The sequence below is a fragment of the Puia sp. genome, assembly GCF_035546395.1.
In the GTDB taxonomy this organism is placed as follows: Bacteria; Bacteroidota; Bacteroidia; order Chitinophagales; family Chitinophagaceae; genus Puia.
The window spans coordinates 284,696-365,494 of sequence record NZ_DASZXR010000005.1; the positions used below are offsets into that span (position 1 = coordinate 284,696).

Annotated in this window: 72 protein-coding genes (1 of these 72 running past the window's edge); 37 read left to right on the top strand and 35 right to left on the bottom strand. The window is 51.4% G+C overall.

Translation table 11 applies throughout. The annotated features are described in order from the left end of the window. Both VHE34_RS06070 and VHE34_RS06075 read left to right on the top strand, forming a co-directional pair. Positions 1-1,366: the 3' portion of an alpha/beta hydrolase-fold protein gene (locus VHE34_RS06070; protein ID WP_325585706.1), read on the top strand. The gene continues 161 nt to the left of window position 1, outside the view; the window shows 1,366 of its 1,527 coding nt (coding positions 162-1,527); its start codon lies beyond the left edge, outside the window; its stop codon occupies positions 1,364-1,366. Positions 1,367-1,372: 6 nt separating this feature from the next. Continuing rightward, positions 1,373-3,760, top strand: a complete 2,388-nt coding sequence (locus VHE34_RS06075; RefSeq protein WP_325585709.1) for an ABC transporter permease — start codon at positions 1,373-1,375, stop codon at positions 3,758-3,760. Between the two features lie 20 nt (positions 3,761-3,780). Here the strand turns inward: VHE34_RS06075 and VHE34_RS06080 are convergent, their stop codons facing one another. Both VHE34_RS06080 and VHE34_RS06085 read right to left on the bottom strand, forming a co-directional pair. Further along, a complete protein-coding gene (locus tag VHE34_RS06080; protein ID WP_325585711.1) occupies positions 3,781-4,023 on the bottom strand; it encodes a hypothetical protein in 243 nt (80 codons plus the stop codon). A 9-nt stretch (positions 4,024-4,032) separates the two neighbouring features. Then, positions 4,033-4,569: a DinB family protein gene (locus tag VHE34_RS06085; protein ID WP_325585713.1), complete on the bottom strand. Its 537-nt coding sequence runs from the start codon at positions 4,567-4,569 to the stop codon at positions 4,033-4,035. A gap of 117 nt (positions 4,570-4,686) precedes the next feature. Here VHE34_RS06085 and VHE34_RS06090 point away from each other — a divergent pair, with 117 nt between their 5' ends. From VHE34_RS06090 to VHE34_RS06105, 4 genes are all read left to right on the top strand, one after another. Then, a complete protein-coding gene (locus VHE34_RS06090) occupies positions 4,687-5,094 on the top strand; it encodes a group III truncated hemoglobin (RefSeq protein ID WP_325585715.1) in 408 nt (135 codons plus the stop codon). Positions 5,095-5,142: 48 nt separating this feature from the next. Continuing rightward, complete coding sequence (locus VHE34_RS06095; RefSeq protein ID WP_325585717.1) at positions 5,143-7,371, top strand: S9 family peptidase; 2,229 nt, start codon at positions 5,143-5,145, stop codon at positions 7,369-7,371. A gap of 346 nt (positions 7,372-7,717) precedes the next feature. Next, entirely contained in the window at positions 7,718-8,320 is a 603-nt protein-coding gene (locus VHE34_RS06100; RefSeq protein ID WP_325585719.1) for a sigma-70 family RNA polymerase sigma factor, read from the top strand. Between the two features lie 9 nt (positions 8,321-8,329). Continuing rightward, positions 8,330-9,145 (top strand): tetratricopeptide repeat protein, encoded by an 816-nt coding sequence (locus tag VHE34_RS06105; protein WP_325585721.1) that lies wholly within the window; start codon positions 8,330-8,332, stop codon positions 9,143-9,145. A gap of 56 nt (positions 9,146-9,201) precedes the next feature. On the opposite strand, the gene VHE34_RS06110 is transcribed toward VHE34_RS06105, so the two are convergent. Continuing rightward, positions 9,202-11,934, bottom strand: coding sequence for a CHAT domain-containing tetratricopeptide repeat protein (locus VHE34_RS06110; RefSeq protein ID WP_325585723.1), 2,733 nt, complete (start codon positions 11,932-11,934; stop codon positions 9,202-9,204). 66 nt (positions 11,935-12,000) lie between these two features. Continuing rightward, positions 12,001-13,053, bottom strand: coding sequence for a hypothetical protein (locus VHE34_RS06115; protein WP_325585725.1), 1,053 nt, complete (start codon positions 13,051-13,053; stop codon positions 12,001-12,003). A gap of 251 nt (positions 13,054-13,304) precedes the next feature. Between VHE34_RS06115 and VHE34_RS06120 the strand changes: the two genes are divergently transcribed. Then, positions 13,305-13,457 carry a hypothetical protein gene (locus VHE34_RS06120; RefSeq protein WP_325585727.1) on the top strand — a complete coding sequence of 51 codons (153 nt, stop codon included), beginning with the start codon at positions 13,305-13,307 and terminating at the stop codon, positions 13,455-13,457. A gap of 29 nt (positions 13,458-13,486) precedes the next feature. On the opposite strand, the gene VHE34_RS06125 is transcribed toward VHE34_RS06120, so the two are convergent. The 5 genes from VHE34_RS06125 to VHE34_RS06145 form a co-directional block, all read right to left on the bottom strand. Beyond that, positions 13,487-14,059 carry a hypothetical protein gene (locus tag VHE34_RS06125; RefSeq protein WP_325585729.1) on the bottom strand — a complete coding sequence of 191 codons (573 nt, stop codon included), beginning with the start codon at positions 14,057-14,059 and terminating at the stop codon, positions 13,487-13,489. Positions 14,060-14,373: 314 nt separating this feature from the next. Continuing rightward, the gene (locus VHE34_RS06130; protein ID WP_325585731.1) at positions 14,374-14,496 is read right to left on the bottom strand and encodes a hypothetical protein; all 123 of its coding nucleotides are present in this window, start codon (positions 14,494-14,496) and stop codon (positions 14,374-14,376) included. A 127-nt stretch (positions 14,497-14,623) separates the two neighbouring features. Continuing rightward, a complete protein-coding gene (locus VHE34_RS06135) occupies positions 14,624-15,385 on the bottom strand; it encodes a LytR/AlgR family response regulator transcription factor (RefSeq protein ID WP_325585733.1) in 762 nt (253 codons plus the stop codon). A gap of 9 nt (positions 15,386-15,394) precedes the next feature. Beyond that, complete coding sequence (locus VHE34_RS06140; RefSeq protein ID WP_325585735.1) at positions 15,395-18,526, bottom strand: histidine kinase; 3,132 nt, start codon at positions 18,524-18,526, stop codon at positions 15,395-15,397. 216 nt (positions 18,527-18,742) lie between these two features. Next, a complete protein-coding gene (locus tag VHE34_RS06145; protein ID WP_325585737.1) occupies positions 18,743-19,309 on the bottom strand; it encodes a hypothetical protein in 567 nt (188 codons plus the stop codon). Between the two features lie 157 nt (positions 19,310-19,466). Between VHE34_RS06145 and VHE34_RS06150 the strand changes: the two genes are divergently transcribed. After that, positions 19,467-21,842 carry an ABC transporter permease gene (locus VHE34_RS06150; protein WP_325585739.1) on the top strand — a complete coding sequence of 792 codons (2,376 nt, stop codon included), beginning with the start codon at positions 19,467-19,469 and terminating at the stop codon, positions 21,840-21,842. A gap of 22 nt (positions 21,843-21,864) precedes the next feature. After that, positions 21,865-23,001 (top strand): family 20 glycosylhydrolase, encoded by a 1,137-nt coding sequence (locus VHE34_RS06155; protein WP_325585741.1) that lies wholly within the window; start codon positions 21,865-21,867, stop codon positions 22,999-23,001. On the opposite strand, the gene VHE34_RS06160 is transcribed toward VHE34_RS06155, so the two are convergent. Then, entirely contained in the window at positions 22,998-23,483 is a 486-nt protein-coding gene (locus tag VHE34_RS06160; RefSeq protein WP_325585743.1) for a hypothetical protein, read from the bottom strand. The genes VHE34_RS06155 and VHE34_RS06160 overlap by 4 nt on opposite strands. Positions 23,484-23,590: 107 nt before the next feature. On the opposite strand from VHE34_RS06160, the gene VHE34_RS06165 reads away from it, so the two are divergent. The 6 genes from VHE34_RS06165 to VHE34_RS06190 all read left to right on the top strand — a co-directional run bounded on the left by VHE34_RS06165 (position 23,591) and on the right by VHE34_RS06190 (position 28,904). Next, positions 23,591-24,856, top strand: a complete 1,266-nt coding sequence (locus VHE34_RS06165) for a hypothetical protein (RefSeq protein ID WP_325585745.1) — start codon at positions 23,591-23,593, stop codon at positions 24,854-24,856. Between the two features lie 103 nt (positions 24,857-24,959). Next, a complete protein-coding gene (locus VHE34_RS06170) occupies positions 24,960-25,121 on the top strand; it encodes a hypothetical protein (RefSeq protein WP_325585747.1) in 162 nt (53 codons plus the stop codon). A gap of 31 nt (positions 25,122-25,152) precedes the next feature. Next, complete coding sequence (locus VHE34_RS06175) at positions 25,153-26,454, top strand: aminotransferase class V-fold PLP-dependent enzyme (protein ID WP_325585749.1); 1,302 nt, start codon at positions 25,153-25,155, stop codon at positions 26,452-26,454. 130 nt (positions 26,455-26,584) lie between these two features. After that, the gene (locus VHE34_RS06180; protein ID WP_325585751.1) at positions 26,585-27,409 is read left to right on the top strand and encodes a tetratricopeptide repeat protein; all 825 of its coding nucleotides are present in this window, start codon (positions 26,585-26,587) and stop codon (positions 27,407-27,409) included. Between the two features lie 23 nt (positions 27,410-27,432). Continuing rightward, positions 27,433-28,095, top strand: coding sequence for an OmpA family protein (locus VHE34_RS06185; protein ID WP_325585753.1), 663 nt, complete (start codon positions 27,433-27,435; stop codon positions 28,093-28,095). A gap of 143 nt (positions 28,096-28,238) precedes the next feature. After that, positions 28,239-28,904, top strand: coding sequence for a flavin reductase family protein (locus VHE34_RS06190; protein WP_325585755.1), 666 nt, complete (start codon positions 28,239-28,241; stop codon positions 28,902-28,904). Positions 28,905-29,002: 98 nt separating this feature from the next. On the opposite strand, the gene VHE34_RS06195 is transcribed toward VHE34_RS06190, so the two are convergent. From VHE34_RS06195 to VHE34_RS06225, 7 genes are all read right to left on the bottom strand, one after another. Beyond that, positions 29,003-31,003 carry a RagB/SusD family nutrient uptake outer membrane protein gene (locus VHE34_RS06195; protein WP_325585757.1) on the bottom strand — a complete coding sequence of 667 codons (2,001 nt, stop codon included), beginning with the start codon at positions 31,001-31,003 and terminating at the stop codon, positions 29,003-29,005. Positions 31,004-31,023: 20 nt separating this feature from the next. Next, positions 31,024-34,131, bottom strand: a complete 3,108-nt coding sequence (locus VHE34_RS06200; protein ID WP_325585759.1) for a TonB-dependent receptor — start codon at positions 34,129-34,131, stop codon at positions 31,024-31,026. A gap of 131 nt (positions 34,132-34,262) precedes the next feature. Continuing rightward, on the bottom strand, positions 34,263-35,687 hold the full coding sequence (locus VHE34_RS06205) for a Gfo/Idh/MocA family oxidoreductase (RefSeq protein WP_325585761.1): 1,425 nt from the start codon (positions 35,685-35,687) through the stop codon (positions 34,263-34,265). A gap of 8 nt (positions 35,688-35,695) precedes the next feature. Next, positions 35,696-36,874, bottom strand: coding sequence for a Gfo/Idh/MocA family oxidoreductase (locus VHE34_RS06210; RefSeq protein WP_325585764.1), 1,179 nt, complete (start codon positions 36,872-36,874; stop codon positions 35,696-35,698). A gap of 78 nt (positions 36,875-36,952) precedes the next feature. Continuing rightward, positions 36,953-38,002, bottom strand: coding sequence for a fatty acid desaturase (locus VHE34_RS06215; RefSeq protein ID WP_325585766.1), 1,050 nt, complete (start codon positions 38,000-38,002; stop codon positions 36,953-36,955). Positions 38,003-38,232: 230 nt separating this feature from the next. Next, positions 38,233-38,547: an RNA-binding protein gene (locus VHE34_RS06220; protein WP_325585768.1), complete on the bottom strand. Its 315-nt coding sequence runs from the start codon at positions 38,545-38,547 to the stop codon at positions 38,233-38,235. Between the two features lie 204 nt (positions 38,548-38,751). Then, positions 38,752-39,000, bottom strand: a complete 249-nt coding sequence (locus VHE34_RS06225) for a hypothetical protein (RefSeq protein WP_325585770.1) — start codon at positions 38,998-39,000, stop codon at positions 38,752-38,754. A gap of 311 nt (positions 39,001-39,311) precedes the next feature. Here VHE34_RS06225 and VHE34_RS06230 point away from each other — a divergent pair, with 311 nt between their 5' ends. Together VHE34_RS06230 and VHE34_RS06235 are read left to right on the top strand one after the other, a co-directional pair. Beyond that, positions 39,312-39,584, top strand: a complete 273-nt coding sequence (locus VHE34_RS06230; RefSeq protein WP_325585772.1) for a hypothetical protein — start codon at positions 39,312-39,314, stop codon at positions 39,582-39,584. A gap of 154 nt (positions 39,585-39,738) precedes the next feature. Then, positions 39,739-39,969 carry an RNA-binding protein gene (locus VHE34_RS06235; RefSeq protein WP_325585774.1) on the top strand — a complete coding sequence of 77 codons (231 nt, stop codon included), beginning with the start codon at positions 39,739-39,741 and terminating at the stop codon, positions 39,967-39,969. Here VHE34_RS06235 and VHE34_RS31100 read toward each other — a convergent pair. Then, entirely contained in the window at positions 39,935-40,237 is a 303-nt protein-coding gene (locus VHE34_RS31100; protein ID WP_414709851.1) for a DUF3526 domain-containing protein, read from the bottom strand. The two genes, VHE34_RS06235 and VHE34_RS31100, sit on opposite strands and share 35 nt — an antisense overlap. After that, positions 40,209-41,336, bottom strand: a complete 1,128-nt coding sequence (locus tag VHE34_RS06240; RefSeq protein ID WP_325585776.1) for a hypothetical protein — start codon at positions 41,334-41,336, stop codon at positions 40,209-40,211. Before VHE34_RS06240 ends, VHE34_RS31100 begins: the two co-directional genes overlap by 29 nt. A 418-nt stretch (positions 41,337-41,754) precedes the next feature. Between VHE34_RS06240 and VHE34_RS06245 the strand changes: the two genes are divergently transcribed. The 14 genes from VHE34_RS06245 (at position 41,755) to VHE34_RS06310 (ending at position 63,819) form a co-directional block, all read left to right on the top strand. Then, positions 41,755-42,504, top strand: a complete 750-nt coding sequence (locus VHE34_RS06245; RefSeq protein WP_325585779.1) for a helix-turn-helix domain-containing protein — start codon at positions 41,755-41,757, stop codon at positions 42,502-42,504. Positions 42,505-42,568: 64 nt separating this feature from the next. Continuing rightward, entirely contained in the window at positions 42,569-43,432 is an 864-nt protein-coding gene (locus tag VHE34_RS06250; RefSeq protein ID WP_325585781.1) for an NAD(P)-dependent oxidoreductase, read from the top strand. Between the two features lie 300 nt (positions 43,433-43,732). After that, a complete protein-coding gene (locus tag VHE34_RS06255) occupies positions 43,733-45,448 on the top strand; it encodes a hypothetical protein (protein ID WP_325585783.1) in 1,716 nt (571 codons plus the stop codon). A 193-nt stretch (positions 45,449-45,641) separates the two neighbouring features. Then, positions 45,642-53,174 carry a carboxypeptidase-like regulatory domain-containing protein gene (locus tag VHE34_RS06260; protein ID WP_325585786.1) on the top strand — a complete coding sequence of 2,511 codons (7,533 nt, stop codon included), beginning with the start codon at positions 45,642-45,644 and terminating at the stop codon, positions 53,172-53,174. A 250-nt stretch (positions 53,175-53,424) separates the two neighbouring features. Then, complete coding sequence (locus VHE34_RS06265; RefSeq protein ID WP_325585788.1) at positions 53,425-55,203, top strand: hypothetical protein; 1,779 nt, start codon at positions 53,425-53,427, stop codon at positions 55,201-55,203. Between the two features lie 9 nt (positions 55,204-55,212). Further along, on the top strand, positions 55,213-56,586 hold the full coding sequence (locus VHE34_RS06270; RefSeq protein ID WP_325585790.1) for a hypothetical protein: 1,374 nt from the start codon (positions 55,213-55,215) through the stop codon (positions 56,584-56,586). Positions 56,587-56,739: 153 nt separating this feature from the next. Further along, positions 56,740-57,837 carry a DUF4412 domain-containing protein gene (locus VHE34_RS06275; protein WP_325585792.1) on the top strand — a complete coding sequence of 366 codons (1,098 nt, stop codon included), beginning with the start codon at positions 56,740-56,742 and terminating at the stop codon, positions 57,835-57,837. A gap of 80 nt (positions 57,838-57,917) precedes the next feature. Continuing rightward, on the top strand, positions 57,918-58,934 hold the full coding sequence (locus tag VHE34_RS06280) for a DUF4412 domain-containing protein (protein WP_325585794.1): 1,017 nt from the start codon (positions 57,918-57,920) through the stop codon (positions 58,932-58,934). A 28-nt stretch (positions 58,935-58,962) separates the two neighbouring features. Further along, on the top strand, positions 58,963-59,532 hold the full coding sequence (locus VHE34_RS06285) for a hypothetical protein (RefSeq protein ID WP_325585796.1): 570 nt from the start codon (positions 58,963-58,965) through the stop codon (positions 59,530-59,532). Positions 59,533-59,551: 19 nt separating this feature from the next. Continuing rightward, entirely contained in the window at positions 59,552-60,331 is a 780-nt protein-coding gene (locus tag VHE34_RS06290; RefSeq protein WP_325585798.1) for a DUF4412 domain-containing protein, read from the top strand. Between the two features lie 25 nt (positions 60,332-60,356). Then, a complete protein-coding gene (locus tag VHE34_RS06295) occupies positions 60,357-60,872 on the top strand; it encodes a hypothetical protein (protein ID WP_325585800.1) in 516 nt (171 codons plus the stop codon). Between the two features lie 417 nt (positions 60,873-61,289). Next, on the top strand, positions 61,290-61,880 hold the full coding sequence (locus VHE34_RS06300; RefSeq protein WP_325585802.1) for a TetR/AcrR family transcriptional regulator: 591 nt from the start codon (positions 61,290-61,292) through the stop codon (positions 61,878-61,880). An 85-nt stretch (positions 61,881-61,965) separates the two neighbouring features. After that, on the top strand, positions 61,966-62,769 hold the full coding sequence (locus VHE34_RS06305; protein ID WP_325585804.1) for an SDR family NAD(P)-dependent oxidoreductase: 804 nt from the start codon (positions 61,966-61,968) through the stop codon (positions 62,767-62,769). A gap of 45 nt (positions 62,770-62,814) precedes the next feature. Continuing rightward, positions 62,815-63,819 carry an NADP-dependent oxidoreductase gene (locus VHE34_RS06310; protein WP_325585806.1) on the top strand — a complete coding sequence of 335 codons (1,005 nt, stop codon included), beginning with the start codon at positions 62,815-62,817 and terminating at the stop codon, positions 63,817-63,819. Positions 63,820-63,983: 164 nt separating this feature from the next. Here the strand turns inward: VHE34_RS06310 and VHE34_RS06315 are convergent, their stop codons facing one another. The 3 genes from VHE34_RS06315 to VHE34_RS06325 all read right to left on the bottom strand — a co-directional run bounded on the left by VHE34_RS06315 (position 63,984) and on the right by VHE34_RS06325 (position 66,399). Continuing rightward, positions 63,984-64,379 carry a YciI family protein gene (locus VHE34_RS06315; protein WP_325585808.1) on the bottom strand — a complete coding sequence of 132 codons (396 nt, stop codon included), beginning with the start codon at positions 64,377-64,379 and terminating at the stop codon, positions 63,984-63,986. Positions 64,380-64,384: 5 nt separating this feature from the next. Beyond that, complete coding sequence (locus tag VHE34_RS06320) at positions 64,385-65,044, bottom strand: dihydrofolate reductase family protein (protein WP_325585810.1); 660 nt, start codon at positions 65,042-65,044, stop codon at positions 64,385-64,387. 104 nt (positions 65,045-65,148) lie between these two features. Continuing rightward, entirely contained in the window at positions 65,149-66,399 is a 1,251-nt protein-coding gene (locus VHE34_RS06325; RefSeq protein WP_325585812.1) for an RNA polymerase sigma factor, read from the bottom strand. A 172-nt stretch (positions 66,400-66,571) separates the two neighbouring features. Here VHE34_RS06325 and VHE34_RS06330 point away from each other — a divergent pair, with 172 nt between their 5' ends. From VHE34_RS06330 to VHE34_RS06345, 4 genes are all read left to right on the top strand, one after another. Further along, positions 66,572-67,147: a hypothetical protein gene (locus tag VHE34_RS06330; protein WP_325585814.1), complete on the top strand. Its 576-nt coding sequence runs from the start codon at positions 66,572-66,574 to the stop codon at positions 67,145-67,147. A 5-nt stretch (positions 67,148-67,152) separates the two neighbouring features. Beyond that, positions 67,153-67,320 (top strand): hypothetical protein, encoded by a 168-nt coding sequence (locus tag VHE34_RS06335; RefSeq protein ID WP_325585816.1) that lies wholly within the window; start codon positions 67,153-67,155, stop codon positions 67,318-67,320. A 109-nt stretch (positions 67,321-67,429) separates the two neighbouring features. Beyond that, positions 67,430-67,684, top strand: coding sequence for a type II toxin-antitoxin system prevent-host-death family antitoxin (locus tag VHE34_RS06340; protein WP_325585818.1), 255 nt, complete (start codon positions 67,430-67,432; stop codon positions 67,682-67,684). Further along, entirely contained in the window at positions 67,684-67,944 is a 261-nt protein-coding gene (locus tag VHE34_RS06345; RefSeq protein WP_325585820.1) for a Txe/YoeB family addiction module toxin, read from the top strand. The genes VHE34_RS06340 and VHE34_RS06345 overlap by 1 nt, the downstream gene beginning before the upstream one ends. 819 nt (positions 67,945-68,763) lie before the next feature. Here VHE34_RS06345 and VHE34_RS06350 read toward each other — a convergent pair. The 10 genes from VHE34_RS06350 to VHE34_RS06395 form a co-directional block, all read right to left on the bottom strand. Continuing rightward, entirely contained in the window at positions 68,764-69,186 is a 423-nt protein-coding gene (locus VHE34_RS06350) for a hypothetical protein (RefSeq protein ID WP_325585824.1), read from the bottom strand. Positions 69,187-69,330: 144 nt separating this feature from the next. Then, positions 69,331-69,819, bottom strand: coding sequence for a hypothetical protein (locus tag VHE34_RS06355; protein ID WP_325585826.1), 489 nt, complete (start codon positions 69,817-69,819; stop codon positions 69,331-69,333). Between the two features lie 4 nt (positions 69,820-69,823). Continuing rightward, positions 69,824-70,201, bottom strand: coding sequence for a hypothetical protein (locus tag VHE34_RS06360; RefSeq protein ID WP_325585828.1), 378 nt, complete (start codon positions 70,199-70,201; stop codon positions 69,824-69,826). A 128-nt stretch (positions 70,202-70,329) separates the two neighbouring features. Then, the gene (locus tag VHE34_RS06365) at positions 70,330-71,772 is read right to left on the bottom strand and encodes a hypothetical protein (RefSeq protein ID WP_325585830.1); all 1,443 of its coding nucleotides are present in this window, start codon (positions 71,770-71,772) and stop codon (positions 70,330-70,332) included. A 137-nt stretch (positions 71,773-71,909) separates the two neighbouring features. Further along, positions 71,910-73,367 carry a hypothetical protein gene (locus VHE34_RS06370; RefSeq protein ID WP_325585832.1) on the bottom strand — a complete coding sequence of 486 codons (1,458 nt, stop codon included), beginning with the start codon at positions 73,365-73,367 and terminating at the stop codon, positions 71,910-71,912. A gap of 2 nt (positions 73,368-73,369) precedes the next feature. Beyond that, the gene (locus VHE34_RS06375; RefSeq protein WP_325585834.1) at positions 73,370-73,894 is read right to left on the bottom strand and encodes a hypothetical protein; all 525 of its coding nucleotides are present in this window, start codon (positions 73,892-73,894) and stop codon (positions 73,370-73,372) included. A 181-nt stretch (positions 73,895-74,075) separates the two neighbouring features. Then, positions 74,076-74,849 carry a hypothetical protein gene (locus tag VHE34_RS06380; protein WP_325585836.1) on the bottom strand — a complete coding sequence of 258 codons (774 nt, stop codon included), beginning with the start codon at positions 74,847-74,849 and terminating at the stop codon, positions 74,076-74,078. Positions 74,850-74,863: 14 nt separating this feature from the next. After that, on the bottom strand, positions 74,864-75,517 hold the full coding sequence (locus VHE34_RS06385) for a response regulator transcription factor (protein ID WP_325585838.1): 654 nt from the start codon (positions 75,515-75,517) through the stop codon (positions 74,864-74,866). 81 nt (positions 75,518-75,598) lie between these two features. After that, positions 75,599-76,087: a hypothetical protein gene (locus VHE34_RS06390; RefSeq protein WP_325585840.1), complete on the bottom strand. Its 489-nt coding sequence runs from the start codon at positions 76,085-76,087 to the stop codon at positions 75,599-75,601. 459 nt (positions 76,088-76,546) lie between these two features. Next, on the bottom strand, positions 76,547-76,723 hold the full coding sequence (locus tag VHE34_RS06395) for a hypothetical protein (protein WP_325585842.1): 177 nt from the start codon (positions 76,721-76,723) through the stop codon (positions 76,547-76,549). A 281-nt stretch (positions 76,724-77,004) separates the two neighbouring features. On the opposite strand from VHE34_RS06395, the gene VHE34_RS06400 reads away from it, so the two are divergent. Next, positions 77,005-77,274, top strand: a complete 270-nt coding sequence (locus VHE34_RS06400) for a hypothetical protein (RefSeq protein WP_325585844.1) — start codon at positions 77,005-77,007, stop codon at positions 77,272-77,274. A gap of 104 nt (positions 77,275-77,378) precedes the next feature. Here the strand turns inward: VHE34_RS06400 and VHE34_RS06405 are convergent, their stop codons facing one another. From VHE34_RS06405 to VHE34_RS06415, 3 genes are all read right to left on the bottom strand, one after another. Continuing rightward, positions 77,379-78,032: a response regulator transcription factor gene (locus VHE34_RS06405; protein WP_325585846.1), complete on the bottom strand. Its 654-nt coding sequence runs from the start codon at positions 78,030-78,032 to the stop codon at positions 77,379-77,381. Between the two features lie 42 nt (positions 78,033-78,074). After that, positions 78,075-79,349 (bottom strand): HAMP domain-containing sensor histidine kinase, encoded by a 1,275-nt coding sequence (locus VHE34_RS06410; protein ID WP_325585849.1) that lies wholly within the window; start codon positions 79,347-79,349, stop codon positions 78,075-78,077. Between the two features lie 302 nt (positions 79,350-79,651). After that, a complete protein-coding gene (locus tag VHE34_RS06415; RefSeq protein ID WP_325585851.1) occupies positions 79,652-80,098 on the bottom strand; it encodes a MauE/DoxX family redox-associated membrane protein in 447 nt (148 codons plus the stop codon). A gap of 62 nt (positions 80,099-80,160) precedes the next feature. Between VHE34_RS06415 and VHE34_RS06420 the strand changes: the two genes are divergently transcribed. Beyond that, positions 80,161-80,799: carboxypeptidase regulatory-like domain-containing protein (locus VHE34_RS06420; RefSeq protein WP_325585853.1), on the top strand; the 639-nt coding region annotated here is incomplete at its 3' end.

The following is an 80,799-nucleotide window of genomic DNA, read 5'->3' on the forward strand; positions in this document are numbered from 1 at the left end:
CGAAAGATACGAGGTCCTCTATTGTCTGGAAGGCATCTCCGACTTTGTAACAACGGAATACAATTATCTGTGCGGCGAAGGCTTCATCCCCCAATTGATCCTGGTAGGCGTCCTGAATACCCAAAAAAACGGCATGTCCAACCGCGACCGGGACTTTACCCCAACGCACACGGACGGCGAGACCGGCGGCGCCGATAAATACCTGGCCTGGCTCAAGGACGATCTGCTCCCCTACATGCAAAAACACTACCTGGTAAAAAGGAGCGGCCACACCCTTTATGGCGGGTCCCTGAGTGGCCTGATGGCAGTATACACGTTCCTGAAAGAGCCAACCCTCTTCACCTCATATATCGCCGTCGACCCCAGTCTCTGGTGGGACAACTTCTGGCCCGTGCAATATGCCACCAAACGATTCCCCGGCTTCAGCAGCCTGCACAACACGCTCTGGCTCGCGGGCCGCGAGGGAAGCGCATTTCAATATATGGGCGTCGAAAAAATGGACTCCCTCTTATCCCGTCAGGCCCCCAGGGGCCTCGTATGGCGGCGCCGTCTCTACGACAATGAAACCCACTATTCCACCCAGTTCAAAGGTCTCTGGGACGGGCTTAAATTCTCATACGGGGGATTTTACGCTTCCAAAGGTGGCTATCCGACCTCCCGGGAGATCGCTATAAAACCGTCGCGCGGACTCGTCGTCAAAGACAAACCAATTCCCCTCACCTGCTACAATCTCGCCGACAGCCCCTACATCCGCTATACCGTCGACGGCTCCGAACCAACAGCAACATCTCCCTCTCTGGCAGGGGAACAAACAAGGATCAGCATCTCCAAAACCGGCTGGGTCCGCTTCCGCTCCTTCTGCGTCCGCGACGAATATAGCAGGACCGACAGCGCTTACTTCGAGGTCGGCGAGGTCATAAAGCCCGTTTCAAAGCCCGCGGGCGTCCAGCCCGGCGGCCTCCAATATTCGATATATGAAGGCAGCTGGGATTCCCTCCCCTATCACTCCCGCCTGGCGGCTACCCGCAAAGGTCGCGGCGGATTCGACTTCTCTGCCTTCCCCTCCACCGGCTACCTCGCCGCGTTCGAAGGATATATCTACATCGACAAACCGGGATACTACATCCTGGAGAACGGCGGGAAACAATTCAGGGTGACGATCGGCGGCCGCCACATCCTCGGCAACCACATCGGACCCGGCGGGGAATCATACATGGTACCCCTCGCAAAAGGTTTCTATCCCCTACAGGTCGAATACCTGCATGCGACAAACGGAAATGGTCCGGAGCCTTTATATATCAAACCGGAAGACATTGATGATTCCCCCGTTCCCGCTAACATCTTATACAGCCAAATCCAACAATGATCAATTATGTTTAGCAACTATATCCTCACGACACTCCGCAGCCTGCGCAACAAACCCACCTATAGCCTGCTGAACATGGCCGGCCTCGCCCTCGGTATCGCCTGCGCAACCCTCATTTTCCTATGGGTGGAAGACGAGGTCACCTGGGATCATTCCGTCGCCGATAGCAAACATATCTACTGGACCCGCCTCAACATGCCCTACAACGGCACGATCACCAGTTTCGACAACGTCCCCGGCGTCATGGCGCCGGAAGCGATAAAGACGATTCCCGGCATCCGCTATGCGGTCCGGCTTACCAATAACGAACGCCGGCTCTTCACCGTCGGCGAAAAGCTGATCTATGAAAATGGAACCTTCGCCGACTCCAGCTATTTCCAATTGTTGAAAATACCCTTCCTCAAGGGCAACCCATCCGGCTGTCTCCGGCTAAAGCATTCCATCGTCCTCACGGAGTCCACCGCCCGCAAATTCTTCGGCGACACCGACCCCATGGGCAAAACCTTGTTGATGGGCAATAGCATCAACTACACGGTCACCGGCATCGTCCCCGATTTTCCTGAGAATGTCACGCTTCATTTCAACTGGCTCGCTGCATGGGAAGACTATACCGATGAACTGTCATGGCTCACCACCTGGGGTAGCTTCGGCCGCCCGATGATCCTCGAGCTCGAACCGGGCGCCGATCCCAATTCCATCGCCAATAAGCTCACGGCCATCATCCGTCCGAAGGACATGGCCTATGCCAGGGTAAACATGCTCCTCTGGCCGATGAAGGACTGGCATCTCTACAACCATTTCGTCAACGGGAAACAGGACGGCGGATCGATAAAATTCGTACGGCTGTTCTCGCTCATCGCTTCGATCATCCTCTTTATCGCCTGCATCAACTTCATGAACCTCGCCACCGCCCGCGCCGGCCAACGCGCGAGGGAGGTCGGCGTACGTAAGACCCTTGGCGCGCTGAAACAATCGCTCATCAGCCGGTTTATTGCCGAATCCCTCCTGCTGGCCTTTCTTTCCGTCATCGGGGCCGTTCTGCTCGTAGTCCTTGCCCTGCCCGCATTCAACGACCTCGTGGGCAAAGAGCTCGTTTTCCACCCCTTCACCACCAGTCATCTTATCGGCTTAGTCACCATCGGTATCGGCTGCGGCTTGCTTTCCGGCAGCTATCCCGCCTTCTACCTCTCGTCCTTTAACCCGGTCACCGTGCTGAAAGGATTGAAGGTCCACGCAAGGGGCGGCGCCGGATTCATCCGGAAGACCCTCGTCACCACCCAATTCGTCGTTTCCGTAGCGCTTATCATCTGCACGATCATCATCTACCAGCAGGTTCGATATGTGAAGGACCGCGACCTCGGCTTCGAAAAACAGAACCTTCTCTATCTCGACGTCCAGGGAAAAATGGCCGAACACTTCGACGGCATCCGCAACCATTTAATGGCCACCGGCGTCCTCGACAACGTGGCGCTAAGCTTCAGCCCGCCGCTGCAGATGTGGAGCGGAACCGACAACCAGCACTTCATCTGGGAAGGCGATGATATGAACAGCAAGGAATTCATCACCAGGACCATCGTCACACCCGGGTTCATAGCCACCAGCGGGTTGAAGATCGTAGCAGGCCGGGACTTCTATCCCAATGCCGCCGTCGACAGCACCTCGGTGATCATCAACGAAAGCCTCGCCACGCTCATGGGCAAAGCCGGTAAGGCCGGCAATCAGGTCATCATGTTCGACGGACAAAACCGCGTGCCCGCCACCATCGTCGGCATTGTGAACAATTTTGTCTATAACGACATGTATGCCAAGCCTGCGCCCATGTATATGACCTGCAATCCCAAAGATTTTTCGTACTGCCATAGCATCGACATGCGCCTCCGTAAAGGCACAACCGCCTCCGATGCCATCGCAAAGATCACCGCCGTCATAAAGGCCGACAACCCCGGCTATCCCGTCGAGGTCAAATTCGCCGACGAACAGTATGACCGCCTCTTCAGGGACGAGAGCCGCATCGGCAAACTCGCCGGCCTCTTCGCCAGCCTCGCCATTCTCATCTCCTGCCTCGGTCTCTTCGGCCTCGCCGCCTACACCGCCGAACAGCGCACCAAGGAGCTCGGCATCCGCAAGGTCCTCGGCGCCTCCGTCCCAGGCCTCACCGGCCTCCTCTCCCGCGAGTTCCTCCAGCTCGTCGGACTAAGCTGTCTCATCGCCTTCCCCCTCGCAGCCTGGACTATGAACGGCTGGCTCGCCTCCTATGCCTACCGCACTCCCATCCACTGGTGGGTCTTCGCCGCCGCCGGCCTCGGCGCCCTCGGCATCGCCCTGCTCACCGTCTCCTTCCAGGCCGTCCGCGCAGCCCTCGCCAATCCCGTAAAAACGCTCCGGTCGGAATGACAATCAATCATTTTCCATACTCATAAATCGATACAGAGTTCATCCGTCGTAAACAGATCCAGCTTGTACGCAACGATCCGGTCCACTTCGGCCCACCGCACCACCGCCGTCCCCGTCTCAAAAGGATAGCTGAACCCCTGCTCATCGTAATCGAACGACCCGATCTCCCCCTGCAATCGCTGCCAGCGCAGCCTTGCCTCCGCCTCCGACCGCTTCGGACGCCAACCAAACAGCGACAATATAGATCCTAAGTACCGTTTCATGTTCCGTTTTTATCCCACCTGGGAAATCCAGTTCGCCGCCACGCCGGCCCGTTCCCGTAATAAAAGATTCAGTTGCCCGACATGATGCTGCACATGCCTGAAATTATAGAAAAAGATCTCCAACACACTGTAGTCCACCACCAACGAAGCACAAAGGCCGTGCATTTCCACCTCCTCCTCATCGATCCAGCGCGCCGCCAGTTTCTCCTCCGACGCCGTCAGGATCACCCGCCGGCATTTCTCGCGGATCGACGATAAATAATGGACAACCTCCTCTTTTGTACATCGCCGGTCTGGAAGCACATCGTCCACCGCTCCCGGCGGCAAATCTTCCATATCCCCCAGCGTATACGGCAACTCCGGACGAAAATCCCTGGCCGGATAGCTAAGATAATAGTCCAGGAAGATCACTGTGTGATACACCAGGTAAAATACCTTCGGGTCCCCGTTCCATACATCGTCAGGGCAACGGACGACAATATTGGTCAGCATATCGATCGCCGCCCCGAAATTCTTCCATAAGCAGTCAGTGAACGCTTTGTTCATCGTAAATAAGGTTTTATATAGCAAAAATAGCCCCCCTGCGCCAAAGTCTAATAAAAGACAATTTTATCTTTTATTAACGCCGAAACCTGTATCTTTGCCCCAGCAAACACATCCACGATGGCAGATATCCAGTCCGAATCAGATATAAAATTGCTCGTCGACAGCTTCTATGGAAAAGTAAGGAAAGACGATCTTCTCGGCCCCATCTTCCAGGAACACATCGGCGACCACTGGGACAAGCACCTCGAGACCATGTACAAATTCTGGGGCATGGCCCTCTTTGCCCAAAGCGGCTACTCCGGCAACCCGCTCTCCAAACACCTGGCCCTCCCCATCGAACAGGCCCACTTCAACCGCTGGCTGCATCTTTTCTTCACCACCCTGAACGAACACTTCGACGGCCCCGTCGCCGGCGAGGCCATGAAAAAGGCCGGGCTCATCGCCCGCACCTTCCTCACCCGGATCATGGCTTTTCAATCCGGCCAACCCACCCTCTTTCCCGCCCCGCCGCGATCGGATAATTAGCGGATTTCTACCAGGGATTTTGTAAGTTTAGCCGACTAAACTTTACGCATGAGAAAACACCGGCAACTTTGGGGCGTCATTATCCTTGCAACGCTGATGCTCCAGGCCCGCGCCCAAAAAGAACCCATAAAGGTCACCGACCTCCTGAAGATCAGAACCGTCGGCGAGGTTCGGCTCAATAAGGAAGGCACAAAAGCCGTCTTCACCCTCACCTCTATCGAGCCGGAGACAGATCCGAAAGCATCCAAATGGGACTACAAATACGTCACCCAACTCTACCTCGTCCCCACCGATGCCTCCGCCGGCCCCCGCCCTCTCACTACAAGGGAAAGCGCCACCCAGCCCGCCTGGAGTCCCGATGGACGCCAGTTGGCCTTCGTACGCAACACCGACGGCAAGCCACAGATCTTCCTGCTCAACCTCGACGGTGGCGGTGAACCGCAACAGCTCACCCACTTTCATTATGGCGCCTCCTCGCCAAAATGGTCACCCGACGGCAAAGAGATCCTCTTCTCCGCCCGCATCGGCCTCAAAGATCTCCTGAAAGATTCGATCCTCAATCCCGCCCACAGCCATCCTGCATGGCCCATGGAACAAGCCGGTATCGCCAAAGTCGCCAACTCCTCCGTCGCCAAACCGAATCCCGACGGCACCCTCGACGAGATCAGGGCCTACCTCGACAACGACGCCACCGACCGGAAGGCCAAAGTCGTCACAAAGCTCAATTTCCAGGACGAGATGGAAGTCAACCCCGACATGACCTTCACCCAATGGTTCGTCCAAAAAGTGCAACAATCGCCAATAACCCCAACCGCCGTCACCACCGGCTTCTACAACTACAACAACGTCGACTATACACCCGACGGCGCAAAGCTCATCATCGTCGCCCATCTCGACTCCACCGAACACCCCGACCGCGCCCTCGAAAGCGAAATATTCATCGCCGACCGCGACGGCTCCCATCTCAAAAAACTCCTCGGCGAAAAGGATAAGGTCTTCAACAATCCCCGCGTCAGCCCCGACGGCAAGCTCCTCGCCTACACGGTAAGCCCCACCTCCTTCGTCTCCGTGCCGCAGCTATACATCACGCCGCTCGCAAACCTCATCGCCGCCAACGCAACCGCCGCCAACGCAACCGCAACAAACGCAACCGCAACAAGCACAGCCGCAACCCCCACCCTCATCCCCTTCGATCGCGCCGCCGGCGGCTTCACCTGGACAGCTGACAACCAATACCTCTATTTCACCGCCCAATCCAACGGCGGCGCACCCCTCTACCGCGCCAATGTTTCAACAAAAAAGATCGACCAACTCTCCGACTACAATAGCGGCACACTCAATTTCGATCTGCAGGGAAACCACCTCGTCTTCTCGAGAACCGAATTATCCGACCCCTCCGAGCTCCTCACCGCCAACGCCCATATGCAAAACACAAAGCTCCTGACCGCCTTCAACGGCGAATGGCTGGAACATCGCGCCCTCTCGCAACCCGAAAAGCACTCCTTCAAAAACAACATCGGTGAGACCATCGAGTATTGGGTAATGAAGCCCATCGGCTATACCCCCGGCCGGCAATACCCGCTGTTATTGGACATCCACGGCGGCCCGTCGGCCATGTGGGGGCCGGGTGAAGCAAGCATGTGGCTCGAGTTCCAGTTCTTTTGCGCGAAGGGGTATGGCGTCGTCTATTGCAACCCCCGCGGCTCCGGCGGCTATGGCCTCGACTTTCTCCGCGCCAACGTCAAAGATTGGGGAACAGGGCCAACCAGCGACGTCCTCACCGCTCTCGACAAGGCAGTCGCCGAAGGCTGGGCCGACACCGGCAAACTCGTCGTCAGCGGCGGCTCCTATGCCGGCTATCTCACCGCATGGATTGTCGGTCATGACCATCGGTTCAAAGCCGCCTGCGCCCAGCGAGGCGTCTACGACCTCGCGACCTTCTTCGGCGAAGGCAACGCCTGGCGCCTCGTGCCAAACTATTTCGGCGGCTATCCCTGGGAACCCGAAACAAAAGCGATCCTCCAAGAAGAATCACCCATCACGTATGTCGCCGGCATTACCACACCGCTGATCATCTTTCACGGTGAGAATGATCGCCGCACCGGCTTCGTACAGGGAGAAATGTTGTATCGGAGCCTGAAAGTATTAGGCCGCCCCGTCGAATACGTCCGTCATCCCGGCGCTACCCATGAGATCACCCGCAGCGGCGACAACCGCCAGCGCATCGACCAGATGCTCCGAACCTGGGAGTTCTTCGAGCGTTATATCCAACATTGAGACGACAAACCCCAGTTCCTCCTTCTCGGCTGGCGCTTCGACCCCACCGCCCAATTCGCCTACCTCGACCAACAGCTCCATGAAAACCTGGACAGCCGAAAGATCCAGGACTTACTCGGAAAATAACCAGAAACCCCAATCACCCCGACAAACTCACACAACCACTTAAAAATCAACCAACAACAAAATTCCCTCCGCGCGCGATGCGCGCACCTTCGGCCCGCCCCCGCGCCCATAACGGCATTATAACTGAATGGCATACAATAGTATGCCATTCAGTCGTTACTATTGTACCCGAAAAACCACCCGACGCGGTTACAAATTCCCACTTAGAATTGACTATATAATGAAAGCCGAGGTAACATATACTGATGCGGAGTTGATCGAAGCCATCAGTGAAGGCACGGACCTGAACCGGGCGATCCAGTTCATCTACCGTCAGCATGCCGAGGCGACAAGCTCTTTTATAAGACACTATGGAGGCAACGAACAGGACGCCGACGATATCTTCCAGGATGCCGTCGTCGCTTTTATCGATGTCGTAAAAAAGGGGAAATTCCGGATGGAATCCAACGTTCGGACCTTCCTTGCGTCCATAGCAAAGAATTGCTGGTTCAACGAACTGAAGAAACGGGAACGCGCAGGGCATCGTAACAAACAGTTCGAGATGAGCCGGCCCCAGGATGAGCCCGATGTCGCAGAGCACATCAACGAACTCGAGCGAAAGAAACAGCTCCGCGACCTGGTAGATGGCCTGGGAGAATCTTGCCGAAAAATTCTCCTGCTCTTCTACTACGAGAACATGACGATGAGAGAGATCCTCTACCACCTGCCGTATGAGAACGAACAGGTAGTAAGGAACAAAAAATACAAATGCCTACAGCAACTGACAGCGCTTATTAAAGATAATCCTGCCGTTGCACGGCAAATGCAGGAAATCATTAAATAGCCTATATCTATGACACCCGAACAAAAAAATGTGCTGATCGATCACCTCGATGAATCCCTCCGGGGCAAGGCCACGGCCACCCTCGAAGACATCATCGGCAACGATCCCGAAGGGGAAAAAGAATGGAACTACCTCCGTCTGGCAGTTGACGCAGTAAGGGAAGCCGGGTTATACCAGGAGGTCTCCGCCGCAAGGACCGCATGGAAAGCAGAGTCGGGGATCGCCGCAAAAAGCGCAACCGCAAAAAGCGCCACAGAGACAACCACCGCAGCAGCAACAAATACGACCGCAAAGGTACGTAGCCTCTATCGCGTAAGTCTCCGCGCAGCCGCCGTCATCCTCATCATCACTGCCAGCACAGCCGTCTATAGATATCTCTCGGTAAGCTCCGGGTCATTGTATGAACGCTATTACAGCGGTTACAATCTGAGCACCACCCGCGGCGCCGGCGATACCGATCCGGTGATGGAGGCCTACCATGCAAAGGACTGGACCGCCGTCCGCCGGCTGGCCGCCACAGCAAAGAACCGGACCAATCAAACGGACTTCCTCGCCGGCATGGCCTGTCTCGAACAAAAGCAGTATGACGAGGCGATCAGCCACTTCGAACAGATCATCGCAGTCAACACCCATGCCGGCACTGACCTCTATCAGGATGAAGCGGAATACTACCTCGCCATCAGCTGGCTGGCTCACCGCAACGTCAACGAAGCCATGCCGATCCTCGAAAAGATCCGGGCCGATCAGCACCATAAATACCATGAAAAGGTCGAAAAGATGTCCTTCTTTGATCTGAGGCTCGCTCAATACAAAGAAAATAAATAGTCCCAAAGCAGTCCCCCGGCGGCGGCGATCAACGCCGCCGCTTTTTTTTCATCCCATCACACCCGCCGCCTTTTCAAAAAGAGCACAATCCCCCCCGCTCCCATTACCGCCAGTCCGATCACCACCCACAGCACCCAACCCCTTCGGGAATACAACGCTCCACTATCCCCCGTCAGCACCAGGTGCGCCCAGAACGACGGGCTCTTGTCTATCGCATCGCTCTTCAGATAATCGAGCTTTGCGAGCTGCAGCGCCCTCGCCTTCGTCTCTCCCTCCCGCAAATGCGCATAAAATCGTTTGAGGATCAGCGACGTCGCCTGGTCATCCGCTTTCCAAAGACTGTTGATCGTGCTGCCGCAACCCGCGTACGCGAATGCCCGAGCAAGGCTGATAACGCCCTCCTGTGGCACGACTTCCCCCTGCCCGGTCTCACAGGCACTGATGATCACCAGTCTCGTTGGCTGCAAATTCAACCCGTACAGCTCCTCGAGATACAAACGGTTGTCGATCGTTCGCCCCTTCCCCGGATAAAAGGCTATAAAACTTCCCGCCGCATTGTCCATCGACGACACGGCATGCGTCGCCAGGTGTACGATCGGGTATTGATTCACCGTCGCCAGGAATCGCTCCTTCGTCGCCTGCCCATCCAGCCATTGTAAGCCCGGCAACCCGGCAATCTCTTCCTTCGAGGCCGGCAGCCGCTGAAAAACATCGGCCCCGCGGTCTCCAAAAGGCGCAAACGAGAGTACTCCCGAACCGACACTCTTCCCCGATGAAGGTTCACCGCTCAGCAGCCGAGAGGAGAACCGGTAGCTGATCGTCGTCGTTTCCACCAGCCATTGGTTCCCCGTGGCATCCGCATACAACGACTCGAAGGGTAGCAACGCAAACACCCCATCGGGCACGATCACCCACTCCGTCCGTCCACCCGCAGCCTCCTGGATAGGCTTCACAAGCGCAGCAAACAACCGCTGTCCAACAGCCCCACCGTTAAACCGCCCACCACTGCCCGTGGCCTTCAGCTTTTCCAGCCAGGCTTCCACATCCCGCTCCAACCGCGCCAGTGAATCCACTGCCACATGCCGCAACCCATCCCGCGTCACAACGAATACATGCAAGACCCCTCCGGCGGCATAAAGACTAACCAGGGCCTGGTTCCGTCCCAATTCACCCTGCAGGTCCCGGATACCCGGACTGGCATCGCCGTATTTGACCCGGTAATATTCTCCATCCTGCTCCAGCGCTTTTTGCAACCGCAGCAGCTCGATCTCGTCGCCCTCCTTCTCCCGCGTGATCGCCGCCAGCTCGCTGCTGTCGGTCACCCCCTCACTCCGCACATTCAGCCGCGCGATGCGATATTTGTAGTTGTCGACCTGCCCCAGCAAACCCTTCGCCTCCGGCGCCCCCATAAAGGCCTTCTCCTCGAGATTGGCCGTGATCACCGAGGCCTTGCTGCGCTCGCCGATCAGGAAGGCCTGCTCCAGGTAGTCGCCGCCCGGATGCCGCCGGTCCAGCTCAAGACATACCGCCAAAGCCTCGGCATAGACGATCCCGCTGTTCTTTTTCAGAAACAGCTTCGCCTCATCCGTCGCATAGCTCCGCTCGATATATCGCAAAAGCGACAAGGCCGCCGAATACGTAGCATAAGACGCTTCCAGGTTCTTCTCACCATTATGCAACTCCGCCTTCCGCACCAGCGCATCAAACAATCTATAATAAGCAAACGCCCCGCTAAACCCCACCGGGTTCCCATACGCATCGCGCTTGTTAAAGTTCCCCGCGAACAGATCAATGGCCCGCTGCACCTCCTTCAGCGCTCCCCCAACATCCCCCCGCCGACTCAGCTCCTCCGACCCATAAAAAGCATTAAGCCCAAGATCCAGCGGTCCGATCTTCCCCGACCCCGCAGAAGGTCCCAACTCACGCAACCGCGATAAATACCACCGGCAGCTGTCGGGCCGGTTCAGTCGCAGCTCCGCATTCGCCATCTCGTTCAACACCCTCGGGATCTCCCGCAGGCTCACCCGGCGAAACCAGGCCAGCGCCGACGGATAATCCTCCATCCCCGCATAAGCCCGACCCATATTCTCATAGACATAGTCTCGCAAAGGCCGGTAACCAAGCAACTGCCGGTAAATGGCCAGCGCATCCTCATATTGCCCCACCCGGAACGAAGCCGTTGCAATATTGATCTGCAGACTCACCGCCGCCGCCGTATCATACGTCTTCCCACCCCGCACCAGCTCAAGCGCATGATCGAAATAGTTACGGCCCTGCCGGAAATTCCCGTTGTCGCAGTAGAGCGCGCCGAGGGTATTGTATAAGCGGACACTGTTATCCCGGTCGTTGAACCGGCCCGCCAGCGACTCCGCCCGTAACAGAAAATAACTCGCCGAGTCAAACCGGTCCAGGTTGTAGTAGACCGTCCCCACATACACCTGCGTCACAAAGACAAGGCTGTCGTCCGCGGGCCGGTACCCCAGCACCCCGCAATAGGCCGTCCTCGCGCGAGCATAATCGCCCCCGGCATCCAACAAAATGCCCCTCTTCAACAAGGCCACCGTCAACAACGTGTCCCCACGAGCCCCTGCCTTCTCTAACTCATTGACCACCGCCGTAAACCCAGCCAGCGCCAGGCTATCCGTCACCCGCGTCGACCGGTCCAAATGAAAAAGGCTGTCCGCACGCCGGTAGCGCACAAGCAGCCTGTCCCCCACGGGTCCGCCAGGACCCGCCAAAACAGATCCAAACAGCAACAGCCCCAAAAACAATAAAGCAACCCTTCCCATGTACCCACAAAGAAAAGCGAAGGATGTCAATCCTTCGCCTCGCAACCCAAAAATATTGTCAAATCGTTAATTAAACCTCGTCATGATCACCAGCGGCGGCCGCGGACTCGCCGAAGTCGAGATCACATGCCCCGCCAGCACATTGTCCAGCGCATTCACGATCCCGCCCAACAGGGCCCCGCTGATCAGTGATTTCTTATTGTAATACTGCAGCTGCACCTGGATATTCTGCAAGGCATTATTGCTGCCGTAATTGATCTTATAGTAGATGGTGGTGGTCACCGTAGCTCCGTCCACCGGGATCAGCCCAAAGGCCCCGCCAAGACCCAACAACGTCCCATTAAGCGTCTTCTGCAGGTCGATCACACCCGTATTCTTATCCACGATCACCTTCTGGGCCGCCGCCGATCCGGTCACGTCGAAGGTACAACCCCCATTGGCGCACACCGAAGGCAGATACGGGTTCGCCTCGAAATAAGGCGCCGCCGCCGTCGCCCCATTCTCAAACACATACACGCTGTCAAAATAGGCTGCACCGCCAATGATCAGCTGCTGAAGACAGGTATCCGTCGTCCCCGCTTTCACAAAACCGAGGATATAACGCATACCGGTCTGGCTCTGCGTAATATTGATGGCGCCCGAATTCTGGTCCAGCACCATGCCCACCGGCCAGGCAAAATATTTACCAGGCCCCGGATCATTCACCGGGTGAACGATATAGTCGCCACTGGCAGGCTGTTGATAGATCAGCGTGTCTCCATAAATAGGCAACGCCGGACAAGCAGGCGCAGTAGGCGCGGCGGGAACAGCCGGCGTACTCGGATTACTCGGCGTGCTCGGATTACTCGGAGCACTCGGGTTATTCCCATTAAGACTGTCAACCGTATGTTGAGGAAAGGGTGGCGTTGGAACCACCGTCGTATCCGACTTCGCAACCGGCTTCGTCGTGTCCGCCGGCTTAGTCGCTACTGAATCATGCTTATGCGCCGCAGAATCATACCTGGGCGGACCGTTCCGCGCCCCAAGAAGGGACCGCAGATTCGGATCTTCCGGCGCAGCCTTCTGACAGGCATAAAATGCGACGGCAAGGAGGATAGCAATCAACGGAATGGTCTTCATAAGTAGGTTTTTTTAAATAGGGGTTTACGCTTAACAAAATACGAATAATTCCCGGTTTGTCTAAGTATTGGTAACCACCGGGTGCCGATTCGTAACCACCCGGGATCAAAGATTTTCAATTAACTGACAACCAATCGATTAAAAAAAACACAAAACCAAAGGTTACACCCCCCACTCCAGCTCGTACCAATAGATGCAGTATCCTCCAATATCCGTTATTGAATCACATTGATAACGCTAAATCCGCCCTTATGCCCATCGAAGAATCCATCCGGGAAATGGAAGGCAAGATTTCCCTCCTCGACAACCGGAAATTTATCGGCCTAATCAGCCTCGTCAGTATTTATTCGATCACCTGGCTCGGCTTCCTTACACACCTCATCCTAAAGTCCGGAGGCTTCTGACCCGCAAAGTAAGCTGACCCAAATCGTCGTCAAGCCGGAAGCCTGCCTGGCATCCATGTGAGAAAGGCCATCGCCCCGTTGAACACAAACAGGTAGGCCGGAAACAACACGTAGAGCCAATCATGCCCCACGCAGATGATCAATGCAAGGGTCGACGAAACCACACCCAACACCCAGGCCAGCGAACGCTCCGACATCGGGTCCCGCCAGGCCTTGACCACCGTCGGCACCGCAAGGACGGCATCGGCGCAAATGGCAAACACCGTCGTGATCCAGGGATTGCCCGACCATAGATACATCGCCACACACCCCGCACTCCAGACCACATATTGCCAGTCCTTTCGCTCCAGCGAATAGTTCCGCGTAGCCAGCGCCGTCATCCCGATCGTCAGACAACCCACCGTCGAGAAAAGCACGCTCGTCATGCTCCACTGCCAACCCTTTCCAACCACCTGCGACACCACACTCGTCCCCATCAGAAAGGCCCAGCCCGTCCACGAAAGCACGCTCGGCCTCACCTTCTTCGTGATCGTGTTGATCAGGTAGATCACCTGCGCACTGCCGATAATAATGCCCGCCGCCAAACCAAAGATTTTCTCCATGGCAGCAAGATACCGCTTAAATGGCGATCCCAACGGAGCATCCCGCAAATGGACCTACCGCGGCCCATCCGCAACCATGATCAGAAGCACGATAAATCCAATGAGAAACGCACACACAAGAAAAGTGATCAGATAGATCATCACCGCAGCCGGCCTGCCACGCTTCCTTACACGCCGGTATACCGCGTTGGCGATAAAGTAGGCGGCCAACACAACAAGCCCGACACCGGCAAGAAAAATAAGATAGTCCATCTTGGCAGGCACTGGAGAGGTACCCAACCAAATATAAAAAAATAGAAAAAAATCACCAAATCTTACCCCTTGGTAATCAACCCGACCGTATTGCCGCCCGGATCGCGGAACCACGCAAACTTCTTCCCGTCGGGCAACGGCACCGGCCCGATCACCCTCTTGCCACCGGCCCCTTCTATCTGCACCCGATCTCAAAATGAACCACAGGATTCCCCATAATAGTATTTTATCCTAAGATAACTATATTTACAAGGACCAAAACGGACAGCCTGCAAAGAATCATGTTGCCAAAAAGTATATTCGTCAAAAAAATCAATAATTGAACAACTCTTTCATCCTCGCCATAAACACCTCCTTCTTCCGCCTCGATACCTCGATCACCATATCGTTCGTCAGGATCACGCTGCCCCCCTCACCGCGCACGTATTCTTTGATATGGTGCAGATTCACCAAAAAGGATTTATGTATCCTGCAAAACGCGCTCCGCTCCAACAACATCTCGTACTCGATAATCGATCGGGAAGCCGTCAGTACCGTCCCATTCAACAAATGAAAGATGGTATAGCTGCTGTCGCTCTCGCAATAAACGACTTCCGAAAGATGGATCACCCGGAACCCCTTCATATCGGGGATACAAAGCTTCATCTCCGCCGGCGTCTGCACCTTATGCAGGTTGTACAAAAAGGTCTCCACCTGCTGTGCCGACACCTTCCCCGCGATCCGCTGCTGCGCCCGCTTCACGGCCTCGACCATCAGGTCCTCCTCCACAGGCTTTAACAGGTAGTCTACCGCACTGTATTTGAAGGCCTGGATCGTATACTCGTTGTGCGCCGTCACAAAGATCACCTCGAAGGGCACCGGACTCAGCTCGTTGAGCAGATCGAAACCGTTCTTCTCGGGCATGGCAATATCCAGGAACACCAGTTCAGGTTCAAGTTCGGCGATCCGGTCCAGCGCATGGCGGGCGTCCGCGCACTCCGCAAGGATCTTCACTTCTGGACAGTTCAGCTCCAGCAGCTTCCGGAGACTGCTCAGTCCCCGCGGCTCATCGTCGATGAGAATCGTCTTGATCATGGAATGAATTTATACCATCAGCAGCTCCTCCTCCTGTGCCGCCAGGGTCAGTGTGATCAATGTACCGCTCCCCGTCCGGCCGGGGATATCGGTCTTGTCTTTGATGGTCAGCGAGCAGCTCATCCGGTATTTCTCGTTCAGCACCGCAATCCGCTGCCGGATATTGGCGATCCCCATGCTCCGGTGTACCGATTGGGTCTGATCCTTGTTTTGCAACGACTGCCGGATGCCGATCCCGTTGTCTTCGATCTCGCAGACCAGCCGGCCGTCATCGAGGTAGAACCGGATCTGCAGCTGTTTGTCCCGATCCTTGGGATGCAGGCCATGCCAGATGGCGTTCTCCACCAACGGCTGGATCAGCATGGGCGCCAGCCGGATCTCGTCGATATCCAAACCCTCATCGTTGGCGACAACGATCTTGTATGCAAAGTCCGAGAACCGCAGCTGCTCCATCTCCAGGTAGCTCTCCAGGTATTCATTATTTTGCCGCAACGTGATAAAGGTCTGACGCGAATGTTCGAGGTTCAACCGGATCAACCGCGCAAACCGGCTGAGATAACGGCTCGCATTCCGGTTGTCCTCGTGAAGGATCATCTCCCGGATGCTGTTCAGCGCGTTGAAGATAAAATGGGGGTTCATCTGCGCGTGCAGCGCCTTCATCTCGTATTCCGCCATCTGCTTGTCGAGGCTCAGCTTCTCACGGATGCGACCCACGCGGTACCGGTAGATCATCCATACCAACCCCAACACCAACAGACCCACGATCGTCAGGAACCACCAATTCTTCCAAAACGGCGGATCCACCACTATCAGCAGGCTCTTCATCTGCTCGGGCCACCGGTTATTGGCAGAGAACAGCTTCAGGGACACATGATAGGCCCCCGGCTCGAGATTGTTGAAATTGATGCTCCGCTGCCAGTTAAGCAGCCTCCAGCCGGTATCCGTCCCGGGCGTGATCCGGTAGGCAAACCGGTTTCCTTCGGGGTTCGTAAAATTGACGGCATTGAAGTTTATCTGCAGGTTATTATCCGAACTGCCCAGCTCGATCCGTTCCACATTGTCCAGGCAAACACCCGATCCCGTGCTGATACCGTCCAGGAACAGGGCAGGCGTCTTTTGCGGCGCCAGCGGAAGGTCTGGCTGGAAACTTATCAGGTGACGCTTGCTCCCGAAGTAGAAAATATTCGCCTGCTCGTCATAATAGAAGCCCTTCGCAGTAGAAGTGATCGCCACCGTTGGCAGCCCATCGGTATAAGGGAAGGACTTGCTTTCGCCGTTCCGGATATTGAACCCCGTGATCCCATTCTCCATTCCCAGCCAGATCCGCCCATTGATGATGCAGCTGCTGTTCAGCACATCTCCGTCCGTCAGGTAGTTCTCCTCCTTCCGCAACTCCGTGGTCATATCGGTGCAGTTGAATTGCAGGATGCCGTTATTGAACGAATACAGCCAGAGATTGTTCTTCTCGTCGCAGTCGATGATCAAGGCAAAGTTGGGCAGCTTGCGGGCCAGCGATGGGTATGGGATCAGGGTGTCGATGGCTTGCTTCTGGCCGTTCCACCGGCAAAGCCCGTCGCCGCCAAGCCACATGTTCCCGTTCCGATCCTCCGCCATGCCGAAACAATAGGTGATCTTCAGCTGCGGCCACTGCCGCTCCGATATCTCCGTGAACTGCCGCCGCCGGGGATCGTAACGGATGATGCTGTTCAAGCGCCCAAAGGCGACCCAGATGTTTTTTTCCCGGTCGACACAAGAGGACGTCGTGTTATAGTCCGCAATCCACGACAATTCGGGGGGCGCCGCTACCCTGCCGCTGGTGAACCGCCTCCTGTCCATCCAAAACAGCCCCATCCTCGTCCCCACCCACACCGTGTCGGCGTTATAGGGGATGAACAGGCTGATATCATTGCTGATCGATTCCTTGTCCCCAAACAACACCCGGCGCTTCAGCTGCTTGGTGTGTTTGTCCAGCACAAGCACCCCACCCTTGTTCCTCAATCCTACGAATAGGTTTGCGGAGTCCGACCAGATCGTCCGGATATTGCAGTTCCGCAACTCCGGCCGGTCGGTGGAAAGGTCGTAGGCGGTAAAGAACGGACTGGACAAATTCTCCTTGTAAAGACCCTCAGTCGTTCCTACCCAAAGCCTTCCCTCCCGGTCCTTGAAGGCCGTCGTACATTGCTTCCCTTCCAGGTACTTGCCGTAAATACTCAGCGTATGATCCTCGGCATGGTATTGCAGCACATAGACTCCGCTGGCCTTGCAGGTTATCGCCACCATACCGTCGGCCAGCAGGATGATCTTGCTGTCTGCCTCGTCTATTTCCCGGGCGCCGTCAAAAGGCAGGGGCATCTCCCAGGTGGTCCCGGTCGTCAACTCGTAGACATTCAGGGTATTCTTCTCCAGGTTATAGATCAGCAGCTCGTTCCTCCGGCCCGAATAGCAGAGACGATGCTGTTCTCTCCGGTCCAGCAGCGCCTTCTTCAGCTCGGGGTGGCGATTGACAAAAAAGGTGTCGATCCGGTTGCGATTCACATCATAGTTAGAGAACACCACCGAATTCTCCTGGAGGAAATGATCGTCGCCATATTCATACAGGCTTCCGCCGAAGATCAGCTCCTGCCGCCCGGCATCCGCCGGCAGGTAATGATCGTAGCGATTGATGATCGATCCCGACGAATCAAAGACATAGAGTCCCGTCTTGGTCGAAAGGATATAATTGCCCCGCTTATCCCGGCTCGTTTCAAAGACATTGTTCGCCCAATAGGAAATGGAAGGGTCGCACGGCACCGTCAGCCGCCGGAAGCGGCGGGTGCTGGTGTTGAAGACAAAGGCGCCCGCAATCGTGCTGCCGATCATCTCCTCACCCTGCATCTTCAGCAGCGAGATGCGATTCGCCGGCAGCGACAACTCCGTCGACCCGGTGTAATAGCTCGTGAAGAACCTCCCGTCAAACCGGTTCAGCCCTTTTCGCGTGGCCACCCAGATATAGCCGAGTGAGTCTTGCACGATACCCGAGATATAGTTGTTGGAGAGGCCTTCCGTTCGCGCGTAATGGGTGAAACTGCTGTCGCCAAAAGACTGCGCGTTCGCCGAAACGACCGTCAAAAGAACAAAGAGGAAAAAAAGGGGTTGCCGCATAAAAACCAGTGCAGGACTTGATTTGGTCGTTTAAAATTACAACCGAAAATCAACAAATCCGCCGCGTTTTTTTCGTCTTCCGTTCACCAAAGAAAGGACGCCGGTCGCTGTTTCGCCGCCTCCACTCCTTAGATTGCGGTTTCATGCATACAACTTTTTCGCGTATTTGCGACAAATTTTAAAACCACCAAATAACGAGTCACATATACCATTCCATTAGATCAGAATTATCCGAAGGGTGATGACCTTTGCGCCGTCAGGTCGGGCGGCACGCAGAAAATACATCCCCGCCGGCAGGGCGGGCGGTAAGCCGAGCAGATCCACCTGCTCCTTGCCGCCCACCTCGATTTTACGCTGTTGCACCAATTCTCCACCCGAGCTGAACAAACCCACCTCATAAACCCCCGGCTCCCCAGCCATCATAGCCCTATTAGGCACTGGGGTTACAGCCCCCACCACATCCCGCTTCTTCTCCACCCCATATCCCACCACCCGCACCGTATCGAGCACCTGCACCTTCATCACCTCCCCTTTCATCGTCGCCTGCCCCCTCGCCTCCGCAGTAACCAACAACCCCGCCACCAACCACTGCCACCAATTCCCCTTCCTTCGCCGGCCCGCCAGCTCAATATCCCGCCCCAACTGCTCCGGCGCAAACCGCCCGCACACATTCTGACCCGCCGTTCCCAAATACCGGATCACCTCGGCATCCGTCATCATCGAAAAATCCACCACCGTCTTTGAACAAGCCCCGCAAAACCGTCCGGCTCCGTCGGGCCGCATCCCCGCTCAATTCTCATGGCAGGGCTGGGGTATCCGCAATTGAAGATTTCCATTCATAAGCATTGTTTTCTCCAAAGGATGCCCCGCCCCCAAAAATTACATACCCACAATGCAACAATCCCCCAAAAAGGCCGTCCTTAAACCACAACCAACGCTCATGCTCAAGAACTCCCTCACCATCGCCTGGCGCCGCCTGGTAAAACATCGCCAATTCTCCCTCCTCAACATCCTCGGCCTCTCCACCGGCCTGGCCTGCGCCATTCTCATTTATTGCTGGATCAGCGATGAGCTCGACGTCGACAAGTACAACCACAATGACAACCGCATCGCCCAGGTCCTCCTCAACTCCCCCTCCTCCGACGGCCAGGCCATCACCACCGCCGACTATACCCCGGGCTACCTGGCCGCCACCCTCGCAAAGGAATTCCCCGAGGTCGAGTCCTCCACCGCCGTCGTAGGCAACCCATGGCACGACAAAAAAGGCGTCCTCCGGTCCGGCGACCACGCCATCGCAATCAATGCCGTCTTCCTCACAAACAGCTTCTTCGACATCTTCACCCTCCCGATCATCGCAGGAAACAAACGCCAGGTGCTGCAGGACAAAAATGACATCGTCATCTCCACCGACCTGGCCAAACGCCTCTTCGGCGCCACCGAAAACCTCATCGGCAAAACCCTCGAATGGAGCCCAAAAGACTACGCCGGCATCTACCGCATCTCGGGCGTCTTTCAAAAGCCCCCGGCCAGCGCCACTATGCAATTCGACCTCGCCTTCAATTATTCTCTCTTCCTCGATAAAAATCAAAAGCTGCTCGACTGGCGCAATAACGACCCCGCCACCTTCGTCCTCCTGAGACCCAACGCAAACCTCGCCGACTTCAATCGCAAAATAGCCGGGCTGGTAAAGAACAAGAACGCCGAAGCAAAGTCCACCCTCTTCGCGCAACGCTATTCCGATCGCTACCTCCACGGCGTCTACGAGAACGGCCGGCCCCAGGGCGGCCGCATCGAATACGTCCGGCTCTTCTCCCTCATCGCGATATTCATCGGGATCATCGCCGCGATCAACTTCATGAACCTTTCCACCGCAAAAGCGGCCGGCAGGATAAAAGAGGCCGGCATCAAAAAGGTCATCGGCGCCAGGCGCTCCGCCCTCATCGGCCAATACCTCGCAGAGTCGCTCCTCCTCACAGCCTTCGCCGTCCTCATCGCCCTCGGCCTGGCCGCCCTTGCACTCCCGCAGTTTGACCACATCACGGGCAAACAATTGCATCTTCGTTTCGATATCCCCTTCATCGTCACCCTTCTGGCCATCACGCTCGTCACGGGCATAGGAGCCGGCGCCTGGCCCGCCCTCTACTGCAGCGGCTTCAAACCCATCGCTGGGCTCACCGGCCGGCTTCATAACAGCATCGACGAATTATGGGTAAGAAAAGGGCTCGTCGTCTTCCAGTTCACCCTCTCGGCACTCTTCATCATCGCCGTCCTCGTGGTCCATCGCCAGATGCATTGGGTCCAGACCAAAAATCTCGGTTACGATCGCAGCCATCTCCTCTATTTCCATCCCGCCTTCGAAACCTCTCTCCCCGATCTTATACGGGAAGTACGACGCACGCCCGGCGTCCTCGACGCCGCCAATTTCGGCCAGAACATCACCAACCGCGACGGCGGAACCACCGACATCAGCTGGCCCGGGAAAGACCCCGCCGCCAACATAAACTTTACCGACCTCTCGATCGGCTACGGATTCATAGAGACAGCCGGCATCAAATTAACGGCCGGCCGCTCCTTCTCACGGGAATATGGCAACGAAAAGACATCCGTCATCTTCAACCAGGCCGCCATCGACATCATGGGAATAAAAGATCCGATCGGTAAGACCATCCACCTCTGGGGTTCCGATCGCCGGATCATCGGCGTCGCCGAAAATTTTCATTTCCAATCGTTCCATGAAACGATAAAACCCTGCTTCTTCGAATGCAATGAAACCGCATTCGCTTCCAATATCATGGTCCGCATCGCCCCCGGCGCTGAACAAACCGCGATCCAACACCTAAGCGAACTCTATAAAGCCGGCAGCGGTGGCCTCACCCTCGAATACACCTTCCTCGAGGACGACTTCCAGCGTCTCTATGCCGCTGAGACCCGCGTAGCTCTTTTGGCCCGGTACTTCGCCGCGCTCGCCGTCATCATCTCCGGTCTCGGCCTCTTCGGTCTCGCCGCCTATACCGCCCAGAAACGCCAAAAAGAGATCGGCATCCGCAAGGTCATCGGCGCCTCCACCGGCAACCTGATGACCCTCCTTTCCCGCGATTTCCTCGCCCTCACCGGCCTCGCCCTCCTCATCGCTTTCCCCGCCGCCGCCTGGCTCATGGGCCGCTGGCTCCATGGCTTCGCCTATCGGGTACCCCTATCCGCCGACATCTTCATATTTGCAGCAGTAACCACCCTCGGCATAACCATCGCGTCCATCGGCTGGCAGTGCGCGCGTGCTGCGTCGGCCAACCCCATCCGCGCCCTGCGCGCGGAATAGGAATATGCCGTAAATTGTGTCCATGAGAACCTACCTGCTGGCCGCCATCACCGCCATAACCTTATTCACAACGCAAGCCGCGCAGGCACAAGCGCAGCGCCCCCTGGACAGCATAATCCCCATCAGGGGATTCTGCATCGATGCCCCCCGCCCCAACGGCCTCGACTCATTCATCAATTTCATCAACCAGGAACTCGCCCCAAGAAAAGTAAACACCCTGTTGATCTTGGTCGACTACCGCTACCAGTTCAAAACCCATCCCGAACTCGTCGACAGCTTCGCCCTCTCCAACGCAGACGTCAAAACCATCGTCAAAGCCTGCGCCCGGCACAACATCCGCATCATCCCCCAGATCAATCTCCTCGGCCACCAGGGCTGGGAGCAACATGTCGGCAAGCTCCTCCAGGCCTATCCCGAGTTCGACGAAACTCCCTGGGTAAAGAACCCCGAACATTATGTATGGCCCAACGCGGATAACCTATATTGCCGCAGCTACTGCCCCCTCCATCCAAAGCTCCACCCCATCCTCTTCGACGTCATCGATGAGCTCTGCGACGCCTTCGAAAGCAATGCCTTCCACGGCGGCATGGACGAGGTGTTCTATCTCGCAGAAAGCAAATGCCCCCGCTGCGGGGGCCAGGACCCCGCGCTGATCTTCGCTAACGAGGTCCGCACCATCCACGACCATCTCGCCCAAAAAGGCCGTGAATTATGGATCTGGGGAGACCGTCTCATCGACGGCAAATCCACCGGCATCGGCATCTGGGAAGCAAGCTATAACAACACCTGGCGCGCCATCGACCTCATCCCGAAGGACGTGGTCATTTGCGACTGGCACTACGAACGCCCCGACAAAACGGCCGTCCTCTTCGCGATGAAAGGCCTCCGCGTCGTCACCTGTCCCTGGCGCAACTCCGAGTCCGGCATCGTCCAGGTCGACGACATGATCCGCTTCCGCGACGGCTCAACCAATGAGATGAAGCCCCGATTCTATGGCATCTGCGAGACCACCTGGATCCCCACCCATGTCTTCCTCAACGGCTTCTACGGCATCGGTCAGCCCCCTGCCCCCGGTCAAAACGCCAACGGCAGATCCCGCGGTACGGCATGGCAATGCTTCCGCGACATCTACCAGCACATCGACAGCCTCGGGTACTAACGCATCGTCATCTCCGCAGCCCTCGCCACCCCAAAGAACCTTCTGGCGCTAAACACCAGCACCAGCCCAAAAGTCACCCCAAACATAAAGGCGTCAAACGCCCCCTTGCCCCAATTCATCGGCCGCCCCGGCAACGCCGTCAGCGGCAACACCACCAATGTCATCACACACCAGATAAAAATGCCATAAAGCAAGGCAAGGAGATAAGGATTCAACACAGAAATTTTACTTTTACGGTACAGCAGGAAAAAGAACAGGGTGAACGAGAAAGCAATAAAAAAATGAAAGAAGACGCCCAATAACATCACCGGCACGCCCCCCTTCATTGAATTGGGCAAGCCAAGCGCCCCGCCGGCGATGTATTGGAACATCTTGGAAGCAAATCGGCCGCTCCGGACATAGACGTCGAGATAGGCATAGGCAAGATCAAGTATCCCGGCCAGCAATCCCGTAAGCAGCACTCTTTTGAAAAATGGACTCATAGTATTGATTTAAGTGAAAGACGGTCACAGCCCAAATCTCGGCCGCCCGCCACCGATCCATCCCCTCAAAACCCGATCAAAAATAATCAAAACGCGATCAATCGACTATGACCGACCGCCAGCTGATCGAACTCGGCGCCCGCGAACTCGCCGCCCGCCATGGATTCAACCTCGACTCCATGCGCCAGCGCGACTTTGAATACCTCTGCACCCGAATCGAAGAGAGCTCCGGTATCCTCATCAGCCTCTCCACCATAAAGCGCATCCTCAACGGCCAATACAACCGCCTCCCCCAGGTCGCCACGCTCAACGCCATCGCCGTCAACCTCGGCTACGCCAACTGGCAGGCCTTTAAGACAGCAAAGCAGGCGCCGATTCCAGCGCCCGCCGCAAAAGCCAAAAACCGCCGCCTCTCCTACCCGCTGATCGCAGCAGGCATCGTCGGCCTCTTCTTAATATCCCTTCTCTCCTTCAACTATTTCTCCGCCGCCCCCTCCTCAACCCCCGCCCCCAACGGAGCAGCCGCCTCCTTCGGCATCCGCCGCACCACCGCCAACACCGTCCCCAACACCGTCGTCTTCACCTACGACATCGACCACATCCCCGGCGACAGCTTCTTCATCCAACAGTCCTGGGACCGCCACAGGAGAGTAAGGATAGCAAAAGGCAGTCATACGCTTACCGACATTTATTATGAACCCGGTTACCACACCGCGAAGCTCATCGCCAACGACAAGATCATAAAGACCCTCCCCGTCAGCATCCCCACCGATGGCTGGTTCTTCTATAGCAAGGAATCCCTCAGCCGCGGCCTCCCGGCCTATATTCATACGTCCACCCCTACCCGCAACGGCATCCTCGGCCTGACCAGCCAGGACCTCGTCAATAACCGCATCGACCCCGATAAGCCGCAGGTGATTCTCTATACCTGGTTCCCCGGCGCCATCGCCACCAGCGCCGATAACTTCCGGCTCGACGCAAGGATCAAAATGACCGATCTCCGCAACACCGCCTGCCCCTTTATCATGCCCGAGATCTTTTGCCAGCACGGCCTGCTATATTTCGCGGCCACCCTACCCGGCTGCACCGGCGCCGGCGGCGAGATCAACGCCCAGTTCGGCAACCATTTCCTCGACGCCCGATCGACCGATCTCTCCCCCCTGGCCATCGACATCCACTCCTGGCACAACATCGAAATGCTCGTCAAACAACAGCAGGTAACGATCAGCATCGACGGCAAGCCCGTGCTCTCCAGCAGCTACACCACCTCCGCAGGCTCCATCACCGGCCTGGGCTTCCACTCCAACGGTCTCGCCGCCATCGACAGCATCCACCTCACCGGACTCGACGGCTCCAGCGTATACCCACGCTAACGCGCGCACTGAAGCAATACCGCAGTATCAAAGAGAATGGACAATTCGTTAGGTACTCCGACCGTATTCCCGTAACTTATCCAAACCATTAAGCCACTATTTCATGAAAGATCTGAAACTTATCCTCACCTCCTCGGCTATCGTCATCGCCGTAGCCGCCGCCTACGCCCTCCGGGAGAAAAAACAAGCCTGCCCCTGCATCCAATCTCCCATCCTGCAAAAAAACCTCACCGATTCTGCAAATTTTTTGCATAGAACCCCGTAAAAATGGGTATATTTGGTTAAACCATACTGCCATGAACCGTCGGGATATCCTCAAAAGAATTTCTTTTCTCCCTCTTGCCGCCACCGGCATCGCCAGCATCGCCGCTCCGAAGGATTCCGCCGAAAACCACGCCGCAGGAAACGCCGCCAACAACAACGCCGCCAACAACAACGCCGCCGCAGGCAACACAGGCAACAACGCCGCCGCAGGAAACGCCGCCCCACCGGCCGTCACCCGCGACCTCTTCGCCGAACTCGGCGTCCGCCGCGTCATCAATGCCGACGTCACCATGACCTTCCTCTCCGGCTCCCTCATGCTCCCCGAAGTATTGGAAGCCATCAACTCCACCTCCCACGACTTCGCCAATATGTTCGAACTCCAGGATAAGATCGGCGCAAAGATCGCTGAGATGCTCAAGGTTGAAGGCGCCATGGTCACCTCCGGCGCCGCCTGCGCCATCCTGCTCAGCACCGCCGCCTGTATCACCGGAACGGACAAGGACAAAATAAAGAACATCCCTAACCTCCCCGGCCCCCGCCCCGAGGTCATCATGCAGAAAAGCCATCGCTATCTCTTCGACCAGGCCGTCACCACCACCGGCGCAACCATCGTCGAGGTCGAAGGCCCCGACGGAATGGCCAACGCCTTCACGCCGCAAACCGTCATGGCCCTCTTCTTCAACGCAGCCGAAAAACACAGCGTCACCCACGAAGATTTCGTCGCCATAGCAAAAAAGCACAACATCCCCACCCTCCTCGACGCCGCCGCCGACGTGCCGCCAGTCGAGAACCTGTTCAAATACCAGAAAATAGGTTTCGATCTCGTCACCTTCTCCGGCGGCAAAATGATCCGTGGGCCCCAAAGCGCCGGCCTGCTCTTTGGCCGTAAAGACCTCATCGAGGCCGCAAAGCTCAACCACAGCCCTCACGAAGCACCCATCGGCCGCCCCATGAAAGTGAATAAGGAAGAGATGTTCGGCATGTACGCCGCCCTTCGCTCCTACATCGACCGGGACCACAGGAAAGAATGGGATGGCTGGCTCGAACGCGCCAACCACATCGGCAGCCGCCTCAACGCATTGCCAACCATCAAGACCGAGGTCTGGATCAATCCCGGCCCCGCCAACGCCTTCCCCAACCTCCTCGTCGACTGGGACCAAAATCACTTCAAGATCACGCCAAAGGATGTCCGTAAAGCATTGCAGGACGGCACCCCCAGCATCGTCACCGGCGCCCACGGCGACAAACTCCTCATCGGCGTCGTCCTCCTCCGTCCCGACCAGGTCGACATCGTCATCCAAAAGGTAAAAGAGGTCCTCACGCATGCGGTCTAAAACCCGCGGAACCCTCCTCCTGCACGTATACGCGCGACGGCAAACAATACCCCACCCTTCCATAGTTGGACCAACCGGTCAACCGCTGAATAAATAAAAATCCTATATTTGCCGCGCTAATCGAATAAGTATGAAAAATCACCTGGCACTCATCGGGCTGGTCCTGGCTTCTACTGTTCTCACCAAATGCAAAAGCGGGCTCGTCACCATGTCCAACTCCTGCTACGACCTCATCAACCAGGGACAGCAGCAGAATAAGTCCGGCAACTACTCGGCCGCTCTCGACAACTTCAACAAGGTCCTTCAGAAATGCGATACCTACGACGCCAAAGAAAAAGGCTATGCCGGCAAGGCCGCCTCTCTCAATGGAATGCAACAATACTCCGACGCCCTCGACGCGGCAGCAAAGGGCCTCGCCATCGACAGGAATAGCCTCGACAACCTCTTCGAAAAGGCCAATGCCGAAATGGGTCTGGGCAATTACACCGGCGCCCGCAACGACCTGGATGCCATCAACCAACTCACCGTAAAGAACCGGAACACGGCGCAACGCGCCACCGTCTATTCGAAGATGGCCGAAGTTGATACCCGCCAGCAACAATACGATCAGGCCCTGCAGGACATGCAGCAGGCCATCGCCATGGACAACACCAACCTGAAATTCCTGATGCAGGTAGGCGATATCCACGTCGCCGCAGGCAACTACCCAGCCGCCATCTCGAGCTATGACAATGCCATCGCAAGAGGCAAAAACGACCCCGAAGCGTGGAAAGCAAAGACCACCACCCTGATCAAAATGTACCAGGCGAAATACAAAACCACCGATGCCGGCGCCCTCGCAAAGAAGATCAACCCGAACGATCGCCAGACTCTCTGCACCAGCATCAACTCCTCCAAACAGGCCGGCCTGCAGGACTTGGCCATCGACCTCGTCCAGGCCTCCATCTGCAAATGATTGAAAACCTCAAATTCGCTAACATGAAAAATACACTCGTATTTGTACCCGCCCTCCTCGCCGTCCTGCTCACCGATTGTAAAAGTGCAAACAATACGCAAAAAGCCACCGCCGTGGGAGTAGCCGTCGGCGCCACCGCGGGAGCCCTCATCGGTCATGGCAAGCACTCCGTCCTCGACGCCCTCATCGGCGGTGCCGTCGGCGGCGGCGCCGGCTATCTTATCGGCCGTCACATGGACAAACAGGCCCAGGAGATCAAACAGGCCGTGCCCGACGCCCAGGTCACAAGAGTGGGCGAAGGGATCAATATGACCTTCAACTCCGGCCTCCTGTTCAAGATCAACTCCAGCGTCCTCAGCGAGGAAGCAAAGGTCAATCTCGAAAAGGTCGCCGGCATCTTCCAGAAATATCCCGACGAGAACATCCTCGTAGAAGGCCACACCGACGACACCGGGACGCCCGAGTACAATATGGACCTCTCGAAAAAACGCGCGTATGCCGTCAGCGACTATCTCGCCTCGAAAGGAGTCTCCACCAGCCGGATGGACATCAAATGGTACGGGGAATCTCAACCAAAAGTCCCCAACGACAACGATGCCAACCGGGCCCTCAACCGCCGGGTCGAGCTGGGCATCATGGCCAACGATCAAATGAAACAAAAGGCGCAACAGGGCTCACTCAATTAGCAAGTCTCCCACCACCGAACAGGCTGCAGATCGGAATACCATGTACCGGTCCCTTCTCCGCCGGTCGGCCCATCCGATTCCGCAAGTTCCGGGTTGTCCCGGCCGGCGCCACCAGGTAATTTTATGCCATAAAAATTACCGCTATGCACCAAACAGCCGAACCTTCCATTCTTTATTTCGGAACGCCGGTCGTCCTCATCAGCACCGTCAGCGAAAACGGATCCTGCAATCTCGCTCCCATCTCCTCCATCTTCTGGCTCGGGTGGCGCTGCGTCATCGGCATCTCCGCCTTCTCAAAGACAACGGAGAACCTCTTACGCACCCGCCAGGGAGTCCTCAACCTTCCCTCTATCCATCAGGCCCGTCACGTCAACGCCCTCGCACTGACCACGGGATCAAATCCCGTCCCGGAAGGGAAACAAAAGAAAGGATATCGCTATGAATCCGATAAATTCCGGTTGGCCGGACTGACTCCCGTGCCTTCGGAGACCGTGGAGGCCCCACGCGTAATGGAATGCCCGGTGCAAATGGAGGTCGTGGTGGAAGACGTCCATTCGCTGGCCGAACAATATGCCGACCAACGGGGCCGGATCCTTACCCTCGAATTACGGGTGCAGCGCATCCACCTGGAGGATTCGATTATCATGGACGGCCATCCCAACCGCGTGGACCCCGACAAATGGCGGCCGCTGATCATGAGCTTCCAGGAATTTTATGGCCTGGGCCAAAAAGTGCACTCCTCGCGATTGGGCACGATCCCCGAGTCGGACTACCGGACGCCGGATATCCAACGCGCCCGCACCGCCTGACACACTCGATGGGATCCGGCATCAACCGGATGATCCGGCGAAAAAGCAAAAACCCGCTTCGCAGCGGGCTTTTGTAAAAAAAATCGGGAAATAGTCGATTAATATCCCGGATTCTGCATCGCCGTCTTCTGCGCTGCCGTCAATGCTTTGCCATTCTGCTGGATCCCATCCAGGAACGTCTGCGGTATAGGCCGTAAATTATGTTTAGGCGCAACATTAGCCGCCGCATCGACATTAAAGGCCTTGGTTCGCGAAACTAACGTATTGGTTCTCGACAGATCCTCCCAACGATGGTATTCTCCCATCAATTCGCGCGAACGCTCATCCAGTACCAGGCACAACATCCTGTCATAGGGATCGGACAAACCCAGAACGCCGATGATATACTCATCCTGCGCAGGCAAAGTGGATACATCCGTGATCGTCAAAGTGGTGGCGGCAGTCGTTACGGCGATATTGTTTGATTCATAATAGGAATTGCCCGGATAGAAGGAATTGCCGACGCCAGGCGATTGAAGCGAGGCGGATTGCAGCGTATTGCCGCCATCATAATACGCGGCCCTGTTTTCGCCGCCGGCATATTGAGCACGGGTACGTACCGCATTGATATAAGGCAACGCATCGCTATAAGAGCCGGTACCGGCCTTGGCCAATCGGATCTTTGCTTCGGCGGCCATCAGGTACGTCTCGGCCGACCGGGCCAAAATAAAGTCCCTGTGACCGACGACATCATTCAATGAATTCCTCGATCCGTCCATATACTTGCTCAACGACGGGAAACTCTGACCGGCTGTCGTCAGATCCGTATTCAATGCGCCATCGGTCGTTCTGCCATTGGGATAGGCAACATAAGTAGTGGGTATATTCCTGCCGGTACCATTGACATCCTGTACAAGGCTTGCCGTGGTGCTTTTACAGATCTTCGACAGCGCGAAACGGGTATCACCCGGCTGATCGATCACAAACATAATTCCCAGATCACCTTTGACATTCGGAGCCGTCGGGGATGCTCCATTTATAGCGCTCTTGGTTCTAAAGGATTTCCAGAACCTCGAGTCGTTCACCAGGTCGTAAACATGATAATCGTAATACGTAGTGGCCAACCTGCTAAAAGGCCTGTCGCCTGTCAGATCGCGGGCCAATTGATCCTGGATATCATACCTCGATACAAAATACAGGTGCTGCGTATTCCCATTGGAAAGATTGGTGTTCACATCATTGGTATATTGAGCGGATAAAAGGATCTCGGGCAGTTGCTCGTTTGCCGAGTTGACGCCGGTAAACTTCCATAGGCTTGCAAAATCCGCAGCCAGGGGGTGATTGGCGATCACCTGGTCGCATAAGGTGCCAACCTGCGCAAGATCGGCAGCAAGAGTGGATGAATTCCAGGAACTGTTTATCTCACTTGCCCTTGACAACAACGCCTTAGCCAGGTAATGGGAGGCCGCATCCTTCGTTATATGATAAGGCCCCCCTCCGGCCGGCAGCAAGCCCTGAGCCTTCGTCAGGTCATCGATGATCTGCGCGTACACCTCCTGTGGAGTTGCCCGCGTAAAATTCAGCTGCACCGTTGTGACCGGCTTAGTCTGCAGCGGAACGCCGCCGTATTGCGATACTAACCGTAAATAGCAATAAGCACGCAAAAAATACCCTTCTCCCAAGGAAGTATTTTTAACGGCGGTAGAAGTGGACGTGCTGGCCGTAGCATTCGCAATCAGCAAATTGGCGTCTCCGATGCCCGTGTACAAGGCATCCCACTGAAAATTGGCGGCAGCGGTATTGCCATTGACTGCCGTAACGACCGAATTGAAGGTCTGATCATAATTGTTCCATGGCGAATTGGAAGGGTCACCGCCGATATGGAATTCATCCGTCCCGTAGTTGGCAGCGCAATAATACCACTCGCCGTTGGGTGGAACGTTAAAGACCTGGTAATATGTTCCCACCGCCAATTGCAGGATGCCGGCATCTGTTTTGTAGAAATCGGTACTTCTTGCCGTTTTCAGGGTTTCATCCAAAAAGCTCTTTTTGCACGACAAACCCCCGGACAACGCCGCAATAAAAAGAATGAGTTTAAAGAAGGCATTATATTTAGACATGTAATTCAAGTTTATTGTTTTTAGAATGATGCGTTGATTCCAAAAGTAAAGCCCCGGTTCCAGGTCGGCCCGATGACATCCATATCCAGGAATTTGATCTGCGAATAGATCATGCCGGGATTTTGTACCTGGAAATAAGCCCTTAAATTGGTTGCCCAATTCCTCGTAACGGATTTATTGAAATTATATGCCAATGAAAGGTTCCTGACCTTGATAAAAGAGGCTTTCAAATAGCCCAATGACGCATAATAGGAATCGCCCGCCGCACCCCCTGCATTGAATATCGGCTTCTGAAATTGCGCATTGTGATTATTCTCCGTATAATAATTGATCTGCCGGTTAAAATACCGGCCCGCTTCCACTTCGCCGCCATAGGCATACATATAGTGCAGCTTGCTGTATATGAAGGCGGAGAGTTCCCATCCTTTATAACTCAACGTATTGGTCATGCCCAGGATCCACCTCGGCCTCGTCCACCCAATGATCTGACGGTCATTATTGGGATCGATCTTATTGTCGCCGTTTACGTCCTGGATCCTTATACTCCCGGGAGTAAATGCATTGCCGTTGGCGTTAAACGCCGACATGGCGGACTTATCGGCGGCTTGCCACAGACCAGTGGCCTTGTAACCATAAATGACACTGAGAGGCTGTCCGGGAAACCAGCCGTTGTTGATATCCGGTTGCGTTCCGTTGGACAATTTTACAATATGATCCTTTTGCCAGGCCGCCGTGATGGTGGTCGTCCAAATAATATTCCGCTGCCTGAAGTTCACCGTCGTCAAAGAGATATCGACACCCTTATTGGCAGTCTCACCGACATTGTCAAGCGTAGAGGTGTATCCCGTAACAGTCGGGATCGATCTGGACATCAACAGGTCGGTCGTCTTTGAGGTATATACGTCTGCACTTCCTGAAACCCTTGAATTGAACAAGTGAAAGTCAACCCCGATATTGTATTGGGTGGTCTTTTCCCATCCCACATTCTTGTTTGCCAATATCGCATTGGGTATCGAGCCTGCCGTATTGGTAGATAAGAACGGATAGAACAACGAAGTCGTCGCCCCCTGCGTCGAGTAAGGTTGAACCGCCGAATTCCCGGTTACCCCGGCGCCGACTCTCAATTTCAGATCGTCTACCCAGGTTGCCTTCATAAAGCCTTCCTTGCTGATCCTCCAGGCCAACGCCGCAGAAGGGAACCAGGAAAATTTATGACCCGCGGAAAGAACGGAAGAACCGTCCTCACGGGCAGAGACGGTCACCAAATATTTGTCCTTATAACCATAGTTGAGCCTTCCCATATAAGAAAGGAGCTGCTGTTCGGTGAGATTGGATTTGGTGCTGATGGCGCCTGTAACGGTACCGCTGGTCAATGCATTCCACAGACTGGATGCCAGGGGAATACCGTTGCCCGTGATACTGTCCATGTCCATTCTGTATTTGGTCTGGCTGGCCAGCAACGTCACACCAAAACTGTGCTCCCCGACCGACTTGTCGTAATAAAGCAGATTATCCAATGTGTAAGAGAAGGTGTTGCTATCCACCTTCGATGCATAGCTGGTGCTTCCGCCATTGGCAACCGAGTTGGCGTCGATATACGTTCCATCACGGAAATAGGAGAAGTCGGGGCCAAAGTTCAACCGGTACCTCAACCCTTTCAGGGCAGGAATGATCGCCCCGACATTGATTTGCCCATAGAAGCTTCCAAAGGCCCTTAGGGTCACTCTTTCGTTTATATTGTATTTCCATTCATCGACGACATTCTTGACCGCGTTATCCCCGCCCGGAAACAGGATCCTGTTACCAAGAGAATCATAAGGTTTGGCGTAAGAGAACAGCCCTCTTGCAGATTCATAGAGTCCGCCGGCAGGGGTACCGATCGTGGCAATACCGATACCCGATTGCCCATATTCCTGCGAGCCATAGGCAACGCTGATATTACTTCCGAAATTAAGCCAGCTGGCCGCATTGAAGTCGATGTTCGCCCTCGCCGTATACCTTTCAAAGGATTGGCCTTTAATGGTCCCGTTATTCTTTAAATATCCAAAGGAACCGTACGCCCTGATCTTATCCGTGCCGCCGGCTACGCTTACGACATTATCCGAAGTAAAGGATTGTTGCTTGACTATTTTGAACCAATCCGTTGTGGACACCTTCGAACCATCCCAGGTCCCGCCGGCCCAACCCCTGGCGATATTCGCCCAGGCAGTGGGATCGGTAGTCGCCGCAAAATAGGTCTTATCGTGCGCGATATCCGGCTGATCTCCCCTTGGGTAGGTGCTGATGCCGGTGTTTGCATTTAAGCCCGCATAATAATACCCCCAACGGCGAAAAGTGATATAGTCGCTGGCATTCATCATCTTTTCATCGTCGACAAGATTGGTTGACGTAAGTGAAGAATTGACGCCGATCACGACTTTGCCATTCTTTCCCTGCTTGGTGGTTAAAATAACAACGCCATTCGCGCCCCGGGAACCGTAGATGGCGGTCGCGGACGCATCTTTCAGCACATCTATCGATTCGATATCGCCCGGGTTGATATTGTCGATACCACCGGATATTATCGGAATTCCATCGACAACGAACAAGGGAGTGTTTGACGCCGTCAAAGAACGTACGCCGCGGATGTTAATGGTGGGAAGCTGGCCGGGACGTTCATTCGACCCGATGTCCACACCCGCCACCTTTCCCTGCATCGCCTGGAGTGCGTTATCGACGGGCCTCGAACGAATATCCTTTTGATTGATCCCCGCAACGGCCCCCGTTACATCGCTCCGTTTGACCGTTCCATAGCCCACGACAACGATATCGGATAAGTTGTCGTTCGACTTCTTTAATGCCAGGACCAGGTTCGCCCTGTCGCCCACGGCGATTTCCTGCGATTCGTGCCCCACGAAACTTACGATCAACTTTGCCTTTCCGGACGAAACGCTAAGCCGGAATACGCCGCCGTCCTTGGTAAGCGTCGAGTTTTTCGTACCCTTCTCCAGGACAGTCGCGCCCTCCAACGGGGCGCCGCTTTCGTCGGAGACCTTACCGGTCACCGGGAAATTCTGTGCATGACCGGAAAGAAAGGAAAACAGCAGAAGGAGAAGAACAAGGTTCTTCCTGAGCAGTCGTTTGTTCATAATGGCATTGTTCGTTTTGGTTAAAAAATGGCAGTCTCTCACAGGTTATATACAGATGTGAATCAGGTAAAACGATGATCGACAGTGATGATCTTCGGTGGGGTTCGGACCAAATAGGGTGCAATCGGTTGCTAAAAATCGTACTTCTTTCTTCTCGGTCTCGATAGCATCGCCGTTGCCTCTTTATCATTGTTCGTGAAGCGTTCGCGCACCGGATCCCAATAGATCTTTCTTTTCAGCTTCATGGCGATATGATGCAACAGACAGGCGCTGCAACTCCGGTGGCCGACTTCCACGGTCGCCGCGGGTACCTTTCTCGCTTTTATACAATCCAGCCAATTGGCATGCTGTTCGGAACTCTCATACAAATGGACTTCATTCGGACCGATCACCGACTGCAGTATCTTCGGATCGCTCGCATCGATAGGCTTGACACCCGCGCTATCCGCAACCGGATCGGTATCGGTTACCCGGTAATTGCCACGCGTCGCCCACAACCACCCTTCCGTCCCTATAAATTTCACGCCATTGGGTAACTCATTGGAAACGATCATTCGGACCCCGTTGGCATACAACGCCTCGGTCCGAAAGATCCCATGCACATCCCACAGCCCTTTGTAATTGGGATCGTCCGTAGGAAAGTTGGCATGTCCCCAAATTTCGACCGGCCCGCTAAGTTCCATGCCCATTCCCCAATGAGCCGTATCGATATGATGCGCACCCCATCCCGTGATCATGCCCGCCCCGAACTGTTCGCAGCGCAGCCACCCGGGCCTGCTTGCTACACCTTTTAAACTGGCATCCCGCGAATGTACCCTGTCTTCCGTATAATAGATCTCAGGCGTAGCGCCCAGCCATGCATCGTAGTCTAAAAGGGTTGGGACAGGCATTTGAATTCTACTTCCTCCACCCGGATCTCCCGGTAAGCCGACTTCGACTGTTTTCAATTCCCCGATCCTTCCATTTCGAACCAGCTCGCACACCTTCTTGAACTGAGGCCATGGATCGATCGACCGCTGCTGACTGCCCATCTGCAGGATCCTGCCACTCTTTGTCACGGAATCACTTAATATCCTCCCTTCTTCGATGGTTAGGGACGCCGGCTTTTGCAAGTACACATCCTTACCCGCATTGACGGCATGAACCCCAACGATCGCATGTTGATGATCGGGCAAACTGATGTGCACGGCGTCGATATCTTTACTGGCCAACAGTTCCTTATAGTCATAATAGACTTTGATATCCCAGTCTCCCCTCAGTCCGCCATTGACGGCCACAGCCTTCTCATAATTACTCCTGACTGCCGCCGGACCGGCGTCCGCCCGCATTTTGTCGATATCACAAACGGCTACGATCCTTGCACCCGCATATCGCGCTATCCCCGTCATATCGTGAGAAGTGGATATCCGGCCGCAGCCGATCGACGCGACATGGATCAGGTTGCTGGGCGCATTTTTACCAAATACGCTCGCCGGAACGATCGTCGGAAAATTAGCCGCGATAGTGGCTCCCGCGGCAGCCTTAACCGTCTTGCTTAGAAATTTTCTCCGTTCCATCTTTTACATTATTTCTTCAATGACAGGATCCTGGCGCCTTTTTGTGCTTTTAACGCCAATTCAGTGGCAAGAAAACAATGCGCCTGCGTCATAGCCGTTTCCGTTCTGTTCAGCACATCATCCACAAACAAGGGCCCGAATGGCAAGACCTCATTATTACAATCCATATGCACCATTTCTTTGTTGTTCACCAGGTACAGGTGATTACCGCCCTTGTTCCCGGATTGGATATCCGTGTTTTTCCGCACCTCGATATATCCATCGGTTCCCAGTACGGTCAGCCTTCCGTCACCCCAGGTGTCCAGACCGTCCGGAGTAAACCAGTCGACCCGGATATAACCCGTGCCGCCATTGCCGCTCAGCATAACATCCCCAAAATCTTCGAAAAGGGGTTTGTCCGGATGATGAACATTCCCCACCTGCGACATCAGCACCTGCGCGTCCGTCGAGCCGGTAAAATATAAATACTGATCGAATTGGTGGGAGCCGATATCCGTAAGGATCCCGCCAAACCTCCTTTTGTCCCAAAACCAATCCGGCCTGTCCGCCAGTCCCGATTTTCCGATATTGTTGTGAATTCTATGCGGCGCCAGGTTCACCGTCTGTATAACAGAACCGATCGCCCCTGCCTTCACCAACTGACTCGCCTTTTCCGTCGCCTTGTTCTCAAAGCGCTCACTATATAGAATGGAGTAAATGCGATGGGTCTCCTTTTGTACCTTCTTAACGGCGGCCATTTGTTCCAGGCTGATAATACCCGGTTTGTCGCTTAAATAATCTTTCCCGTGTTGCATTACCCGGATACCCAATGGGGCCCGTTCATCCGGTATACCCGAACTCAACACGAGCTGGACGGCCGGATCTTCCAATATCTCGCGTTCATCCTTTACCGCCTTCGCTTCGGGATAGGTCTTCAAAAATGCCGCCCTCAGATCGGGCTGTTTAGCATACAAGGCCACCAACTCGCCGCCACCTCTCTTGATCGCATCGGTCATCCCATAAATATGCGGGTGGTCGATATTGATCACCGCAAATTTTATCCGGTTGGCCGGTCGGATCATTTCCTTTGGCCGCCCGGCAGACGCGACGAATTTGACCGAATCGATCAATGGGGACATCATCACCAATCCCGAGGCCTTGATAGAATCCTTTAAAAATTGTCTCCTGAGTTTCCCGTGACTATTCATAAGCAATGGCAGTTCGCTTATGGAAATGTACGAAAATTGTAATCGATTACAAAAATAAAAAAAACCGCCCTTCCGGGGTCAGAATCCCGAATGGCTTTCCGTTCGGCGCGCGCCGGCAGCGTATTTTTTCAAGAACTCCTTTTTTGAGTCTTTGTACCAGGAAACCATCCTGAGCTTACGCAACGTATAAATATACACCCAGGCGAGGTCCAGCTGCCCTGGAAGAAATCCTGCACGGGCGCTCCCGGGAAAGAGGTGATGGTTATTATGCCATTCACCCGCAAGCAATCCCGGCCTCGACTGATTGATCGAGAGATTGCTTCGATCGAAATCGACACCCTCGCGGTGCTTTTTCTCACCGCCCCCGTGGCCGGTGTAATTGAAAGCCCGGACCAATGTAAACCAGAGCATGGCCGCCGTGAAGATGGCGCAGGCAAGCGCGGCTCCGCCTATAAGAAAGAGCACAGTAAACCAAAAGGTCCAGTTCAGCAACCAGATAGCGATCGTGTACACCGGCGAAGAGAGGGAACCCCATTTTTGATATTGTTTGTAAGAATTCAATTGAACACCCGTATGGTCCATCAGCCGCATTGCCTTTTTGTGAGCCTCCTCATCCAGATCCGGTGAAATTCTCTGGTGATTGTATTCAGCCAGCATGCAATACCAGAATCCGGCTTGTGGATTATAAGGATCTCCCGGTTCATCCGATTTGCAATGATGAACATGGTGCGATATCACATAGATCTCTTCCGGAATGGTTTTGATGACCAGGTTCTGCGTAATGACGCGCCATATCGGACGACGAAATCCATAGGACTTATGCGTGCAATACCGGTGAAACCAGATGGTTCCGTGCGTACCCATAACGACCATGCTGTAAACGACAATGGCGATCAGCAAATACCAGGAAAAGTATTTGAATAAAAATAGGAACAAAAAGGGGACCATGCCGGCGAGCATAAGGAAGCTTACGAAAGATATCCAGTTCCTCCGCGACCTGAAAATATTGATTCGGGAAACTGCCTCCGACCAAAGTTGCTTTGAGGTGGGCACAACGAGTTTGTCACTTTGATCTTTCCAGCCATAAGAGGGAGCATAGAGGAGATTATCGATAAATGAGTTTTTCATAATACGAAGTCGTTTTTGGAATATCGGAACAAGAGCAAAGCATCAAAACGTGAAGACGGCTCCGATGCGGAGCGGGATGGGCCGTTATTATACGCGAGAGATTCAAACCCGGTGAAGATAGACCTTTAACCTCGATAAAATCGCCAACGATTTGGTAAAATACAATTGGAAAAATGCAAAACGAAAAAAGGCCCGGCGGACCGGACCTTTTAAACTCAATTCAAACGATATTAATACCTGTTTTTATTGTAGCTGTTGGCGTTGTTGTAATTACGGCCGTTCTCATTGCGAGACGGTCTATCCTCCTTAGGCCTGGCTTCGTTCACCTTGATGGTCCTGTTCTCGATGGTTGCGCCATCCAGCTCGGCGATCGCCTTTCTTGAAGCTGCCTCATCGGGCATTTCGATAAAACCAAACCCGCGGGACTGGTTTGTTATTTTGTCCATGATAACTTTCGCGGAGGTCACTTCACCATAAGGAGCAAAAAATTCTCTTAAGTCTTCATCCTGTACGTTGAAGCTCAAATTAGAAACATAAATGTTCATACTAAACAATTGAAAAGTAAAAGATATGAGAAAAGCAAACAATGTAAGGGATAAGAAATCCTGATTGTGAGGCGGGATAAATTAGCGGATACAAATGCAGAACTCAAATTAACAGTGTGAAGATACAGCTTCTCTCCGGGACGGCCAAAAATAAATTATCCCGTTGCAAAGAACGGGATAATGAATGTTGCACCGATGCCACGCTCAGTTCAGCAGCTGATCGAGTGGAATGGCGTCCAGATAAGGCTGCAGCACCCCGATGTTTTCAAACATCCTGTACTCTTCGATCGCCTTATTCGCGGAATTGCAATACGCTTCCACATAATAACTGCCGAGCTGGAACAAAAACACCATGGAGTCAACGCTGCTTCTCTTGGCGAGAAGAACACCCCTGTGAAGGACAGTCGATTTTTTTTCTTGTTCATTCAATAAAATAAACTCGGAAAGTTTCATAGTTAACATTTTAAAAAGTGATCGTTTTAAACTATTACTGGAAAACCTTAGGCGGAAAAAATGATCGTTGCCGGAAGAGATGGTAGTGTAATGTAGTCTTATTAAATGAGTTTCGGGGTTTTATTTTGAAGTGCGTAACTTTAACCGGCATATTGCCTCCTCATCTCTCTCTTAACTTTTCAATCTGAAAATTACAACCAACACGGACTTATTCACAGCGATAACACACGGCATTGATATCAACATCCAAAGAAAAGGCTTCGGATCTGGATAATTTTACTCATCTTCACCGAAAGCTATCTTAGTACATAATGAAGAAATATACCGGTATCGAACTCTTGAAAAGAAATCTTGACCAGGTTGACGCGAAATTCATCGGATTCTTTGAAAAGCAACAGCCACGCTGGCCTTCGGAAAAACGCGATTATCTGCGAAATCATCATCAAAACCCCGATCAATTCAATCCTGCCACCATCACCTGGGAGAAGCTGAAAATGGACAGGCTTCCGGATGATATATTGCAGGAGGCCCGCGCTGCATTCGCAGCATTCGAACGGGGCGAAGAATATCCAACGCCCGAATGATCAAATCCCAAAAGCCTTCGGAAGACAAAAATAATATTTGCTGATACCCGGATTAATTGGTATCTTTTCCTTTTATTGGCTCCTTATAGTCTGATCTGCCTTTCCATCCCATCGTCAGCTCGCACATATAAGCTCCCTCATTAAATCTTCCACTATGCAGATCTACATCGGCAATTTAAGCGAAATGACGACGGCGCACCAATTGGCCCATTTGTTCCTGCCTTTCGGCCACGTGCAATTTTCCCATATCGAACGCGACGCGAGGACCGGCCGGTCCCTTCGGTTTGGATTTATTGAAATGGATATGCCGAATGCAAAGAGCGCGATCAAAAAGTTGAATCGTATTCTTTTCATGAATGCGTATGTCGAAGTAGCGGCAGTATGATGGAGAATAGTGAGATTTGTATGCCGGTGTCTTCCCAAGCCAGGATGGACACGGGAAGCGGGCTCCGGCGATACGAGAACCGGGGCAAATGGTCATACTCGTCTTTGTTTAACCGGGACCCGGTGAAGAGGCTGTTAAAGAAGGCTTCGTGCAGCTGGCCGTGTAAGACCTCGGTTTGTTCGGTAAAACGATGAAAGGCTGCTACGTCGTTGTCGGCCAGGGCGTTTCGAGACCCATCCCTAAGGCCTGTAGAACGGCTTAAGATCATGCATCATCCTAATGGTATTTAAGCTTTCCCCGGCATCGATATACCGGTACAGGTCGTTGATGGTCTTGATCCGGCTTGTGTCGCTTTCCGGCAATACATCTTTCACTTCCTGCAGCTCCTTCTCGTCTACTACCCAATCTTTTATAATATGCACCGGGCGGATGCTGCCGAAGGAAGCGGTCATGATTACCCCATCGCAAAAGTCGCTCAATTTTACACCTCGCCAACTATCGAACTCATAAAAGCTATTATAGTCGCGGATATGCCCGAAGACCGGATTGTCGGAACCAACGGCGAACGGCCTCTTTAGGCAGTCATACATTTGATTGAAAACCGCGTCGAACGGGTAGACACTTCCGCGTGTAGCGCTTCCGCGCAAAAGCATCCATCGGGAGGGAAATGGCATCAGCAGGGCGATTTGATAGACCTGACTCGGATATTTCTCGTATAAATACTGACCACCCCGGCCATGGTCCTTTAAGAAAAAGAATTTGGGGGTATAAAACTTGCTGAGGGAATGATGTAAACCGCAGTAGATAAGTATTTTTTGGCCCTTCTTGATCACTTCATTTTCTACGATGCCCGGGAAAAAGTTATCAAAATTGGATTTTTCATCTTGCCGGCGAATGCTGTCCACCCGTGAAAATCGTTTTCGGGGGACATAAGGATTATTCAGCTGCAGGAACCGGATCTTATACCTGTCATTCGGGATTTCTCTATTGATTTTCCATACCTCCTTGAAAATCTCGAGGTATTCTTCGTAACACCAATCGAAACTGTTGTTCCGCAAAATTCCGATTGCCTTTCTCCTGTCGAAGGCCGCGGCATTGACGACGCTGTCCGCGTCTTTTTGATCAATGGCTGCCCCAAATTCCCATCCTATGATTCGAATATGTTTCTCCCTATACAGATACCCGATTAAGTCACGGAAGAAATGAAGGTCCTGTTCTCTCTTGTGCAGCTCTCCAAGGAATACAATGGAATGGGTGTCGAATTTATTGGCGACGAATCGAAAAGGGTCGCTTGAAGAATCGTTCACTTCCGCCACATAGCGATCCAATTCCCGGCTATCCAGTTTCCTTGGTTTGTGAAATGCCAATAGATTAAAAAGTAAATAGAGTCCGACAACTCCTGCTGCGGTTGATACAACCTTCAATAAAGTCTTTGTTAGTTTCTTAATTACCCGCATAACTTATCCGAAGGCAGTAAATTACTCCAAGTGAATGCGTGAAAAGGTGATGGCTATCAGGCGATTCGATGATAACGATCCGGAGCGTTCGTGACCCGGATTGGACACTTCCCCCAATAATATATTCGCGTCGGTCACGGCCAATTAAATAGTTTGATTTTCATACTTTTGCCCAATGCCGACACGAACCATAACAAACGTTCCGGAATCCGTAACAAAGGATCTGAAGCTAAAGGGCTTTAAGGTCCACCAAATATCTGAAACCGTAAATCCATCCGACGCCGCCGGCCAACGCGCAGTTGCCCATGGCCGGCGTGATTTTTATAAAATGGGCCTGGTAACCGGCGATATGACCCTTTATTATGGCGATAAGGTGATGGAGATAGCCGGCACGGTTCTGTTCTTCGTCAATCCTCATATCCCGCATTCTATTGTCCGTAGCGCAAAAAAACGAGAAGGGTATGCCTGCCTTTTCACGGAAACTTTTATTGCAGGCAGAGAGCGGAAAGAGGTGTTGCAAAATTCCCCCTTATTCCGGTCGGATGGGACGCCCATCATACAGTTGGACAAAGAACAGGCCGCCTTTATTACCGGTCTCTTTCAAAAGATGCTGGCGGTACACGACAGTAATTATGATCGAAAGGACGAACTGATCAGGAACTGTATAGAACTCATTATCCACGAAGGGCTAAGAATTCAGCCGCCCGCAAATGGGCAGCAACGCAATAATGCGGCCGCCAGGATAACCCGGTTGTTTATAAATCTATTGGAAAGGCAATTCCCCATCGACAATACGGAACAGCCGCTCCGGCTAAGGACGCCGCAAGACTTCGCGGAAGCCCTTTCCGTGCATACGAACTATCTTAACCGCGCCGTAAAAGAAGTCACGGGCAAACCAACCACCGCACACATAACCGAACGTATTGCCGCAGAAGCGAAAGCGTTGTTATTGTATACCGATTGGCGCGTGGCGGACATCGCCTATAGCCTGGGGTTTGAGTATCCGACTTATTTTAACAACTTTTTTAAACGGGTAACTGGCTTTACTCCTAATTCGCTCAGAAAGGGAAAGGTTTGAAGATCATACTATTTGGTTTGATCTTCGTTACGCGGTGCTGCCCGATTAGCCCGAGCTTTGCCGGATGAAAAAAATATTAATTACAGGTGCTACCGGAAAAGTAGGGAGCAGGTTTGCTTCCCGGGCACTGGCAAAGGGCTATGACGTTCGACTATTGGTACGCGACGCCGCCAAAGCAACGGCATTGGCTGACCTCGGCGCCGAGGTTGTCACAGGCGATTTAAATGATGCGGCCACATTGCCTGCTGCGGTAAAGGATATCGATGCGGTTATTCATATTGCCGCCTTCTTTCGCAGCTTTACCGACAACGAAGGCATTATCAGGACAAATCATGCGGGAACCACGGCGCTGGCCAATTTCGCATTGGCAGCGGGGGTGAAACGATTCGTTTTCACCAGCACAGGCAATGTATATGGGTCGGGTTATGGGCATCCAGCCAGAGAAGACGATCCGGTAAATAGCAATGATCCTAGGGCATACTCCTCCAGCAAGATCGCTGCGGAACACGAACTTCTTTCCCTTTACAAAACCAAAGGATTTGACGTGCGGGTGTTGCGTTTAGGATTTGTGTATGGGGATAAAGACCCTCATATCGAAGAGATCATCCCCCTGCTGAAAAAAATGAAACGCCACTCCGGCTCAAGGATGCATATGGTCCATCACCTGGATGTGGCCCAGGCGCTAATGTTGCTGCTTCATACCGATGGGCTGAATGGCGAGACATTCAACCTGGCAGATGATGCGCCGATCACATTGTATGAATTGGCCGGCTCGGTTGGCCGAACAAGGGATACGTTTGATCCGGAAGAAGGCCCGCTAAGCGATCCGTTCGAAGGCATCCTGGATGTTTCGAAACTCAGGAACACAACCGGCTTCAGGCCACTGGTGCCAAGTTATTATGTGGCTCGCGATCTGGACATTTTGTAGCAAATACCGGGTTTTGCCACGCAGAAACGGCGGATCACCGCACGACATTGGCTCATGAGAACCCCGTCCCCCAAAAAGGACCTGGTCGAGGCTCTCTCGCATCGCAACCAAACACACAAGCGCCCCGCACTATCGTGCGGGGCGCTCTTGACCCGGATTGGACACTAATAGCTATTCCAGCAGTCTGCCGCGATCAACCGGTTTCTCCCCTTTCGTTTGTCGATTACTTGTGTACGTTCATCGACTATTGAAAAAAATGGGCGACGGGCTCCCCAATTTTAATAATTGATAAAAGGGCCCATGCGCACCAAAACACTCAGCATACTTATTTTATTGATAAACACAGCCATTATTGGTGCAAAAGCGCAGGATTTCAGCTCTCTGAAACCCCAAAAACCGGTCGCGCTTTATGGCAGCATCGGTGCCGGCCTCAACTTCTACTCGTCCAACCAGCAATACAAGACACAGGACCCCTTTGCCTGGAACATCTATGGGAATTTAACACCCTCGCTCTATGGCATAGCATTGCCCTTCTCCTTCGTTATTACGCAGTATTCAAAAAGCTATACTTCGCCATTTACACAATTCGGGATCAGCCCCTCGTATAAATGGATAAGACTTCACCTGGGCTACCGCAACATCTCCTTTTCGCCATTTACCTTCGACGGGCAAAGCTTTTTGGGGGCCGGCATCGAGCTAACTCCCGGAAAATTCTACCTCGGCGCATTCTACGGGCGATTGAATAAAGCCATCAATGAAGACACCGCTTTTAATAGAAATATCCAGCCCCAGTACGGCAGAAAAGGCTACGGAGTCAAATTAGGATATGGCAGCAGTAACGAAAATATCAGCTTCCAGTTTTTTCACGCTCAAGATGACACCGCGTCCATAAAAAGATATCACGATAGCCTTACCACTATCCTGCCAATGGAAAATACGGTGATCGGAAGCTCCTGGCATTTTATGTTCTTCAAAAGGCTGACCCTCACCGGCGATCTCGCCATCAGCCTTTTGAACAGGGACATGTACTATCAGCGGATTGATTCCATCGGCTACGTAAAGGTCCCCTCGCTGGTGCAAAGCATCAACCCCATAAATTATAGCTCTACGGTCAGCTATTCGGGTCAGGCCCAATTGGTACTGGTCCTGAACAGCTTCAATGCGTCCGCCGGATACAGACGCATCGCGCCCGATTTTTTGTCCCTGGGCGTTCCTTATATGCTGAACGATGTGGAAATGATCTCAGCCTCCGCGGCAGCCTCACTATTCAAAGGGAAGCTAAGCCTCAATGCCGCTGCCAACAGCCAGCACAACAATCTTGAACACATGCTTAGCTCTTCCTTGCAGACACGGACAGGCAATTTCGGGTTAAACGCCTTTTTAAGCCAGCATGCCAATCTGAACATCAGCATCACCGGCGTAAACGTCTTTCAAAAGGATGGGTTGCTGCATCTGACCGATTCTGTAAAAATGAACCAGGTCATGTGGAATGCTGCCTTGTCTCCGGTATTTACCTTCTCCAATTCCTATCATCAGCAGACAATAAGCATCAGCGCCAATTACACCGACCTGAATGACAAAAACCCCGCCACGACGGCGCAGGCAAGTACGCAAAGCTTCTCTTCATCGGCAAGCTATGCATTATTCTTTTCACAGGCATATTGGGGCATCAACGGCAGCCTGGTATATACCCAATACAAACAACAAAACAATGTATATCGGTCCGCTGGGTTGAATGCCGGCGCAAGCGTGCAAATGTTAAAACAGCACAATCTCATGACGCAGGCATCGGCAGGCTATTTTGTAAACAGCAGCGCCAACGGCACAGTGGCAAATAACACCACGTTCTCTTTCAACAGCTCTTACAGCCTGCAAAAACATTCATTCGGCTTTTATCTCAGCTATATTCTGACGCCACCCGTAAATCTCAACCCGCTAAATGTCGTGAACCATATTCCTATTGCCGTGAATAGCAAAAACCTGTCGGGCGGCCTAACCTATGCCTGCCGCCTTTAAAAAAGAAGCTATGAAGCAGTACTATTCATATATAGGTCGTAAAATTTTCTCTCTCCTTGCCATTGGCATGGTTCATTGCATCCATACAAATGCCCAGACATACCCGGTAGTCGTCCAGACAAATGTAGTGCAACCCATACCCCCATACTTGCCGCAAATCAAGGCGGATATACAGGGTCAACACATTGGACAATTGAACCAGGATATAACCAGCCACCTGTCCATCACGCTGATGAACACCGGCAATTTCCAGCTGCATATAAAACTTTACGGCAGCATCGAAAGAGTTTCACCCTCGCCGATGGGCGTCAAGCTCCGTCCTGATTTTGTCCCCGTCCAGCCGATTGTCATCAGCCCGCGGCAAATGACGATGGCAGATCGGCAAATGCTTCAAAACGCATTCGGAAATTTTAACGAGAACTCCCTGATCTATGATAATCTCAACTTGTCCACACTGAGACAGACAGGCGTAAATTTCAAGCTCCCGGAAGGCACCTATCGCGTTTGCGTAACGGCCTACGATTACGACAAGCCCGGGTTTACTGCCCCCCTTTCCGCACCCGGCACGGGCTGCGCCTATTTTACCATTTGCTATACGGCGCCGGCGCCGCAATTTATCCTCCCGGTATCTACCCTACTGCAGTCCAATAGTTCCTTTCAGCCATTTACACCCCTTTCCCCGCAAATTCAATTCTCATGGACGCCACCCGCCACCACCTGCGGACTGCCCCTCGGCCCACTTACCTATGATCTGGAGATCCGTCAGGTTTTCCCCGGCCAGACAGTCACCGATGCCATCAATAACCCCTTTGTATTCCGCCAGCAATATATCCCCACTACGACATTTTTGCTGGATACCCTGAAATATTCGCATATCCTGGTTGCCGGGCAACAATACATTATCCGCGTCAAAGCCAACTTCACGCCCACACCCGGCAGTCCCCTCGAAATAGCCAATCAGGGTTATAGCCAGATCGCGGCCATCGCCTATCGGCCCGGTCAGCCAACCTATACAACAACAGCCTGGACCTCCGCCGGAGATACATTGCCCTCGCATAAAACGATGGTGAAAGGAAAATTATCCTATCGGTTTGACAATGATACCAGCGGCCTGGTATTCCCTGTCTCCCGCGAATGGATCTATCTGGAAAAAGTATACGCGAAAGTCACTACCGACCCCAAAGACAGCATAAGATCCTATATGCCGCTTTCATTGGAAGAACAAGCCTCTTTGCCGGTTTATCCTCGAATGTTTCAGGGGCTCACCACGCAAACAGATAAGGCCGGAAATTTTGAGCTCACTTATAACATGACCACCTTGGATAGCTCAGGAATTGTTCCCGACGCTAAGTGGACTATGCTGGCCGCCACCACCTGCCAGGACACTCTCGAGATATACCACCGGCAAACTGGCAACCCTATTGGTATAAGCCCCGCATTAAGAGGGCAGGTAGCCTGCCTGTACAAAGTGATTACTGCCAACCCGCACTATAAAGCTTCCACGGAATATCTCGAGATCCTGCCGGGCGGCATAAAAGACGTTACCAATCTCGTATTGGACGCCAACAGCTATACGCTGAATGTGAATGTGCGCAAAGCCTTTAACAATCAGTTGGGGAATTATGCACAGGGCGCGCAAATAAAGATCTATCGGCTGACAGCCAATAAAAAGAACCCAAACCTGGAAATTCCATTGTATGAAGGAAGCCTGCTCGACAGCGTACGCGATTGGAAAGAGATAGGGGACAAAGTATTGATCGCCCAGGGCGTCACGCCGGATAATGTCGGTGATTCCACCAGCGAAAAACAAAACACCGTAAGCTTCCCGCGTTTGTTCAAAAATACAGGCTCGACGGCCGAAGACTATATTGTCTGCCTGGAGAAAGGAGGAGTGCCGATCTCTTCTTCTCTGCCCGTTTCACCCGTTCAGGCAATAAATTCAAATGACTGGACGCTGCTCTTTGACGAGGCTGATGCACTATTTAGCAAAAGGACGGATCAAAATACTCCTCCATACGCCTCGACGAATCCCGGCCCGGACAAATCAACAGACTCCTGGTCAGACTGGAATTACAAAGGTCAGAACGATACGGCCACACTATCGTTGAAAAAAGAGCTGATCGCCGCACCGCACACACAGGTGACAGGCACGCTGCAATACGCTTACAAGAACGACGGCGCGACACCCGCCCGCCCCTATGCCAATATGGCCGTCAGCCTGGAGGTAGTTTACCTCGTTAAGAAAAACAATACGCCCCCGCCCCGGAATAATTCGTCCTCATCCGGCAACACCGCCTCTCCCGTAGCCTATTATCGCGGGGTCATCGGCCGTTACGCCAATATGGACCTTGGCGCAAAGGGCGGCGCCGGCAATGGCGCGGACGGCAAAGACTATATGCTCATTCCACCCTCCGCCAACTCAGTGACATTAACCCCCGGCCATACAACGATCGACGATTTTGAGCCAATGCCCGGCAATGCCAGTATCTACGAGAATGGGCAATTCCTCCAGGGCTCCGACAATGGAAAAGTAGTACAGACCGTAACCACCGACGCACTGGGCCATTTCACCTTCGACTTTGAAAATATAGACAGCACCATGCAGATCTACCCCGGCGGAGCCTATACGGGCAGCGGCGACCTGCGTCAACAGACGGATGGCCAGGTAATGCGTGTGTATCGCCTGGTGCCGCAGATAGGGTATTACTGCGCCCCGGATGACAATATCCCCGCTCAGCCCTGGAGCAGCTATAGCTGCGGAACCCTCACCTCCTTTGTCCACACCTACAACCTCGTAGTGCATGTGATAAAGGATAATGGTGATGCATTTGGCAATGTACCCATACATATCTATCGCTATCAAAACAACGCCTACGCCACTCAACGCCCGGAAAAGCCGGGAGCCGATATCAATACGATAGCCGACCCGTTTCAACAGCCTGTATACGGCAACTCCACAGCCGGCAGCTCCGGATCAGGCTCGTCCAAAAACACCCTGATGATAGCTTACAGCCCCTCACCAAACCTGAGTATGGGGGACGCTTACCTGTTAAAGAGAGATCAGGAAACAGATAACACGGGGACAGCCCTATTCACAGGCATGCCCGTAAGCCTGGATGCCGGCGCCGATGATATCCTGGTACAGGCCGATGCAGAAGCCACCGCCAGGCAGGGAGCGATTACCTTTCGCACCGCTAATCTCAACTATCCGAAGAATGGCTATACTCAGGACTATTATACAAACCTCCGGAAAACCGTTCAGGGATTTTGGGAAGACCAGACCCTGCCAAATGCCATATACAATACCAACAGCCCGAATTATGTCCCGGTACTGTTCAATAAAGATCTCGATCCGACCAAAAAAGCAGATGCCTATCTGCTGGCGAAATTGGCCCCGCCCCGCATTGCCGGCCGCGTAATAGATAAATTCTCGACACTTGGCATTCCCAACATAGCCGTATATGTTAGGGCAGATGATGCGGGTGATGTCTGGGGCAATTTCTGGGCTACTACAGACAACAACGGGTATTTCGATGTCAAAGAATACAGCCAGTTCTATAGCGACACCAGTACGCACCCCGCGATTGGCTCGACATTGATCATATCTGCGCCGGGGTATAAAACCTATTCGCTGAAAATCAGCCGGCTCCCGTATGGAACCCAATCCTATACCGATCCGATCCCCCTGGAGCCCCTGGGCGCCAACTCCTTCGGCTACGTGGCAGATGCACAGGATACGACAAAAGCCGTCACCGCGCGCGTAAAATTAAAGATCAACGGAAGATGGGTCGACACCTACAGCTATAGCGGCGACGCAAACAAAGCAAATGAACAAAGCCCCTATGCAGGATTGTATGCTCAGATGATCGATCAGGGTATAAAAACAGCCGCCATCAATTCTCCGGCAACACAAAACAACACCACCACCGGACCGCAAAACTACACATTCGGCGGGTTGAATGTCACCACCGATAAGCGCGGAAATGTATCACAGCTCAGCAGGAATAAAACCACTACCGCACCCGCAGGATACCTGGATAACTACATCATGGCCATAAACAATGCACATAACAACAGTTCGTCGAACAGCCCCTACTTTCATCCTGTCTCCGTAAAACCCACAACACGTACAGCTGAAAAATACAATGCACAACGCTTCGACATAGACCTCCCCGCAGCCCCGGACTCGATCGTCATCATGCCCTACGATCCGGCATATATCACCCAAACTTTTGCCGTATCGCCAAAAAGCGCGGGCCAAAATCTGGGGACATTCGGGCTCAAACGCCGGGTACACAAAATCATGGTGCACGTAACCCTCGGCGAGGGCGGGGTCAACGGCGCCATCGTATCCATCGACGGAATTACAGATACAAGATCCACCGATACCACCGGCAATGACGGCAACGCCTATTTCGAATTCATAAACAATTCGACACACAACTTCACCTTACGGGTAAAGCCCCAGTCCACCGCCGGTTCAAATCCGGCCCTGCCGGTATTTGTCTCGAGATCGGCGAACTTCTTCAGCGATGACGACGGCAACACGACATTCTTAAATGAAATAGTAGATCCGGGAGAGATCATCACCGGTAAAGTAACCTTCGCCGAAAACAACCAGCCCGTGAAAAATGCATTTGTATACCTCGATCAGGGCGTCGGCTCCAACAGCGACATATCCGCCATATCCGCCTCCGATGGTTCCTACCGGCTCATCGGCGTTCCCGGGGCCTCCACCTTCAACACCTCGGACAACTCGAAGGACAGCTTTACCGTTAAGGCTACCTTTTCCTCGCCCGGTGAAACCTATATCGGCGACATTAAAAAAGTCATAGTCGCTAACGAAAACCAGCCGCTGAATCTCGTAATACAAACCCTCAAAGACCTGGATGCATCACGCATTTATGGGTTCGACACACGCCTGGAAAAATTGCAGAAGAACAAGGACGGCACGTATACCGCCGACGGTGAACTATACAATATTCCTGCGAACGAAAATTTTAGTATGCAGACCGTCCTGCACCCGCAGGCCGCTATTTCCTTCCATTCACTTCGCCTGAAACCCTCGGGCGCCAGGAACCAGGCAGGCATCCCTGTCGCCGTACCCGTAAATGACTCCATCCTGCTCGACAGCCGGGATATTACGGTAAGCCTGTTCAAAGTATTCAACAGCGAACTGACAGGACAGGATGGGGGCAATCTCTTCGTGGCCAAAGGCAATACGGATACTTCCGGCACACTGGCGGCCACCGCGCACGTAGTGGATAATTCCTTCAATTTTCCGACCAGCTATATGACCATTTCTGACGCAGATTTTTACCTGGGTAACTATGGCTCTGCTTCGGCAAATAAATTATTTATCCCGGTCTTCACGTCCGACGGCTCAAAATATAAATTCACAAAGTTCTCGCTCACCGACAAGAACGCCAACGGCATCCGCTTTAAATACCTTGGATTCGACGGAACAACGGCCAACAGCGGCTCCCGCGAGTCCTTTATCATGGGCGATAGCGTAAACCTGTTCCTGGATATCTCCACTACCCTCGAAGGAAATATCCCGTTGCAATTCCACGCCGGCAAGGCCGTTCTCACACACAGCTCGCTTAACAGCCTGGTAAATAACGACTCGGCTTCGTTTACTTTGGAAAAATGGAAAGTGCAGAGCGGCAATTGGGAACTGTCTCCACAATCCGGCGGCATATTGCTGAAAGATGGCGTCCTGAGAACAGGCCTGGTGGATCTGCCCTTTACCAAAATGTGCATCATCTCCGGCGCTCCCTACGCCAGCCTGAGCTGTAATTCCCTCACCGGCGATGCATTGATCCGGGCCGCGCAGAACGGGCTGCTCACCATCGGCGGCGGCGCCTCCAAATTAAAATTATACCCCTCGCCCAATGTAGTATTTGTGTACGATCCCGATGTAGGCACGGTTCCGGGCCTGGGGCACTACAAATTTTCGCTCAGCTCCAACACCGGCAACGTTGCCTTTTTCGGAGGATTGGATGGAATGACCAATCCGACCCAGCGATTCAATATTCAATTCCTGTCACAATTGAGCGATGGCGAACAGCTCTTTTCATTTGATCCCAACATGAAGCCCATAACCTTTTACAATCAAATGCAGTTTACACCTGCCAGTTTATTCAGTCTGGAGGATCGTTTGCAGATAGGCGGCAGCGTGAACCTGGGCATTCCGCGCCTGCCAAACGATATCAACGGCAATTTCACTTTCTATAAAGTGAATAACGACAAGCTGCATACCAATAAATTGACCATTGATCCGCTTAGCTTCTCCTTTAGCGGAGATGGCGGAACACAATTTAAAACGAATGGCCCGCAGCAATTGAACAATCCTTATGGCATCGGTATTTCGGGAGACATGACCGTACCCGGCGTTCCCACCCCAATAAAAAGCATGCTGGTCAGCATGGTGTACAACGGGGCAAATGACCTCGTCGGGGCTTCCGGAGATGCCGGCCCAAGCCTGCTCTACCTGCAGCAAAATATAAAGCAACAGGCAGAAGTGCTGGCAGGCGATGCGCTCAACCAGGCGCAGGATTTCGCGGACGGCGCACAGGATAATGTAAAGGGGGCGATCAACGACGCGCGCAACACTATTGTTAGTGGCCTCAATCAGGCAAGAAGCACCTTGCAGCAAGCGATACCGCTGGGCGACCAGCAGATAGCCGGTATTGCCGCCAAATGGCGGCTGGTAGGAGAAGGCATGGACGCGATCAAAGACTTCAACAATAATCCGGCAGGCTCGCTTGCACGGCTGAATGGCGTCCTCAACGGCTTCACGGGAATCGATGCACAGCAGGCTGCGACAGATAAATTAAAAATGGTCGCCAATGAGACGCTCAGCGGAGCCAAACAATCCATCCCTGTTGACAATATAAGCAATGCCGCCGATGGCTTGGGCAGCACCTTCCAGGGAATGAAATTCGACTTCGATCTGCCCAATAAAAGGATCACCGGCTCCCTTACCATGAACGACCTCAATTTCGGCGCAGTCGTATTACAGCATCCGTCCGTCGAAATGCTGATGGATCCCCGGGGTTGGTATTTCTATGCAGGCCTGGGTGTCGACCTGCCGACCTCGCCTATTATTCATCCGTTGATATTCCCCCTCAGCGCGGGGATGATCGTCGGCAATTACCCCGAGATCTCTCCTTCCCTGGAAAGCAGGGTCACGCAAAATTCTTATGTACATAAACTACCAAAAACCTATGCGCAGGGTATCCACGGCTTTTTCTTCACCGGAAGAAAGGACATTATCCCCGAAACCTCCTTTGGATTTGACTTTACAGTAGTCGATTTTGAAGTAGCCGCCAGCGCAGGATTCGACGCGAGGGTCTATGCCAACTTCGGGGATCAGTCGCAGCAAATAGGATTGGGCGCCATGGCATTTGGAAATGTCTATGCAAAGATCACCTCGGGCTTATGCCAGATATCGGGCAATGTAGATGTAGAAGAAGGGATAAAAATGACGGCGACAAACGGTCGCAATGGGATGACATTCAGTGGAAGGGCCTGCGCTTCGGCAACGTTGGGGGTATCGGCCGCCTGTGGCGTCGGCCCGGCTGCCACTAGCGGAAGCGTCTCGGTGAACTTCCTGGCCTGGCTTTCTTTATGTACAGGCAGCGCATGCGAGAAAAAGGGAATTGACTTTGGCCTTCAAAAGGGCGGCGGCAATTGCTCGGCCAACAATGATTTCGATTATTAAAATGAACAAAAATTGGATCATGAAGAAATTCATCGTATCGATATACATCATTTTAGCCGGCTTCCAGGCTTCCGCGCAACAAGGCGGGCGGCCGGTCCTGACGGGGTCTCCTTCGGGTATGTATATCCAGCTGGGGCAATTGCCCCGTGCCACCTCCTACAAAATATATCGTCAGCAGGATGGAAACGGCGCCTTCATATACATCGGGAATTATGCGCCCTGCGGCAATAACAACGAATTGCGGCAACGCATGATAGCCAATGCCGCCCGCTTGCCGGACAATAGCTTTCCTTCCAAAGCATTTTCCGACACCTTATGGAAAATATATGCAGGCGCCCAAAACAGGTCGTTGATCGATTTTCCTTTCCCGGTCTTTCACCTGGCGGCTGGCTGGAGCTTTTTAGATACTTCGGCCGTGCCGGGAATGAAGTACAAATACCGTTTTGTATTTGCCGACTCCTCGAGGCCGGTCGAAACAGGTTGGGTGACCTTTGCATATGCGCATCCCCAATTTTCCAAAATGCAATTCTTGCAAATGATGCCGGGCGAGCACAGCGCAAGGATGCAATGGGAGTTATCCGCCGCCAACAGACCCGATTTTTTTGACATCTACCGCAAACAGTCCGGCAACACAGGCGATTTTCAAAAAATCAACGCATCAAAAGGGTTCTGGAATACCGCTCACGGCGATTCCGTTATATTCCTGGTGCTGGATACCACCTTGATGCCCGGCATTACGTATGATTACTTTATAGTCGCAAAAGACCCGTTGGGCAATACGGGCAATCATTCCGATACGGTTCGGCTGAAAGCAGGCGGCAGACAAAATGTGCCTGCCGTTTATAACTTCCATACCACGCCCGACTCCGCCGGTATAAAACTCGCCTGGGCAGCGCCGGCGAACAAATCCGGCCTGCAGAATATCATGGTATTAAGGAGCGCGACCTATGATACAGGATATAGTTTGATTTCATTAGCGCCCGTAAAAGACACCACCTACATCGATAAAAATGTACAGCCCGGGCAACGATATTTTTATCAATTGATCGTACAGGGCGCATTCAATTACTCTCTTCCCACCGCCCGTGTATCCGGGATGTACACAGGCTGGAAGGATATATTGCCGGTCACTGATCTGGACGCCTCTTCCACCGGTAAAGGCATAAAATTAACCTGGCGGTACCCCGACCAAAAAGACATACAGGGCTTCAAAGTATTCCGTTCATCGTCCTCTCCGCATGAGTTGCAATTGGTCAGCGGGTTGATATTGCCGGCCGCCGACTCCACCGATCCCGTATATATCGATACCACCGCAGGTAACAGGCAAACATCTTTCTATTACGCAGTGGTGCCCGTTTCTAAAGCATCCATACAGGGTCCATATTCAAATATTGCAACAAGCAGGGCGGATGTCACAAACAAACTACCGGCTCCCACGGGTTTGCGTTTTGTTTGGTTAAGCGATTCGGTAGTCAGTCTCACCTGGCGAGATATGCAAAGGGAGGTTCAGGGCGTTTCAGCCTATAAAGTGTATAAGCAGTCAAATCCCTCCGATACCTCCTCTGCTGATATGCTAAGGCTCTGCCTGAGCAATGAATTTACAGATACCTTACGCGAAGGCGACACACGCTGGTATAGAGTGCGCGCGTTTAGCGCGGCAAACCTGGCAGGCGCGGCAAGCACCCCCGTTCATATAGAGGCAAGACTAAATAAACCCCTGCCCCCGGGCGCTGTCCATGCATATCTCCAGCGTAATAAGGTCGTGTTGCATTGGGGCGGGTCCATTAATACCCCGATAAAAGAATATCAGATCTATCGCGCAAAAAACGCTGGAAAAATAACCCTTTTAAAAACCGTGAGCGTTTCTGCAAAAACCGCTTACAGCTTCACCGACGACACGGTTACCGGCAATTCCACCTATTACTACTATATCACCAGCACAAGCACGCATGATGCCGAAAGCAGTCGTTCGGAAGAAATCATCGTCAGAACACCTGACTTTTTCAACAACGGATCTCTGAACAAATAAAATATGGTTATGAAACAAAATATAGTCCTATCGGCAACGATCATCAGCCTCCTGTTCTTTTCCTGCGGCAAGGAAGGTCCGCAGGGTATTCCCGGTCCCCAGGGCAATGCGGGCGCAGTTGGCCCTGCCGGGCAGGACGGAAGCATTATTTACAGCGGCAAAGGCGCCCCCGCCACCTCTGTAGGCAAAAATGGCGACTATTATCTCGATGACAATACCGGAGATCTCTACGGCCCCAAAACCGCCAGCGGTTGGGGAACCCCTCTTTCCCTAAAAGGCTCCGGCAGCACGCAAGGGCCGGCAGGTCCGCAGGGTCCTCCGGGGGCCGCCGGAACACCCGGCTCGCAGATCTACAGCGGCACGGGAGCCCCAGCCACCTCCTTGGGGAACAACGGGGACTTTTATTTAGACAAACAAGGCTATCTCCTTTATGGCCCAAAAACAAATAGCGCGTGGGGCACGCCCATTTTGTTGCAGGGCGCACAAGGGATCCAGGGACCCCAGGGGCCGGCAGGCGTACCGGGAAGTCAGATATTCAGCGGCAACGGAGCTCCTTCTGCAAGCATCGGTAACACCGGAGATTATTATCTCGATAAAAGTACTGGCAACTTCTACGGACCGAAAACAACCAGTGGCTGGGGAAGTCCCTTTTCCCTAAAGGGCGCCAATGGCGCACAGGGCCCCGCCGGACCACAAGGACCACAAGGTTCGCAAGGCGCCGCCGGAACACCCGGTTCCCAGATCTATAGCGGCGCAGGCGCTCCACCTTCCTCCACGGGCATCACGGGCGACTATTACATCGACATCAATCACGCCATTATCTATGGGCCAAAAACCGCTGCCGGCTGGCCTTCCACCGGGCTCTCCTTGCAAGTGAAAAATGTGATCACCTATGAGTTTGACAATCATCTGAGAAATAATCTGCCTTATAGCTGGCAGGCCTATTTGAGCCAGCTACAGGCATCCATCTGGCTACCTTATAATAATGCATCTGCCCAAACCACCGGATTTACCATCCCGCAGGCAATCGTGGATCAAGGCCTGGTCCTTTGTTATATCCGGTATTTTAAAAGTATAGCAAGCGATACCGCAACCAGCGCGGGCATGACTCCCTGGATGGAATTGCCCTATTCCATCTCCAACAATGTGGGTAATGGCGTTTCAAGTGTTTATACACTCAGCACATTTGTCGACGCGAATGGATTTAGAATCATCGTAAACTCCATACAGAATAGCTTCAGCAATTTTACAGGAGCATTTATCCCTTCTCAAATACGGATTGTGCTGATTCCTTCAGGACAATCGACAGTGATTACACGAGTCAATCCATCCCTAAAAGCTACACCGGACGAATATCCATTGAATTTCATCGGAGGGAATTGATTCCCTCCCCATCACCAAACAAAATTGCAACTATGACACGGGCAAAAAAGACAAAATGGCTGAAAGCACTGTTCCTGTTTCTATTTGCCTTCTTCGTTCTTGCAGCGCTGGTTGTGTACTTCATATCAATTTATCATAAAAATTGAATAAACCATGAGACGGATCACCTGCAATACCATGCTCGCCCTGCTGCTTATATCGGCCGCATTTTGCAAAAATAATTCCCACAAAACTGCAAACGTCCCCGCGCAAAAAAAAGATGCAGGCAATGCTTTGACTCCCCCCGCAGCTCAGGTCAGTGACTCCTTCGCTCAGACCAGTGGCTCGGTCGCTCGGGCAGTTGACTCCGTTGCCCAGGCCGGAGGGCCCGCTGCCTCAACGGCTGATTCCATCGCACACACCGGCGCCGTCCCCGCTGCCGATGCCAGCAGCGACCCCGGCACTGCCATCGCAAACGCACTATCGAACCTGCAACTCAATCAAATGAAGAATAACAATCCGTTGAAACAGGTAGCGCAAAATATGATCAAGGCTGAACATGACGGCACCAGGGGCCCCGATAAAATTTATACGGCAGAATACAAGCCGGAACAATCGGCCGAATATACTGTACCCGTACAAGGCGACGCAGCCGTTTATGAATTGCAATACACGGGCGGTTCTTCACTAAAAGGAAAGCAGGATGGAGCCTGGAAAAATATCTATATAAATACCAAAAACAACACCGGCTGGAACGTATTCACCGAAAGTTACATGGCATCCTCGGCAATAAACATGAAAGTGCATTCTACCATACTTTCCCATAAGGACAGCGCTTATATCGTTTCGTTCAATTCGCAATATCAAAAATACAACAGGGAACCCCTGTCAGAAAGAGGGAAATATGAATCAGAGGTCAAAGTGCAAAAGATCGGCGACGAAAAAATGTTTGGTTATAGCTGCGTACATATCCGGGTGAGCTATACGATCACCGCCCTGCACCAAACCGTCCATTCCACCGATGATGAATGGTATAGCAACGATGTCCCGGGCGCGCAATATGTATCGCCCGTCCTGTTCGAAAGCCATTCCCCGCAGGTAGTTCAAAAAATAATGGCGGCAGGATGCAGCGGCGCCCTTGTAAATTTCAAATCGGCAGAAATGCATTTACAGCTTACCGGCATAACAAAAAAAGACGCGCCCGATACCACGTTTACACTTCCCGCCAACTATCAGTTAGATAAGAACACGGGTCTATATGGATTACAATAAAAAAACACTTTTTCTTTCACCCAAAAAATTAAAATATGAGGACGGTAATAGCTACGCTGACGCTCCTGCTACTGGGACTCTTGGCAGGCATACCCGCCGCCAATGCGCAGGGAGGATTTCTCAAAAAAGTTATAAACAGCGCAAAGAACTCTGCACAAAATCGAGCGAACAACGCTGCTTCCAATGCCACCAACAAGGCCTTGGACAAAGTAGACCCCACTACAAAGGGCGGCACCCCCTCCACCCCCAACAGCGGCGATAAAAGCGACAACGACCGCGTTCTGGGCGGCTTTGCAAAAGCAGCGCAGGACAACCCAAACGACTCGAACCTGATAGCCAAAGCCCTGGGAAACATCATGAGCGGCAACGGCGTGTCGGCAGAAGATTCCGCAAAGGCGCTTGCTGCATTTAAAAACACCGGCAATAGTGGCAATACGCCTTGCATTTACTATGAAATAACCAATACGGTTATTCCCGATAAGAAGGGTCAGAAAACAAGCTCCTCCATCACAAAACAGTGGTTTACAAAAGATGGCCGCTATCGCGGCGAAATGGACCTGGCAGGCATGATCGCTTCGGCGGCGGGATATCAGATAGATTCAAAACCCATTGTCATGATTGGCCGCGTCGAGATGCCCAATTACACCGTCACGCTGGATGATGAGAGTAAAACCTATTCGCTCAATATTATTGACCAGGCCCTTCTTGATAAGGGCGGCTCCGGGTATACCGCCAAATTAATAGGCAGTGAAACCGTAAACGGGTATCCTTGTAAGCATGTAGTTATCAAAGGGCATAAAATGACCCTGGACATGTGGACAAGCACAAGCGTCCCGGGATATGATGTCTATCAAAAATTAGCATCCACGGCCGCGGGCGCCAACGCTTCGTTTTTAAATGCGTTGAAACAGGTAGGCGCCGATGGGATTATGGTAAAAACGATTATTGAGAACAATGCATCCAGCATGACACTCACCAAAGCGATATACATAGGCGCAGACAATAGCCTTTTTGAAATACCGGCCGGCTATACAAAAACGGAATACAACGGCGTCATAACCAATCTGATGAAAGCAGGTATGGGCGGTAAGAAATAACATTCCCTTCATTCTTAAATATTCTTCTATGACATCTCTATTCAAAGCACTCTTCATAACTATGTCTGCCTTTATCATATTGCCGATCGCGGCGTGCAATAATGCAACTTCTAATGCAACGGCCAATAAGGGCGATACAGCAACGGCTTCGGCTTCCAATAGCGCACCCGCAAACGGCGCAACCTATGTTTCATACCAGGCAGACGGCCGGCCTGTAATGATCACGGGTAACCATCTTTTCATCAACGAAGTTTCGAACGATGCGGCGAAGGGAGTGGTGAAAATTGCGGTGACCGATTTCGGGAAGAACCCGGCTGAGGTGATTAAAATTATTGCGCACGATAAAGGCGCTACTGCCATTTCCCATTCCGCCGGCGGTGGCGCTCCGTTCAGTAGCGACCCGTTTGCCGAAATAATGATTCGAAATCAAAACCATTATGCCGACGTCGCCGATGTCAATATTACGCAAATCACGGCGAATGACGTGGAAGGCACATTTTCCGGAAAGTTCACCGGCGAGCGAAGCCTGTCCGACACCTCGAAAGAAACCATCATCATAACGAACGGAAAATTTCACCTGCCCTTTCGCAAGTCATAACATCCATAAAATGAAAAAAATGAAGCCTATTCTCCATCTTACGATACTTTTCTTTTGCGCCTTTATCATACAAAGTTGCCAATCGGGCTCGTCTGCAAATAGTTCATCCGGCGCCAATGCAGATATAAGAGCTTCAGGTTCGGGCAGCGATACCTATTTAGAATACACGAGTGTTACCACCGGCAAACGCATGTCCGCAAATATGCTGATGAAGATGTACATTTCGCACACCGGAAAATTAAGGAACGAAATGTACATGGCAACGGGCGGCGGCAAACCTTCACTATTGATGGAGGGCATTGCCGATGAAAATAACCCAACGCAATCCATCCTTATAGACGACAGCGCCAAAACCTACAGCGTCCATAAAAACGACACTTCCGTCACAAATCAGGATGACAATATCCTTACGAAGCATACGACCTATATTGTAAATAAAATAGGTAACGAAACCATACAAGGATTAAACTGCGTTCACGGGCAAATAATAAAAACCACGAATCTTAGTGGCGTACAAAGCTTTCTGAATGGAACAGACACCACTGATATTTGGTCTACCAAAGACATTCCGATACCCGCAGCCTTAGTAAAAGGCTTTTCAAAAAGTATGGGCATCGCTTACACCGGCGGCGTGGCCGATAAATTGGTGCAAATGGATTGCGTGGGGTTTCCGGTAAGGTTTCAAATGCATGGCAAAGACGCGTCTATGCTTATGAACCTAACCAAAATATCGCACGACAATTTTCCCACAAGCCTGTTTGCCGTGCCTGCGGGATATAAACAAACAGAAGGGATGTAATGTAAACTTTTAAACATTTTCAATCATGAACTTTCAGGAACTAAACAAACAAAGAAAGATAGCGCTGGTATGCTCGGTATTGGGCATCATCGCTTGTCTGCTTCCCTGGTACAGCTATGGCTTTGGCTCTGTCAACGGGCTAAATGGCTTGGGCGTACTCGTATTTATTCTATTCATTTGCTCAGGGATCCTTTCATTCATCGGCGATCAAAAAGCAAACCTTCCTTCCAAATCATGGCTCCTGGTATTGGCCTCCGGATTTATCTGTTTTTTAATTCCGGGTTATTACATTGCCAGGATATTGATGGCAACAGGCAGCATCGGTAACGAGGAGGCCGGCGTATTCAAAAGCATTTACGGCAGCGGGTTTGGATTGGGCGTCGGCATTTGGATAGCAGCCGGAGCAGGCGCCGTTACAGCCGCAGGCGTGTACAGGCTTCGTTCAAAGAATGATACTATCAAAGACTCTTTCAACATGCTAAAAAACAGTGTGGAACAGTCGGTAAAGACGCCATCGGATGGAGACAAGCCATCAAATTAGCGCCCTTTCGGCCGGCTCGTACAGGGATTTGTACAGCCTCTTTTGCGAAAGCGGTGTGGAGTAAAAGTCTCTCTTTATGTTCTTCCTTTTCAAAGTCAAACCGTTTAATAGGATAGCGCAGTGCGTTCAGATCCGGCTTCAATCTGATACTTACCTGAGATTCGAAACAGTGAGCAAGCATAATACCATGCACAAAGCTCCGGGCTGGCTGGACAGATCGATGTAGAAGAACCCTGCAAAGCTGCTGAACCCGTATAGATCCGTCGTTTGCGGCCCCACATCTTTTCAAGCGGGGTTCAGGACCGCTCGGCGGACTCCTGCTAGCAGGTCATCGAGGGCCCGGCTGAAGGCAATATACTAAAAAGTTTTTTTTATTAGACCTTTTAGTATATTTTTGTGGCGGAAAACCTAATGATCATGCTTACTAAAGCGGAAAGAACAAAGCAATTCATCCTGGAAACTGCAGCCCCTATTTTTAATCAGAAGGGGATATCCGGCGCTAACATAGACGACGTACTTGCTGCGGCAAAACTGACCAAGGGATGCCTTTATGGTCATTTTGAAGGTAAAGAAGATCTGGCCCTTCAGGTTGTTGATTTCATGTTGGATAACAACGGCAAAAAGATGTTATCGACCATTAGCAAAGGTAAAACAGCAAAGGCTAAGGTATTTGCTTTTCTCGATTTCTATAAGGATCCCTTGAATACTTACCTTAAAGGAGGATGTCCTGTATTTAATGTTGCCGTGGAATCTGATGATAATTTTCCGGCCATCAAAGAAAAGGTAGCGGGTATTATTCGCCACGGACAGGAATTGTTTGTGAGTATTTTAAATCAAGGCATTGCAGACGGTGAGTTTTCTGACAAACTTGATCCGGCCGCCTTTGCGTTCAAAGCGGTGGCTGCTGTTGAAGGTGCTGTTGTTTTGTGCAGATCGATGAACACGGCAAAACCGATGGCCGGTTTGCTCAGGAGCCTGAAAGCGGAATTGGAAAGCTACGCGCTGTAATTTTTTTTAATGTAAAATATACTAAAAAGTCTTTTTTATAACTAACGAAATCCCTGACAAGGAAATCAATAATCAAAACAATAAAATGAAACAAACTGTCTTAGTCACAGGTGCCTCCTCCGGCATCGGACTGCTTGTCGCCGGCAAGCTCCACGAAAATGGCTACCAGGTCATCGGCACAAGCCGGGATCCGGAAAAGTACAAGGCTAAACTACCATTTAAGCTACTGCCGTTGGATCTGAATGACGACCATTCTATAGCATCTTTTGGCAAGCAGCTGTTCAGTCAGATCAAACAGCTGGATGTGCTGATTAACAACGCAGGTTATTTGGTAAACGGACTTGCCGAGGAAACCTCTATTGAGCTGGGCAAGCAGCAGTTTGAAACTAACTTTTGGGGAACGATAAAACTAACTAACGAGTTGCTGCCCTACTTCAGGGAGCAAAAACATGGCAAAATAATCACTATCGGCTCGCTGCTGGGTTTGGTGGGACTTCCAAATGTCGCCTATTATACCGCTTCCAAACATGCTCTCGAGGGCTATTTTAAGTCGCTTCGGTTTGAGTTGAACCAGTTTAATATCAAGGTGGCGATGGTTGAGCCGATCAGTTTCAAAACCAATATCGGCGAAAGTGCGACTGTTGCGGCAGGAACCATCACTGACTATGATCTGTTCCGCCAAAAGGTCACCGCATATACCAAAAAGTCATTTGATAATGCACCCGAACCTGCGCCGGTTATCGCCACTTTATTGCGAACAGTAAACGAGCCCAACCCGAAGTTCAGTTATCCTGTAGGAAAAGGATCGTCATTTGTGCTCCTGCTTCAACATTTCGCCTATAAGGTTTTCGAGAGATCCATTCTGAAATCAATTGACGCCTCAAAATAGAAGTAACATAAGGACTAAAGCATAAATGAATTAAAAATAAAATCAATGCGTGCATTCATAGTAAAACGTTACGGAAAGAAAGAAAAATTACATCTAACTGAATTGCCGGAGCCGAATGTAAAGGAAAATGAGGTACTGGTACAAATACATTCAGCAGGTGTCAATTTGTTGGACTCACTCATTAGAAATGGGGATTTCAAACTGTTTTTGCCCTACAAGCCACCATTTATAAATGGACATGATCTGGCAGGTGTTATAACGAAAGTTGGTCCGAAAGTCGGCAAATTCAAAATTGGCGACGAAGTGTTTTCAAGAGTAGGTGATTACAGAATAGGCACTTTCGCTGAATACATTTCCGTCAATGAAGCCGATTTGGCATTAAAGCCAAAAAATCTTACCATGGAAGAGGCCGGCTCCATTCCATTGGTTGGCTTAACCGCCTGGCAAGCACTTGTTGAAATAGGAAATGTAAAAAAAGACCAAAAAGTTTTCATTCAGGCAGGTTCGGGTGGTGTAGGCAACTTCGCCATTCAGTTGGCAAAGCATTTCGGGGCTTATGTCGCCACAACTACGAGCGCTGCTAATATTGATTGGGTTAAAAAGCTTGGTGCAGACCTTGTTATTGATTACAAAGTCGAAGATTTTGAAACCAAACTTGGAGATTATGATTTGGTCATACATAGTAATCGTGACACAAAAATCCTTGAAAAATCACTCCGCATCCTAAAACCCGGTGGACAATTGATCTCATTAGTTGGGCCCCCTACTCCAGAGTTTGCAGAAAAAATTGGGCTACCCTGGTATTTAAGATTAGTAACAAAGCTTTTGAGTTCCGGCGCGAAGAAAACAGCGAAAAAACTAAATGCCAGGTTCCTATTCTTATTTATGAGGGCAGAAGGAAGTCAATTAGGGAAAATCACCCAGCTCATTGAGGCAGATATTATAAAACCGGTCATTGACAAAGTATTTCCATTTGAACAAATTAATGAAGCGATGACTTATGTGGAATCTGGCCGTACAAAAGGAAAAGTCGTAATAAAAGTTAAATAGTTATAAATGAAAAAACTAAGGATCGCATCCGGATGGAATTATTTCCCGGACAGACGTAAAAAACAAAGATGAAAAAATAAGGACACGTAACCCCCGATCGGAGCCGCTAAGCAGCCTCTTCTTCGATAGGCGCTCGATTGATGAATGCAAGGTCTTCACTAAAGTCACTCTCTTCGCCGTTTGCTATCCTCGATAAAGCCTGTCAGGTCGAATGCTGGACGGATTTCCCAACTATTGCCGCCGCGGCCCAACCGGAGAGATGGATGCTTGGACAGCAGGCGGATGGCATGATTCAAATCGGTGGCTTCAAGTATCATGATCCCGCCGATTTGCTCTTTGGATTCGGCGAAAGGGCCGTCGGTCACGGAAACCTTGCCGCTGCGCCATTTCAATGTGGCAGCATTTCGGGCTTCCTGCAGGCCCTCTCCGCCCGCATAGTGACCATTCTTCCGAAGTTCATCATCGTAGCTGAAACACTCGTCCATAAAGGTTTGCCGTTCGCTTTCGGAAAGTGTTTCCCAAACTTCTTCATTCATGTATCCAAGACAAATGTATTTCATAATGATTATTTATTGTGTTGGAGGATAACATGTGTGACCTTCTCCGATGCTTCGAACCGGACACATTCGTAACCCAATTTACGCAAGTCAACGTTATCGAATAGTCTTTCACCTCTGCCTATTATCGTCGGTGTGATGGCAATATGCAGCTCATCGATCAGTCCTTCGCGGAGGTACTGTTGTATGACATTCACCCCGCCTCCAATTCGGATATCCTTTCCATTGGCCGCTTCCCGGGCCTTGGCGAGCGCATCATGAATGCCTTCGGTAATAAAGTAAAAAGTCGTTCCCCCCTCCATCTTCAAAGGAGGTCTTGCATAATGTGTTAGCACGTAAACCGGAACGTGATAAGGGGGATTGTTTCCCCACCAGCCCTTCCAGTTCATGTCTGGCCAGCTGCCCCGAACCGGACCGAACATGTTCCTGCCGATGATCCAGGCGCCGAGATTTTCGAATCCACGCACCAGGAAATCGTTATCGATTCCTTCGGTACCGCCCTCCCCTCCTTGAATCTGTTTCCACCAGCGGGTGGAAAATACCCAGTTGTGCACATCCATACCGCCTATGCCCATCGGATTGTCAAGGCTTTGATCCGCGGCCGCCCCGTAGCCGTCAAGTGAGATCGAGAAACTGGCAACCCGGACCCTCGTCTTTTTTTCATTCATGATCCATAATTGTTTTTTGTAATGTAATGTTTGTTTTCATTAGGTAGTCGAATGGCCAATGACAAAATCGACAACCAGTTTGAATTTTTTTACATCCTCAGGAATTACGATCCCAATTCGCTAAGCTTTCGTTGGATAAACCGCCGTTCAGGATCTTGTTGTGCCAGGGCGAGGGCACGTTCCCATGACGCCCTTGCCTGGTTTGTACGGCCCAATTTCCGGTAAAGTTCCGCCCGCGCGGAGTGTGCCAAATGATAGTCGTTCAGGTCTCCACGCTCCATCATCGCATCTATCTGCTGCAAACCAGCTTCAGGCCCCTTATGCATGGCAATGGCGATGGCACGGTTCAATTCAATAATTGGAGAGGGATTTATGCGCAGCAAGCGGCTATATAGGCTGGTAATCTGGGCCCAGTCCGTAGCTTCGGGACGTAAGGCTTCGGCGTGTAGGGCCACGATGGCTGCCTGTAGCGTGTAGGGGCCTGGCGGTTTGGATGAAAATGCCCGTTCTACCAGCGTCAATCCCTCCTCAATCATAGCGCGATCCCAAAGCGATCGATCCTGGTCTTCCAGAAGAATAATATTTCCTTCTGATGAAGTGCGGGCCGGCCGGCGGGATTCGTGCAGCAGCATGAGTCCAAGCAATCCTGTAACCTCAGAATCAGGTTGCAAAACGTGCAACAGACGCCCAAGCCGGATAGCTTCGCTTGAAAGGTCAACACGGGTTACCGATTCGCCGGATGAAGCGTAATAGCCCTCGTTGAATACCAGGTAGATCACCTGGAGTACAGCCCCGAGCCGGTCTGGCAATTCATGTTCCATCGGCACTTCAAAGGGTATCTTCGCCTCACGAATTTTGGCCTTGGCGCGGACTATTCGTTGGGCCATAGTGGAGGGGGTAACAAGAAATGCGCTTGCGATCGCTTCGGTGGTCAGATCGCAAACCTCACGCATGGTCATGGCCGTGCGTGCATCGAGCGACAACGCAGGGTGACAGCAGGTGAAGATCAGCCGGAGCATATCGTCTTCTATTACATTGTCAATTAGCCCGGAAGCATCGGGGGTCGCAGCTTCCGTTTGCCAGATCTGCCGCTGCTCCAACGACTCGAATTTCGATTCGCGCCGCATGCGATCGATTGCTTTAAACCGGCCGGCGGAAACAAGCCACGCCAGCGGATTCGATGGAATGCCTTTTTCACCCCATTGTTCTAGCGCGCACTTAAAAGCATCATGCATGGCGTCTTCGGCGAGATCAAAGTCATTAAGCAAACGTATCAGGGTGGCAAACACCAAGCGCGACCTGGTACGATAAATCTCGCCTACAAGTTGAAGAATAGGTTCCGGCGTATTGGGCATGGTCGATTGTTCGATTCTTATAAAGGTAATTAATATACACCTATTCAATCAATTGCGATCCAGGCATGTCAGCGCGAACACCTCGTCGCTCTCGTGAACGCGATACCCTTGCCCACATTGGGCTTTGGCGACCCGGGCGGGATTAGCTCCAACCGCCAGTTATTTTTGCATTGTGGAACAGCTTGATGTACTGAAAAGAGAACTGAGACCCGGAGCGGTCTATCGCCGTGCTGACCTGCAACTATGGTCAAAAGCGGTTGATCGCCACTTACAGGAACTGGTCAAGGACGGAACGTTGGAAAAACTGTCCGGAGGATTGTATTATGTCCCTGCTCGCAGCACCTTCGGCAAAGTGCCGGCAGAAGAACATGAATTAGTTGAAGCGTTTCTGAAAGATAGTCATTTCCTGATAACCTCGCCCAACGATTATAATGCCCTTGGCGTTGGCACCACCCAGCTCTACAACACGCGATTTGTGTACAATCACAAACGGCACGGCGAATTCAAATTAGGGAACAGAACTTTTCAGTTCGTTAGAAAACCAAATGTTCCGAATAAACTGACAAGTGAGTTCCTATTGGTCGACTTGGTTAATAATCTGAAGCGTCTGGCGGAAGATCAGTCGGTAGTGCTGGAGAGAGTAAAAGAGAAGGCCCGCACAATGGATCAGGAACGCCTTCGAAAAATGGCAGACAGGTTTGGAAAGGTTCGGACGCGGAAACTGTTTAATTCCCTATTAACAAAATAACGGTAATGTACTTGCATGAACATCCTGATTTCCCAGGACTTCTTAGCATCATCGAGGAAGAAACGGGCATATTGGCCCACCTGGTGGAAAAAGACTACTGGATCATGCATTGCCTTTATGGTTTGAAAAGTCAGGGATACCATTTTCAGCTCAAAGGTGGGACTTCCCTGTGAGGCAGGTCGCTGATCTAAGTGCTTGATTGTAAATCATTATCGCCTTGACCAACCAAGATTTGGAAATTGAACCAAAAGTCTTAAATTTGTACTTAATTAAGTACTTATTATGCAAGTAGTCAACTATACCGAATTCCGAAATAACCTCACCGAAAACCTGAATATGGTGAATGACAATGATGAGATCGTAGTTGTATCGAGGAGCAAGGGCAAGAATGTAGTGGTGATGTCACTCGAAGAATACAATTCTATCCAGGAAACTCTCCATTTGGTGAGCAGCAGGACCAATCAGAAAAGATTGGATGAAGCCATCGAGGAAATGCGCTCAGGCAAATCTTCGAAGCACAAATTAATTGAAGACTAATGGAATTGGTTTGGCAAACCCATGCATGGGAAGATTATCTCTATTGGCAGGAAACGGACAAGAAAGTGCTTCTAAAGATCAACCAACTGATAAAGGAATGCCTAAGAAATCCCTTTAAAGGCATCGGAAAGCCCGAACCTTTGAAGGGCCAGTACAAGGGATTTTGGAGCCGTCGAATTACGGACGAGCATAGGCTGGTCTATGCGGTAAAGGATAAACAATTGCACATTCTCCAATGTCGGTTTCACTACGATGCCTGAACCAACAATTACAATGAGTCGCTTGATACCATTGGGAAGCATTTTGAAAAGCGTGGTTTGTTTCCTGATGGCCACCCGGGCGGGATTAGCTCCGGCCTACCGGCCTGCGCTGATCCCACCACGCCTGCGAGGCCCTTACCCAAAGCCTCCCGGTGCGCTATCGCGCCCCGCGGCGTTTCCGTTTTTCCGCTTATGCGAACAAGTTCGCACCGCTACCAAATAAAACAGCCCCGCACTATCGTGCGGGGCGCTTGTGACCCGGGCGGGACTTGGAGCGTCGACCTTCTGACAATCGATCAGAATAGCGTATCCCATTGACCTACCGGACCTCATATATTTTGCCTTCTTTCATACCAGTGCCTCTTACAAGCACTGAAAAAAAAGGGCCACCAAAAAGGCACTGAACAGGTTGCACCGAGCTGCTTCGAACTGCTTCGTCCATCAAAAATTCCTGTTCTCGCCGATCCATTTGAAAAAGAACTGTCGATACAAAAATAGGGGTTTCGTTCAATTTTTATCAATTCAGTGGGTCAGAAAGGCACTCGAATTCTTGCCTTTTCCTTCCCCCTCTGCGATCGGCGGGTCCGTGTCCCCGATCGGCTCGCCGGGCGACAAGCCGATATTTTCCGCGCCTTGAAAGGGTGCAAACGGCAAAACCCATATACCGGCGGCTGGTCCCAGTGAAAGGTGATCAGCGGTAACCTTTGGCGGCGAGCCGACAAAGCGACGACCGCGATGGGCATGCCGCCTACCCGCTTCTCGTCCAGACGATGCATCTTATCAAGGGCCGTGTGCCTCTGCTGGACCTCATGGTCCTGTTTAGCACCTTCTCTTGCCCGGCAACCGCGTATTCAACCATGCTGCGCACGTCTCCAGTACGGGTAAGGCCTCCTGCAGGCTAGGTGCCTGGATGCAATAGATCCCGGGCAAATACCGCTCATAATACCGTCGGATCGGGATTTCCATGGTCCGGAGTGCCGCCTCCACCACTTTGTACAAGTCCTCTACCGTAACCGGATAGGCCCGGAATTTAAGCTGAAACGCGATTTTGTACTTACCCACCGCATGTCGCTTCTTGGCAATCGGGTCTTCGGCCATATAATCCAACTCTACCCAGAGTTGGCCAGCCGATCCTCGCATCGTAGCACTCGCTTGGACGCTGAGCTGGTAGGCCAAAAATTTCGGCACCGGCTCCTTTATATCAAAAGGGGTATCCCATTGAAATTTGATTCCTTGCAGCATAACCTTGCGCTAATTTCCACGGCCCATAGGATCAGCCTCTACAGGGGGTAAGGTTCATGAAAAATTAATATATCCACTCGCTCGACACGAAAAATCAACGCCTCCGCCAGTCCAATGTACTCTTTTGCTGCCTACCACCCACGATCAGCGAACCGTTACATTCTCAAAACTTCCGTTGATAGACCACGTCTTTGAGCTAGAATCATATACGCCGGCTGAGAAATTTCCATAACAAACGGCGCCTCCGCCGACCCCCAAGGAAAGGAAAGCATCAAAATATACATATCCCGTATAGACCGTCTTCTCAGACTTAGCTGTAAAATCTTTAACGGACAAATAGCCAAACGGGGCAAAATCGTACCGTGTCCATGACCGCAGGTTGCCGCTGTTCGTTAGTCCTATCGTTAATGCTTTGCTATGATCTTGGGTATAACCATACATCTTGAAGAAAGGGTGATCGTCATAACCGCCTGTCAAGCTCGAAAACGACAGCGAATCTCCCCCGTAATAGAGCGTTATAGACGGGGGAATAGGGGTACCTGGTGAACTGACGGGATCCTGGCCTACCTTTTCGCAGGATGGCAGTATCATCTCCCCCATTCCAAGCAACAGACTAATTAGCAGATTTCTCATATGATTATTTAAGGAAGGCACAAGGCCATTCATTTTTTTCTGGAATAAAGGCAGCCGCAAATGGGCGTCGGTCAACATAGATCACGCCCTTTTGATAAACCAGGAAGACGTGACCAGCCTCGACAAATGAAATGGACTTGATGATATTTCCCAACGGCTCTGATTTCGATAGCGTTCCCTCTACAGGAACGCCCCTCAACTGCTTCAGATTACACACTCTTACACGGTAAAATGCACCACTCATTGCTAAGACATCCTGCAGCTGAGTGTTGCGAAAATGGAATAGCTGGTGATTCGCCACCCGTTGCTGGGCGAACCCGGGACCTCCGAATGTCAAAAAAAAGGCGACCAAATAACATTTGACGGTCGATTGATGACGCATGGTTCAATATTTTTTGAAGAAAATCGAATGGCAGACGTTGTATAGATTAATCGAGCACCTTTACATAGAACAAATGGCGCTGGAACAAACGCCCTTTTTCACCTTCCTGACATCCGTGCTTTGCATTCCTATCGATCGATGGTCGTCTCTATCACCATCGGGTGACCGTTGGCAAAGACCAACAAGGTGACTTTAAACGGAATCGCCTGGGCTAAGTACGTCTTCTGTGCCGTTGTAAAGGGCACCCAGAGGATCGTCCCGCGATCAGCCGTCGTCCACCTTACCATTCGGGTATATCCGCGAGGACGGACATAGTTCATATGACCGGGCAAATTCCTTGCATCCTCTCCGTGCCGAAGTATAATGATTCCGTAAGCAAAATAGCCCTCCTTGCCGTCCATAAACCCATCTTCAAAGTCGATGTATCGTATCGTCTTTAGATCCAAGTGCCAAACCTCCCGAGGTGTCGCCTCCCGGTCATCAATGACCCAATGAATTCCGCCCATGGTATGCATTCTATGTGTGGTGAGATAGTCTCCGATGGTCTGATCCCACTTCCAAGGCGGTTCTTTATCGAAGTCATAACCCGACACAAACATTCCCTTGAATTTCTTCAAATAGGGATTTTCTATAAATATACGGTTGTGAATGCCATCATTTCGCCGCTGCCATGCCACGCGGACGTACGCTGTATCCATTGCTTTGATGCCTTTCATTCCCGCGATGTTGATATATGCCTGTTTGATCGAATCTGTCAGGCATCCGGTGGGGACAGCAAATGGGCGGTCGTCCTCCAGCGGGCACAGTCGCACCTCTTCCTTTTCTCCGTGATTTAGCTGATACGTGATATAGACCGTGCTGTCAACGAAATTTAAACTATCCAAACGGACGGTATGGGTTGAATCCACGGGGAGTAGCAGCATGGCCCGTTGATGCCCTTGTTCCACGATAGCCGCCAGCTGCCTACCGGTGAGGTCCTTTGTACTCTGGACCTTCCATTGATAGCTAAGCAGGTTGGTATCGCATCGGTAGCCCAGCGCTTCCTGCTCTTCGGCATGACGAAAATGAAAGGGTTGACTCGTATCGGAAACCGCGAGGGAATAATACTGCACCTCCGGCCGAACTTTTTCGACAAAATAGCCCCCGGTATCTCTACCCATGCTCATCAAGCCGCCCCAAAGAGTCATAATAGCGGTGTCGTCCGGTGGGTGCACAACCGTATAGGCAGGTCCCCGCCCCCGAACCGTGAGCGGCAGGGTACAATGCGGAGAACCCAATGTGTAGAACCTCATCCAATAATGACCGGTGCTATCCGGTACCCGAATCTGTCCTGGCGCGATGCCCGCTATGCACCGAAATAGGTGATCCTGGATCTTTCGACCTTTCTCACTATACAACTGTACGTGCACGTTGCTGCTGGCACGGCGCATATAGCTCAACACGTTCACACTGAACCAGACTGTATCGCCGGGATAGGCCACCTCTTTGTCCGATTGAACAACGATACGCTCAGTTTGCCCCCAAAGCAACAGCGGAAGCAACACCATTAAAAAACAAATTACCTTCGGCATGTATTTATAAGAACTATTTATTCAACTTCGATCTATATTCCACAATGTCACAGAACCACTACCCCAGCCTTTCCAGTTTTTGTAGCTTCTATTAGGGTTTGAGGCCAGCCGGATTCGCAACGTTTTAACAATTGGCTTTACATTCGCCTTTTCGGCATCTGCCCATATAAATAACGATTGGCGGCGTTATAGCTCCGAATAGTCGGAAAATACCAAACCGCCTGGTCCTTCTTGTCAACAAAAGAAATCGTTGCTGTCCTTTTTTGTCGCCGAAAGACATACTCATAGGCGGTAAGACTTAATATAGTGGCATACGTTCCCAATTTGTCCATTGGAGAATAATCAGGTACCTCCCGGAGGGAAACTTCAAATTCTCGTTCACTAAACTGCGCATGCCCAACAAAAGGAAGGATATTCAGCAGTAACCCCATTCGATCGTCTTCGGTTGTGTTGGGAAATTGCTGATGAGCCGCACACGTCCATCCCGATAGCGGCACGGCATTTTCATCGAACAACCGAACGCTAATACTGTCAAACTTCACAGCGCTGTCAGCGAGGCAATAATCGATGACGATATTTTCCAAACACTGCACGAACAAATGTGAATCATTACCAAACGGATAATCAGTACTCTTTCCCCTACAATAACAATCCAAGATGCATCGGCCTTTTTTGTCACCATCTGGCGGGTAGTACCAATACTTCACTTGCCCCTGGGCCAGGAACGATATGGCAGCCAACCTCGTCTCGATGTCTGTGGCCAAAACAGACTGGTCGAAACTGGCATCCGGGTGATAAAACATCATCAGGTTGTGCCTTTTGATGTCTTGAAAAAAGCTACAATTCATCGGATATTCGCTTTGCGCGGCTGGACTGGCATTCAAATCAGCATAGTGATCGCTAAATTGAATAATCAACTTTGAGACAAGGTTATCATCTCTTTCTAGTACAAAATCATACAAGAGTGAGGCAAGTACTATAGCGTAGTCCCCCATGACCACTTCATCCCAGAGATAACTCGTCTCTTCCACCCTTGTCGGAAGGCTAAACCCCATTATTCTCTTTTTATACTTTGCCGAAGGATTGGTAATAGCAACACATTTGATGGGAATAACGTGAGCAAGAAGGATAAAACGATCTTCGGGCAGCAAATCAGAAATTGGCAAACTATCTCTGAGCCCCCCTCCATAGGTGAATGAAATATGGACGGCCGTATCATCCAATTGATAGTAGCTCAGCGAAATTTTGGAAAAGAACTTAGCGCTATCACCCAGCACATAGGAGAAAATGACTTTATACAAGTCCATCGCATATTTCAATCGCTCGTCATTGGGCATCTCGTTAAAAAAATCACTTGTTCGGGTCAATTTAAATGTTATCTCCCCCATCTCCCGCTCGCTAGGCGGGGTATAGGCTAAAACGTGATCCCCATCAATTAGACGAGCAAGCAATTCCGCCCGGTACCGAATGGGCCAGGATGACTTATCGCGCGCCGCTGCCGTAGCTCCGCCGATGACCACCACCAGTAGGGCGATGGACAATCGAAATAACAACTTCAAATGGCCATTTATTGTACAATTGGTGATGCGCATCATGATTACTGCGGTTGTCTCATGCTTTTAAGAATGAATTGGATATTTCTTATATTAGGAATGAACTTTACCGAACTATGTCGGGTATCATCCACGAAATCAACGACGATGCACTTCTTCGCTCTCCGGTACGCGAAGTCATACACGACAAAGCCAAGCAGGGTCGAATACCGATTCAGATCATCAAAAGGAGAGTACCCCGTAACCTGGTGAAGTATAAATTCGACGCTATCCTCATTTCGCGTAGCTATGCCCGCCTTGAATGGCAATACATTCAATATTATCTGCAAGCGATCATCAATACTAAGGTCACCTATTTGCTGCACCGAAGTACGAAACGCCCTCCCCTTTCTCTTCTTTATGCCGTTCTCAAAAAATATATACTGGACGGCCGCTGTGTCATAATAGGCCGAACTATCGGACAGCACATAGGCCGCTATTGCCACCATAAAATGATTCGAAACAGCCTGGATGGTGTCGGACGCGGGAGTGAAGAACCCCTTCTTACATTGAAACTCTAAGAGGCACATGCCTTTCTTGAATGACGTGGGGCTTCTATAATAGCAGGGAGCTGCTTTTCCGTTCGCCAGATACGATAAAATTGCTAGCTTATCCTTAACAGCAACCTCCTGACCAAAAGAGCAATTGACGCCAAGGAGGAAAATCACTACTACAAATCGCATGCTTTAGTGGCTTATTTATTCTTAGAAATCAATCCTTAAATATGACAAACGAATTCTTCTCCTTAATCCACTTGAAGAAAGGTGAGTTCATGAAATACTCATTTCTATACTCGGGTACTGCATTAATATCGTTGTATTTATCTGGGCTGTTATATTGAACAAAGAATTCAAAAATCACATGATTATGCCGCTGCAAAACATAGTCATAGACCAGGGCCGCCAGATCGGTGGAATAGTTCCCTATTGCAATCGGGTCAAATTTACCCCCTTGAAACTCCGATGGAAATGAAAACCCCATGATTCTATTTCTGTAGGGTTGCGACGGATTTTCTATTTTCAAATGAGGAATCGGAAGCAACTCTGAAATAAGGTCAAAGCGCTGCCCTGGCAAAAGGGCGGCTGCGTTTCTAGCAGTAACTCCGTACAAACTATAGGGTACTTTGTGGATTCTGGAAGAATCAGTCCTATTTACGAAGACCAGCGTCACTTTGGAAAAATAGTTGCAGCTATCGCCGAGAACATACTGTCGAACGACATCGAATATCTTGTCATCGTCCTCCAATTTTCTTTGATTCGACGCGTCAAAATATTCAATTGAACGCCAAAATCGAAACAGTAGCTCCCCCTTTTTCGTGTTACTGAAGGGTGTATATTCAAATCCGTTCTCATAGTTCAGGACGCGGGAAAGTAATTCTCCTTTGTACCGAACTGACCAGCCGGCTCCAGCGGCAGCATGGCATTTCGTTGTAAGTAAACTGGAGACACTTAAGAAACAGACTACTATTATGGCTCTTTTTAGCATATTACTTTTATTCTCTATTCAACGAATCTGTTTTTGAGTACCACCTTTACCAGGCCAATGCGAGTACTGACGTTAAACTTCGCAAACAGCGACGCCTTCAAGGCTTCGAAACTTTTCAACGTCATTTTATAGTCTTTGGCCATACCAATGGAATCCTCTTCGGAACATAGTCGCCTTACCAGCTCCCTTTCCGCCTCGGTGATGGAATACCAGGTGATGGATGCCGGCCGCTCCTCCGGAGGGGGGCTATCCCTGGGCAAATAGTCATTGTAATAAACGCCTTCATTTTCGACGGCCTCTATCGCCGCAAACAATTCGGGTGCGTCAATCCCTTTATATAAATAGGCCGCAGCGCCCAGCTTTATCATACGAATAATAGCTGCCTCTGAATTGTTCATCGTCAACACTATGACTCTTACAGAAGGCTCGTTCTTTTGCAGCCAAGCGGCTGTTTCGAATCCATCCATTTCCGGCATGTTGGCGTCGACAATAACAATAGTCGGCCTGTCGCTCAGTTCGGCTCCTCTAAATTGCCTTATGAAGTCCTTGCCGTTGGATGCCTGCACGTTTACCGTAAACCGCGTGTTTTGGTTAATAAATTCAGCTACGCTTCGCCGGAATAAATGATGGTCGTCCACCATGGCAATTTTTGTGTCAGAGACATACATAAGGTCCAACTATTACAAATAGGATTCGATTATCGTCAAAAAGCTTCGCCCTACAGGCAACCGAAATCACCATGCAACACTCTACCTGCAGGTCAGTAAAGCATGAAAAGATTCCGGCCACTCGGATCTGCTACCAACAAACCACCGCCGCAGTCCTCGATAGGATACTTCATATATGCCATATTCGTCCCGGTCGGTAATCTTTACATTATAAACTCGATAGGTCCCAAAGCGTGATATTGCATCGACCGAAAGCGCCGAAAGGCCACTGCTGTCAAATTCGATATGCCGATAGGTCAATGTTAGCGCTAAATGCCGCCGCACCCGTCGTTGAATCTTCGCCAGGTCATTCAGCGTAGTGGCGCGGCTTATGCTCGCTTCGAATAAAAAGGATGGCGCACACGGATCATTCTGGTCTTCGTTCCACAGATGGTTGTAATAACACTCGGCAAGTAGCTTTTCGATACCATCCTGCTTATTTTGCCCGCGTACAAGGAGGTTCTGAGACTGCGCATCTACGTTTAAGAAAGGTATCAAACCAAAAAGTAACCGGACAGCCATTTTTTTCATAACAGTTAATTGAATAAGGTTTATAAATAGATTGCCAGATCATCCAAACGGGATACTTAAACAAGGATACGCGTCGTCAATCCCATCATTTGCCCAATTTCCTCCCAAAAAAAGAACTTAATGTTCCGGTGTTGTTCCAACCATATCATATAGCCTTTAATGTCTTGCTTCACGCCCAGCAGGTGATAGACAGCTTCCCATCGTTCAGCTAGGTCAAAAAAAGATTTGTCACGTACCCCCTCGCGAACCGCTTTCTCCAATAGGCATATAAAGAGATGCGCACTGTCGCCAATGAAATACGATTGACACCAGATGTGCTCACAATTCAAGATTGCATTCCAAATGTCCTCTTCCCTGTTCCAGGCCGATGCAACCTCCATTCTAATATAGTCCGAATATTGAAGACATCTCCCTTGTTCGGCCGCGCTTACGGCCCTTAACCACTGGCTAACCAAGGTTCTATTGATGGACGTTATCCAACTGCTCCTCTCTATAAAGCAGGCCCTGGTGTCGGTATTCACGCGTATCGATGGTATATCTTCCATTTGTTCGCAGCTTATATACTCCCTCTGCAATAGGCATACTGACGCCATCGTGAGCGCACAAAGTCCCTCCCGCCTGCAATGGCCTCTTCATATCGGAATATTAATTTCTTGCAGGAAGGCTGCCGTGACGTGGCGACCAGCATGTCGCCTAGACGTCGGCACCCGGTCGCTTCTTGCGCGCCTGAGGAATGAGTAAGCTCCGGCGCAAGCATTTTACATCAAACGATAGGGCCGTTAAAACCTACACTAAGATAAATAAAGTTTGACAATCAAATAAGCATTTTACTTACTTAAATAAGTAAAACAACGACTACAATAAGTGTTTTACGCATTATTGATCGGCGTTTCACTGATCGCCCTTTTATTTGCATAATGCTGGAAAATAAATACTTGACGGCTAAGCAATTGCTTCTATCCGGAAAGATCAAAACCCTTTCCGAATTGCTTGCTATTGTCGACAAGACGCCGTTTTCCCGCCATGCCAAAACCACCCCAGAACGGTTTAACAAAATGATCGAAAATCCAGCGTTATTTCGCATGGGTGACATTTACAATATGGCACAAGTCATTGGTGTTGATGACAAACTACTGGTCGATCTGGTCCATAATGAGTATGTCAAGCGTCGGAGGAGAAGACATTAGGTATTTTGGCCTAACGGCAGTTCCCCTTTCCAACTGTATTCCGCGACCACCGCTCCTCGCCCTTTACGTTTTGCGAGTTACGTCTATCCAGATGTAAAAATAAATTAAAACCCTATATGTCTTTTTTTCTGGACGTTCGTCCAGCCGTCTGTACTGACCGAAATATTGTAGAGCGCCGCTAGTTCCTTCAACTCGACGACATTCTCCGTTTCGGTTTTGTCTAATATGTTTTGTTTGTGAGTGCGAACGGCTGAGCTCGATTTGCCGATTTGCTGGCTGATTTGGTTGGGGGACATCCCCTTTAGGAGGTAAGGTAGGAGCTCCTTTTCCGTAGCGGTCAAACGATCGAAGGGGCTTTCTGTTGAGTCGCTGACCGGCTTGATGTCAATGTCCTGATTATTGAAGAACGCAAGCAGTCGCCGAAGTGCGACCTCTTCCTTTTCCCCTTTTGAGAGGTAGCGAATGCCATATCGTTGCCGCAAGGTCTGTGCATACAATTTTGTCGGTTTATTCGAATTAACCATTATTTCAAGGGCGGGATAGCGGACAACAATTTTATCCAGCACCTCCATAGCATTGCCATCGGCAAGCGTAAGGTCAAGAACCAAATGGGAAAAGTTCGCATCCCGTAAGGCAGCGAGCAGATCGCGGCATGAATTAACTTCTGTCGGAGACTCCAAGCCTTCTTCGCGACAAATATTTCGCATGCTGCGAGCCATTAGCGGCTCGTCTTCGGCAATAATTATTTTTCTCCTCATAAGCTTAGGGTGTACCAACCCGAAGCCTTAACCTTGCTACAATTATGATGCATTCGCATTTACGGGAAACGCCACGGTAAAATGGGTTTCCTTGTTTATTTCACTGGTTGCTGTAATATTTCCGCCAAGCGCCTCTGCCAATAGTTTGGTGATGGGAAGACCCAAACCCAGTCTTTTGCTTGCAGAATGTTCACCGCTTGTAGAATACGGAACGAAAAGCTGGTGTATTTCATCAGCATCCAATCCTTTGCCTTCATTGGCGACCGTCAGTTGCCAGGAGGAGCCATTCCAACCCACGGTTATCTGGATGGTCTTCCCAGACGGGGAATTCTTTATGGCGTTGTCAAGCAGATTGAGGACAATGCGCCGGATTTTAACTCGATCAGAGACAATAAGAGTGGGCAACCCATCATCAACATCCAATTGGATTCGAATTTGCTTCTCATCCGCCATATACTTGTGTATTTCGATTATGGCGTCCAATTCATACACGAGATCCATTTCTTCCAATCGGTTGTTGGTAATCGACGTATTTTCCTTCCGCGCAAACTCCAGGAAATTGTTAAGCATGTATCCGTAGTATCGGGAGCCGTTGACAAGTTCGTCAATCTGGTCCTTTCGAATGCCTTTATCTCCATGGTTGTCGGAGAAGCGCTTGACACGCTCAATTATCGTAGACAGTGCTCGAAAGCCCGCTTGCATATCATGCGTCATGTGCTGCAATAAGATCTCGTTTTGAATTTGAGCGTTTTCAATGGATTTTATTTGAAGCGCGTACATCGTTAAAACGAGAACGACGAGAGATAATTCCATTCCGTCCACTACATAACGGCTGCTGGTAGCAATGGTGCCATTGAGCAAGCCTGCATTCAATTCCAATAGCAACATCCGAAAAACAACAATGAACCCGCAAATGATTCGGGTGGATGCTATCTGAAAGAGGAAGACAATAAGACATAGAGAAAGAACAAAGCCCAAGACCGTTGTTGTCATCGGCGTTGACATTTCTCTGGATACAATCGCACAAATAACATTTAAGACAATATAGAATAAGACGTTGGCAAATTCAAACCGCTTGCTTTTATTTAATATCATGACGAAGCAAAGAACGGGAATGCAAGCTACGGTTAAGAAAATTGAAGATTCGGAAAAATGTTGAATAAAGTGAGCGAGAAAACCTACCCCCAGGAAGGCAATGACAACTGCCGCAATAAGATTGACCTGGTTAGAAACATCGTACTCAGCTGACAGGCCACCGGAGCTTCGATATCCTGGCTTTACCCATTTTCCCATCCAAGTCATTACTCTTTGTTCCATGGTTTTTTAGATTCTCGTTGCTCGCAATGTATGTAGACGGATCCTTTAAATGAATAACCACTTTGGGTAGTCTTTCATCCGAAATTACACAATCTTGTATGGATTATCAAACCGTTATTCGGCAATCTGGACGATCGTCCAGATTGTATCAAGTTATAATCCTGTTGTTGTATCTTCAGGTTCTAATAGGATAAGGTTTAATGGTTATGGAAACTGGCTAGTGCTGGGCGGCTCCGAAAACAAAATGTATTGTGGGGCCGCTCATTTTTATTCCTTAGCTACCAGCTGGGGAGCCTTATTTCTTACTCTCCAACGGATGTGGTATATCTTTTATGTTTGCGCTCCTGAAAAGATAGCCAACTGCCCAGCAATGACAAGAAGAGGAATACAATGTTTAAAATGAGATGCTGTTTCCAGTTGAGCAACTCAATGACTCCTCCGCATGAGCAGGGTACGTAGGAAAAGCCGTTCATCAAAATAACGGCCGCATACACGGTGAAGACAGCCATGAATAGTGCGGACAGGAGGAAGCCCCACATTCGCCAGGGAGGGACAACGAGCAGTACAACGATCACAATTTCTATTGCAGGGATAGTATAGGCAAGAAATGGTGTCCATTCGTTTGGCAGCGGCTGGTTATTGATCTCGTTGATGAAGTGCGCAAAGTTGAGAATCTTACTCAGGCTGGCATAGGCGAACAGCAAAATAATGAGGCCGCCCGTTATCTCCAGTGTTATTTGTTTTTTCACGGCAGAATCGATTGAGTTAAGGGGTTTAAATCCAGAAGAATATGACAACTGCTTCTCCGGATATGAGACGTAAAAGATACAAAAAAATGCCGGGGCTATTGCTGGCCGCAGTCTCCCTTTTGTTATCTTATTGCCCGTCCTTTAGCCAGCAGGGAATCCGTTTAACGATGGACGCGCAGGACGTGTCCTTGGATATGGTCTTAAGGGATATTCAGCGGAAGACGGGGTATTTGTATATCCTGGACAAGGAGTGTGTCCGGACGGCGGGGAAGCTGAGTTTTTCGGTGCATAACGCTACCGTGGCCGAAGCCATGGACAGCATCCTGGGCAATCTGCCGATCTATTACCGACTGATTCATAAGTCGATCAATGTCTTTCCTGGCAGCATGGTATGGGGCCAGGTCATTGACGAACGGGGACAGGGAGTCGCGTCGGCGACGATCATGGTATCGGACGGCGATCCCCTGTCGGCTACGGTCACCGATGAGCAAGGCAAGTTCCGCCTGCGCCTGTTGGGGCAAGACCGGCCGCTGGTGGTGAGTTGCGTTGGCTACGGATCGCGGGAGTACCGGGTCTCGGGCGCCCAGGAGCTGCGGGTGCAATTGGCTCGGCAGGCGGGCGAGTTAGGCGGCGTGGTGGTGTCCAATGGTTTTGAAGACCTGCCGGCCGAACGGGCAACGGGCTCTTTTGTCCGGCTCGGC

Coding starts and splice junctions, on each gene's coding strand:
- VHE34_RS06295 (WP_325585800.1), top strand. CDS start 60,357: ATGAACTTTCAGGAACTAAACAAACAAAGAAAGATAGCGCTGGTATGC.
- VHE34_RS06310 (WP_325585806.1), top strand. CDS start 62,815: ATGCGTGCATTCATAGTAAAACGTTACGGAAAGAAAGAAAAATTACAT.
- VHE34_RS06150 (WP_325585739.1), top strand. CDS start 19,467: ATGCTCAAGAACTCCCTCACCATCGCCTGGCGCCGCCTGGTAAAACAT.
- VHE34_RS06205 (WP_325585761.1), bottom strand. CDS start 35,687: ATGGAACGGAGAAAATTTCTAAGCAAGACGGTTAAGGCTGCCGCGGGA.
- VHE34_RS06155 (WP_325585741.1), top strand. CDS start 21,865: ATGAGAACCTACCTGCTGGCCGCCATCACCGCCATAACCTTATTCACA.
- VHE34_RS06195 (WP_325585757.1), bottom strand. CDS start 31,003: ATGTCTAAATATAATGCCTTCTTTAAACTCATTCTTTTTATTGCGGCG.
- VHE34_RS06120 (WP_325585727.1), top strand. CDS start 13,305: ATGCCCATCGAAGAATCCATCCGGGAAATGGAAGGCAAGATTTCCCTC.
- VHE34_RS06345 (WP_325585820.1), top strand. CDS start 67,684: ATGGAATTGGTTTGGCAAACCCATGCATGGGAAGATTATCTCTATTGG.
- VHE34_RS06290 (WP_325585798.1), top strand. CDS start 59,552: ATGAAGCCTATTCTCCATCTTACGATACTTTTCTTTTGCGCCTTTATC.
- VHE34_RS06210 (WP_325585764.1), bottom strand. CDS start 36,874: ATGAATAGTCACGGGAAACTCAGGAGACAATTTTTAAAGGATTCTATC.
- VHE34_RS06200 (WP_325585759.1), bottom strand. CDS start 34,131: ATGAACAAACGACTGCTCAGGAAGAACCTTGTTCTTCTCCTTCTGCTG.
- VHE34_RS06270 (WP_325585790.1), top strand. CDS start 55,213: ATGAAACAAAATATAGTCCTATCGGCAACGATCATCAGCCTCCTGTTC.
- VHE34_RS06245 (WP_325585779.1), top strand. CDS start 41,755: ATGGGCCTGGTAACCGGCGATATGACCCTTTATTATGGCGATAAGGTG.
- VHE34_RS06225 (WP_325585770.1), bottom strand. CDS start 39,000: ATGAAACTTTCCGAGTTTATTTTATTGAATGAACAAGAAAAAAAATCG.
- VHE34_RS06085 (WP_325585713.1), bottom strand. CDS start 4,569: ATGAACAAAGCGTTCACTGACTGCTTATGGAAGAATTTCGGGGCGGCG.
- VHE34_RS06145 (WP_325585737.1), bottom strand. CDS start 19,309: ATGCGGCCCGACGGAGCCGGACGGTTTTGCGGGGCTTGTTCAAAGACG.
- VHE34_RS06325 (WP_325585812.1), bottom strand. CDS start 66,399: ATGCCCAATACGCCGGAACCTATTCTTCAACTTGTAGGCGAGATTTAT.
- VHE34_RS06190 (WP_325585755.1), top strand. CDS start 28,239: ATGCACCAAACAGCCGAACCTTCCATTCTTTATTTCGGAACGCCGGTC.
- VHE34_RS06185 (WP_325585753.1), top strand. CDS start 27,433: ATGAAAAATACACTCGTATTTGTACCCGCCCTCCTCGCCGTCCTGCTC.
- VHE34_RS06350 (WP_325585824.1), bottom strand. CDS start 69,186: ATGCTGCAAGGAATCAAATTTCAATGGGATACCCCTTTTGATATAAAG.
- VHE34_RS06315 (WP_325585808.1), bottom strand. CDS start 64,379: ATGAAATACATTTGTCTTGGATACATGAATGAAGAAGTTTGGGAAACA.
- VHE34_RS06400 (WP_325585844.1), top strand. CDS start 77,005: ATGCTGGAAAATAAATACTTGACGGCTAAGCAATTGCTTCTATCCGGA.
- VHE34_RS06365 (WP_325585830.1), bottom strand. CDS start 71,772: ATGCCGAAGGTAATTTGTTTTTTAATGGTGTTGCTTCCGCTGTTGCTT.
- VHE34_RS06170 (WP_325585747.1), top strand. CDS start 24,960: ATGAAAGATCTGAAACTTATCCTCACCTCCTCGGCTATCGTCATCGCC.
- VHE34_RS06405 (WP_325585846.1), bottom strand. CDS start 78,032: ATGAGGAGAAAAATAATTATTGCCGAAGACGAGCCGCTAATGGCTCGC.
- VHE34_RS06250 (WP_325585781.1), top strand. CDS start 42,569: ATGAAAAAAATATTAATTACAGGTGCTACCGGAAAAGTAGGGAGCAGG.
- VHE34_RS06165 (WP_325585745.1), top strand. CDS start 23,591: ATGACCGACCGCCAGCTGATCGAACTCGGCGCCCGCGAACTCGCCGCC.
- VHE34_RS06255 (WP_325585783.1), top strand. CDS start 43,733: ATGCGCACCAAAACACTCAGCATACTTATTTTATTGATAAACACAGCC.
- VHE34_RS06160 (WP_325585743.1), bottom strand. CDS start 23,483: ATGAGTCCATTTTTCAAAAGAGTGCTGCTTACGGGATTGCTGGCCGGG.
- VHE34_RS06375 (WP_325585834.1), bottom strand. CDS start 73,894: ATGTGCCTCTTAGAGTTTCAATGTAAGAAGGGGTTCTTCACTCCCGCG.
- VHE34_RS06275 (WP_325585792.1), top strand. CDS start 56,740: ATGAGACGGATCACCTGCAATACCATGCTCGCCCTGCTGCTTATATCG.
- VHE34_RS06305 (WP_325585804.1), top strand. CDS start 61,966: ATGAAACAAACTGTCTTAGTCACAGGTGCCTCCTCCGGCATCGGACTG.
- VHE34_RS06360 (WP_325585828.1), bottom strand. CDS start 70,201: ATGCGTCATCAATCGACCGTCAAATGTTATTTGGTCGCCTTTTTTTTG.
- VHE34_RS06125 (WP_325585729.1), bottom strand. CDS start 14,059: ATGGAGAAAATCTTTGGTTTGGCGGCGGGCATTATTATCGGCAGTGCG.
- VHE34_RS06395 (WP_325585842.1), bottom strand. CDS start 76,723: ATGAAGAGGCCATTGCAGGCGGGAGGGACTTTGTGCGCTCACGATGGC.
- VHE34_RS06075 (WP_325585709.1), top strand. CDS start 1,373: ATGTTTAGCAACTATATCCTCACGACACTCCGCAGCCTGCGCAACAAA.
- VHE34_RS06390 (WP_325585840.1), bottom strand. CDS start 76,087: ATGAAAAAAATGGCTGTCCGGTTACTTTTTGGTTTGATACCTTTCTTA.
- VHE34_RS06100 (WP_325585719.1), top strand. CDS start 7,718: ATGAAAGCCGAGGTAACATATACTGATGCGGAGTTGATCGAAGCCATC.
- VHE34_RS31100 (WP_414709851.1), bottom strand. CDS start 40,237: ATGATCTTAAGCCGTTCTACAGGCCTTAGGGATGGGTCTCGAAACGCC.
- VHE34_RS06220 (WP_325585768.1), bottom strand. CDS start 38,547: ATGAACATTTATGTTTCTAATTTGAGCTTCAACGTACAGGATGAAGAC.
- VHE34_RS06135 (WP_325585733.1), bottom strand. CDS start 15,385: ATGATCAAGACGATTCTCATCGACGATGAGCCGCGGGGACTGAGCAGT.
- VHE34_RS06385 (WP_325585838.1), bottom strand. CDS start 75,517: ATGTATGTCTCTGACACAAAAATTGCCATGGTGGACGACCATCATTTA.
- VHE34_RS06180 (WP_325585751.1), top strand. CDS start 26,585: ATGAAAAATCACCTGGCACTCATCGGGCTGGTCCTGGCTTCTACTGTT.
- VHE34_RS06090 (WP_325585715.1), top strand. CDS start 4,687: ATGGCAGATATCCAGTCCGAATCAGATATAAAATTGCTCGTCGACAGC.
- VHE34_RS06380 (WP_325585836.1), bottom strand. CDS start 74,849: ATGCTAAAAAGAGCCATAATAGTAGTCTGTTTCTTAAGTGTCTCCAGT.
- VHE34_RS06230 (WP_325585772.1), top strand. CDS start 39,312: ATGAAGAAATATACCGGTATCGAACTCTTGAAAAGAAATCTTGACCAG.
- VHE34_RS06285 (WP_325585796.1), top strand. CDS start 58,963: ATGACATCTCTATTCAAAGCACTCTTCATAACTATGTCTGCCTTTATC.
- VHE34_RS06080 (WP_325585711.1), bottom strand. CDS start 4,023: ATGAAACGGTACTTAGGATCTATATTGTCGCTGTTTGGTTGGCGTCCG.
- VHE34_RS06355 (WP_325585826.1), bottom strand. CDS start 69,819: ATGAGAAATCTGCTAATTAGTCTGTTGCTTGGAATGGGGGAGATGATA.
- VHE34_RS06235 (WP_325585774.1), top strand. CDS start 39,739: ATGCAGATCTACATCGGCAATTTAAGCGAAATGACGACGGCGCACCAA.
- VHE34_RS06140 (WP_325585735.1), bottom strand. CDS start 18,526: ATGCGGCAACCCCTTTTTTTCCTCTTTGTTCTTTTGACGGTCGTTTCG.
- VHE34_RS06175 (WP_325585749.1), top strand. CDS start 25,153: ATGAACCGTCGGGATATCCTCAAAAGAATTTCTTTTCTCCCTCTTGCC.
- VHE34_RS06335 (WP_325585816.1), top strand. CDS start 67,153: ATGTACTTGCATGAACATCCTGATTTCCCAGGACTTCTTAGCATCATC.
- VHE34_RS06215 (WP_325585766.1), bottom strand. CDS start 38,002: ATGAAAAACTCATTTATCGATAATCTCCTCTATGCTCCCTCTTATGGC.
- VHE34_RS06370 (WP_325585832.1), bottom strand. CDS start 73,367: ATGATGCGCATCACCAATTGTACAATAAATGGCCATTTGAAGTTGTTA.
- VHE34_RS06110 (WP_325585723.1), bottom strand. CDS start 11,934: ATGGGAAGGGTTGCTTTATTGTTTTTGGGGCTGTTGCTGTTTGGATCT.
- VHE34_RS06265 (WP_325585788.1), top strand. CDS start 53,425: ATGATAGCCAATGCCGCCCGCTTGCCGGACAATAGCTTTCCTTCCAAA.
- VHE34_RS06095 (WP_325585717.1), top strand. CDS start 5,143: ATGAGAAAACACCGGCAACTTTGGGGCGTCATTATCCTTGCAACGCTG.
- VHE34_RS06105 (WP_325585721.1), top strand. CDS start 8,330: ATGACACCCGAACAAAAAAATGTGCTGATCGATCACCTCGATGAATCC.
- VHE34_RS06115 (WP_325585725.1), bottom strand. CDS start 13,053: ATGAAGACCATTCCGTTGATTGCTATCCTCCTTGCCGTCGCATTTTAT.
- VHE34_RS06320 (WP_325585810.1), bottom strand. CDS start 65,044: ATGAATGAAAAAAAGACGAGGGTCCGGGTTGCCAGTTTCTCGATCTCA.
- VHE34_RS06410 (WP_325585849.1), bottom strand. CDS start 79,349: ATGGAACAAAGAGTAATGACTTGGATGGGAAAATGGGTAAAGCCAGGA.
- VHE34_RS06300 (WP_325585802.1), top strand. CDS start 61,290: ATGCTTACTAAAGCGGAAAGAACAAAGCAATTCATCCTGGAAACTGCA.
- VHE34_RS06340 (WP_325585818.1), top strand. CDS start 67,430: ATGCAAGTAGTCAACTATACCGAATTCCGAAATAACCTCACCGAAAAC.